The organism is Nitrosopumilaceae archaeon, assembly GCA_035631875.1.
In the GTDB taxonomy this organism is placed as follows: Archaea; Thermoproteota; Nitrososphaeria; order Nitrososphaerales; family Nitrosopumilaceae; genus TA-20.
In genome coordinates, this window is the sequence record DASQHX010000011.1 from 57,672 (window position 1) to 173,014 (window position 115,343).

At 35.1% G+C, this 115,343-nt stretch carries 136 protein-coding genes and 10 tRNA genes (1 of these 146 only partly in view); 91 read left to right on the forward strand and 55 right to left on the reverse strand.

The features are described from left to right. Window positions 1-80 precede the first annotated feature (80 nt). Genes VEU72_07175 through VEU72_07195 form a run of 5 tightly spaced genes read left to right on the forward strand, consistent with a single transcriptional unit; the run spans window position 81 to window position 3,801 of the window. The gene (locus VEU72_07175) at window positions 81-353 is read left to right on the forward strand and encodes a heme transporter CcmC (GenBank protein ID HYL66921.1); all 273 of its coding nucleotides are present in this window, start codon (window positions 81-83) and stop codon (window positions 351-353) included. Next, the gene (locus VEU72_07180; GenBank protein HYL66922.1) at window positions 354-779 is read left to right on the forward strand and encodes a hypothetical protein; all 426 of its coding nucleotides are present in this window, start codon (window positions 354-356) and stop codon (window positions 777-779) included. It begins immediately after the preceding gene. 46 nt (window positions 780-825) lie between these two features. Further along, window positions 826-2,367: a cbb3-type cytochrome c oxidase subunit I gene (locus VEU72_07185; protein HYL66923.1), complete on the forward strand. Its 1,542-nt coding sequence runs from the start codon at window positions 826-828 to the stop codon at window positions 2,365-2,367. Between the two features lies 1 nt (window position 2,368). Beyond that, the gene (locus tag VEU72_07190) at window positions 2,369-3,352 is read left to right on the forward strand and encodes a cupredoxin domain-containing protein (protein ID HYL66924.1); all 984 of its coding nucleotides are present in this window, start codon (window positions 2,369-2,371) and stop codon (window positions 3,350-3,352) included. Between the two features lie 2 nt (window positions 3,353-3,354). Beyond that, a complete protein-coding gene (locus VEU72_07195) occupies window positions 3,355-3,801 on the forward strand; it encodes a COX15/CtaA family protein (protein HYL66925.1) in 447 nt (148 codons plus the stop codon). On the opposite strand, the gene VEU72_07200 is transcribed toward VEU72_07195, so the two are convergent. Beyond that, complete coding sequence (locus VEU72_07200; protein HYL66926.1) at window positions 3,791-4,348, reverse strand: hypothetical protein; 558 nt, start codon at window positions 4,346-4,348, stop codon at window positions 3,791-3,793. The two genes, VEU72_07195 and VEU72_07200, sit on opposite strands and share 11 nt — an antisense overlap. A 101-nt stretch (window positions 4,349-4,449) precedes the next feature. Between VEU72_07200 and VEU72_07205 the strand changes: the two genes are divergently transcribed. Both VEU72_07205 and VEU72_07210 read left to right on the forward strand, forming a co-directional pair. Next, on the forward strand, window positions 4,450-5,046 hold the full coding sequence (locus tag VEU72_07205) for an SRPBCC family protein (GenBank protein ID HYL66927.1): 597 nt from the start codon (window positions 4,450-4,452) through the stop codon (window positions 5,044-5,046). 57 nt (window positions 5,047-5,103) lie between these two features. Continuing rightward, window positions 5,104-5,192 (forward strand) — tRNA-Lys (locus tag VEU72_07210). Window positions 5,193-5,387: 195 nt separating this feature from the next. Here VEU72_07210 and VEU72_07215 read toward each other — a convergent pair. The 4 genes from VEU72_07215 to VEU72_07230 all read right to left on the reverse strand — a co-directional run bounded on the left by VEU72_07215 (window position 5,388) and on the right by VEU72_07230 (window position 9,950). Continuing rightward, the gene (locus VEU72_07215) at window positions 5,388-5,549 is read right to left on the reverse strand and encodes a hypothetical protein (GenBank protein ID HYL66928.1); all 162 of its coding nucleotides are present in this window, start codon (window positions 5,547-5,549) and stop codon (window positions 5,388-5,390) included. Between the two features lie 74 nt (window positions 5,550-5,623). Further along, complete coding sequence (locus tag VEU72_07220; GenBank protein ID HYL66929.1) at window positions 5,624-6,538, reverse strand: branched-chain amino acid transaminase; 915 nt, start codon at window positions 6,536-6,538, stop codon at window positions 5,624-5,626. A gap of 682 nt (window positions 6,539-7,220) precedes the next feature. After that, complete coding sequence (locus VEU72_07225) at window positions 7,221-8,636, reverse strand: aspartate kinase (GenBank protein ID HYL66930.1); 1,416 nt, start codon at window positions 8,634-8,636, stop codon at window positions 7,221-7,223. A gap of 300 nt (window positions 8,637-8,936) precedes the next feature. Next, window positions 8,937-9,950 (reverse strand): glycosyltransferase, encoded by a 1,014-nt coding sequence (locus VEU72_07230; protein ID HYL66931.1) that lies wholly within the window; start codon window positions 9,948-9,950, stop codon window positions 8,937-8,939. Window positions 9,951-10,039: 89 nt separating this feature from the next. On the opposite strand from VEU72_07230, the gene VEU72_07235 reads away from it, so the two are divergent. Next, window positions 10,040-10,113, forward strand: a tRNA-Val gene (locus VEU72_07235). Between the two features lie 277 nt (window positions 10,114-10,390). Here VEU72_07235 and VEU72_07240 read toward each other — a convergent pair. Both VEU72_07240 and VEU72_07245 read right to left on the reverse strand, forming a co-directional pair. Then, entirely contained in the window at window positions 10,391-10,789 is a 399-nt protein-coding gene (locus VEU72_07240) for an urease subunit gamma (GenBank protein HYL66932.1), read from the reverse strand. Then, window positions 10,786-11,904, reverse strand: coding sequence for an agmatinase family protein (locus VEU72_07245; GenBank protein ID HYL66933.1), 1,119 nt, complete (start codon window positions 11,902-11,904; stop codon window positions 10,786-10,788). Before VEU72_07245 ends, VEU72_07240 begins: the two co-directional genes overlap by 4 nt. Before the next feature lie 204 nt (window positions 11,905-12,108). Between VEU72_07245 and VEU72_07250 the strand changes: the two genes are divergently transcribed. The 5 genes from VEU72_07250 to VEU72_07270 all read left to right on the forward strand — a co-directional run bounded on the left by VEU72_07250 (window position 12,109) and on the right by VEU72_07270 (window position 15,299). Then, complete coding sequence (locus VEU72_07250; GenBank protein HYL66934.1) at window positions 12,109-12,240, forward strand: hypothetical protein; 132 nt, start codon at window positions 12,109-12,111, stop codon at window positions 12,238-12,240. 11 nt (window positions 12,241-12,251) lie between these two features. Continuing rightward, window positions 12,252-12,761, forward strand: coding sequence for a tetratricopeptide repeat protein (locus tag VEU72_07255; protein ID HYL66935.1), 510 nt, complete (start codon window positions 12,252-12,254; stop codon window positions 12,759-12,761). 81 nt (window positions 12,762-12,842) lie between these two features. After that, window positions 12,843-13,025, forward strand: a complete 183-nt coding sequence (locus VEU72_07260; protein HYL66936.1) for a C2H2-type zinc finger protein — start codon at window positions 12,843-12,845, stop codon at window positions 13,023-13,025. Window positions 13,026-13,206: 181 nt separating this feature from the next. Beyond that, window positions 13,207-14,799: a hypothetical protein gene (locus VEU72_07265; protein HYL66937.1), complete on the forward strand. Its 1,593-nt coding sequence runs from the start codon at window positions 13,207-13,209 to the stop codon at window positions 14,797-14,799. Window positions 14,800-14,834: 35 nt separating this feature from the next. Beyond that, window positions 14,835-15,299: a universal stress protein gene (locus VEU72_07270; protein HYL66938.1), complete on the forward strand. Its 465-nt coding sequence runs from the start codon at window positions 14,835-14,837 to the stop codon at window positions 15,297-15,299. Window positions 15,300-15,336: 37 nt separating this feature from the next. On the opposite strand, the gene VEU72_07275 is transcribed toward VEU72_07270, so the two are convergent. Next, the gene (locus tag VEU72_07275) at window positions 15,337-16,086 is read right to left on the reverse strand and encodes a ParB/RepB/Spo0J family partition protein (GenBank protein HYL66939.1); all 750 of its coding nucleotides are present in this window, start codon (window positions 16,084-16,086) and stop codon (window positions 15,337-15,339) included. A 193-nt stretch (window positions 16,087-16,279) separates the two neighbouring features. Here VEU72_07275 and VEU72_07280 point away from each other — a divergent pair, with 193 nt between their 5' ends. Next, entirely contained in the window at window positions 16,280-16,573 is a 294-nt protein-coding gene (locus tag VEU72_07280; GenBank protein ID HYL66940.1) for a hypothetical protein, read from the forward strand. 38 nt (window positions 16,574-16,611) lie between these two features. Here VEU72_07280 and VEU72_07285 read toward each other — a convergent pair whose 3' ends face one another. The 5 genes from VEU72_07285 to VEU72_07305 form a co-directional block, all read right to left on the reverse strand. Beyond that, window positions 16,612-17,133: a hypothetical protein gene (locus VEU72_07285; GenBank protein HYL66941.1), complete on the reverse strand. Its 522-nt coding sequence runs from the start codon at window positions 17,131-17,133 to the stop codon at window positions 16,612-16,614. 148 nt (window positions 17,134-17,281) lie between these two features. Then, entirely contained in the window at window positions 17,282-17,536 is a 255-nt protein-coding gene (locus VEU72_07290) for a hypothetical protein (GenBank protein ID HYL66942.1), read from the reverse strand. Window positions 17,537-17,589: 53 nt separating this feature from the next. Beyond that, on the reverse strand, window positions 17,590-19,302 hold the full coding sequence (gene ureC, locus VEU72_07295) for an urease subunit alpha (protein HYL66943.1): 1,713 nt from the start codon (window positions 19,300-19,302) through the stop codon (window positions 17,590-17,592). Continuing rightward, on the reverse strand, window positions 19,299-19,670 hold the full coding sequence (locus tag VEU72_07300) for an urease subunit beta (GenBank protein ID HYL66944.1): 372 nt from the start codon (window positions 19,668-19,670) through the stop codon (window positions 19,299-19,301). Before VEU72_07300 ends, ureC begins: the two co-directional genes overlap by 4 nt. Before the next feature lie 2 nt (window positions 19,671-19,672). After that, window positions 19,673-19,990 (reverse strand): urease subunit gamma, encoded by a 318-nt coding sequence (locus VEU72_07305; GenBank protein HYL66945.1) that lies wholly within the window; start codon window positions 19,988-19,990, stop codon window positions 19,673-19,675. A 75-nt stretch (window positions 19,991-20,065) separates the two neighbouring features. Between VEU72_07305 and VEU72_07310 the strand changes: the two genes are divergently transcribed. From VEU72_07310 to VEU72_07335, 6 genes are all read left to right on the forward strand, one after another. Further along, window positions 20,066-20,569, forward strand: coding sequence for a Urease accessory protein (locus VEU72_07310; GenBank protein ID HYL66946.1), 504 nt, complete (start codon window positions 20,066-20,068; stop codon window positions 20,567-20,569). Continuing rightward, on the forward strand, window positions 20,559-21,260 hold the full coding sequence (locus VEU72_07315; GenBank protein HYL66947.1) for an urease accessory UreF family protein: 702 nt from the start codon (window positions 20,559-20,561) through the stop codon (window positions 21,258-21,260). Before VEU72_07310 ends, VEU72_07315 begins: the two co-directional genes overlap by 11 nt. A gap of 17 nt (window positions 21,261-21,277) precedes the next feature. After that, complete coding sequence (ureG, locus tag VEU72_07320; GenBank protein HYL66948.1) at window positions 21,278-21,943, forward strand: urease accessory protein UreG; 666 nt, start codon at window positions 21,278-21,280, stop codon at window positions 21,941-21,943. Further along, window positions 21,940-22,845: an urease accessory protein UreD gene (locus tag VEU72_07325; GenBank protein ID HYL66949.1), complete on the forward strand. Its 906-nt coding sequence runs from the start codon at window positions 21,940-21,942 to the stop codon at window positions 22,843-22,845. Before ureG ends, VEU72_07325 begins: the two co-directional genes overlap by 4 nt. A 72-nt stretch (window positions 22,846-22,917) precedes the next feature. Continuing rightward, the gene (gene thsB, locus VEU72_07330; GenBank protein ID HYL66950.1) at window positions 22,918-24,615 is read left to right on the forward strand and encodes a thermosome subunit beta; all 1,698 of its coding nucleotides are present in this window, start codon (window positions 22,918-22,920) and stop codon (window positions 24,613-24,615) included. Window positions 24,616-24,729: 114 nt separating this feature from the next. Then, window positions 24,730-25,281: an arginine decarboxylase, pyruvoyl-dependent gene (locus VEU72_07335; protein ID HYL66951.1), complete on the forward strand. Its 552-nt coding sequence runs from the start codon at window positions 24,730-24,732 to the stop codon at window positions 25,279-25,281. Window positions 25,282-25,313: 32 nt separating this feature from the next. Here VEU72_07335 and speY read toward each other — a convergent pair whose 3' ends face one another. Then, entirely contained in the window at window positions 25,314-26,390 is a 1,077-nt protein-coding gene (gene speY / locus VEU72_07340; GenBank protein ID HYL66952.1) for a deoxyhypusine synthase, read from the reverse strand. A gap of 284 nt (window positions 26,391-26,674) precedes the next feature. Between speY and VEU72_07345 the strand changes: the two genes are divergently transcribed. Next, entirely contained in the window at window positions 26,675-27,493 is an 819-nt protein-coding gene (locus VEU72_07345; protein ID HYL66953.1) for a hypothetical protein, read from the forward strand. 24 nt (window positions 27,494-27,517) lie between these two features. Here VEU72_07345 and VEU72_07350 read toward each other — a convergent pair whose 3' ends face one another. Further along, window positions 27,518-27,676: a hypothetical protein gene (locus tag VEU72_07350; GenBank protein ID HYL66954.1), complete on the reverse strand. Its 159-nt coding sequence runs from the start codon at window positions 27,674-27,676 to the stop codon at window positions 27,518-27,520. Between the two features lie 449 nt (window positions 27,677-28,125). Between VEU72_07350 and VEU72_07355 the strand changes: the two genes are divergently transcribed. Then, window positions 28,126-28,578, forward strand: a complete 453-nt coding sequence (locus VEU72_07355) for a hypothetical protein (protein HYL66955.1) — start codon at window positions 28,126-28,128, stop codon at window positions 28,576-28,578. Window positions 28,579-28,595: 17 nt separating this feature from the next. On the opposite strand, the gene VEU72_07360 is transcribed toward VEU72_07355, so the two are convergent. Continuing rightward, a complete protein-coding gene (locus tag VEU72_07360) occupies window positions 28,596-29,666 on the reverse strand; it encodes a zinc-binding dehydrogenase (protein ID HYL66956.1) in 1,071 nt (356 codons plus the stop codon). Between the two features lie 11 nt (window positions 29,667-29,677). Further along, on the reverse strand, window positions 29,678-30,556 hold the full coding sequence (locus tag VEU72_07365) for a radical SAM protein (GenBank protein ID HYL66957.1): 879 nt from the start codon (window positions 30,554-30,556) through the stop codon (window positions 29,678-29,680). A gap of 198 nt (window positions 30,557-30,754) precedes the next feature. Between VEU72_07365 and VEU72_07370 the strand changes: the two genes are divergently transcribed. From VEU72_07370 to VEU72_07390, 5 genes are all read left to right on the forward strand, one after another. Continuing rightward, window positions 30,755-31,072, forward strand: coding sequence for a winged helix-turn-helix domain-containing protein (locus tag VEU72_07370; GenBank protein HYL66958.1), 318 nt, complete (start codon window positions 30,755-30,757; stop codon window positions 31,070-31,072). 22 nt (window positions 31,073-31,094) lie between these two features. Continuing rightward, complete coding sequence (locus VEU72_07375) at window positions 31,095-31,367, forward strand: hypothetical protein (GenBank protein HYL66959.1); 273 nt, start codon at window positions 31,095-31,097, stop codon at window positions 31,365-31,367. 49 nt (window positions 31,368-31,416) lie between these two features. Beyond that, window positions 31,417-31,773 (forward strand): RNase H family protein, encoded by a 357-nt coding sequence (locus VEU72_07380; protein HYL66960.1) that lies wholly within the window; start codon window positions 31,417-31,419, stop codon window positions 31,771-31,773. A 77-nt stretch (window positions 31,774-31,850) separates the two neighbouring features. Beyond that, on the forward strand, window positions 31,851-33,956 hold the full coding sequence (locus VEU72_07385; GenBank protein HYL66961.1) for a 4-hydroxybutyrate--CoA ligase: 2,106 nt from the start codon (window positions 31,851-31,853) through the stop codon (window positions 33,954-33,956). Between the two features lie 72 nt (window positions 33,957-34,028). Further along, window positions 34,029-35,543 carry a 4-hydroxyphenylacetate 3-hydroxylase family protein gene (locus VEU72_07390; protein HYL66962.1) on the forward strand — a complete coding sequence of 505 codons (1,515 nt, stop codon included), beginning with the start codon at window positions 34,029-34,031 and terminating at the stop codon, window positions 35,541-35,543. Window positions 35,544-35,567: 24 nt separating this feature from the next. On the opposite strand, the gene VEU72_07395 is transcribed toward VEU72_07390, so the two are convergent. Continuing rightward, a complete protein-coding gene (locus VEU72_07395) occupies window positions 35,568-36,227 on the reverse strand; it encodes a signal peptidase I (protein ID HYL66963.1) in 660 nt (219 codons plus the stop codon). Window positions 36,228-36,283: 56 nt separating this feature from the next. Beyond that, complete coding sequence (locus VEU72_07400; GenBank protein ID HYL66964.1) at window positions 36,284-37,018, reverse strand: hypothetical protein; 735 nt, start codon at window positions 37,016-37,018, stop codon at window positions 36,284-36,286. A 235-nt stretch (window positions 37,019-37,253) separates the two neighbouring features. Here VEU72_07400 and VEU72_07405 point away from each other — a divergent pair, with 235 nt between their 5' ends. The 3 genes from VEU72_07405 to VEU72_07415 all read left to right on the forward strand — a co-directional run bounded on the left by VEU72_07405 (window position 37,254) and on the right by VEU72_07415 (window position 39,549). After that, the gene (locus tag VEU72_07405) at window positions 37,254-38,567 is read left to right on the forward strand and encodes a DEAD/DEAH box helicase (protein ID HYL66965.1); all 1,314 of its coding nucleotides are present in this window, start codon (window positions 37,254-37,256) and stop codon (window positions 38,565-38,567) included. A gap of 63 nt (window positions 38,568-38,630) precedes the next feature. Next, window positions 38,631-38,963 (forward strand): thioredoxin, encoded by a 333-nt coding sequence (gene trxA / locus VEU72_07410; protein ID HYL66966.1) that lies wholly within the window; start codon window positions 38,631-38,633, stop codon window positions 38,961-38,963. A 67-nt stretch (window positions 38,964-39,030) separates the two neighbouring features. Next, complete coding sequence (locus VEU72_07415) at window positions 39,031-39,549, forward strand: zinc ribbon domain-containing protein (protein ID HYL66967.1); 519 nt, start codon at window positions 39,031-39,033, stop codon at window positions 39,547-39,549. Window positions 39,550-39,579: 30 nt separating this feature from the next. On the opposite strand, the gene VEU72_07420 is transcribed toward VEU72_07415, so the two are convergent. Further along, window positions 39,580-39,957 carry a zinc ribbon domain-containing protein gene (locus tag VEU72_07420; GenBank protein ID HYL66968.1) on the reverse strand — a complete coding sequence of 126 codons (378 nt, stop codon included), beginning with the start codon at window positions 39,955-39,957 and terminating at the stop codon, window positions 39,580-39,582. 282 nt (window positions 39,958-40,239) lie between these two features. Between VEU72_07420 and VEU72_07425 the strand changes: the two genes are divergently transcribed. Further along, entirely contained in the window at window positions 40,240-41,643 is a 1,404-nt protein-coding gene (locus tag VEU72_07425; protein HYL66969.1) for a hypothetical protein, read from the forward strand. Between the two features lie 352 nt (window positions 41,644-41,995). Further along, window positions 41,996-42,637, forward strand: coding sequence for a MauE/DoxX family redox-associated membrane protein (locus VEU72_07430; GenBank protein ID HYL66970.1), 642 nt, complete (start codon window positions 41,996-41,998; stop codon window positions 42,635-42,637). Between the two features lie 526 nt (window positions 42,638-43,163). Here VEU72_07430 and VEU72_07435 read toward each other — a convergent pair. Then, the gene (locus tag VEU72_07435; protein ID HYL66971.1) at window positions 43,164-44,981 is read right to left on the reverse strand and encodes an AAA family ATPase; all 1,818 of its coding nucleotides are present in this window, start codon (window positions 44,979-44,981) and stop codon (window positions 43,164-43,166) included. A 201-nt stretch (window positions 44,982-45,182) separates the two neighbouring features. Here VEU72_07435 and VEU72_07440 point away from each other — a divergent pair, with 201 nt between their 5' ends. Beyond that, the gene (locus VEU72_07440; protein HYL66972.1) at window positions 45,183-45,320 is read left to right on the forward strand and encodes a hypothetical protein; all 138 of its coding nucleotides are present in this window, start codon (window positions 45,183-45,185) and stop codon (window positions 45,318-45,320) included. Window positions 45,321-45,322: 2 nt separating this feature from the next. Here VEU72_07440 and VEU72_07445 read toward each other — a convergent pair whose 3' ends face one another. The 3 genes from VEU72_07445 to VEU72_07455 form a co-directional block, all read right to left on the reverse strand. After that, window positions 45,323-45,505, reverse strand: coding sequence for a hypothetical protein (locus tag VEU72_07445; GenBank protein HYL66973.1), 183 nt, complete (start codon window positions 45,503-45,505; stop codon window positions 45,323-45,325). A gap of 97 nt (window positions 45,506-45,602) precedes the next feature. After that, window positions 45,603-45,920, reverse strand: coding sequence for a hypothetical protein (locus VEU72_07450; protein ID HYL66974.1), 318 nt, complete (start codon window positions 45,918-45,920; stop codon window positions 45,603-45,605). 143 nt (window positions 45,921-46,063) lie between these two features. Continuing rightward, entirely contained in the window at window positions 46,064-47,011 is a 948-nt protein-coding gene (locus tag VEU72_07455) for a hypothetical protein (GenBank protein HYL66975.1), read from the reverse strand. Between the two features lie 168 nt (window positions 47,012-47,179). Here VEU72_07455 and VEU72_07460 point away from each other — a divergent pair, with 168 nt between their 5' ends. Then, a complete protein-coding gene (locus tag VEU72_07460; GenBank protein ID HYL66976.1) occupies window positions 47,180-47,983 on the forward strand; it encodes a hypothetical protein in 804 nt (267 codons plus the stop codon). A gap of 103 nt (window positions 47,984-48,086) precedes the next feature. Here VEU72_07460 and VEU72_07465 read toward each other — a convergent pair whose 3' ends face one another. Continuing rightward, window positions 48,087-48,308, reverse strand: a complete 222-nt coding sequence (locus tag VEU72_07465) for a hypothetical protein (protein HYL66977.1) — start codon at window positions 48,306-48,308, stop codon at window positions 48,087-48,089. A 2-nt stretch (window positions 48,309-48,310) separates the two neighbouring features. After that, a complete protein-coding gene (locus VEU72_07470; protein HYL66978.1) occupies window positions 48,311-48,916 on the reverse strand; it encodes a hypothetical protein in 606 nt (201 codons plus the stop codon). Window positions 48,917-48,975: 59 nt separating this feature from the next. On the opposite strand from VEU72_07470, the gene VEU72_07475 reads away from it, so the two are divergent. After that, complete coding sequence (locus tag VEU72_07475; GenBank protein HYL66979.1) at window positions 48,976-50,334, forward strand: hypothetical protein; 1,359 nt, start codon at window positions 48,976-48,978, stop codon at window positions 50,332-50,334. A gap of 24 nt (window positions 50,335-50,358) precedes the next feature. Here VEU72_07475 and VEU72_07480 read toward each other — a convergent pair. After that, window positions 50,359-50,431 (reverse strand) — tRNA-Ala (locus tag VEU72_07480). A gap of 78 nt (window positions 50,432-50,509) precedes the next feature. On the opposite strand from VEU72_07480, the gene VEU72_07485 reads away from it, so the two are divergent. Next, window positions 50,510-51,904 carry an amidohydrolase family protein gene (locus VEU72_07485; GenBank protein HYL66980.1) on the forward strand — a complete coding sequence of 465 codons (1,395 nt, stop codon included), beginning with the start codon at window positions 50,510-50,512 and terminating at the stop codon, window positions 51,902-51,904. Here VEU72_07485 and rpiA read toward each other — a convergent pair. The 6 genes from rpiA to VEU72_07515 all read right to left on the reverse strand — a co-directional run bounded on the left by rpiA (window position 51,896) and on the right by VEU72_07515 (window position 55,550). After that, window positions 51,896-52,570 (reverse strand): ribose 5-phosphate isomerase A, encoded by a 675-nt coding sequence (gene rpiA, locus VEU72_07490; protein HYL66981.1) that lies wholly within the window; start codon window positions 52,568-52,570, stop codon window positions 51,896-51,898. The two genes, VEU72_07485 and rpiA, sit on opposite strands and share 9 nt — an antisense overlap. Next, window positions 52,571-53,512: a hypothetical protein gene (locus tag VEU72_07495; GenBank protein ID HYL66982.1), complete on the reverse strand. Its 942-nt coding sequence runs from the start codon at window positions 53,510-53,512 to the stop codon at window positions 52,571-52,573. Further along, window positions 53,513-53,680: a 50S ribosomal protein L37e gene (locus VEU72_07500; GenBank protein ID HYL66983.1), complete on the reverse strand. Its 168-nt coding sequence runs from the start codon at window positions 53,678-53,680 to the stop codon at window positions 53,513-53,515. A gap of 7 nt (window positions 53,681-53,687) precedes the next feature. Beyond that, window positions 53,688-53,918, reverse strand: a complete 231-nt coding sequence (locus VEU72_07505) for an LSm family protein (protein HYL66984.1) — start codon at window positions 53,916-53,918, stop codon at window positions 53,688-53,690. Between the two features lie 70 nt (window positions 53,919-53,988). Further along, the gene (locus tag VEU72_07510) at window positions 53,989-54,696 is read right to left on the reverse strand and encodes a creatininase family protein (GenBank protein HYL66985.1); all 708 of its coding nucleotides are present in this window, start codon (window positions 54,694-54,696) and stop codon (window positions 53,989-53,991) included. Next, window positions 54,693-55,550 (reverse strand): formyltetrahydrofolate deformylase, encoded by an 858-nt coding sequence (locus VEU72_07515; GenBank protein ID HYL66986.1) that lies wholly within the window; start codon window positions 55,548-55,550, stop codon window positions 54,693-54,695. The genes VEU72_07510 and VEU72_07515 overlap by 4 nt, the downstream gene beginning before the upstream one ends. 156 nt (window positions 55,551-55,706) lie before the next feature. Between VEU72_07515 and VEU72_07520 the strand changes: the two genes are divergently transcribed. Then, window positions 55,707-55,892, forward strand: a complete 186-nt coding sequence (locus tag VEU72_07520) for a hypothetical protein (protein HYL66987.1) — start codon at window positions 55,707-55,709, stop codon at window positions 55,890-55,892. Window position 55,893: 1 nt separating this feature from the next. Here VEU72_07520 and VEU72_07525 read toward each other — a convergent pair. Beyond that, window positions 55,894-55,978 (reverse strand) — tRNA-Leu (locus VEU72_07525). A gap of 46 nt (window positions 55,979-56,024) precedes the next feature. Between VEU72_07525 and glmM the strand changes: the two genes are divergently transcribed. From glmM to infB, 6 genes are read left to right on the forward strand one after another with little or no spacing between them, the layout of a single operon-like run. Continuing rightward, entirely contained in the window at window positions 56,025-57,374 is a 1,350-nt protein-coding gene (gene glmM / locus VEU72_07530; protein ID HYL66988.1) for a phosphoglucosamine mutase, read from the forward strand. Window positions 57,375-57,434: 60 nt separating this feature from the next. Then, window positions 57,435-57,821 carry a 50S ribosomal protein L7Ae gene (gene rpl7ae, locus VEU72_07535; GenBank protein HYL66989.1) on the forward strand — a complete coding sequence of 129 codons (387 nt, stop codon included), beginning with the start codon at window positions 57,435-57,437 and terminating at the stop codon, window positions 57,819-57,821. Further along, entirely contained in the window at window positions 57,818-58,024 is a 207-nt protein-coding gene (locus VEU72_07540; protein ID HYL66990.1) for a 30S ribosomal protein S28e, read from the forward strand. Before rpl7ae ends, VEU72_07540 begins: the two co-directional genes overlap by 4 nt. Before the next feature lie 6 nt (window positions 58,025-58,030). Continuing rightward, window positions 58,031-58,234 carry a 50S ribosomal protein L24e gene (locus VEU72_07545; GenBank protein HYL66991.1) on the forward strand — a complete coding sequence of 68 codons (204 nt, stop codon included), beginning with the start codon at window positions 58,031-58,033 and terminating at the stop codon, window positions 58,232-58,234. Window position 58,235: 1 nt separating this feature from the next. After that, window positions 58,236-58,637: a nucleoside-diphosphate kinase gene (gene ndk, locus VEU72_07550; protein ID HYL66992.1), complete on the forward strand. Its 402-nt coding sequence runs from the start codon at window positions 58,236-58,238 to the stop codon at window positions 58,635-58,637. Between the two features lie 6 nt (window positions 58,638-58,643). After that, a complete protein-coding gene (gene infB / locus VEU72_07555) occupies window positions 58,644-60,425 on the forward strand; it encodes a translation initiation factor IF-2 (protein ID HYL66993.1) in 1,782 nt (593 codons plus the stop codon). Here the strand turns inward: infB and trxA (VEU72_07560) are convergent. Beyond that, a complete protein-coding gene (gene trxA, locus VEU72_07560; GenBank protein ID HYL66994.1) occupies window positions 60,422-60,802 on the reverse strand; it encodes a thioredoxin in 381 nt (126 codons plus the stop codon). The two genes, infB and trxA (VEU72_07560), sit on opposite strands and share 4 nt — an antisense overlap. A 39-nt stretch (window positions 60,803-60,841) precedes the next feature. Beyond that, window positions 60,842-61,258 (reverse strand): archease, encoded by a 417-nt coding sequence (locus tag VEU72_07565; protein HYL66995.1) that lies wholly within the window; start codon window positions 61,256-61,258, stop codon window positions 60,842-60,844. Window positions 61,259-61,369: 111 nt separating this feature from the next. Here VEU72_07565 and hisS point away from each other — a divergent pair, with 111 nt between their 5' ends. After that, entirely contained in the window at window positions 61,370-62,644 is a 1,275-nt protein-coding gene (hisS, locus tag VEU72_07570) for a histidine--tRNA ligase (protein HYL66996.1), read from the forward strand. On the opposite strand, the gene VEU72_07575 is transcribed toward hisS, so the two are convergent. Then, on the reverse strand, window positions 62,628-63,299 hold the full coding sequence (locus VEU72_07575; GenBank protein ID HYL66997.1) for a translation initiation factor IF-6: 672 nt from the start codon (window positions 63,297-63,299) through the stop codon (window positions 62,628-62,630). The two genes, hisS and VEU72_07575, sit on opposite strands and share 17 nt — an antisense overlap. Window positions 63,300-63,377: 78 nt before the next feature. On the opposite strand from VEU72_07575, the gene VEU72_07580 reads away from it, so the two are divergent. The 4 genes from VEU72_07580 to VEU72_07595 all read left to right on the forward strand — a co-directional run bounded on the left by VEU72_07580 (window position 63,378) and on the right by VEU72_07595 (window position 65,944). After that, window positions 63,378-63,824, forward strand: coding sequence for a ferredoxin family protein (locus VEU72_07580; protein HYL66998.1), 447 nt, complete (start codon window positions 63,378-63,380; stop codon window positions 63,822-63,824). 51 nt (window positions 63,825-63,875) lie between these two features. Then, on the forward strand, window positions 63,876-64,409 hold the full coding sequence (locus VEU72_07585; protein ID HYL66999.1) for a ferredoxin family protein: 534 nt from the start codon (window positions 63,876-63,878) through the stop codon (window positions 64,407-64,409). A gap of 136 nt (window positions 64,410-64,545) precedes the next feature. Then, window positions 64,546-64,629: transfer RNA gene (locus VEU72_07590), tRNA-Ser, on the forward strand. Between the two features lie 70 nt (window positions 64,630-64,699). After that, entirely contained in the window at window positions 64,700-65,944 is a 1,245-nt protein-coding gene (locus VEU72_07595) for a site-specific integrase (protein HYL67000.1), read from the forward strand. Here the strand turns inward: VEU72_07595 and VEU72_07600 are convergent, their stop codons facing one another. Then, on the reverse strand, window positions 65,945-66,103 hold the full coding sequence (locus VEU72_07600) for a hypothetical protein (GenBank protein ID HYL67001.1): 159 nt from the start codon (window positions 66,101-66,103) through the stop codon (window positions 65,945-65,947). A gap of 177 nt (window positions 66,104-66,280) precedes the next feature. On the opposite strand from VEU72_07600, the gene VEU72_07605 reads away from it, so the two are divergent. The 9 genes from VEU72_07605 (at window position 66,281) to VEU72_07645 (ending at window position 75,110) form a co-directional block, all read left to right on the forward strand. Then, window positions 66,281-67,162, forward strand: coding sequence for a hypothetical protein (locus VEU72_07605; GenBank protein HYL67002.1), 882 nt, complete (start codon window positions 66,281-66,283; stop codon window positions 67,160-67,162). After that, window positions 67,156-67,452, forward strand: coding sequence for a hypothetical protein (locus tag VEU72_07610; GenBank protein HYL67003.1), 297 nt, complete (start codon window positions 67,156-67,158; stop codon window positions 67,450-67,452). The genes VEU72_07605 and VEU72_07610 overlap by 7 nt, the downstream gene beginning before the upstream one ends. Before the next feature lie 280 nt (window positions 67,453-67,732). Beyond that, a complete protein-coding gene (locus VEU72_07615; GenBank protein ID HYL67004.1) occupies window positions 67,733-67,909 on the forward strand; it encodes an AbrB/MazE/SpoVT family DNA-binding domain-containing protein in 177 nt (58 codons plus the stop codon). Window positions 67,910-68,467: 558 nt separating this feature from the next. Next, window positions 68,468-69,622, forward strand: coding sequence for an ATP-binding protein (locus VEU72_07620; GenBank protein HYL67005.1), 1,155 nt, complete (start codon window positions 68,468-68,470; stop codon window positions 69,620-69,622). A gap of 452 nt (window positions 69,623-70,074) precedes the next feature. Then, window positions 70,075-70,323, forward strand: coding sequence for a winged helix-turn-helix domain-containing protein (locus VEU72_07625; GenBank protein HYL67006.1), 249 nt, complete (start codon window positions 70,075-70,077; stop codon window positions 70,321-70,323). 188 nt (window positions 70,324-70,511) lie between these two features. After that, window positions 70,512-72,275 (forward strand): hypothetical protein, encoded by a 1,764-nt coding sequence (locus tag VEU72_07630; GenBank protein HYL67007.1) that lies wholly within the window; start codon window positions 70,512-70,514, stop codon window positions 72,273-72,275. 84 nt (window positions 72,276-72,359) lie between these two features. After that, the gene (locus VEU72_07635; protein HYL67008.1) at window positions 72,360-72,608 is read left to right on the forward strand and encodes a hypothetical protein; all 249 of its coding nucleotides are present in this window, start codon (window positions 72,360-72,362) and stop codon (window positions 72,606-72,608) included. A 669-nt stretch (window positions 72,609-73,277) separates the two neighbouring features. After that, entirely contained in the window at window positions 73,278-74,357 is a 1,080-nt protein-coding gene (locus VEU72_07640) for a hypothetical protein (protein ID HYL67009.1), read from the forward strand. Window positions 74,358-74,366: 9 nt separating this feature from the next. Next, on the forward strand, window positions 74,367-75,110 hold the full coding sequence (locus tag VEU72_07645; protein HYL67010.1) for a hypothetical protein: 744 nt from the start codon (window positions 74,367-74,369) through the stop codon (window positions 75,108-75,110). A gap of 281 nt (window positions 75,111-75,391) precedes the next feature. On the opposite strand, the gene VEU72_07650 is transcribed toward VEU72_07645, so the two are convergent. Continuing rightward, a complete protein-coding gene (locus tag VEU72_07650) occupies window positions 75,392-76,345 on the reverse strand; it encodes a replication factor C small subunit (protein HYL67011.1) in 954 nt (317 codons plus the stop codon). Between the two features lie 123 nt (window positions 76,346-76,468). On the opposite strand from VEU72_07650, the gene VEU72_07655 reads away from it, so the two are divergent. From VEU72_07655 to VEU72_07675, 5 genes are read left to right on the forward strand one after another with little or no spacing between them, the layout of a single operon-like run. After that, window positions 76,469-76,984: a hypothetical protein gene (locus tag VEU72_07655; protein ID HYL67012.1), complete on the forward strand. Its 516-nt coding sequence runs from the start codon at window positions 76,469-76,471 to the stop codon at window positions 76,982-76,984. Further along, on the forward strand, window positions 76,984-79,065 hold the full coding sequence (locus VEU72_07660; protein ID HYL67013.1) for a minichromosome maintenance protein MCM: 2,082 nt from the start codon (window positions 76,984-76,986) through the stop codon (window positions 79,063-79,065). Before VEU72_07655 ends, VEU72_07660 begins: the two co-directional genes overlap by 1 nt. Continuing rightward, complete coding sequence (locus tag VEU72_07665) at window positions 79,062-81,188, forward strand: DEAD/DEAH box helicase (GenBank protein ID HYL67014.1); 2,127 nt, start codon at window positions 79,062-79,064, stop codon at window positions 81,186-81,188. Before VEU72_07660 ends, VEU72_07665 begins: the two co-directional genes overlap by 4 nt. Then, window positions 81,188-82,180, forward strand: coding sequence for a UDP-N-acetylglucosamine-1-phosphate transferase (locus VEU72_07670; GenBank protein ID HYL67015.1), 993 nt, complete (start codon window positions 81,188-81,190; stop codon window positions 82,178-82,180). The genes VEU72_07665 and VEU72_07670 overlap by 1 nt, the downstream gene beginning before the upstream one ends. After that, window positions 82,177-82,410, forward strand: a complete 234-nt coding sequence (locus VEU72_07675; protein HYL67016.1) for a hypothetical protein — start codon at window positions 82,177-82,179, stop codon at window positions 82,408-82,410. Before VEU72_07670 ends, VEU72_07675 begins: the two co-directional genes overlap by 4 nt. Here VEU72_07675 and VEU72_07680 read toward each other — a convergent pair. The 7 genes from VEU72_07680 to VEU72_07710 form a co-directional block, all read right to left on the reverse strand. Continuing rightward, window positions 82,407-82,883, reverse strand: a complete 477-nt coding sequence (locus tag VEU72_07680) for an acyltransferase (protein HYL67017.1) — start codon at window positions 82,881-82,883, stop codon at window positions 82,407-82,409. The two genes, VEU72_07675 and VEU72_07680, sit on opposite strands and share 4 nt — an antisense overlap. A gap of 5 nt (window positions 82,884-82,888) precedes the next feature. Then, window positions 82,889-83,146 (reverse strand): Trm112 family protein, encoded by a 258-nt coding sequence (locus VEU72_07685; GenBank protein ID HYL67018.1) that lies wholly within the window; start codon window positions 83,144-83,146, stop codon window positions 82,889-82,891. A gap of 8 nt (window positions 83,147-83,154) precedes the next feature. Beyond that, the gene (locus VEU72_07690; protein ID HYL67019.1) at window positions 83,155-84,090 is read right to left on the reverse strand and encodes a Gfo/Idh/MocA family oxidoreductase; all 936 of its coding nucleotides are present in this window, start codon (window positions 84,088-84,090) and stop codon (window positions 83,155-83,157) included. Window position 84,091: 1 nt separating this feature from the next. Continuing rightward, window positions 84,092-85,009: a branched-chain amino acid transaminase gene (locus VEU72_07695; protein HYL67020.1), complete on the reverse strand. Its 918-nt coding sequence runs from the start codon at window positions 85,007-85,009 to the stop codon at window positions 84,092-84,094. Window positions 85,010-85,044: 35 nt separating this feature from the next. Further along, window positions 85,045-85,665 carry a hypothetical protein gene (locus tag VEU72_07700; protein ID HYL67021.1) on the reverse strand — a complete coding sequence of 207 codons (621 nt, stop codon included), beginning with the start codon at window positions 85,663-85,665 and terminating at the stop codon, window positions 85,045-85,047. Between the two features lie 98 nt (window positions 85,666-85,763). Then, window positions 85,764-85,838 (reverse strand) — tRNA-Pro (locus VEU72_07705). 51 nt (window positions 85,839-85,889) lie between these two features. Beyond that, a complete protein-coding gene (locus VEU72_07710; protein HYL67022.1) occupies window positions 85,890-86,729 on the reverse strand; it encodes a ferredoxin--NADP reductase in 840 nt (279 codons plus the stop codon). 134 nt (window positions 86,730-86,863) lie between these two features. Here VEU72_07710 and VEU72_07715 point away from each other — a divergent pair. Beyond that, window positions 86,864-86,937: transfer RNA gene (locus tag VEU72_07715), tRNA-Ala, on the forward strand. A 189-nt stretch (window positions 86,938-87,126) separates the two neighbouring features. Here VEU72_07715 and VEU72_07720 read toward each other — a convergent pair. Next, window positions 87,127-87,534: a hypothetical protein gene (locus tag VEU72_07720; protein ID HYL67023.1), complete on the reverse strand. Its 408-nt coding sequence runs from the start codon at window positions 87,532-87,534 to the stop codon at window positions 87,127-87,129. 54 nt (window positions 87,535-87,588) lie between these two features. Here VEU72_07720 and VEU72_07725 point away from each other — a divergent pair, with 54 nt between their 5' ends. After that, window positions 87,589-87,873 carry a DNA-binding protein gene (locus VEU72_07725; protein HYL67024.1) on the forward strand — a complete coding sequence of 95 codons (285 nt, stop codon included), beginning with the start codon at window positions 87,589-87,591 and terminating at the stop codon, window positions 87,871-87,873. Between the two features lie 38 nt (window positions 87,874-87,911). Here VEU72_07725 and VEU72_07730 read toward each other — a convergent pair whose 3' ends face one another. Both VEU72_07730 and VEU72_07735 read right to left on the reverse strand, forming a co-directional pair. Then, window positions 87,912-88,775, reverse strand: coding sequence for an isocitrate lyase/PEP mutase family protein (locus VEU72_07730; GenBank protein ID HYL67025.1), 864 nt, complete (start codon window positions 88,773-88,775; stop codon window positions 87,912-87,914). A gap of 33 nt (window positions 88,776-88,808) precedes the next feature. Beyond that, window positions 88,809-89,330, reverse strand: coding sequence for a PadR family transcriptional regulator (locus tag VEU72_07735; GenBank protein HYL67026.1), 522 nt, complete (start codon window positions 89,328-89,330; stop codon window positions 88,809-88,811). Between the two features lie 135 nt (window positions 89,331-89,465). Between VEU72_07735 and VEU72_07740 the strand changes: the two genes are divergently transcribed. From VEU72_07740 to VEU72_07755, 4 genes are read left to right on the forward strand one after another with little or no spacing between them, the layout of a single operon-like run. After that, complete coding sequence (locus VEU72_07740) at window positions 89,466-91,175, forward strand: succinate dehydrogenase/fumarate reductase flavoprotein subunit (GenBank protein HYL67027.1); 1,710 nt, start codon at window positions 89,466-89,468, stop codon at window positions 91,173-91,175. Continuing rightward, on the forward strand, window positions 91,175-91,627 hold the full coding sequence (locus VEU72_07745; GenBank protein ID HYL67028.1) for a succinate dehydrogenase: 453 nt from the start codon (window positions 91,175-91,177) through the stop codon (window positions 91,625-91,627). The genes VEU72_07740 and VEU72_07745 overlap by 1 nt, the downstream gene beginning before the upstream one ends. Window position 91,628: 1 nt before the next feature. Then, entirely contained in the window at window positions 91,629-91,973 is a 345-nt protein-coding gene (locus VEU72_07750; GenBank protein ID HYL67029.1) for a succinate dehydrogenase, read from the forward strand. Between the two features lies 1 nt (window position 91,974). Further along, on the forward strand, window positions 91,975-92,739 hold the full coding sequence (locus VEU72_07755; GenBank protein ID HYL67030.1) for a succinate dehydrogenase iron-sulfur subunit: 765 nt from the start codon (window positions 91,975-91,977) through the stop codon (window positions 92,737-92,739). A 4-nt stretch (window positions 92,740-92,743) separates the two neighbouring features. Here VEU72_07755 and VEU72_07760 read toward each other — a convergent pair whose 3' ends face one another. Then, a complete protein-coding gene (locus VEU72_07760; protein ID HYL67031.1) occupies window positions 92,744-93,064 on the reverse strand; it encodes an iron-sulfur cluster assembly protein in 321 nt (106 codons plus the stop codon). 48 nt (window positions 93,065-93,112) lie between these two features. On the opposite strand from VEU72_07760, the gene argH reads away from it, so the two are divergent. Together argH and VEU72_07770 are read left to right on the forward strand one after the other, a co-directional pair. After that, the gene (argH, locus tag VEU72_07765) at window positions 93,113-94,576 is read left to right on the forward strand and encodes an argininosuccinate lyase (GenBank protein ID HYL67032.1); all 1,464 of its coding nucleotides are present in this window, start codon (window positions 93,113-93,115) and stop codon (window positions 94,574-94,576) included. 138 nt (window positions 94,577-94,714) lie between these two features. Further along, entirely contained in the window at window positions 94,715-94,924 is a 210-nt protein-coding gene (locus tag VEU72_07770; GenBank protein HYL67033.1) for a hypothetical protein, read from the forward strand. A 113-nt stretch (window positions 94,925-95,037) separates the two neighbouring features. On the opposite strand, the gene VEU72_07775 is transcribed toward VEU72_07770, so the two are convergent. After that, window positions 95,038-95,111, reverse strand: a tRNA-Lys gene (locus VEU72_07775). Window positions 95,112-95,209: 98 nt separating this feature from the next. Here VEU72_07775 and VEU72_07780 point away from each other — a divergent pair. Further along, window positions 95,210-95,318 (forward strand) — tRNA-Asp (locus tag VEU72_07780). Window positions 95,319-95,375: 57 nt separating this feature from the next. Here the strand turns inward: VEU72_07780 and VEU72_07785 are convergent. Next, the gene (locus VEU72_07785; protein ID HYL67034.1) at window positions 95,376-96,182 is read right to left on the reverse strand and encodes an inositol monophosphatase family protein; all 807 of its coding nucleotides are present in this window, start codon (window positions 96,180-96,182) and stop codon (window positions 95,376-95,378) included. A gap of 86 nt (window positions 96,183-96,268) precedes the next feature. On the opposite strand from VEU72_07785, the gene VEU72_07790 reads away from it, so the two are divergent. From VEU72_07790 to VEU72_07820, 7 genes are read left to right on the forward strand one after another with little or no spacing between them, the layout of a single operon-like run. After that, window positions 96,269-97,387: a hypothetical protein gene (locus VEU72_07790; GenBank protein ID HYL67035.1), complete on the forward strand. Its 1,119-nt coding sequence runs from the start codon at window positions 96,269-96,271 to the stop codon at window positions 97,385-97,387. Between the two features lie 5 nt (window positions 97,388-97,392). Next, a complete protein-coding gene (locus tag VEU72_07795; GenBank protein ID HYL67036.1) occupies window positions 97,393-98,553 on the forward strand; it encodes an AAA family ATPase in 1,161 nt (386 codons plus the stop codon). A gap of 17 nt (window positions 98,554-98,570) precedes the next feature. After that, entirely contained in the window at window positions 98,571-98,867 is a 297-nt protein-coding gene (locus VEU72_07800) for a hypothetical protein (protein HYL67037.1), read from the forward strand. A gap of 19 nt (window positions 98,868-98,886) precedes the next feature. After that, window positions 98,887-99,159, forward strand: coding sequence for a hypothetical protein (locus VEU72_07805; GenBank protein ID HYL67038.1), 273 nt, complete (start codon window positions 98,887-98,889; stop codon window positions 99,157-99,159). A gap of 37 nt (window positions 99,160-99,196) precedes the next feature. Next, window positions 99,197-100,744 carry an acyl-CoA carboxylase subunit beta gene (locus VEU72_07810; GenBank protein ID HYL67039.1) on the forward strand — a complete coding sequence of 516 codons (1,548 nt, stop codon included), beginning with the start codon at window positions 99,197-99,199 and terminating at the stop codon, window positions 100,742-100,744. A 6-nt stretch (window positions 100,745-100,750) separates the two neighbouring features. Next, window positions 100,751-102,244, forward strand: coding sequence for an acetyl-CoA carboxylase biotin carboxylase subunit (locus VEU72_07815; protein ID HYL67040.1), 1,494 nt, complete (start codon window positions 100,751-100,753; stop codon window positions 102,242-102,244). 2 nt (window positions 102,245-102,246) lie between these two features. Continuing rightward, complete coding sequence (locus VEU72_07820; GenBank protein HYL67041.1) at window positions 102,247-102,759, forward strand: biotin/lipoyl-containing protein; 513 nt, start codon at window positions 102,247-102,249, stop codon at window positions 102,757-102,759. A 44-nt stretch (window positions 102,760-102,803) separates the two neighbouring features. Here the strand turns inward: VEU72_07820 and VEU72_07825 are convergent, their stop codons facing one another. Continuing rightward, window positions 102,804-103,277, reverse strand: coding sequence for a peroxiredoxin (locus VEU72_07825; protein HYL67042.1), 474 nt, complete (start codon window positions 103,275-103,277; stop codon window positions 102,804-102,806). A gap of 93 nt (window positions 103,278-103,370) precedes the next feature. Here VEU72_07825 and VEU72_07830 point away from each other — a divergent pair, with 93 nt between their 5' ends. The 12 genes from VEU72_07830 (at window position 103,371) to VEU72_07885 (ending at window position 114,148) form a co-directional block, all read left to right on the forward strand. Next, on the forward strand, window positions 103,371-103,514 hold the full coding sequence (locus tag VEU72_07830) for a hypothetical protein (protein HYL67043.1): 144 nt from the start codon (window positions 103,371-103,373) through the stop codon (window positions 103,512-103,514). Window positions 103,515-103,620: 106 nt separating this feature from the next. After that, window positions 103,621-104,037: an NADH-quinone oxidoreductase subunit A gene (locus VEU72_07835; GenBank protein HYL67044.1), complete on the forward strand. Its 417-nt coding sequence runs from the start codon at window positions 103,621-103,623 to the stop codon at window positions 104,035-104,037. A 43-nt stretch (window positions 104,038-104,080) separates the two neighbouring features. Next, on the forward strand, window positions 104,081-104,608 hold the full coding sequence (gene nuoB / locus VEU72_07840; protein HYL67045.1) for an NADH-quinone oxidoreductase subunit NuoB: 528 nt from the start codon (window positions 104,081-104,083) through the stop codon (window positions 104,606-104,608). Between the two features lie 2 nt (window positions 104,609-104,610). After that, window positions 104,611-105,291: an NADH-quinone oxidoreductase subunit C gene (locus tag VEU72_07845; protein ID HYL67046.1), complete on the forward strand. Its 681-nt coding sequence runs from the start codon at window positions 104,611-104,613 to the stop codon at window positions 105,289-105,291. A gap of 2 nt (window positions 105,292-105,293) precedes the next feature. Then, window positions 105,294-106,427 (forward strand): NADH-quinone oxidoreductase subunit D, encoded by a 1,134-nt coding sequence (locus VEU72_07850; protein ID HYL67047.1) that lies wholly within the window; start codon window positions 105,294-105,296, stop codon window positions 106,425-106,427. Beyond that, complete coding sequence (locus tag VEU72_07855) at window positions 106,428-107,729, forward strand: complex I subunit 1 family protein (protein ID HYL67048.1); 1,302 nt, start codon at window positions 106,428-106,430, stop codon at window positions 107,727-107,729. Beyond that, entirely contained in the window at window positions 107,726-108,223 is a 498-nt protein-coding gene (locus tag VEU72_07860) for an NADH-quinone oxidoreductase subunit I (GenBank protein ID HYL67049.1), read from the forward strand. Before VEU72_07855 ends, VEU72_07860 begins: the two co-directional genes overlap by 4 nt. Beyond that, window positions 108,216-108,728 (forward strand): NADH-quinone oxidoreductase subunit J, encoded by a 513-nt coding sequence (locus tag VEU72_07865; GenBank protein ID HYL67050.1) that lies wholly within the window; start codon window positions 108,216-108,218, stop codon window positions 108,726-108,728. Before VEU72_07860 ends, VEU72_07865 begins: the two co-directional genes overlap by 8 nt. Then, complete coding sequence (gene nuoK, locus VEU72_07870) at window positions 108,709-109,014, forward strand: NADH-quinone oxidoreductase subunit NuoK (protein ID HYL67051.1); 306 nt, start codon at window positions 108,709-108,711, stop codon at window positions 109,012-109,014. Before VEU72_07865 ends, nuoK begins: the two co-directional genes overlap by 20 nt. Continuing rightward, window positions 109,014-110,576, forward strand: a complete 1,563-nt coding sequence (locus VEU72_07875; GenBank protein HYL67052.1) for an NADH-quinone oxidoreductase subunit M — start codon at window positions 109,014-109,016, stop codon at window positions 110,574-110,576. The genes nuoK and VEU72_07875 overlap by 1 nt, the downstream gene beginning before the upstream one ends. A gap of 2 nt (window positions 110,577-110,578) precedes the next feature. Then, complete coding sequence (locus VEU72_07880) at window positions 110,579-112,651, forward strand: NADH-quinone oxidoreductase subunit L (GenBank protein HYL67053.1); 2,073 nt, start codon at window positions 110,579-110,581, stop codon at window positions 112,649-112,651. A gap of 9 nt (window positions 112,652-112,660) precedes the next feature. Further along, on the forward strand, window positions 112,661-114,148 hold the full coding sequence (locus VEU72_07885; GenBank protein ID HYL67054.1) for an NADH-quinone oxidoreductase subunit N: 1,488 nt from the start codon (window positions 112,661-112,663) through the stop codon (window positions 114,146-114,148). Here the strand turns inward: VEU72_07885 and VEU72_07890 are convergent. Together VEU72_07890 and VEU72_07895 are read right to left on the reverse strand one after the other, a co-directional pair. Beyond that, window positions 114,138-114,989: a polyprenyl synthetase family protein gene (locus VEU72_07890; protein ID HYL67055.1), complete on the reverse strand. Its 852-nt coding sequence runs from the start codon at window positions 114,987-114,989 to the stop codon at window positions 114,138-114,140. The two genes, VEU72_07885 and VEU72_07890, sit on opposite strands and share 11 nt — an antisense overlap. A gap of 49 nt (window positions 114,990-115,038) precedes the next feature. Next, window positions 115,039-115,129 (reverse strand) — tRNA-Glu (locus VEU72_07895). A gap of 83 nt (window positions 115,130-115,212) precedes the next feature. On the opposite strand from VEU72_07895, the gene VEU72_07900 reads away from it, so the two are divergent. Continuing rightward, a protein-coding gene (locus VEU72_07900; protein ID HYL67056.1) for an iron-containing redox enzyme family protein crosses the window boundary here: on the forward strand, window positions 115,213-115,343 show its 5' portion. Its footprint extends 505 nt past the window's final position; the window shows 131 of its 636 coding nt (coding positions 1-131); it begins with the start codon at window positions 115,213-115,215; its stop codon lies off the right edge, out of view.

Consider the following 115,343-nt stretch of genomic DNA (forward strand, 5'->3'; position numbering starts at 1 on the left):
TCAAAACCCTTAAATAGAAAATTAAAACCACGTCAAATTGATAAATGAAGAGTTTCATTGCAATTTCAGTCGTTTGTTTAGTGGCTCTTGTCATCATACCACAAATTCATTTTGCTAATGCTGCCCTAGGAGGACAAGTTTCAGAAAAACAATATGTCAATATCAGAGCTGAAGTTTGGAATCTCTTTTTCAGAATGACAACAGCTGCCTTTACCGTTGGTGCTGTGGTTTCAGGAACTATGATCTGGCTGTGTTGGAGATTTAGAGAATCACATCCCAAAAATAAAGATTATAGAACCAAATGGGAGCATTTGGATGATCCAACATCTGGAGATCATGCAGGTGGTCATTAGATGAGTCACGATACATCAGAATGGGTTTTTGTTGGAATAGTAATTGCAATTCTAGTTTATGTTGGTGTGGATTCTTGGAATATTGAAAAACTTTTAGAAGATGTTCCCGCAGATGCAGAAACAATCAAGGTGACAGGTCAGCAATGGTTCTGGAGCTTTGAACATGCAGATGGAACAAAAGAAGTCAGCACACTTCATCTCATAAAAGGTCATGCTTACAAATTTGAAATTTATTCAAAGGATGTAATGCACTCTTTTAATATTCCTGATTGGGTTGTGTTTCAAGACGCAGTTCCTGGAAGAGTTAATCATGCATGGTTTTCACCAGATCAAACTGGAACCTTTCCTATACAGTGCAGAGAATATTGTGGATTGTTACATTACAACATGAGAGGTTCACTTGTTGTGGAGGATAGCAAGACTTGAGCAAAAACATTTTATTAACTTTATCCAAAAATAAAGAGGAAACTACATGGTACTAGAGCTACAAAAACCACGACCTGTTTGGCAGATAATGTTTTCAACTCATCACACTGATGTAGGTTATCTCTATATCGTAACAGGCCTTGCATTTTTGATAATGGGCGGTGTCTTGGCACTGATCATTAGAACTCACCTATTCTGGCCTGGACAAGGCGTTTTAATTTCTGACTCTGTTACATTTAACAGAATATTTACTGTTCATGGCACTACGATGTTGTTTTTGTTTGCACTACCGTTTGCTGCAGGAGTAGGAAACTATCTTGTGCCAATAATGGTAAGATACAAAGACATGGCATATCCAAAATTAAATGCGGTTGCATTTTGGATGAATCCAGTTGGCGGTGCACTCATCTGGCTTGGATTTGCTGATGTTACATGGATGGCATATGCCCCCTATTCAGTCATAAGAGCGCCAGGTCCGGCAGCAGACATGTGGATATTTGGATTAAAGATTTTGGGTGTTTCTTCAATTCTATCATCGATTAATTTTGTTGTTACAATTCTAAAGTGCAAGCACCCTGACTTGCCTCTACGAAAAGTACCATTGTTTGCATGGTCAATGTTGACAGTGTCCCTTATGACACTAGTTGCCATGCCAACATTTGCAGCCGCACTTGTCATGCTGCTTACAGACAGATTAGGAGTTTCAGGATTTTTCAATCCGTCAGTGGGTGGAGATCCAATAGCATATTTGCATTTATTCTGGTTTACATTCCATCCCGAAGTCTACATATTTTTGTTGCCTGCAATTGGTATGATGTATGAACTTATTCCAAGATTTTCAAGAAAACCACTCTTCAGTACGGGGTCTGGTGTCTTTGCATTTGTATTGCTTGGTATGATTGGATTTGCATCATGGGGTCATCACATGTATTCAACTGGAATGGACTTTACAACAAAAACTGTATTCATGATTGGAACACTAGCTGCAGTGCCAGCATCAGGAATGCACGTCTTTAACTTTTTGGCAACAATGTGGGGTGGCAGAATTAGATTTGCTGCACCAATGAAATTTGCCGTAGGTGGAATTGCATTATTCTTCTCTGCAGGAGCAGGTGGTGTTCTTAACACTGCAATGCCACTTGACTTTATCACACATGGAACATATTGGGTAGTCGGTCACATGCACTTGTTCCTAACAGGTACAATTGCATTTGGATTTGTCGCAATGATGTACTACATGTTCCCACTAATCACAGGTAGAATGTACAGTGAAAAATGGGCAAGTGTACAATTCATCTTGATGATGTGGGGAACAGTACAACTCTTCTTCACACAGCATATTTTGGGATTAGAGGGAATGCCAAGAAGAATTTATGATTATCCAGCAGATTTCACATCATGGACACAAGGAAACCAGATAGCAACAATTGGTGCATGGCTTTTAGGCGCTAGCTTTGTAATTTTCATAGCTCAGCTAATTTACTATGCTGCAAAGGGCAAGGAAGCTAATATGGACGATCCATTTGGATTGGGTGGAAAGTACTACTATCCATATCAGGCAAAAACGCCACATCACGTAGGATATTGATATGAGTCACACAGAACACGACGCACCAACACTTAGGACATCCCCTAGAAGAATGGGTAAGATGCTTGCAATTATTATTGGAATTCAGATTGTTGGCGGTTTGATATTTTTTACGCATTATGATTTCTGGAACTCTTATCTTCCCATTGCAGGGAAACTACAAGAACAAGGCGAAGCTAAAGCTGGAGCACAAGGAACTGCAACTGGAAAAGAAGTAGATGTTTCTCTAAAATTTGTAGAATCTCCTGACTTTAAGAATTATGGATTTAATGCGCCTGTTGGGCAGACGGGAGCTAATCCTGAAGTAGATGCCAATGTAGGTGATAAGATAGTTTTTGATATCACAAACGGAGGCAAATCATTTCATGCATTTGCAGTTACAGATTCTGAATCAGGACCTGGGCCAGCTATTGATGGCACTACCATCGGTACTGCTGATAATCCAATGAAACCAGGTGCAGAAGGAAAAGTTACATTTGTTCCAGCAAAGGCAGGAGAATATTATTACATCTGTGCAGTTCCAGGACATCGTGAATTAGGAATGGAAGGAAAAATATTAGTAAAAGAAGGAGGAGGAAAAGAATCAAGCTCTGCAGCATCTGGAGCAGCAGTTGCACCAACTGGTAACAAGGTAGAATTTTCTTTGAGTTTTGTTATGAGTGCTGATTTTAAGGATTATGCATTTAATGCACTTACTGGACAACCAGGACACAATCCAGATATCACTGTAAAATCTGGCGACACTGTCACAATTCATATCAAAAATGACAGTACATCATTTCATGCATTTGGTGTAGTTACAGATCCAGAAGATCCAAGTTCTGTTGTATGGAATGCTGCCTATAAGACTCCAGACAATCCAATGAAACCACATGAGACTGGTGATGTTACTTTTGTTGCAGGTGCACCAGGTACGTATCATTACATTTGTACTGTGCCAGGTCATGCTGACTTGGGAATGAATGGCAAGTTTATTGTGCAGTAATTATGCATTTTAAATATCTAGCACTTGCTTCTCTTGTAATTTTATACTCGCTCATGTTTATTGGAGGATACCTACAAGCAAGTGGACAAGGTCTTTCTTGTCCAGAATGGCCATTATGTCCAAGTGGAATTCTTCCGTCTGCAGAATATTTGACAGAGTGGATACATAGATTGGTTGCAGCAACAACAGGAATACTAATTGTAGCAACCGCTATAGGAAGCTGGAAAGTAGCAGGCTCTAATACAAAAATAAGAATTACTGGAACTTTGGCTGGAGTTCTTGCTGTTGCTCAAATTACACTTGGAGCAATAGTGATTGATACTAAACTACATGCTGTAATTGTAGCAATACATAATGGTGCAGGAATTTTGTTATTTGCAATGACTCTTCTTACTACATTATTTGCATTTAGATTAACTAGATCTTCCACAATACAAACTAAGGTTTAGTTTTCATTTTTCGCTTTGTAATTACTGCCCAGATAATTAGTACAAAAGCACTCAAACCGCCTGCAGAAATTACATACAAAAAGATTGGTCCAAAGATGTTTACGGCTGATATGTTAAATTGGTAAGTATACGTTTCACCATTTTTTCCAGCATCGTATAGATCCACTTCAACTACATGGTTTCCCGGTTCGTGAAAAGTATAGGTGGTATCCCATTGACCACTGTCATGACTTTGAGGAGGTATTGTATCAATTAATTTATCATTATAGAAAATTCTTACTCCCATTCTAAAATGGTCGACTTCACTATTTTGTGTATTAAACGAATTAAGATAGTTAGTAGATTGTGCATAATTTAAAACTCTAAATTCAAGTTTGAATGGTTCATTTGCAGCTGGGATTTCAGGTATGGTCGCAACTTGTACCTCATAATTTCCAATTGTCTCGTCATTAGAATTGAATTCAGAGTGTGCACTTGCACTCTGAATTGCAGGAATTATCAGAACACCTAAAAAAAGTAATAATAAAAGACAACCAGATTTTCGCATCGTTTTGTTATACGGTTTTCTTTAATATATTATTACAAGGGTGATTAGATCATTGAAAATTAGCAAAAGCTTTAAATCCAGTCTGACAAGAACGGGGAATGATGACTACTGTTAGTAAAACAATCGATATCAAATCCAAAGTCTCTAACGTCTTTACCTATTTTGCAAGACCAGAACACATCTCTGACCAATTTGAAGAGAGAGTGGGAATGACTGTGGTACCCATGGATGTTAAGGCAGGTATGGGTGTAGGAACTACCTTTAGAGTAATAGGTGATTTTGATGGTAAAAGACTGGAATGGGATTGTGAAACAACAGAATTCATACCAGAACAAAAAATTGCAGCTAAAATGATCAAAGGTCCTTTCAAAAAATGGGACATTGCAGTTGAATTCAAATCACTGGAAGATAACCTAACTAAACTTACCATGACAGTAAATTATGAAATGCCATTAGGCCCACTGGGCAGCATTTTAAACAAAATTAAATTTGCAAAGACAGCAGAAAAGGGAATGGAAACTGCTCTCTACAAAGTTAGAGGACTCTTGGAAGGGAATGGTTCAATTCCAGTGTACATTACACTTGATGCGTATAGAAAACTTTTAGAGGAAAAAGCAAAAATGAACAACGCACCAGTTTCTACCGTCTTGACTAAAATATTAGAAAAATACTCTCAAATTGAGACAGTTAAAAACTAAAAATTAATTTTATTTCAACTCAAGTTTAAATAACGAACTTTGTGTTTCCTATTTTGCGGGTCTATGGCTCAGCCAGGTAGAGCGAGGGACTCTTATGCTCTTTCAGAGAAATCCCTATGTCGTGGGTTCAAATCCCACTAGACCCGCTAATTTAGAAAAAATATTCTAATGCATACATTGACAGTTTACCAATTTTGTATCAAAAGTACAATCATGAGGACCATCTGACCTTGCATCTATGGGAATATCTTTCATACATTCATCATGTCGTCCCTTTTTACAAAACCAACAAATTTTTGTAGGATCATTTTGAGAATTTGTTTCCATAAGAATCTCTCAAATCAAAATACAGCTACATCGCCTGGAGCAGGAGAATGTTCGTGGCTATTTTTGTGATATTCGATAAATTCTTTATGTGTTACCTCTTGATGTTTTCTTAATTCTTCAATATTTTCAAAAGTTTCGTTACAAAGATAACATTTTGGTTTGTGTTGATCAACCATTGATAATACCATATCTGAAATGTCTGTGTTGTTGTAATTGAATCTTTCAGATATGATTTTGTATCACTTGCGTCTCAAATTGGAGTTAGCCATTTTGAGAATCTTTTAGCTTTTCCCATGGCTACACTCAAAAAGGCATTTTGAAGCTTTCGTGTTATCTTACCAGGTTTCCCGTCTCCGATTGTTATGTTGTCAATTTCTGTTACCGATTTTACCTCTGCGGCTGTTCCAGTCATAAATACTTCATCAGCAACATAGAGATCCTCTCTATCGATATTAGTTTCTGTTATTGAAATCTCATCAGCACTAGCTATTTTGATGACACTGTCTCTCGTTATACCATTTAATATGCCAGCACTTAGCGGAGGAGTAAATATTTCGCCATTATTTACAAGGAAAATATTTTCTGCACTTCCTTCTGAGATTTTGCCATTATAATTTAACATTATAGCTTCATCATAGCCATCTTTTAGCGCTTCTACTCTGGCAAGTGCAGCATTTGCATAGTTCGAGGCAGCTTTTGCTTGCATAGGTTGGGATCTAGAATCTATTCTTAACCAACTTGAAACTTTACATCTTGCCCCATGTACTTTTCCTGCACTTGATTCACCAAGTTTCCATTCCCAACATGCAATAGCAAGATCAATCTTATTTGGAGTCGGAGTTAAACCAAGTACTCCATAACCATAATAAGCAATGGGTCTGATGTAACATTCTTTTAACTTACTTGCCTTTACTGTTTCTATTATTGCTTTAGAGATTTCATTTTTTGAATATGGTAATTTCATAGAATACATTTTTGCTGATTTGAATAATCTATCAACATGTTCTGGTAATCGAAATATCATAGAACCTTTTGGTGTGTTATAGCATCTAATTCCTTCAAAGACTGCTGTTGAATAATGTAATGCATGGGTAAGAACATGTATTTTGGCATCCTTGAATGGTACAAGCTTACCATTCATCCAAATTTTTCCTTGTTCTTTCATAGAAAATGACACGGAGTCTGGTAATTTAAAGAATTAATTAGAATTTAGTACTAGACAATATTTGAAATCACTGTTTTAATTTTATAATTGAAGCCTAATTTCTTTAAATTTAAGTCTGAGATTTTATTCCTATGAACTCAATTCTCTCTTTGTTGTGGTATCTCTTCTGGTGTATGCCTAATTGGAAATGGATTTGAGATGAGAAAAATTTGTTTATCTATAGCAAAGGACGAGAATTAACCTCAAAAAATGTTTTCTTGAATAAAAATATAACTGGAAGTGATATGTGTCCTGATTGCAGTGGCTCTCATCTTGTGGATTATTACTAGTAATACTAATGGATCTATATAGATCAGGTCTAAATATTGCTGATGTGTATATACGATAGCGCGTGTTTTGGGTAACGCCGGGCTGATTCTAGATACGAGGCCCAAGAATAAACCCACTTTGACTTCTATAGGTATAGGCTTGTAGGGGTCAACTGCTTAAGCTAAATATCAGTTGTTTTCAAAATAAAATAAATCCAGTAATTATTCCTGCATTAAATTACTAAAAGCAAGAATTAACTAGTGTCATTTCATTTGTTTCAGTATGGTTAAAAGAAAAACAGGTAAGCATATGAGAATTGCAGACCAGCATGCTGTACGTAGAAAAAGAAAGAAGTAACCTTCAATTTTTGTCTCTATACAAACTTGATTTTTGATCTTTCATTATGTACTGTACGAATAGCTTTTTCTATGTTATCTCCAGTATCCTCTATTACTATTATAATTCGTGAAGTCTCTTCTTGAGCATCCATGTTTAGTATGTTTAAACCAGCTTCACCTATCTTAGAGCTAGCTTTGGATGCAATCTGTTGTACACGCCACATCTCATCTCCTATCAAAGTAATAACGCCTCTATTGTAAGTAATTGAAGCTAACGAATCAAACGCGAGAATGTATCTCTCATTTCGTTTTACATAATCTGCATCAAGAAACAGTACTCTAGTAAATTCTATACCATCTTTTGTATAGGGAGATAAAATTACAAATTCATTATACCTCTTGTCCTTTTCAAGGGACTCAAACAAACTTTGTGCAGAAACACTTTCTATTCGTAATATTGCACAGTTCTTTTTCCCTGTAACTATCTTAAGAGGATGACCATTTTTTTTGCTAGGATTTCTCTCAATAGTAGTAAGTTTTTCAGGTTTATTCATATCAGTTATTATTATTGGCATATCTACACCATTTTCCACAATCTCTTTTATCGCAATTGGATCCAGGATTTTCATTCCAAACATACCTGCAATTCTAGCTTCATTATACGAAAGTTGTCCAATGCCTTCTAATTCTTCTTTTACAATTCTTGGATCGGCAGAAAGAACCGCACTATCCTTTTCAAAATCAATTTTAGTATGATATTTTTTACTAAATAATATGCCAAGATCTGCAGCAGTTCTGTCTGAACCTCCTCTTTCATAGGTAGTTTCTAATCCATCAATAGTTTTTCCAATGAATCCTCCAATAGATAGTACATCATTTTTTTCTAGTAGTGCTTCTATGGCATTTACATTTTGAGAAGATTCTGCAACCAGAAAGTTTGCTGACTCTATATTTTTGTCAGTTATGATTGGCCACGTCTCAAATTCTATTACATCTGATTTAATTCCTGAACTTTTTAGAACATAATTCATTACATGTGACATGAGTATCTCTCCAGAATATGCAAGAACTCTGGATCTTGTTTCATATGCAAATTCTTTTTTTTGTATAGCTATATTCAATGCATTTGATGATTTTTCCAACAAGGAACCAATTATTTTTTTACAATCTTCTTGGTATTTCTTGTCTACAAATTCTAATATTTTCTGATATGGTTTTTTTAATTCCTCTATGTTTACTAGATTTCCTTCTTCTGCTTTTTGACCGATTTTTAAAGCAATGTCTGTAAGGGATCTTTGTTTATTGTCATGTTCAGTTAAAGGAGCAGAAAAGACAGCAATTACTTTGGAATCTTTTTTCAATTCATTAATGCGCTTTATGATAAGAGGTATTTGTTTACCATCAATTCCTATCGCACTTCCACCAAACTTTGCAATTACTAGATTTTTCAAAACTTAATTACAGCTCTCAAAATCCGTGTATAAAGTTTGGGTAAACTATGAACTCAAATGTGATTGAATTCAGATAAATTATACGCATTCCTTAAATCTGGAATTTAGACTAGTATATTATGTCATTTGTGATAAATTTTGAGGATGAATTCAATTGAGTGACCTTATACAAGGTGAACTATTCAAAGACAAAAATACAAATCATATTCTGCAATATGTTCCGGAGATAGGTTTAGTGCATAATGAATCATTATGTAAGGAAATAACTGGCTGCATTAATTTTCAACAAAACAATTAAAATCATAATATCTTTTTGATCAGGTTTGCAGCTTTTTGAGCACCATCAAAATTTATTTGAATCCTTTTTTCATTAATTTTTTCTGGAATCAAAGACTCTAAAAGGGAAAGATCATCAAAAGAAAAACCTACTTCCTTTGCATTTTCTTCTTGTTCAAAATGTCCCTTTATTGGTATGAAAATACCTGGGGTTCCATAATGTTTAGATTCATCAATTGTTGATTTGCCTGCAAGAGAAATTATCAAATCTGCAGCATAAATGATTTCATGTAAATTATTTACAAAACCGAGATTTCGTATCTTATCATTATAAATTTTTAATGACGGTCCAGAAACAATGACAAGTTCTGCATCTAATTTTATTTTTTCAAAGACATCAATTACTGCATCAATTAAAAATTTACCTGCATTTGTTCCTCCTATACTTACAACAATTGTTTTTTTATTGAACAAAAATTTCTTTCTTAATTCCTCCCTTGTCCGTATAATGCTTCTTACTATTGGTCCAACTCTTACAATGTTATCTTCATTAGGACCATTTTCAGGTAAAATTACAAGATCACATTTTTGAATTATCTCTTTCATTGAACGATTCATCTTTTTTTCAATTAAAGATCCAATTCCACGTACAAATCTTGTTTCTAAAATATCTGTAATCAATATTGTTCTTAGTTTTTTTCCCTGTCCTATTGTGAGTGATGCAAAATCCTCATCACTAACTATGAGATTTGGTTTTTCCCTTTCTATTATATTTGATGATATAGCCTTACATTCCTTGTAATATGAATAATATTTAAAAAGCCAATTTAATGGATTTTGTAATTTACCATTATTGACTGCAAAAGGAGGAGGATGATACAAGTCTTCTATATCAAAACTATATTCTGAAAATAATTTTGATCCTCCTTCACCACTGATAAATTTTATAGAATTTTTATCAAGATATTGAGCAATAGCTATGTCTCGTGTTGCATGTCCAAGACCTATTGGACTTGAAAAGAAAACTATCTTATTCATATTTTGAATTCAATTGGTGATAATTTCTGCGTTTTTCTTTTCATATAAAATTCTCAAAGTTTAAATGCATTTCTAATTGGAATTTGCTTGGGTTCATAGTCCAGCCGGTTATGACGTCGCCCTTACACGGCGAAGATCCAGGGTTCGAATCCCTGTGGACCCATACTTCATGCAGTATGAATTCCCATCGAAAAATGACTGAATTTTTCATTTTTGGAGTAGTGATTTTTGTTTGTGGTATCTATGTGAACATCTCAGATAATTTTCTAATGATTATATCATGTCCATAAAATACATGTAACGAACAATACTCCTTTATCATTTTTTCAATAGATTTATCATTAAAGTATTTTTCATTGTATCTCCCAAATGATTTGTTACAGTTACGACAGTATATCTCCTTCAAATTCACATCAATTTTTCTTTTTTTTCATAACTGGTTAACTCCCACTTGCTTCGGAATCTATCATTATGTAATTTGCAGTTGGAATCGGTTCAATGTATCTGATTGTCTTTTTTGGAAAATTATCCAAAATGATATTAAATATAATTTCTCTTAACGTTTCTGGAACTCCAATTAAAACATTATCTCTTGTTAAAATTTTTAATGAGTTATTTACTATTTCTGACTCGGATTTGTTTGAACGTATTTCACTTACTATGTGTGCACAATATGCCAACAAGGCTTCATTGACGTTTAGTTTCAAATTTTTTGCAAGTTTGTCCTTAACTAATTCTACAACATTGTGAAAAATTGCATCATCTTCGTTTCTGAATTCAAACAATATCGTAAAGGAAAGATCTGATTCTCCCTTTACCACCATCTCGATTTTAATCAATTTCTTTTTGGAATCTTTGCTTTTGGACCGTTTCCAAAGTCATAAGTATGATTTTTTCCACGATATGCATTTGGTCGTATCGGTTTGCCTTCAGTTTGGCCTTTCTTAGTAAGAGATAATCCTGCGAGAAGTTCTACAATCAATCTGTTTGCCAAGCCTGATGTAATTCCTCCATTGTAAGAGTTCCCATCACTTACATCATAGTTTGGTGCAACTTCTACAAGATCAAATGCAAACTTGTCTGGATCAAATGATGTGGAAAGCAACCTCATCAATCTCATCCCTTCTCTTGATGTCAAGCCGTTTGGTTCAGGCTCTCCTGTTCCTGGAGCATATGCTGGATCAAATGTATCAATGTCCCAGCTGATGTATACTGCATCTACGTTATCATTAGCCCTATCTGCCGCTTCTTTTGCAATCCTATCGATTCCTAATTCCTCTACATCTAGCATGGTAAACCATTGAAAGTCTTGATCTGCCATCCACTTGTATAGATCTGGTCCAGGCCAATATCCACGAGGTCCAATTAGTGTGTAATTCTTTCCTTTAAGACATCCTAATTCCATTATTCTTCTAATGTGAGCCCCATGGTCATACTTGAAACCGCATAGACCTTGTGGTGCACAGTCAGCATGTGTATCAATGTGAATCATTCCTATGTTTTTGTATTTTTTTGCAAATGCTCGTACATTTGCAAAAGTAATAGAGTGATCACCACCAAGCATGACTGGGATTCCATCAACATCTAATACTTCTTTGACTTTGTCAGTCATTCTTCTATGGGATTCTACTACATCACCTGGTGAAATATTGACATCTCCATAATCAACTGTCCTGAAAACTCCAAATGGGTCAACGCCAGTTTCGATGTTGAAATGTTCGTATGGAGGAGATGGTACGGTAGAAGCTGCTCTTATAGCTCTTGGTCCATATCTAGCACCTGGTCTGATAGTTGTTCCAAAGTCAAAAGGTTCACCTATTATTGCTACATCAGGTCGTACTTTTTCTAACTCGGCTTTACTTCTTAACCAAGGTAATTTCAAGAACGTTGGTATACCAACAAAAATCGGTTCGTCATTACCCTTGTATGAATCTCCATAAAATTCCATTCCCATATTTATCGATTTAGTAATAGATTAGTATCTACTTAAATTTGTCTAAGTAATCTACGTTTTTGAATGGTTCTGCAGTAGAACTTTTTCGTATTTGATTTTTGAATTATTGAAAATGTTGCGTAATCTACGTGCTATTTCAGAAAAAATTTGTCTGAAAATTTGATGTAATAAAATTTTAAATACATTAGAATTAATAATGTCCTAATGGATTTGACAGGTGTTTATGCAATGTTTGCAGCAATACTGGCTGCAAGTGGTTTCTTTTTGTTCATGGGAACTATAGGTCTTAAGGGGGACAAAAAAGAAGATGAATTGCATAAAGCAGAGAATACATAGAGTTATTCAATATGTTTAGCTGGTTAAGAAAAAAAAATAATTTATCTTCTCCAGAGTACAAATTTAGGCATAGCAGAAAAGAAGCTTCTGCAGATTATGTCAAGTATGGTGAAGATCTGGCAAATGGTAATAGACCAGAGGAAGCCTTGGAATATTTTGATAAAGCTATACAGATGCTGCCAACCAACGATTTTGCGTGGGGTGATAAAGGTTTGATCTTAGATAAATTGGGAAGAGCAGATGAGGCTTTAGAATCCTTTTCTCATGCAATTGCAATTGATTCTACCAATCCTATTACATGGCATAATAAAGGATTAACATTGATTAAATTAAAAAGATTGGAAGAAGCAATAGAATGTTTTGATCATGCAATAGAGAACAATGAAAAATATGCAAAAGCTTGGTATAACAAGGGAAGAGCGTTAACAATGCTAAATAAAGTTGACGAGGGGCAAAAGTCCTTTGATACAGCAAGGAAGCTTGATCCATTCCTTTATTCAAAGCTAAAGAAAATGCACTAATTATCTACTAGTCTCTTAACATAAAGAGTCTGTCTTAACTATATGAAGAAATTTATTAATTGAGAACTTGCTATTAAGAGAATGTTTGGCACAAAATATGGTTGTGGAGCATGTGGTGCTATTTTCAAAGATAGAGAAGATCTTTTAAAACATGCTCAAGACTTGCATGATAAAAAAACTACCTATTTGTGTATAACATGTGATGAATCATTTGAAAATGAATCCTCATTTCGAATGCATATGGCAAGAGATCATAGAATATAATTTTCCTTTTTTGGTTCTATAGTTATTCATGTTGTGTGTGTTGAACAAATTAGCAAATCAACAAAAAAACACAATTTCTTAACCTTTTTTTGAATTTCGTATATCAATTTCGACAGTCGAACTATCTGAAAAAACTCCAACCGCCATATTTAATAATATATAGTTACTAATTACAAGGAACATGGCTGATATTCCTCTCTATTATCCCGTTGTAGTTATGGCATTTGTTGCTGCGACTGCTGCCATAGGAGTTCTTGCAGTAAAATTTGTCAAGAAAAGTAGTAAACGTTACATTGTTGCAGGTAAGAGCTTGCCTTTATTTTTTATTGGTACAATGTTGGTTTCTGAAGCAGTTGATGGGAATGCATCACTTGGAAATGTATCATTATCAGCTTCGTTTGGATTCTGGGGTGGTGCAGTTATACCGCTTGGTTTGGCAATTTGCCTTGTCTTAACAGGTGCTTTCTTTGGAAAAAGATTCAACCGAATGAATATGATTACACTGGCAGATTTCTACTATAGGCGTTATGGAAATGTTACCGAAGTCATGTCAGGCACTTTGATGTCAATAAGTTTCATTGTACTTGTAGCTGGAAACCTTGGTGCAAGTGGTTACATTCTATCTGTAGTTTTAGGTATACCGTTGATCTATGCTATGTTGATTTCTACAGCTGTAGTATTATTGTATACATATTTTGGTGGACTATTTTCATGTGCATATACTGATATCTTCCACATCTATCTAGCAGTGGTTGGATTCTGGGCAGGTTTTATCTATTTCATTGGTCCTTGGTCTCCTATTCCGGGTGGATTGGAAACCATTGTAGCAAATGTACCTACTAACTTCATGGACATGTCTGGTCTATATGATGTTGGTAATGGCGCCCTAGTCAATTGGGCAGGCATAATATCATTAGGTATAGGGGATATTGTTGCACTAGACTTTATGGAACGTGTATTTGCTGCAGATGGTGGACGAACAGCTCAAAAGGGTTCGTATATGGCTGCAGGATTAACTCTGTTGATACTTATTCCTACTACAATGATGGGAATAATTGGACTAACAGTTGAACCAAATGTTGTTAAAGCTGATCCATATACTCTCTATCCAATTATAGCAATAAAGCACATGCCCGCGGTGATTGGTATCTTGATGCTTGTAAGTACGATAAGCTGTGGTATGTCTACAGCAAACGGAGGAACATTAGCAATTGCAAGTGTGTTATCAAGAAACATGTTACAACGTAACATTGTTACAAGATTTTTGAAAAGAGAAAAACTAACTGACAGACAATTGCTGGTGTCCACCAGACTTTTCGTTATCCCTATGTTCTTTACTGCATTTGCGTTAGGTTATCTAATTCCAAGACCTGGTGTTTACTTGATACTTGCCTTTGATATTGTCTTGGCAGGATGTCTCATACCTCTAGTCTTTGGAACATTCTGGAAAAAATCAACCTCAGCTGGAGCTGTGGCATCAATTGTTGTAGGTTCGGTGTTAAGATTAATCTTATTTTTCCTAATAACCAATGCGGCTCCTACAGATCCAATGGCTGCATATGCTGGATTAGATACAATGATTCCACCACTAATCTCACTTCCAGTCTTTATACTAGTGAGTTTGGCAACACAAAAGAGGAATCCACCCAGACATGATGTTGTGTATCTCATACCAAATGATTCTGATGTTGTTACTGGTGCAGATGTAAAAGATTGGGTTAACCCTATTGACACAAGACAAGTTGGCAGAGGAAGTCATGGGGGAGCAGTATGAGAGTGACTAGAACTCAAATGGAGCTGTAATAAAAAATGTCACAAAAAAATGCGGCAATAAAAAAAATATTATTGGCAATTGATAAATCTGGATACAAAGATAAAGCAACAGCATATGCAATAACACTGGCAAAATCTTTAGGATCTGAAATAACAGTGATTCATGTAATTGGTAAATCCTCACTTGGTGCAACTGCTGATGTCTTAGGTTATTACAGAGGTGGAAAACTGAAGGCATTCCAAGAAGCCTTGAAGAAGGATGCAGAAAAATTACTTGATAAAGTAGTACGGGCAGGAGAAAACGAAGGAGTTGTAGTAACTCAACAAGTCCTGATAGGCTCTCCCATTAAAAAAATCATATTAGATTACGCAAAGAATCACAAAATAGATTTGATAGTTATTGGAACTAAAGGCATGACAGGCATAGAAAAATTCCTCATGGGTAGCGTAGCTAACGATGTAATCGCCTATGCGCATTGTCCTGTATTGGCAGTAAGATAACTAAAATTTGCTCTAAATTAGGAGTTCGATTGTCGAACTAATTAAGGCGCTTTACCAGTAAATTTTTGACATAATCAGTGACATCAAGTCCATTTTGTAGTGCTTGTTCATTTAGCTGTTCCCAAATCTTTTTGTCAAATTTCTTTTTTGGATTAAAAACAAGACGTATAGTCAAAAGACCTTTTGGCGCTCCACGTTTTACTCCAGTTTTTATCATTATTTCTTGTAATTTACCTTCAGATACTGCATTTACCAATTTCTCTTGGAGTGATTTTGGTTTTCTTGCGATTTGTATTGCTTCATAAAGTGTAATTTCTCCACTTTCTATTGCTTGCTGTAACGGCTCTGCTAATGTCAGAACACTTAACCATTCACTAACTGTGCTCTTTGACAATCCATATTTTTTGGAGACGCCTGTAATGCCAGACTCTGTAGAGTCAACCAATTTTCTTACCATCTTTGCTTTTTCAATTGGGGACAGATCTTTGCGGATTAGATTTTCAAACAATGATGCAGCTTCTGCTTCTGCACCCTCAAGCTCAGTTACTACCGCAGGGATCTCTCTTGATCCCTTTGCACTTAGTGATAGAAATCTTCTACGACCAATTAACAACTTGTATCTCTTACTTGCATTATCAAATCTAACTACAACTGGTTGCAGTAATTCGAACTTTGATAAATGATCTTTAATCAGCTGGTCCTTAACATCTCTTCCAAAAGGATGATCTTTTCGTACATTTTCATCAGCTATATCTATTAGCTTAAGAGGAATGTTCTTTATTTTCATAAATGAATTTGATTACTAAATCTATTTATAATTTCCTTCTCTTTGTAATTTACCATTTTATCACTAAAATGTACAATATTTACAATAACTTTGGAGTAAAATGTAGATTACGCATCATTTTTCCGCTGTAAATCAGTAGTTTACATTTTTTACCCCAAACCTTAAATCATTTTTGAAAGTAGTAGTTTGAACTATGGAAAAAATCAGTATTGGATTTGATACAAAAACTGAAGAACTCCTAGACAAAATATCATTTCTAAGTTATAATATTGCAACATATAACGCTGTGAACGGTGAACTAGGACTTGATAATGAACCGGTCTCAGTAGATGAAATATTTGATTTCATAAATGACTTGAAACATGAAGGTGAAGTGCCAAATATGCCAAACATAACAAAATTAGATGTTTTGTTAACTTTCAAGCTGCTCATGAATGCAGGATTAGGCAAACGAACGAGTCCTGATCTTACTGTTCTATCAAACTAATAGGCATAATTCACAGCTGGTTGTAAAGAAATTAAGTTCTATAATGTCAATATTTTTTTTGCAGAATTAATTCTTTCTAACAAGTCTTTAAGAAATACATCTGCAAAATGTTCAAATGTTTTTACACCATATTCTGTTTCATATTCTTTCTTCCTTTGGTTATACTCTGAAATTAGCCAAGTAAAATCAGCCTCTTTTAACTTGATAATGTTGTTTTGAGAGACTGCCTTAGATTCAAACATGTTAAGCATGAAGATGCTTGCAAATTTTGTAAAGTTGTTTGCTCTGTATTTTTTTTCATATTTTTCCTTTAACACTTCATAGTTCTCTTCAAACCATTCTTTAACATCTGATCTTACTGTTAAAGAAGTATATCTTCCTGAGAAGTCAATCTTTATGTTATACATCCCTACTGTATAGTATTTCCGTTTTATCTCATTCATCATAATTATCAAGGCACTAGGAAGAAACATCCCAGGATAATATTCATCCGTATCCTTTTGTAGTTCAGATATGATCGCAGGTTTTAGTCCTATGGTTCCATATCCCTGACTTGGCATGAGAATGTGATCAATTGGTTATTTTAAAAATCTTTAATTAGTATTTAAATAAAACCAACGATTTGATTGCTTCTGCTTCCTTATGATTTCCTATAAACATAAAATTGATTATATAAAAAATAATTAAAAATATTTTTTGACAATGATTCTATAAAGGAACCATTGTATCAATGAGTCTGGCATTCGTTACATGACCATCTTTTTGTTGAATGACCAAATCTACAGTGTGTTTCAATTTGTTTAACAGAAAAGTCACTTGTACATCCCATGAATCTTGAGGCCCCTTTTCTGGTAATGCAAAGAGTTCTCTTATCTTGAAATCTTGGATTTCTGTGCCATAGAGTGACTCTGTTGCTTTCTTGGAAGCTTTTTCAACTTCGTCACGTGTATTGACGGGATTCATGATGTAATTTATACTTAGTAAATATAAAAATATATTGATTTTCGATTGTCGAACTAAAACAAGTGATACAATCTTGCCATGGCTAGTTTTTGAGATGGTTCTGTTGTGGCTAGTTTTCCATCAACTGTAACTTTGTAAGTTTCAGGATCAATCTCTATTTTTGGAACTAAATTATTGTAGAGCATATTTTTCTTACCAATTTTTCTACAATTTTTAACTGGAAGTAATTTCTTTTTCAAACCTATTTTTTTTGATAGCCCATTCCGTATTGCTAGTTTTGAAGTAAAAGTTACAGACGTAGTATGTATTGCTTTTCCAAGTGCACCAAACATTGGACGGTAATACACTGGCTCTGGTGTTGGAATTGATGCATTGGGATCACCCATCAAAGAATAAGCTATAAACCCACCTTTTATTACCATTTTAGGTTTCACGCCAAAGAATTCAGGACTCCAAATCACAATATCAGCTAATTTTCCTGGCTCTAAAGAACCAACATAATCAGAGATTCCATGTGTTATTGCTGGGTTGATGGTAATTTTTGAAAGATATCTTTTCACACGAAGATTATCGTTATCTTCTGATTCTTTTGTTAAACGACTGGACATTTTTTTCATTTTATCAGCTGTTTGCCATGCTCTGATGCTCACTTCTCCAACTCTACCCATTGCTTGACTATCAGAAGAATACATGCTTAGAGCACCAATATCATGTAATACATCTTCTGCAGCTATTGTTTCACCTCTAATTCTTGACTCCGCAAAGGCCACGTCCTCTCTTACAGAGGGATTTAGATGATGACAAACCATCATCATATCTATGTGTTCATCTAGAGTATTAACCGTAAACGGTCTTGTTGGGGTTGTAGAAGAAGGAAGAATGTTTTTCTTACCTGCTATTTTCATGATATCTGGTGCATGTCCACCACCAGCACCTTCTGTGTGATAAGTATGAATTGTTCTTCCGGCTATTGCTTCAATTGTATCATCAACAAAACCGCATTCATTTAGCGTGTCTGTATGGATAGCTACCTGAGTGTCAGTTTTATCTGCAACACGTAATGCTGCATCAATAGTGGCAGGAGTAGAACCCCAGTCCTCATGTAATTTCAAACCACAAGCTCCTGCTGCAATTTGTTCCATTAATGCAGGTTCCAAGGAATCATTTCCCTTACCTAATAGACCAAAATTTAGTGGCAGATCATCCAGAGCTTCAAGCATTCTGTGAATGTTCCAAGAACCAGGAGTGCATGTTGTTGCCTTAGTACCATCAGCAGGCCCAGTACCTCCTCCTATCATTGTTGTAGTTCCACTGCAAATTGCCTCTACGGCTTGTTGTGGAGAAATAAAATGAATATGAGTATCAATTATTCCAGGAGTGCATATAGTGTGTTCTCCAGCTATTACCTCTGTGTTTGCAGATATTACCATGTCAACTCCATCCATGACGTTTGGATTGCCTGCTTTTCCTATTCCAGCTATTAACCCGTTTTTGATACCAATATCTGCTTTGATAATTCCAAGTACAGGATCCATGATAATTGCATTTGTTATTACTAGATCAAGTGAATTTTTACTAGTAACACCACTTGCTTGTCCCATTCCGTCTCTAGCACTTTTGCCACCGCCAAAAACTATCTCGTCACCATAATTTTGAAAATCTTTTTCAATTTCGATTATAAGTTCAGTATCAGCTAGTCTAATTTTGTCGCTCTTTGTAGGACCATAAAGATCAACATATTGTTTTCTTGGAATTATCAATGTCATTTCTGATCAATATTTTTGAATCCTTTTTTTCGCATTTTTTTTAGAGCAATCTGCTTTTTAGAAACGAGTTTGCCATTCACAAGACCATTGAATCCATATACTGTTTTCAGACCACCGTACTCTGTTAATTCTACCTCTTTTGTGTCACCTGGTTCAAACCTAACTGATGTTCCTGCTGGTATATTCAAATGATAACCGTATGCCCTCTCGCGAGAGAAGACAAGAGCCTTATTAGTTTCAAAGAAATGTGTATGAGAGCCTACCTGTATTGGCCTGTCCCCAGAGTTGCTAATCTTAATCTTTACAGTCTTCTTACCTTTATTTGCAATAATAGGCGTGTCATTTAAGAAATATTCTCCTGGGATCATTGCTATACTATCGGATCGTGAACTGTGACAAGCTTGGTTCCATCATCAAAAGTTGCTTCAGTTTGTACTGTTTTAATCAACTCGGGAACACCAGGTAACACATCGTCTTTTGTTAACACTTTTCTTCCTGAGCTCATTAGTTCTGAAACCGATTTTCCATCTCTAGCTCCCTCAACTATATGATCTGCAATAAGAGCTAAAGCTTCTACATAGTTGAGCTTCAATCCTCTTGCCTTTCTTCTTCGTGCAACTTCAGCTGTCATAAAAATATAGAGTTTATCAATTTCTCTAGGGGTAAGCATCATATCAATATCTATCATGACCTGTTGTATTTAATATTTATAATAAATTACTATGATCACAAAATATAATTTCATAGCATTATCTAGACTGTCATGCTTACAATCACATCTGTAATAGGAAATATTTTTGACGACAAAAAACTAATGATGAAATTCAAACAAATGGAATCCAAAAAAAGATGTGAAAGACTAAAAATATCACGCCTTGAGTTAGAAAGAAGCAGAATTAGGAAGAAAACAGATTTTGGAACAGATGTAGGTCTTATTCTTGATTCTGGAACAAGACTATATCATGGCGATGTCATAATATCAAATACCAACAAATTCATCATGATTGAACAATTGCCTGAGAAAGTGATCTCTATAAGAATAAAGAAACTAAAGAAAAATTCTACTGGATTAATAACGTTAGGGCATATTATAGGAAATAGACACAAACCAATTGTAATCAATAATGACATTCTATACTTTCCAATTCAAGCGCATTCTGAAGTTGAGGTGTTTAAAAAACTATTAGATGTAGTAACTAATCTAGAGATTGATGTAGAGGAGCAGATTTTTCAACCTCAACATGGAATGTATATGCATGAACACTGATCACGAGTTTTTTTTAATGCAGCTGGCAGATTCTTTTTTTCCATCTGGCATGTTTGGACTGTCGAATGGTCTGGAATCACTTGCAAAGCATGATAGAATCAAAAACGAACAAGATGTTTTAAATTTTATTGAACAGCAGATAAAATTTCAACTTGTACCTTGCGATTGTATGGTTTTCTTAATTGCTATGGAGGCTGCAAAAAATGAGAACATTGAAGAACTTGTGGAAGCAGATAACAGATTCTATTCTATAAGACTCATACGAGAAGTAAGAAACACATCTGTTAGAACTGGTTCACAAATACTGAATTGTATTATTCAAATGACATTTGACAAAAAGAAAAGTAACACTGCAAAAAATTTTCAAAAGAAAATAGCATCTAATGAAACTGTTGGAACATATCCTGTTTGTCTAGGAATAGCTGCAAATCTTTTGAATATTCCAGCTAAAAGTGGTGTACGCATGATGCTTTATTCATTTAGCCAAAGTGTCATAGCAGCAGCAATTAGACTGGGAATAATAGAACACATAAGCGGTCAGATAATTCTAACAACGCTTGCCGACAAGATTAATTCTATTTCAACGAACATTAAGAAAGAATCGTTAAACAGCCTTTGGCAACTAACACCTGTGACAGATATTTTTCAAATGATTCATGAACATGATGATTCTAAAATGTTCATTACATAATTTAGAGGTGCAACTAGATGTTAAAAAATAAAAAAATACCGAAAGTTGGAATTGGTGGTCCTGTAGGATCTGGAAAAACACGTCTAATTGAGAGAGTGGTACCCATTCTCATAAAAAGAGGTTACAGGTGCTGCATAATATCAAATGATGTAATATCAAAGGAAGATGCAGAAAGAATGCAACGAACGTTATCTACAGAGCTGAAAGTTATGCCTGAAAACATGATTATAGGAATAGCCACAGGTGGTTGTCCACATACTGCTATACGTGAAGATCCGACAATAAATTTGGCAGTAATTGAAGAAATCGAAAAGAAAGATCCTACTCTTGATCTGATTATTATTGAAAGTGGAGGCGACAATGTCATGACCACTTTTAGTCCTGCACTTGCAGATTATTTCATTTACATAATAGACGTAGCTGGAGGAGACAAGTATCCAAGAAAAGGCGGATTGGGAATAGAAAGTAGCGATTTACTTGTGATCAACAAAATTGATCTTGCAACACATGTAGGAGCAGATCTTGCTGTAATGGAAAGGGATGCAAAAAAAATACGAGCAGAAAAATCCTATGTTTTTGTTAATTGTCAGACAGGTGAAGGCATAAAACAAGTCGCTGAAAACATAATCAAATCAGTACTGTTTGATAAAAAACCAATTGTCAAAAAGGATCAAATAAAATGAATTCACAAATTCCAGATATTTTCAAGAATTATGTAAACAAGAAATTAAAGATGCCAGGTCAAAATGGTACTATAGAGATAGAGATTCAAGTAAATGAAGATTCTAAAACATACATTAAATCACTGCTGTCAAAAGCACCATTTTTGATTCAAAAAGCGATGTATCCTGATACAGATTACCCAAATTTTGCCCACATCTACATAATGTCATCTTCTGGAGGTATTTTGCAGGGAGATGAACAGAAAATTGATGTTGTCATGGGTATGAACTCATCAGCAAGAATTACCACTCAATCAGCAACTAAAATTTACAAGATGGATGGTGGTTATGCTTCTCAATACATTAACATACATAATCAGGAAGGGAGTTATCTGGAATTTATTCCACATCAGATCATACCATTTAAGTCATCTAGATTTTATCAGGAAGTAAATCTTGAGGTTGCAGATAATGCAATTTTGATCTACTCTGAAATTATATCCGCAGGTAGAATTGCGTCTGGTGAAAAGTTTGATTTTGATCTATGCTTTCTTCGTACATCAGCTTATAGAAATGGTAAGATGCTGTTTACAGATGTCATGAGTTTGAATAAGAAAGATAAATCAAATCTTGAATCTGTATTTGGAGGAAAGACTATCTTTTCTACCGTTTACATAATTGGAAATTCTATTCAAATAGAAAGCATTGTAGACAAGATTAATTTAGCAACCAAAAGTGATTCATTATTAGCTAGCTCTTCGTCTTTACCTTATGATTCTGGTATTATTGTGAGAATGCTTGCTGATTCTGTTTCTGAAATCATATCTCTAACAGAATCTATATCTGGTATTCTTAGAAGTGTTGCCAAAAAAAATTATAAAATAGAACCTACAATTTCAAATTCGTCAATAGATATCGCATAAATTTTTTCTGTTTCTGAAATTTTTCGATCTATTGATCAGAAGTTTTATAATTACTAAATCCAGTGTACTTGCATGAGTTCTACAAGAGATTTGCTTGGAGGCGGTACACAATATTCTGTAGGAGATGAGGTTAGAAGATACAATCTACTTGCAGGCAAATTAATTGCAGATCTCATCAAAAGTTCATTTGGACCAAGAGGATTTGAAAAAATGTATATTGATCTTTTGGGCGAAGTTACTCTTACTAAAAGTGGTTCTACAATATTGCGCAAAATTGACGTTGAGCACCCTGCCGCCAAGACTATGATAGATGCATCAAATTCAGTTGATAATGAAGTAGGGGATGGAACAATATCTGTAGTTATTTTAGCTGGTTCTCTTCTTGAAAAAGCAGAAAAATTATTGGATCTGGGCATGTCTCCTTCTACAATTGAGACAGGATACAAAAAAGCAGCAGAGCAGTCACTTGATATTGTAAGATCAATTGCGAAATTATATAATTATAAAAATAAAGAAGTGATGATTAGATTAGCTGAAACATGTTTACGATCAAAGGCTATTTCGGTACTATGTGAAAAAAAATCTGTAGCGAAATTAGTGACTGAGGCATTTTGTACAATAGCAGATTTTACAAATAAAAAAATTGAGCCAGATGACATAAAGATAGAAGAAAAACCAGGTAATACGTCAGATATTGAACTAATCAGAGGAGTAGTTATTGACAAAACAATAGATCATTCTGCTATGCCAAGATTAATTGAGAAAGCTAAGATTCTTTTGATTAACGAAGAACTTGATAATGAGAGAACCAAAACTGATGCAGAAATAACAATCAACACACCGCAAGAAATGCAAACATACATTTCAAAAGAAAATGATGATGTCAAGGAAAAAACTCAAAAGATAATCAATTCTGGTGCAAATGTTGTAATTTCCCAAAAAGGGATCAGTCTATTGGCTCAACACTATTTGTCTAGGGCAGGCATAATATCACTTCGTCGAGTAAAAGAAAATGATCTCCATTGGCTATCAAAAGCAAGTGGTGGTCTAATAACAAATGATCTTGATATCATAACTGAAAAACATCTGGGATTTGCAGACAAAGTTTATGAAAAATTCGTAGGCGATGACAAAATGGTATTTGTAGAGGGATGTAAAAACCCAAAATCAGTCACTATCTTATTGAGAGCAACTTCTAAAAGAATACTTGATGAGTATCATCGTTCAGTAGTTGATGCTATTACAGTTCTAAAAGATTTCTTTATCAGCCCATCAATAGTAGCTGGTGGAGGTTCCACTGAAACAATTATTGCAAATGAGCTTAGAAAAAGATCATTTTTGATTGAAGGAAGAAAACAAACCGTAATTCAAAATTTTGCTGATGCTCTAGAAGAAATTCCATTAACCTTAGCTAGAAATTCTGGAATGAATCTAGTTGACACAATTGCTCAATTGAGAAACAAAAACTCTGAACACAACAATGGAAGTGTTCACTCATGGTACGGAATAGATGCAATTGAGAGAAAAGTTGGAGAAATGTACTCTAAAGATATTATCGAACCTCTTGTGGTAAAAGAACAAATAATTAAAACAGCTGTTGAAGTAGCATCATTATTAATTCGTGTAGATGAAGTTGTTATGAAAAAACCTGCCATGTACACCCACACACATGGTGATGGTACTACTCATTCTCATACAAAAGGAAACAAGCCACATGATCACTTTGATAAGCTTGGTAAGATGCAACGACCATCTCACCATTATTATTAAAATATATATCTAGTCTGCGGTCTTTTATAATTCTCAATTTTATATAGTATGAATTTCTTAAAATTTCATTTTTGATTTAGATAGATTTTATATATCTATAATCTGACTGATGCTATGCTAGATTTAGTTGCAAAAAAAATGTTCCTTACAAGTGGTAAAGGAGTACATCAAGACCAGCTTACAAGTTTTGAATATGCATTACGAGACGCTGGTATCCCAAATACGAATTTGGTGTTAATTTCAAGTATATTTCCACCGGGTGCAAAAATAATTTCTCGTGCAGAGGGGCTGAAGCTTATACGTCCAGGTAGCGTTCAATTTGTAATCTATGCACGACAACAATCCAATGAACCACATCGACTGATGGCAGCTTCAGTTGGATTGGCAGAACCAAGTGACAAGAAAAAATGGGGATATCTATCTGAATATCATTCTTTTGGAGAAACAGGAAAAGAAGCTGGTGATTATGCTGAAGATATAGCCGCACAGATGTTAGCCTCATCTCTGGGAATACCATTTGATGTAGACAAGAATTGGGATGAGAAAAGACAACAGTGGAAAGTATCTGGCCAGATATACAAGACTAGAAATATCACTCAGAGTGCAATTGGAGATTCCAGGGGAAGATGGACTACAGTCTTTGCCGCTGCTGTCTTGATTCTTTAAAATAATTTTTCTTTAATCACAACTAACATTGTTTATGGTTTACTTGATTTCTTTTTGTTAAAATAACTTTTAGAAAGCTCCTCGTAATATTGTCCTAATTTCTTGTACAATCGTTTTGGCTTTCGTGAACTTTCCTTACTTAGTGCATACAAACACAGAACCGGAAACGCTATAGTAGCATCTGCATAAACTACAATGACATCCTCATGAGAATCTTTTACCTTGCCCCAACTCTTCCCCTCTTGAAGTGTTGCACCAGATAGACCTCCAGTATCTGGTCTAGCGTCGGTAATCTGAATGATATAATTTTGTCCACCATGACCTAGACCCAAGATCTGATCTAATAGTGGACCTGTCTGCTGTGCAGTATTTTTGGGTACACCACCACCTATCTCTACAATTCCTGCCTTTTTTGAATTGTACAAAATTGCTGCCTGTTCAATTATTTCTCTTACAAAATCTAATGCAAATGGTTTGTTAGCAAGTCTAAGAGGTGCAAGATCAAGTGCAAGTGAAGAGTCTTTTAATGTTGAAATGTAGAGCGGTACATCATAATCATACGCAGAAACAACAAAGCTTCTTTCTGGATGTTTTGAATATTCTTTTGAATATTTGCCCATCCAGTTTGCAAATTCTGCAGTAGTGAATGGTTTTTCCATAGAATTATTTTCAAACATTTTTTGTACAATCAAATCTTGTTTCTTGAGCGTTTCTTCCCCTTTGATATAGACGTCTCTTATCCTGACAATATCTTTTTGATAAAGAATCATATCATCTACTTCAAAATGCCCCTGTTTTACAGGTAGATTCCATGCAAAATGATCTTCATGATACAAATTAGAACCTGTAGATATTATCCAATCCACAAACCCTTTTTCAATAAGAGATTTGAACAGACCTCCAAACCCAACTGGAGTCATGGCACCAGCAATAGTAAGACATATTGTCGCATCATCTTCAATCATCTTGGAGAACAGCTTAGCAGCTTCGCCAAGCTGTCTTGCGTTATAACCCGAATTTGCATAGATTTCTACAAGATCATCTATTTTCATGTCTGGGTTTATTTCTATGTGAGGAATGTTTTTTCCATGAAAATTATGATAATCCATTAGTCCGTAATCAATACTCTACTAGATAATATTTTCTAATGTTACCAACTATTTCGATGAAATTTTGTTAAACAAAGATATCTTCACATTTGTAGATTATTGTATAAAAATTTGTTATACAAAATTATTTTTGCAGTTTACGTATAACTTTGTGAGAGAAATTTTGTAGTTTACGTTTTTTAAGGGCATATTTTTATACAAAGATTTCACATCATTTGCATGCAAATAATATTACTATCAAGTTTTATAATCATGTCAAGAAAATCTGATGGAGGTTTTTCATAGTGGTAGATGCTTGGTCATTCATTTTGTTATCAATACCCACCATGCTCATACTTGGAATGAGACATGGTCTTGATGTAGATCACATAACTGCAATTGATAATTTGGTCAGATTGCATAATGCTACAAAAAAATCTCGCTTGGTAGGGGCAGGATTTAGTTCTGGTCACATGATATCCGTCTTAGCCGAAATGATTTTTATAATATATGTAATTGGTAGCATCACAAATACTAACAATCTTGCATTTTGGGGTGGTATAATAGGAGCTATAGCACTAGGAACAATTGGAGCTATCAACATTTATGCCATGAAAAAATGGGGAAGAAGTGGTTCAGCCATACTTGCTAGCAAAGTTCTAAACAGAACTGGAATGTTAGGGCCAATTGGTTCTGCTCTTGTTACTGGTTTAGTTTTTGGTTTAGGTTTTGATACTGCTACACAAATTTCTGCAATCACCTTATCTGCTGTTGCATCAGCTACTGCAGGAATTCAAACAGCATTGATTCTAGCTGGATTCTTTGCTATGGGAATGATACCTGTTGATACCTTAGACAGCATCATTCTTCGTTCTGCATTTTCTAGAATATTCAATACTAAAGGTTTTAGATACATGGCTTATGCTCTAAGTGGCGCTGCTGTAACTATTGCTTCACTTGAATCGTATGGAACCATTACTAGTAGGAACATATTGCCAGAATGGACAGGACCTCTTCTTGCTGTAACTATAATCTCTGTTTCCTTTGGGTATGCGTTTGTAACAAGAAAGAAGACAAGTGTAGATAATCATCATATTAAAGAAAAAGAAGAAAATAATCCCTAGGGATTCTTTCTAGTTCTGTAGAATTTATTTTCTGAATCTTTTTTCTGTCACTTTAAGTTCAGTATTAGATTCGATTTCTTCAAATCTTATTTCAATCTTTGAATGGGATTTCTTCATTGCTTTCCATGTGAGAAGACTACAACAGGCAAAAATTGTTCCTATTTCTAATGTTTCTATTATCATTCAAATGCAATGTAAGATCATTATAATATAAAATGATACTATGCTATAAGATTCAAATTTTGATTCTAATTGAAGAAAAATTCCATAAAATTAGATCTGTGAAAAAATAATTTTTATAATTTGATCACTAAACACCATTTCTAGACAATTATTCAAATTTAACTGAAATTGGTAAATTACACATAAAATTATGATAATATCAGATCTAAAATAACAAAGATCAAAAATTCACAACGAAAGAAGTTTAATCGAATTTTACTTCTTCTTGTTGTGTTGAAGCGTTACAGTGTGCGCATTTTTCTGATGGTGTTTTAAAATATACCATGTGGCATTGTTTACAAGCTCTCAGATCACTTAGTTTAACCATAAGGATTAGCCCACTTCATCATACAAAAATCTTATTTTGGTTTTGTGATGTGATTTATTTGTAACATACAAAAATACAGTATATGAAAAAACAGTATAAAGAATATCTAATGCTAAACAAGAATATTTTCCTTGCTTTCCTTACATCTGTCACAATTTCCGCTTTAGCCTCACAAATATTCTCAATTCAAGCAAAATATGTCAATAGTTCAGCAACTCTTGCAGTTGATTTATCAGTTTATTATGCAGCATTTTCAGGTTTTTTTTATATTGAAAATAGAAAAAAATATCTCTTAGAATCAGGAAAGTTAGACAAACCTAGGCTCAAAACAGATTTGCTAAAAATTATTGTTTCACTCGGATTAGGTGAAATAATTTATGTTATATGCAGATGGTTGATACAATATTATCTATTAATCAATAACTATGAGGCGTATCTTTCTTCTGCTTTGGCCCAGTCAATATCGTTTGTAGTTTATTTGGGCTGTGTGAATCTTATAGCTAGATCGGTAAGCTTGTACAAAGACAAAAATTAATTTTCCTTTATTCTCACTCAATCTGGTTTCATTAGGATCTTGCCAAAGATATTTCCTTTAAGCATTTTTTTGTGAGCTTCAGCAGCATTTTCAAAAGTATAAACAGAATCAATTATTGATTTGATTTTTCCTTTTGACATCCAGTATATGGATTCTTCTAGCTCTGTTTTTGTTCCTTGAGTGGAACCCAAAATGTTTGTTCCTTTGAAAAAGATGTGTCTTAGATCAGATTTGACATCATATCCAGTTGTTGCACCAGTTGTAACAAGTGTAGCTCCATACTTTAGTAAAGTTAATTCCTTATTCCAGTGAGAACCTCCAATATGTTCAAAAATTATATCGACTCCAGGTGATTGATTCTTCTTTTTACCAAGTTCTTTTGTGATAGTAAAAACCTCTTTGTGCCAATCTTCTTTTCTATGATCCACGGCATAATCTGCACCAATCTTCAAACATCTATCAAGTTTATCTGGACTAGCTGTAGTGATAACATCACAATCAAATAATTTTGCAATTTGTATTCCAAACGTTCCCATCCCAGAACCTCCTCCCATAATTAGAATAGTTTGACCTGGCTTGATTTTGGCCCTACCAACTAGCATGTGCCAAGAAGTCGTAAGAACCATGGAAGCAGCGGCAGCCTCTTCATAACTAATGTTGTCTGGAATCTTTGCGACATTCACCTCTGGGAGATGAGTTATTTCGCAATATCCTCCCCATAACGGCCCTGTCTGAAATCCCCAAACTTTACGATCCCGACAATCATATTCTCTTCCATCAGTGCATGCATTACAAACTCTGCACGAAATATTTCCATGTGAAACTATTCTGTCTCCTACTTTGATAGTTGTTACATCTTCACCAACTGCAATTACTTCCCCTGCCGCATCTGTACCAGAAATGTGCGGCATTGGTATTTGGATTGGTTTACCTCTCATACCCCAAATGTCATCATAATTGAGACCAGCTGCTTTTACTTTGAAAACAACTTCATTTGATTTTGGTTTAGGGTCAGAAATTTCTTTTAATTTTAAAATTTGTTCATAATTGTCATCAGGTGCATATTCTTCGTATACTAATGCCTTCATGAAATCTGTTGCTAAAACCCTCTAAACCCTATTGGTCTACAAAGCTCTGGATGTTCTTTAAGGTATGAGATTTTTTCTAGTATTGCTTCTTTGTCATCAGGAAAAGTACCACCAATAGGATATGCATTTGAACCATGGTTTGCTCTGAAAATTACTGGACTTTTGGGATCCATCTTACTTACAAGGTTTTCAAGCTCGGTTAATGCATCCGCATCACCAATTAATTCAAAAGGTTCTTTGAATTTAGTCAAAAATTCATCCCTTATTCCCTCTTCAAGATGTAATGTAAGAGCTCCTACATAGTCTGGTGCAGTAATACTGAGCACTTTGGCCGTTTCATCTATGTGTTCTTTTGTGTAAGTCTTTCCACCAAGGCCTAATATTATCATGCATGAGATTGCATATCCTGCATCCTTTGCTTTTTGGCAAGCCTTGATTATTGTCTGAGATGTGGCTCCCTTTGTTATCTTTTTTAGAATTTTATCAGAACCACTTTCTATACCAATATAGAACATTGTAAGCCCTGCATTGCGAATTTTTTTCAAATCATCAAAAGATTTTTCTAGTAGATTCTTTGGCATTGCATAACAAGATATGCGTTCTAGTTTTGGAAACTTTTGATTTATGTAATCAAGTATCTGAATCATTCTATTTGTTGGAAGATTTAATGCATCACCATCTGCCAGAAAAATTCTATTTGTATCTTGCATGTGTTTTGATGCTAAATCAATTTCTGTTTTGATCTCATCCCAAGATCTTTCAACATATTCTTTTGTACGATACATGTTACAGTAAGAACAGACGTTAAATGAACACCCTAAAGTTACTTGAAATATGAGGGATTTTGCCTCCGATGGCGGTCTGTACAAAGGATAAACGTAATCAAGCATGAAATTCTATGAATACTTTGTTCAATTTATCAGTTATCAAGTTCTTGAAATTCTTACTTATAGATTTTCTTTCGTATTTTTTCTTATAACATATTTTTTGTTATACAAAGAAATACACTCATACTGACTTTATAATTGTCAAAATGATATTCCATAACACCTTTTAATTATTTAACGGTACACGAAGCTGATTAACAAATGATAGGTGATCCATATGCTAAACGTCTGTTGTGGTTTGTATTTACAGGCTCAAGAGGTGGTTTAAACAGAATTCGATTGATATCAGTTATTAGAAAGACACCACTTAATGCGAATCAGCTTGCCAAAGAACTAGGATTAGATTATAAAGCAATTCAGCATCATGTTAACGTTCTTGAGAAAAATAATCTCATAACTCGAGTTGGAGAAAAATATGGGGCGACTTTTTTTATTTCCACATTTTTAGAGGTTAATTTAGAAACATTTGATGAAATTGTAACTAAATTGGAACAAAGTAAATATGCTAAGAGAGGTTGAATTTTTTTAAATGGAGCCAATAATGACTGCAAGTACTATTGTATCAGGAGCTAATCTAGTTGTATTAGGCATGTTAGTTGGAGTTTTTATAAAAATCTATTCAAGAACAAAAGCCCAACTTCCACTTGGAATGATATTTTTTGCTGGATTGTTATTTTTGCATAATGTAATAGGAGTATATGCTTATTTTTCAATGATGGAACTTTATGCAGCTGCTCTTCTGCCTTATTTACTTGCAGTTCATGTTGCAGAATTTGCTGGTATTCTAATATTTCTTAAGATAACATTACAGTAGATTTAGATAATTGTAAATTTGAGTACAAAATTAATAAGGTTAGACAAAAATGTCACTTAACATATACGTGGATGGTTCTGGTGGGCTAAATTCTGGTTTTGGATTCTTTGTAAAAGAGACGGGAGAATCGTTTTATCAAAAAGAACCAAACATAACAAATAATCAGGCAGAATATATGGCAATAATTATGGTTTTAAAAAAATTTCTAGATAATAGCAACGAGATAAATATTTACAGCGACTCAAAAAATACTGTGGCCCAACTAAATCACGAATACGCTATTAATAATGACCAACTCAGAACTTTAGCAATGGAAGCTTGGAACTTAATAGGCAAATACACACATCTTCAGATAAAATGGATTCCAAGAAACGAAAATCTTGCAGGAAAGATGCTTGGAAGCTGAGTAATAGTTAAACAACTCATCTTATGTAATACGGATAAACTTATTATACAAATCAATTTGATCCCAATTCATTAAAAATGACTGATTCTGTTTTCCTTTCTCCAAAATCTATTGCAATAATAGGTGCATCTGATAAAGAAGGCAGTGTTGGTCGTGCTATTACATCTAACATATTGAAAGGTTATACTGGTAAAATTTTTCCTATCAGTCCAACAAGAGAGACAGTATTTGATAAAAAAGCATACAAAAGTGTTTTGGATGTTCCTGAAGAAATTGATCTTGCTATAGTTGTAACAAAAAATGATGTAGTGCCTTCAGTGCTTGAAGAATGCGGTAAAAAGAAGTTGAAGGGTGTTATCATAATCACTGCTGGCTTTAAAGAAGTAAATGAGGAAGGTGCTGCACTTGAAAGAAGATTAGGAGAAATTGCGAAACAATACAATTTGAGAATTATTGGTCCAAATTGCCTTGGAGTGATGAATCTTGCTCCTCAAACAATGATGAATTCTACTTTCCTTAAAGTTACTCCAAAATCAGGAGAAATCGCACTTGTCTCACAAAGCGGTGCAATATGCGCCGCATTAGTAGAGGATGCGAGTGCACAAGGAATTGGATTTTCTGCAGTAATTAGTATGGGAAACAAAGTAGATCTCAATGAAGTTGACATACTTAAGATGCTAGCCAAACATGAACAAACCAAAGTAATAGTAATGTATCTTGAAGACTTGGGAAATGGTCAAGAATTCTTGAAAATATGTAAACAGATAACACGTCTTAATTCTGTAAAAAAACCTGTACTTGTTTTAAAATCCGGTCGTAGTCCTGAAGGTGCAAAGGCCGCGATGTCACATACTGGTGCATTGATGGGCTCAGACGAAATTTATGATGCATTATTAAAACAATCAGGAGCCATAAGAGTGGACACAATGGAAGAATTATTTGATTATGCCACTGCATTTTCAAAGCAATCTCTCCCAACAAAAGGAGATTTAGTTATAGTTTCTAATGCTGGAGGACCTGCAATAATCTCTACAGATGCCTGTTCTAAGCTTGGAATAAAAATGGCAACCATTGAGGACATACGACCAAAAATAAATGCAGTTATTCCACCATGGGGTTCTTCTAGAAACCCAGTTGATATTGTAGGTGATGCAGATTTTAATAGATTTGATAATGTACTAAACGAAGTTCTTGCACACCCAAATGTGGGTTCAGTTATCGCAATGTGTACACCTTCTGCAACTTTGGACTACAACAAGCTTGCTGAAGTTATTGTTAGAGTTTCTAAAAAATACAACAAAACTATACTTGCAAGCCTGATGGGTTTGGATGAAGGAATAAGGAACAAAGAAATTCTTGCAGAAGGGGGGGTACCTCATTATAGATATGCAGAAACTGCAATAAGATCCCTAAAGGCAATGCTGAGGTTTACGGAATGGTCAAAAACACCCGAAGGAAAAATACACAAGTTTACCGTCAACAAAAAGAAGGTTGAAAAAGTATTTGAAAAAGTAAAAGAAGAAGGGAGGAAAAATCTTCTTGAAGAAGAAGGACAAGAGGTTTTACGCGCATATGGTTTTCCAATTCCTAAAAGCATCCTAGCTAAAAAAGACAAAGATGCAATACAAGCTGCAAAGAAAATTGGATATCCCATTGTAATGAAAATAGTATCTCCACAAATCATTCACAAGTCAGATGCGGGTGGAGTAAAGATAGGATTAAAAAATTCACAAGAAGTAAGAACCGCTTTCAAAGAAATAATTAAGAATGCAAAAAAATACAACAAAAAAGCTATCATCAAAGGTGTTTTGGTACAAGAAATGGTAAAAGGAGGAAAAGAAACAATCATTGGTTCAAAACTTGAACCAGGATTTGGACCGGTTGTAATGTTTGGTATGGGAGGAATCTATGTTGAAGTTCTAAAAGATGTTACATTCAAACTTGCTCCAATTACTGATTCAGAAGCAGATGAAATGATTTCCTCTATAAAAACAAACAAATTATTGCAAGGTGTTCGTGGTGAAAAACCGTCCGACACCAAAAAATTATCAGAATGTTTACAGAGAATATCGCAACTTGTTAGCGACTTTAAAGAAATAAAAGAACTTGATATGAATCCGGTTTTAGTTTTTGAAAAGGGGAAAGGTTGTAAGGTAGTAGATGTAAGAATTGGTCTTGTCTGATACCAAGTATTTTCTTACTGTTGAATAAAACTAGTTTAGAATATTTATATTGCTTTGAAGGAGAGTAGCTGTATGCCAATAAGGACTGGCGCTGAATATATTGACAGTTTGAGAGGAAGAAATCTCAAAGTCTACCTTTTCGGTGAACTAGTCAAAGAACCGGTAGATCATCCAATAATTAGGCCTTCTATTAATGCAGTTGCTGAAACTTATGATTTAGCAGTAAGAGAGGAAGAACTTGCTACTACCAAATCATCAATAACTGGACAAAAAATTAATAGATTTTTGCATATTGTTCAAAGTCCAGAGGATCTTGTCAATCAAAATAAGATGCAAAGGAAACTTGGACAAAATACTGGAACATGCTTCCAGAGATGTGTTGGTATGGATGCATTAAACTCACTTTACTCTGTTACTTACGAAATAGATGAAAAATATAAAACAAATTATCATAAACGATTAATTGATTTTATAAAAATAGTACAAAACGAAAATCTTGTGATCGGTGGTGCTATGACTGATCCAAAAGGAGATAGAAGTAAAGCTCCACATGAACAGGAAGATCCTGATATGTACTTACATGTAGTAGAAAAAAATGATAAAGGAGTTATAGTAAAAGGAGCAAAAGCCCACCAGACAGGTTGCATTAACTCTCACTGGATAATTATTATGCCAACGATGAGATTACAAGAAAATGATAAAGATTTTGCAATAGTAGGAGCTGTAAAAGCAGATGATCCAGGAATAACCTATATTTATGGCCGTCAGTCGTGCGACACAAGAAGCATGGAAGAAGGAGATATTGATTCTGGAAATGCAAAGTTTTCGGGGCAGGAAGCTATGATAATTTTTGATAATGTTTTCATTCCATGGGAACATGTTTTCATGAACGGTGAATTTGAATATGCTTCAATGCTTGTTGAAAGATTTACCTGTTATCATAGGAGAAGCTATGTTTGTAAAACGGGCCTTGGTGATGTATTAATTGGAGCTGCTGCAGCTATTGCTGACTATAACGGAATTCCAAGTGTATCCCACATAAAAGACAAGCTTGTAGAAATGACTCATCTAAATGAGAGCATATATGCTGCAGGAATTGCTTCCTCATACCAAGCTCATAGGACAAAATCTGGAGCATGGTTAAATGATGATATGCTTGCTAACGTGTGTAAACATAACGTTACAAGATTCCCATATGAAATAGGTAGACTAGCTCAGGATATTGCTGGTGGTCTTATGGTAACACTCCCGTCAGAAAAAGACTTTAGAAATCCTGAAACAGGACCAATACTTCGAAAATATCTGAAAGGAAGAAAAGGTGTAGATGTTGAAAATAGAATGAGAATTCTTAGATTAATAGAAAACATGACTATGGGAAGAAATGCTGTAGGGTACCTAACAGAATCAATGCATGGAGCAGGATCTCCACAAGCACAGAGAATTAACATTGCGCGTCTAATGCAACTTGAATATAAGAAAAAACTTGCAAAGAATCTTGCTAGTGTAAAAGATGATGTTACTGATCTTACTGTAGAACAAGCAGATTATTTTGAACGGGTGTTCAAATTAAGTAAAGCTCAAAACTAAATTTAGTTAATCGTTTTTACAAAATTAATTATTTTTTAAATCTTTATTTTCTCTACTAGTGTTTGTATACTCGTCATCAGAAATTTTATCAAATTTGTTTGAAGTTATAGAATTGGGATTTTTAGGATCTTCACTGGGAGGAGTTCTGGGATCTCCAGAAAATTTATCAGAAAGAGTTCCTGATCCATCTTTTTTTCCAAATTGTTTAACAAGCATTATTCCAATAATTACTGCAATTATGATGTAATTTATGGGAGGAGTAAGTATTCTTGTAACATATCCTATCTGTGGTATTACATATTCTACCTTACCTATGTAATCTTGTTTGGTTATTGGGAAATCGGTTCCTGGAATTGAGCCTGGATTTGCATCTCCCTTTGTTCTAATGACAAGGGGGTCGTTCTGTAAAATCTCAGCCACTCTATGCACTATTACCCTGTCATGAATGCTTGGTCTATTGAAAACTATGATGTCACCTACTTTGATATGATCGAAAGGGACATTCCCCTGTACAACAATGACATCAAAAACATTGAGATTGGGTATCATGCTACCACTTGAAACCACATAAAATGGATTTTCTGTTCCAAATGTTACGCGTAAACCAATCCATATGATTGCAATGCCTACTGCAACTATTATTACATCCTTTACAATTGCTTTAGTTCCAGAATGCTTTTTCAATCATGTTTTATTCTTAAAGTTAGTAAGATAAATCTTACTTAACATCGTATTGCATACTAGTTTATCTTTTTACCACAACTTTCGCAGAATTTTGAATCAGGGTTATTTACATAACCACATCCAACACATTCTGTAGAAGTCCCTAGTTCTATTCTACCTAATAACACAATTTCACCAATTTTTTTTATTTCATCCCATTTTATTGCTACATCACTTCCATCATTTTTTGTAACTATAAGAACAACTCCTGCTTGTCCAATTTGAATCCCAATCTGTTTTACAATGCCAATTTTTCGTGCTTCAGAATCGTAAACAGATATTCCCGTTATGGAATTAAAAGTTGTTACTCCTGGTGAAGCAAGTTCTGATTGATAACTTGTCTGTGATGGTACATAACTAGGAATAGAAGGTTCAACTATATTCTGACTTGCAAATGATTGTTGTTTTGCCAATCCAACCTCCGCACTCTCGTTTGGTTTGCTAAAGTTTCTGTACTCTGAAAGGACAGAACCACAAGTTGTACAAACATACTGACCTTTTTCCAAAAGGATCAAATTGTCTGCTACAATTTCATTTGGTGTTTCATAATCAATCTTTGGACTGCCTTCATAATCCTTTTCACATGTGTTACAAAAATATTTTGAAATCCTGTCTACATCTATTCTACCTACTGGGGCCAGAAATAGATCTGGACCGCCAAGATTTCCTTTTCTCTGTTGATCATCTGTAACAGATGCCATAATGTACCCGCCAGAACCTCTTAATTTTTTTAATCGTAAATCATTACTCATAGTTTAAGATAATAAAAAAGTCATTTAAGTATGTTCAGATCTAAATATTACAAAAAATTAGCTTGAAATGGTTCATCCGTGTTTCAAATATTATACAAATTTAAAAAATCATGGTATTTTTTTCAATAAATTGGAAAGGGTTAATAGAGGCAAAAACTGAGCTAATACATCGAAAATAATGACGGAATAAGCAATGAGCTTTCTCTGTCATTGCTTAAGAAGATGATGAAAGAAATTGAAAAAATTTGAAGAATTAGGAATTAAAAAATCCATACTCGATGGACTGAAGGATATGAATTTCCAGGAACCTTTTCCAATACAAGCAGCTGCAATACCAGTTCTTCTTTCAGGTCAGGATGTCATCGGGCAAGCACATACTGGAACAGGTAAGACTGCTGCATTTTCGTTACCTATTTTACAAAATATTGTTCCAAAAGGAGGAATACAAGCACTAATTTTAGCTCCAACAAGAGAACTTGCAGTTCAAATATCTGGTGAGATTAATAAATTTGCTAAATACACAGGAATAAGGAATGTTACCATTTACGGTGGTCAAAGCATTAATGTTCAATTCAATGATCTTGATAGAGGTGTAGAGATTGTTGTTGCAACTCCAGGTAGACTTATTGATCATTTGAAACGAGGTTCAATTGAACTTAATGATATAAAGTTTGTAATACTTGATGAGGCTGATACAATGCTTGACATGGGTTTCATTGATGACATTAAATTCATCTTAGATCTAGCTCCTGAACGTAAAATAACTGCACTCTTTTCTGCTACCATGCCAGCAGAAATACTCAGACTTGCAGAAAAATACATGAAACATCCACAACAGATCTTTATAGATGCTGATGATTTAAGCGGAGAGGGTATCGATCAAGCATTCTTAATCATCAAAGATCGCGAAAAAACTGATTATTTAATGAAATTTATAAAAGAAAACAAGACTGGTCAAACTATAGTATTCTGTTCTACAAAAGATAGAACAAGACGAGTTTCACACGAACTTACCAAGGCAAACTTTAACGTTGTAACAATCCAAGGAGATTTGTCACAATTTAGACGTGATAAATCAATGTTCATGTTCAAAAAAGGAAAAGCTGACATTCTAGTGGCTACTGATGTTGCTGCTAGAGGAATAGATGTACCAGAAGTTGCACTTGTAATAAATTATGATGTTCCAAATCAGGACATGGTTTACTTTCACAGAATTGGACGAACCGCACGAGCAGGCGCTAAAGGAAGGGCAATTACACTAGTATCTTATTCTTCAGTTGGAGATTTTAGAGCAATAGCTAGACAGACAAAAGTACAGATGACAGATCTTAACAAAGAACTAGGAATTGAAGTAAAAATCCCTGACACACTAAAAAGAGAAACTGGTCATAGAGGATTTGTTGGCAGTCGCAGATACACAGGAAGAAGTCGTTATGGTGGTGGAGGCGGAGGCCGAAGATATGGAAGTAGATCTGAAGGTAGATCTGAACATGGAGAAAGACATTCAGGCGGCGGTAAACACTATTATGGTTTACGAAGTAGATGGTAAAAAAACCCACAAATAAATCGCTCAATATATTTAGGGATATTATAATTAATTAATTAGATAAAAATGGAAAAAGCAAAACCTGTAAACACAAAAACTTGGCAAACTGAAGTAATAAATTCACAGATCCCAGTATTTGTAGACTTCTGGGCAGAATGGTGCGGTCCGTGCAGAATGGTTAGTCCAGTTATTGAAGAACTTGCCGGTGAATACGCTGGAAAAGTCAACTTTGTCAAAGTAAACGTGGACGAAAGCAATGATCTTGCTTCGAAATATAATGTCTTTAGTATACCTACACTTGCTATATTCAACAAAGGCGAAGTAATTTCTCAGCAAGTAGGTGCAGCCTCAAAGTCCTCTTACAAAAACATGATTGATAAAGCATTAGAGAAGGCCTAGTCATAAAAAACTAGACCTAAAATTTTTTAATCTAAAATAATTAATAACGGTCAACGCAACTTTTTACATGTCATTTGGAGATGTAGATACATTTAATCTGCTTTTTGATAAACTTCAGAATCTGTTAAATGACTCTCAGGGATATTATGAATCATTTCTTGATGCTAACAACCTATACAAGCAGGGAAAAATGTCTGACAAAGAATTTTTTGAAAAACTTGGTGATTATGTTGTTGCATATTCTGCATTAGAATTTCTTGCAGTAAAAGTAATTTTTGAATTAAAAAAATCAGTTGATAAAATTGCTGGAGGTTCTGCACCAAGTACTACACAAATAACTGGTTCTGTACATATGGGAGGATTTGGTAGTCCTCCACCTACACACATTTCAGCTGCAACAATGCCAGGGCCTGGTAGACCGCCCTCAATAGTTTCTGCCGCTTCAGCATTTGGTAATCCTGGAACACTTCCTACACCGGATCCTAGCTTGATGCCACAATCTTCCAGTGGACCAAATTGCTCCTCTTGTGGTACACAACTGAAATCAACAGCAAAATTCTGTACAAAGTGCGGAAAAAAAGTCTAGTAATCTTATTATAAAATTGAATTTAGAAATTTAGTCTTGATTTGCTCCACATTGAGTACAAAACTTTGCATTCAATGAAAGCTTGAAACCACATTCTGGACAGAATTTTGTGGTAGAACTCGTCTCAGTTTGTATGCTTCCATAAATTCCACCGCCGACTGATTTTACTGCACCTGTAGGGACAAATGTGTCATCATCAATAATTGGTACCGGCGCAAAATCTTTCTCCTCTATGAGAGTCATTATCCTTGGTATTGTCTGACCTGGATTTTTAGGATCTGGTACCATGTCTCCCAACCAAAATGCAAACCTTGTTAGTGTAAGTTCAGGTGTGGAGAAGGTCAATGTATGATTTGACATATAGTCCTCGGCTGCCGCTTTTCCATTGAACACTTTCATTATTTGCATTATTACCTGTAGCTGTATATTGTTTTTTGTACGTTTATGACCTTAAAGGATGCTTTTCTGAAAAATAGATTATATGATAAATTAAAGATTAAACGCCAAAATGATTTTCATATGATATCTGCAATAAAGATAAAAAGGAAAAATGTCTGGAAAAGAGGAAGAATTTTCCCTTAAGATGTAGTAAAAAGGATCGGAAATTGGGTTGTTTGTAATTTTTTATTTTAACTAACAAAACAATGAAGAGAAAGGTTTTAATCAGTGTAAATTACCACTTTTACTGAATTGGATTACAAATTTTCTATTGCCATATTATCATTAATAGTAGTTTTTTCTGCTACGATGCCAAGTCTTATGGTAAATGCACAAACTGCGCCCTCTACAGGTGTTGATAGATCGATTGATGCATGTGTTAACCAATACGATAGCGGTCAATTAACACCAGATTGTTATTACATACAACAAATGGCATACCTTGGTTTGCATTATGATCGTTTCATGCTGACAAAAGGTAATGTCATACCGGCAGATACTTTGATAGTTACTGAACAAACAAACATAACACTTTCAGGTTTAAAATCAACATCCCCCATTCCGGAGAATACATTGTCTTACGCTTGGACACAAACCGCCGGTGATATGGTAAAATTATCTTCTACTACTAATCCTGTAATATCATTTGTTGCACCAGCAGTTAATACAGATCAAGTAAAATTATTACGATTTGGATTATCAGTAGACGATGGACATGGGGGAATAGATCAAACTTCAATCAACATTATAGTTATTCATCTTAATCGTCCACCAATTGTAACCGTAAATACTCCTCTTACAGTTAATGAAGGAAGCCAGGTAACACTTTCAGGTTCTGCAACTGACCCAGACAATGATAATTTATCATATGCATGGGGACAATCTTCAGGCCCACGTGTAAAATTAGCATCTTATTCTGATACAACTACAACATTTACTGCACCAATAATTTATCCTGATACAAACAAAGTCCTATTGTTTATGCTTACAGCAGATGATGGACATGGAGGTAAATCAAGTGCTACAGTAACAGTTAATGTTGTAAGTACTCACCATGCACCAACAGTAGTATGCCAAGATATGACAGTTAGTGAGAAATCTCAAGTTACGCTTTCGTCTACAGTAACAAACCCAGATAACAATGCATTGTCATATGCTTGGAAACAAATTTCAGGTCAACCCGTAGCATTATCATCTACTACTGACGCAAACCCAACATTTACTGCACCATCTTACGATGCGGCTGGTAACGAACTTAAATTCCAAGTTGATGTTACTGATGGTATATCAGATGTTCAATCATGTCAAATGACAGTTACTGTAAATCCATTACCAGTACAGGTATTGCCACCGGTAGCAAATGCAGGTCCTGATCTAACTGTAACTAAGGGACTTCAAGTTACCTTGGATGGTAGTGCAAGCACTGGCAAACATTTGACATATTCTTGGAAACAAACTGGAGGAGATCCTGTGGCATTGCTCTTTGCTAGTACAGTACATCCAGTATTCTTTGCACCAAATGTTGACGTTGGTCAAACAAAGATACTAGAGTTTACACTAACAGTTAGTAATGAAAATGGACAAAGCAGTGCCTCTGTGAAAATCACAGTAGTGAATCCAAACTTGCCTCCAACAGCTGTAATCACTCCACAATAAGAAAAACAGACTCGCTGTCTCAGATTGTATTAAGAAAACAATTCTTTTTCCTTATTGTTTTGTAATTGTTTCTAAATTTCATATGTCTAATTCATAAACAATTACTTGGATTTGTTATTTTTGGAAAAAATGGGTGCAGACTGGACCTGTCTCGGCTCCAGATGAGTAGACCTGTGAGAGTGTTTTCACCTATATTTAGGTGGACTGAGGGTTTGTCAGCCTCAGAGGGTTTGGATATGAGGAAAAAATAGCAGTAAGCTTATCGGTGGAGTTATAAAATTCCTTTTCAAATTTTTTATTTTAACTAATAACAAAAGAGAACTTAAAACTGATTAAATCATAATTGAAATAAATGGACATATACACTTGCCCAATGCATCCAGAAGTGAGACAAGACAAGGCTGGAAATTGCCCTAAATGTGGAGGTATGAAACTTGTACTTTCAGATTCCTTGAAAGCTACAGTTGTTTCCAAAAATGATGAGAATGAAAGTGTTGGCTCATCAACGTGGAAAAATTACATACCTCTGGCAATAATAATTAGTTTGATATCAGTAACGACAGTCGTTCTGTCCTTCAGGGATTCCCAACTTGGTAATTTCGCAATCTCAAAAACCATGTCTTACTTTATGATAGGATTCTTCCTTGTTTTCGCTGGCTTTAAGCTAATAGGTTTGAAGGGTTTCGCAGAAGGTTATTCTACTTATGATCTTTTGGCAAGAAGAATTTCATCATATGGATATGCTTATCCATTCATTGAACTATTTTTTGGATTGGCAATGATACTAAATCCAACTTCAAAGCCACTTTTACTAGCGGAGATCTTGATCATGAGTTTCAGCGGATTAGGTGTAACAATAAAACTGAGAAAGAAGGAAAAATTCCAATGCGTCTGCTTGGGAACTATCCTGAAAGTACCATTGACAAAAATTACTGTTGTCGAAGATTTTGGTATGGCAGTATTGGCATTAGTGATGTTATTTATTATAGACTAGATGAGGCTTTTTTCATCCATCTAAATATAGTTATAATTTCTGAATCAAGGTTAGAATTCTGTAAGGCTATCATTTTTCATAATAAACTAGTACAAAACTAATTCCAATAGACCGAGATTGTGACAGAAAGGACACATTTCATCTTTCAAACTTTCTTGTCTGGTTTTTTTCTTGGATGTAAGAATAACTCCATTAAATCCACAATTAGTCATCTTGCATTTTGCCCTAACCGCCAATTTTTCAGAATGATTTTTTCTGAAGCAGGATATTATACTCATTATGTTATTTGTTTGAAAGATCTATAAAAAAATGGTTTGCCATAATTGGAAATTACTTGAATCTCTACTCGTGGTTTAGACATTTCACAGATATGAACTCGCCTGCTGTTTTGCCCAAGAGTGTTTATACATTCATTAAGTGGACCGAGGGGTGTTTCCACCGACAGTTGGTTCAGACACTCTCCATTCTTACCCGGTCAGGGAGGCAGAAACCCATTGGAGTGGGATCAAAACTCCTACCCAAATTTTTATTCGATTTTTTTTATTTCATCAAATAGTTTTTTGAAGTTTTCAATAGTATCAGATGAGAGCTCATTTTTTTCCTTTTTTGATACTATTTTATCATAAAAATTCCTTGATACAATAGCTTTACTGGACTCGGTATTAAGAAGATCATAATTCTTCTTATCTTTTGGATCAAATAGATCTTCTATAGAATCAGTATTAGTTTTTCCTACCTGAATAATTTTCTCATCCCTAACACCATCTCGTATTAGTGAGTTTCTAGTTTTTGCAGTACCTTTTCTATCAAGTAGAATTTTATAATTTAATCCATAACCATGCAATAATGAAGCTACGGTGCCTACATTTACATTACCTACACATGGAATGAATACAACATCATCAGGAAATTTGTATCCCTCATTTTTCAGATAATATAACATTGTCTGCAGATAGTAATAATCACTTACACCTTCTATTACGATGTTTCTTTTATTAGGAAAATTCAATCCTTTGGTAATATCCAATCCAATTGCAGTAATAATAGGCGTTAAAGTTTCAAGATCAGCTCTAGTATTAAAATTATTAATTGTTATATTATCACTATCTACACTATTTGTAACTAATCTTAGCCTTCCTAGTTTTGTTGGATCTATTAGATATGGAGAATGAGTACTAAAAATTATTTGATTATTTTCAGATAATTTTTCCAAAAGTCCAAGTACATCAAGCTGTGCTTTTGCGTGAAGATATAAGCCGGGTTCATCTATTAAGAAAATTCTTTTTTGGTCATCTTCTGCTGTTAGTCTAAGAAAGAATGCGATATACCATTGTAATCCCTTACTTCTCTGTTCAGGTCTATAAAGAACGTCTTTTCCTTTATCTTGTATAAAAAATAGCACATTTGATCCATCGATTCTGAATGATATTTCAATTGGGTTTTGGTTCCAATGGTCGCCAAATGCATCACTTGTAATTCTTGAAGCTTTGTTTGTTAAATTAGCTCTAGTTTGATTATCTGAAGAAACTAGTTTTTCTCTATCGATACCTGATAGTTTAGCTAAATCATCTACAATTCTGTGATTTTGTCTTAAAGCCTCTTTATTAGTAAATTCAGTATATTGGATCTCAGCAGGTAACACATCATTAAATGAGCTAAAAAGAACCACTCTTGGAAGAAATTGAGAAACCATTTCTATGAAATTTTGTTCTTTTTTAAGCACATCTCCAAGGTCATTTAGATTTTTAATTAGAGCGTTAATAGTTGGGTTTACAGTGATTGAAGCTAGGGGATTATTAGCATTAATCCATGTCATTATTCCATTTATTTCATTTATTCTATTTTGTATTGGTATGGATTCTAATTCAAATTTATCCACATTGTTAAGAGAATGAGGTATGGCATTTGAAGCAAGTAATTGATTTAGTTCTAACATTTTATTTCTAACATTATTAATGTTGACCAAAGGTTCACTTATGATTTTTAATGCAGCATCCACAAAATTACCAGTAACAACATACGTCGGCTCTTTATTTGATCTTTTTATTATAACTTCGTTAGATTTAATGGTAAAATCTTTTGTAAATTTTGATAACCACAAAAATTTCTCATCTTCACTTATTTTGAATGTACACTTTAATTCGAATTTTCCATCATTTTCTATATGCTGAGGTTTGTCGGTCTCTTTAAACTGCCAATCGTCATTAAGTGCTTCTAAAGCTTGAAGAATGGTTGTTTTACCAGCTTCATTTTTACCTGCAAGTATGGTAATTTGCGGCGATAATACACATTTTACATGTTTTATTGATCTAAAATTTTTAATTTCAAATGATTCTAATTGCATATATTGCTTCTCGAGATCAGATCATAGAATTATGATATATTTATCAATTAAGTGTAGTTTTACAAATTTTTACTAATTTGAACTCATTAATGATCTGAGTTCTCACAAGTCTGAACTCATTTTGAATTTTGTTTGTACGGTACAGGTTCTTAATCAGTATACTGTTTTTTGGAACTGTCAAATCTACGTCGGATCTACTCTTTGTCAAAAGTCGTCGGGTGGCGAGAAGGTGATTTTTTGAACTACTTGGAAAGCATCATGATCATCATAGGAGTGATTTTTTCAGATATTACTTGGTATCTGATAGGAGTTAAGAAAGGAAAAACAATAACAAAATAATTTTATAATTTTTTTAACGCCAGTGAACCGCCTATCATCAGTATAATTCCTATACCTAAAGCGACAATGTTTGTGATTTGCCCAGTTGTAGTATTAACTCCCCAAACTATCAATAATATGAAACCACCTATTAACAGTCCTAAACCTAAAGCGATTTTTAGAGCATGTTCGGCAAAATCAGCCATATCTGTTTGATGTATTATAGATCTAAATCTTAACTGATCAATGATCTTTTATCATTTAGATCTTTTTATGAATAATAAAAAATTTCAAAGGTATGGGTCAGCTTTGCATATCTACTAATCTAGTATCGAAATAGATTAATCCATCACCGACATAAATCACCCCACCTTCATTAGCTTTGATTATTTTTGGCTCAAGTTCTCTTTCTAATGGAATTACAGTCATGTTTGTTGGTGTTTTTTTAGAAACAAGAGCATACATGATGTGAGGTTCAGGTATTACCTTCTCATCAATTACACCATATACATCAATTTGAGAACCCCTATATCGATGAAGGTCAGGATCGCCCCATTTTATTTGCTTAGTCCATTCTTCAGGTTCATAGCTTATTGAACTATATCGGATGATTTTTCTCATACTGTTAGTTATTGGTAGTTGAATCATAAATATTATTTCGGTAAAATAGTATGACAAAAACTCGATGGTAAATCAATATTTCTAAACATAATCTATAAAATGTCAAACAATTATTTTGTTAAATAGAAAGTAACTTTAGATTCTTACCATGCAGTAACTTGATAGTCGCCAAATTCTCCTCTTCCTTTGAAGGTACGCGGTACTTTCCACTCGAAATCTTTCAAACCTCTTATAATTTCTCGTTTCATTTTTTTTCTTGTAGCAGGAACAAGCATAGCATAATCGATTTCTCTAAGGATTTTTTGTTTTCTCTCATCTTTTCTGATTTGTTTCCTTTGTGGATTTTTTAGTAAAATATGCATTATGATTATTGATTTTTTAGCATAACGTGATAGTTTGTATTTTTCTTGAATATTGGTAGTTATCCTAGCACCATGTACTAACTGACTACGGTATTTGTATAATTTATTCAAATCTTCATACACTGAAACTGGATTTAATCCTGACAGACCAAGCAGAAACGATGTTCGTTGTACAAGTTTATACTTAATATCAGATTCACCGTCATTGAATAATGCTTCCAAACTCATTGTTGCACTAATGAAACCTTCATTTGTATAAACAAATTTGATTTCCGAATCATAAAAATAATCAAGGCTCATTTTGAGAAATTCATTTTCTTCGTTTATCGAAGTATATTTTTCGTGAAGGAATTTAATTTGTTTAAGAAAAGTAGGTGCATATTTCTGAATTCTCTTAATCGCTTGTTTTGGATATGTATGTGAAATTCCACCAATCAAAAGACCTACCTTCTTTTTTCCAAATTCTTTTTTTGATTTAATTGATCCACCACCTCCACCGCTTAATTTTGGTGCATTATTTGTTAACAAAGTTGAAATTTTTACAAATGGGAAAATTTTTTGTTCATTTCTGCGGTCGTTTGCATTACCTAGAATGAAAACATCTAAAACTTTACCGTCTTTTTTTAAAAATATTTCTCCTTTTTTGAGCCAGATTTTTTTATCAATTTTGACATTTTCATCTATTAAACTAGGAATGTTAAATTCCCATTGGAATAATTGAGAACTCATATCTTATCTCTACTAGCATTCTGTATAAGAGTAACCCACCTGTTATCTCCTTCTATCTTAATTCTTGCAACATCTTTTTGGATTAAATAACATCTGGTATCTATTTTTAGGAATAACGACGTTCATGATTGGGATCGGTTTAATAGGATTTTATATTATTCAATATAAGTGCTAGAACAACTAAATAATAGAAAGAAAGCAGTATTTTGCGTTTTTCTTGTTGTAGGGATAATAGTAGTTCTAGTAGGCTTAGGTATTACTATCAAAGGGTATTGCGATCACGAGAAAGCATCTTCAAACCCATCACTCCAACCCATTCCAACAAATCAAATTAAAACACCAGAAACCATTCCAACTGGCTCTCAAATTTCTAATGTAATAATAGAGTATCAGACAAATGATGGGATCTTGAGTGCAAATTATCCGTTTAATTACACTATAACAGCGGTAGTAAACAATCCAGATCAATTTAATAAAATAGTAGCACTTCCATGGACAGTAGTAAATGGAATGTCATTACCAACTACAGATTTTGTCATGTCAACTCTAAAGAACGGAACCTTAACTTTTGATAATATAACTTTGAATAGGATTCCAAATAAAAATGGATTTTATGGTTCAAAGATAAATGAGATTGTTTCTACTGAAAGGAATTTGGGATTTTTTTTAATACCTTATACAAATGGAACACCTAGAGGGGGACTTTTCATTTATCAACAAGATCCTCTTATCATACATCCACAAGTAGATGAACTTCAAGCACAAACAGATAGAGATATTCAGAAGCAAAACATAGACTCTACAGAATCTAACGCTTATGTCTTCGGTTTAACTGTAGTGATCATTGGATTCATTCTAATTGGTTTACCATTGGAATTTATCGTACATGGTTGGCTTCTTAGAGAGGATAAAAAAGACAATACTAAATTTTCAAGATTAGACGAAAACCCAAATTATTTACTGGTTGGATAATTATTACTTTTTTCTGAGATATTCACTAAGAATAACTCTGATAGTTTCAGGTACAGTATCAACCAATCGTTCTTTACGTTCTCACGGTCACGAATCTTAGCGTTTAATTTTTCTTAAAATAACCTTGTGACCTTCTCTTATTGATTCTTCTACGCACCCTGTCTGCAACATCAAAACCATATTGCTCTCTCATGGATTCCATGAATGTCTTTCTTACCCTTCCAAACCTAGTTTTTTCGGATATAATTGCCTCTTCGCACTCTAATTCTCTTTTTTTCTCTTGATTTGTCTCTTTTTCAGATGTTTTTCGGTTAAATATCGGCATATCTAAAACACGTACGAAAACGATGAAGTTGTGCCCCACAACAAGTATTTTCTAATCTCTTTTTCTTCATTTTTATGCTGTGCAATTAGTTTCTCAATGATCTTTTGCATTGTTTCAAATCCGTCTTTCTGATTTTCTTTTAGATCAAATTTCTTAGCCTGTGGATCAATATGGTATCTTAATGTAAAGACCATAGTATAGTGTGATATCGCTTCAAGCACTCCTGTTATTACATGAAATAATCCTGTTACATTTTGATTAGTGACTTTTACTCCAGAAAGTTCGTTCTTATCATCTGTATGTTCGAAAAGTGGTTTTAATTTTCTTAATCGTTTTAATGCATCATCTGCAGTCATTTCGTAGCTTTTTAAAATATTATGAAAAGACGTATCAAGTCCACTGAAAAAGCCGGAATTTAGATACAGAATGATCTTTTGCTTTCCTTCCTTCTTTGTACCTATGACTCTTTGTTTTATTAGTTGATTTTTTACATCAACAAAATCATTTTTACTACACTGTAAATTCCTAAATAATTCATTTACAGAACAACCTTGTTGTCCATATTCTGACAAATGGGATATGATCTCCTTTTTTAGCTCATCTGTCACACTGGTATTATACTAATACCGGTATTTATATCGTACTGATTCCATAGTATTAGTGAAAGATGGAAAAATTACATGAACTAATCACCGTGAAAGAGGTAAATACTAGAAATAATCTTGCTATACCTGATGAGGACTGCAATGAAGTCATGCGGTCTGACTATGGGAAAAAATTGACAGAAAAACTACATCAAACAACAACTGCCAAACAAAAAACATCAAAAAAATACACACTGCTTTGTAATCCAGACATAAAACGGTGGTATGACAACACAGCAAGAGGTAGCCCGCTTACAGCAGACGTTAGGTTACGCCGACTGTCTCACTTTTGTGAGATAACAGGTATAACGCCTATGGAGTTTGCCAAGCTAGCACAAAAAGACTTGCGTGCTGTAACAGATCTAATACAAGACCATATCACATGGATGGAAGAAAAAAAGCACTCGCCCGGATACATAGACAGCACACTTACAGGACTGAAATCTTGGTTGCGTCACTTTGACATCGTAATAATACGCAAGATCAAGATCAGATATGTAGACAGTACTCCAACACTAGAAGGCGAGAGAGTTCCAGACCAATCGGAGATGACAGAAATCTTCAACCGCGCATCACTTCGCACCGCAACTACAATAGCTCTTATCTCAAAATCAGGGCTAAGGTTACAGGTGCTAGGAAACCATGACGGAACAGATGGTCTGACACTTGCGGACATACCGGATATACAAATCCAAGGATCTACTGCGGTATGTATTGCAAAACCTCCGATGATAACAGTCAGAAGAACACTCTCGAAAACAAGACATCAATACTATACATTTCTGACAGAGAACGGAACACGCAAGCTCCTAACATATCTCAACGAGAGAATCGCAAAAGGAGAAAAGCTTGGACCAGAATCTCCAGTCATAGCACCAAACACAAGCTACAACATACATCGCGGAAACAATCAAGGAAAGAAATTCCTTCCAACAAAAAGAATAGCGCATGAAATTCGAGAAACATTGAGACCGCGATTTGCATGGAGACCGTATGTATTGAGGGCGTTCTTTGACACACAGCTCCTGATGGCAGAATCAAGAGGAAAGATAGCTCATGACTTTCGTGTCTTCTTTATGGGACACAAGGGAAGCATGGAGGCAAAATACACAACCAACAAGGGAATGTTGCCTCTTGAGCTAATCGAAGAGATGAAGCAGGCATTTAGACGAAGTGAAGAATTTCTTGATCTGGAAATCAGGATTGAACAAAAAGAAAAACAACATCAACAAAAAGAAATGGAGAATTTGAAGAACGGACAAGACAACCAGATGGTTGTTTCGATTGAGCAAGTCGAAGAGCTAATCGGAAAAGGTTGGAAGCTTGTTGCCATTTTGCCACAGGGAAAAGCAGTCTGCACCTACAGTGGGTGCAGACCGTGAACCAATTTGCACCAACAGTGAAGGTGGACCGAGGGGGATTTGAACCCCCGACATCCGCGTTGCGAACGCGGCATCACTACCACTAGACTACCGGCCCTTTTGTTATCAAGAATGTTATCTGTTTTTATTCATTTACTCTCAAAGAATAATACTAGGATTCTGAAGAAAATCACTGATGACTTTTGATACGGTAATTACTGATTCACATGTACTTCTACCAAGCGGAATGATAGAAAAAAATATTGTAATTGATGATGGTAAGATTGTTGATTTTACAACTGAAGTTCCACAATGTAATGTAAAAATTAACGCTAGAGGCTTGATATCTATGCCTGGAGTTATAGATCCACATGTACATTATGGTGTTTATTCACCAATAGGAAAAGCTGCAATTACAGAATCAAGAGTAGCTGCTATTGGAGGAGTTACTACAATGATGCGAATGTTAAGGTTGGGAGGTTCATACAAAAAGCTTCTTAGTTTGCATCTTTCGGAAAGTGCTATTTCTCATTATATTGATTATACTATTCACGCATCAATTCTTCAGAAAAATCAAATCGAAGAAATGGAATTTTGTACAAAAAAAGGAATCAACTCATTTAAAGTTTACATGAACTTGGGTGAAGATGTAAGTCATGTCTATATGGATATGGATCCTAGATCAAGTTCCTTAAACGAAGAAAAAGTGGAAGTAGATTTAAACATGATTGAGAAAATAGTTTCAACTGCAGCATCTCTACAATGTCCCATCTTGGTTCATGCTGAGGATTATCAAATGTGTTCATGTGGTATAAGAGAAGGAAAAGAAAAAAAGAAAGATGGGCTTGGGGCATGGTCGGAGAGCAGATCAGTTGAATCTGAGATAAAATCTATTAGATCTATTTCTAAAATTGCCCGAAAAGTTGGATGTGTTTTATACTTTGTACATATTGGATCACAAGGAGCTATGAATGCTATAAAAGATGAAAAAAAGAATGGTACAAAAATTTTTGTTGAAACTTGTCCTCACTATCTTACACTGTCATATGAATCGCAAAAAGGTTATCTGGCAAAAGTAATGCCACCAATTAGAACATCAAATGATGTAGATGCTATGTGGAAAGAAATTCAATTTGGTGCTATTAATTCAATAGGTACTGATCATGTTGCAAATAGACTAAATCTTAAGCTAGCAGGAAATGCGGTATGGGATGCACTTGCTGGCTTTCCTGGAATAGGAACGATGTTACCTATCTTAATTAGTGAGGGTGTAAACAAGGGCAGGATGACATTAGAACAACTTGTCTCTTTAACAAGTTTCAATACTGCAAAAATATTTGGAATGTTTCCAAAGAAGGGAAGTCTTCAAAATGGCTCAGACGCTGATATTGCTATTATTGATCTGAAAAAAGAGAACAAGGTTTCCAGTCAACTACTCGATGGTTTTTCAGATTATACTGTATATGAGGGTTGGAATCTGAAAGGTTGGCCTGTTAAAACACTAGTAAGAGGAGAAATTGTAGCAGAAGATTTTGAAATACTAGGTAAACCAGGCTATGGAAAATTTGTTACAAGACCTGTTCTAAGTTAAAGCATAAAATTTTCCATTTTCTTTTACTTTGTATATTATGTCTGGTTTTGTAAAGAGTCCAACTTCTATAACGCCTGGAATTTCTATGATTTTTGTAGCCAATTCTTTTGGTTTTAGTATGTTGCCAAAATCACAATCCAAAATTATATTTCCATTTTCTGTCACAAAAGGATATCCTCTTTCTATAATGCGCAGGTTTGGTTTTCCGCCATATTTCTTAATTTGTTTTGCAGCAATATTTCTTGCAAAGGGATGTACCTCAACTGGAACACTTCGGTTTAATTTTTTAACAAATTTTGATTCATCAGCAATGATGACAACTTTCTTTGCGATATTTATTAGAATTTTTTCACGTAATAATGCTCCACCTCCTCCCTTTATCATATTTTTATTTTCATCAATTTGATCTGCACCATCAAAAACAAGATCTACGTGTTCAATTTGGTCTGCTTCAATTATTGGTATTCCTGCTTTTTCTGCTTCTATCTTAATTTGTAAAGATGTGGGAATTGCTTTTATCTTGATTTTATTTTTTTTTAGATAAGGACCAATTGATCTAACTATAGTAGTCGCAGCCCTTCCACTACCGAGTCCCAAAACATAGTTGTTTTTAATTAATTTTAATACTTCGCTTGATAATGCCTTAATGGCATCATCTAATGTCAACTATTCTACCTCTACTTGTTCTAGCTTTGAAAGTGCTTTCATTATTTCGTTTTTAATTTTATCAATATCTTTGTCATCTTCCTCCAGTTTTTCTTCTTCTGGAATTTTTAATGCGGTAGGAATCTGAATTTTTTTCTCAGTAGGTGTTTGTTGTTCTAGGTGAGGGGTTTCTATGACTGGCTGAGGTGTCTCTATGGCTGGTTTTGGGATTTCTAGTGGTTGAATTTCAACTTGTTTTGGTTGTTCGATTTCCATAACTGGATTGATCACTTCTTGTTTAGCAATTTGTTTTGGTGTGGCAACGGCTGGTTTCACAAACTCTAATGGAAATTCTGGAATTCTATTTGGGATTTCTGTCAGTGTTGTAATCTCTACTGATCTATGATTCTCTGGAATTGGGATTTCAATAAATGGTTTTGAAGTATATTCTTCTTTTGGTTTTTGAATCTCAGTCTCGGTTTCAACTTTCTTCATTTGTGGTTTTTCATAAACAATTTCTTTGATTGGTTCTGGTTGTTTTGTTTGGGGTACAGGAATGGTAGTAATTGCAATCTTGGAAGAAATTTCGTTTAGTCTTTGATCTAAGTGTGATAGTTTTTGATCCATTAATGTTATCAATCCATCTCCAAGTGGTCCAAGATCTGGATGCTTGCTAGCTGTCTCTAGTTTCTCAATTCTAGTTATCACAATACCGAGCTGATGTTGATATCTGAGTAACAATCTGTCACGATGTACTTTTGAGAATTCAGATTCCTGCTGATATAATCTGGATATTGTTTTTGTAAGAATTTCTTTTTCTATTTTGAGTGATTGAATCTGGCTTTTGATAGTTGAACTTGTTCCGATAATTTGTTTGTTATTTCTTCGTTTTGGGATTTTGTCCATGGCAACTGCCGTACAGGCTCCTGCAACTGAACCTAAAACCAAAACTAGTTCTTCCATCTAGGTATACCATTTGATCCAAGTGTATTTTCTTATTCTTGCATCTGGATATCCGCAGCTAGCACAACGTTTGTGTCGTGCATGATATGCGTTTTTTCCACATCTCCTACACCTGATGTGAGTATGCTTTTTTGTATACCCACCCATTGAGGTTGTTCCTTTAGTCATTATACAATCACTTTGGTGGTGGAGATATGATTACCACATTGTCTCCTCGGACAACTATGGTTCCAAGACTTTTTGACTCGCCCTCCGAAGGGATCTCTTCTGAAGAGTCAAGTAGCAGGTTCATGTGTTGGTCAAAACCATGTAGGTTTCCTCTGATTACTTTGCCGCCCTTTAGTTTGATAAGAACGACTTTGTTGAGGCTTTCATCCAATACTTTTACTGCCATGTCTACTGACATTTATTTCACTTATTACCTCCTGTATTGAGGGTATATATTAAAATTTCATTGGTGTAATTTTCGGCTTTTATCAGTAAGGCAAGTTTGACTCTTTTAGGAGATTCTGTACAATCTCTGATAAGATCATCTTGCCATCTTTTGCAGTTGCTTTAGTAGGATCTCCCCACACACCATTTTTTGTTACAGCTAAAAATGATCTAGATGCAAGTTTGTTTAATCGGTTTTGTTGTTTTTCAGAATACTTGTCAATATTGAATCCACTTTGTGCCTTCTTCATATCTACTTTTTTTGATATTGCAAGCATTATTGATGTTTCGACAAAACCGGCGTGATCAAACTTTCTTTTCATAAAATGCCAGTAGGAAAACACTGAAACTTGCACTTTTCCTCTTGTAATTTTATTCATTATTTTAGGAATATTTTTTAAAGATGGTTGATTACCGTGATGACCATTAAGTATTATGATGTAATTGATTTTATTTTTTGATAATGATGTACACAAATCTATAAGAAATTTTTGTAGTGTTGACTTTGATATACTCAGATTAAAGCGCGGGTGATGTTCAAATGAAACTCCATAATTTATTGTAGGTAGAAGTATAAAGCCCGTTTTTTCAGAAAGACGTCTTGCAACCTCAGATACAATATCTGAATCGGTGGAAACTGGTAGATGAGACCCGTGTTGCTCTATGGAGCCCATCGGAATGAGAACAACACGTCTCTTAGTTTTAATTAACTTGCTTAAAGCGGGATCTGAAAGATCCTTAACTTCTATCATCTAGATCGCTTAGGTTTTACATGGACTTTTCCCCAGTAGACTTCTAGTCTTCCCTCTAGGTGCATTTTCACCGCTTCCAAAAGCGTTTTTGCTTCAATTCTTTGCCCTTTATTTTTTAGGGATTCTACAGTTTCATCTGAATCTATTGCAAATGCATCTTGAAAAATTATTGGACCCTGATCCAAATCTTCTGTTACATAATGTGCAGTACAACCAACTATCTTAGCACCGCGTTCATATGCTTGCATATAAGCAAAAGCTCCTGGAAATGCTGGTAAAAGTGATGGATGTATGTTGATTATTCTATTAGGATATCTCCAAACAAAGTTTGGAGATAAAATTCTCATGTATCTTGCTAAAACTATCAAGTCAATATCGTATTGTTTTGTAATTGCGAGTATTCTTTCTTCAGATTTTGCCTGATCAGTATCTTTAACAAGTACAAATGGGATCTTTGCTTTTTTTGCAATAGGAGCCAGTGTATTTTCTGTACCAATAATTACTATAATCTCACCTTTTAACTGGTTTTTTGTTCTAGCTTCAAGAATAGCATGAAGACAATGTGTTTCTTTTGTAACAAGAATTGCTACTCTCTTTCTAAGTGCAGCTTCATGATGTACATTTACTTCCATCTTTAGATTTTTTGCCAGTTGTTCGACTTCCTGATTAAATTTTTTTATGCTAATTTTTTGTGTAAATGACGATTCAAGATACATTCCAAACAAACCCCTAATTACATTCTGATTAATTTTTTCAACATTACCGCCTTTTTGAAATATAAAATTTGTAAAGCCCGCTACTACTCCTTCATGATCTCTACCTACTACAGTTATCTCTATTCTTGTTTTGTTCATTCTAAATTTGTTGGAAAGCCGTACTTTATTAATGCTTAAATACCCTTTTGAGATATCTCGTAGTGATAAAATGCGTGGATGCTATAAATTTCCAATTCTATAATGCGTGAGCGATGAGTTGAGTTTTTTAATATTATGCAAAACTGAGGAAAAATAATGGATAGATCTAGAGGCTCAGAAAAAAATCGTAATAGAGGAAAAAGTTATGATCACAATAATCCGGTAAGAATTTGTACGGTGTGTTCAACTTTAGGTGATTGGCATTGTTATGAATGCTCCAAAGACTTTTGCGGTTCTCATTTTACAAATCACAAAGAAATGCAACTTTGTGTAGCACAGTAGGTGCGGGAGGTGGGATTTGAACCCACGAACTCCTAAAAGACAGGGTCCTAAGCCCTGCGCCTTTGACCAGGCTTGGCAACTCCCGCATGCACCATGACTTTTAAGACAAATTTATCTATTGTTGATAATAATATGGCAAAGCTATTTGGAACAAATGGAATCAGAGGTATATTCGGAGAAAATTTTACACTAGGTTTTGCATCTGAAATTACATTATCACTTGCAAATTTTTTCAAAAAAGGCCCCATTCTTATAGGATATGATGGCCGAGATTCTAGTATTATAATTTCAAAAATAATATGTTCCTCTTTGAATTCGGCTGGACTTGATTGTGCTATTGCTGGATTAGTTCCCACACCGTGCCTACAGTTTGCTACAAAAAAGCTTGGTTACAATGGAGGTATAATGATAACAGCTTCACATAATCCACCACAATATAACGGAATAAAGCCAACTGCAAAAGACGGTGTAGAAATTTCAAGAAAAGACGAACTAAAAGTAGAAGAGATTTTTTTTAAAAAGAAATGGACAATAAACCCAAAGAATTTTGGAAAAACACAAAGGGAAGAAAAAGCTATTCGAACCTATCTAGATGGAATAAAGGCACAGATTGATATTGAAAAAATCAAGTCTAAAAAATTTAGAATAGTTATGGATCTGGGTAATGGGGCTCAGGCAATAACCGCTCCAAGATTATGTCGTGAGCTTGGGTGTGATGTGATAACTATTAATGAAGAAATTAACGGGTCATTTCCTGGAAGAGGATCTGAACCAACTCCTGAAAACTTACAGGATCTATCAAACAAAGTAATTAAAACCAAAGCAGATCTAGGAATTGCATTTGATGGAGATGGTGATAGAAGTATTTTTTGCGATAATAATGGAAAAATTTTAACTGGGGACAGATCCGCACTTCTTATTTCTAAATTCATCCTAAACAAAAATCCAAAATCAAAACTGATTACAACAATTAACTCTACATCTAGAATAGAAGATGTTGCAGAAAAAACAAATTCTCAAGTTTTAAGAACAAAAGTAGGAAGTGTAGAAGTTTCACGGGAAATGATTGCCACAAAAGCAATAATTGGATTTGAAGAAAATGGTGGATTTATGTATGGAAAACATAATCAAGTCCGAGATGGTGCAATGACTATGGCATTAGCATTAGATTTACTTGCACATTCCAATAAAAACATGTCAGAAGAATTGGAACTTTTACCTTTGTCATTTACTACAAAAGGTAAAATTGATTGCTCAAAACAAGAAGCAAAAAAAATAATTCAGACTCTGATGAAAGAAAATCAAAAGAAGGATACAACTGATGGAATCAAAATAATCTTTGATAAATCAAATTGGGTGATGATTAGACCAAGTGGAACCGAATCAATAGTAAGAATTTATGCAGAATCTGATTCTCTAGAAAATCTTCATGATCTTTTTGCAAAATATATGTCAAAAATAAAATCAATTCTTGGCAGATAACACTTTTAAAACCAATTGGAAGCACTCTAGGGATGGAAATGATCCCAATGGGTGATACATGTGGCTAAGGCTTATTATGTGAAGTTTCAGGTACCTGATGACTTGGTCAGTCCAATCTATGAGGCACTAAGAGTAGCCCATCAGAGTGGAAAGGTAAAGAAGGGTACAAACGAAGTTACAAAAGCAATTGAACGCGGAATAAGTAAACTTGTTATTATAGCAGAAGACGTGGAACCTCCAGAGGTAGTGGCACACCTTCCAATACTTTGTGAGGAACATGGTGCAGCATATGCATTCGTTCCAAGTAGACAAGATCTAGGTAAGGCTCTTGGAATAGACGTTACTTCTGCAGCTGCATCAATAATTGATGCAGGAGATGCTCAACACATAGTAGATCAAATCATAGCATCACTTTCACAAATTAAGGGTGGGCAAGCTAGTAAATGAGCAGCGAGGGAGTTACTCCGGCAGAGGTCATACAAATAGTTGGTAGAACTGGGATTGCGGGTGAAGTTATTCAAGTTAGAGTAAAAATAATGGATGGAAAAGACAAAGGAAGAATCTTAACAAGAAATGTAAAAGGTTCAGTACGAATGTCTGACATTTTGATGTTACGCGAGACTGAACGTGAAGCTAGAAAAATAAAGTGATTATAATTGAGTGTACTAGTAAAACCATGCAGTTTTTGTAATAGGCCAGTAGCAAAAGGATCTGGAACAATGCTTGTTAAAAACGACGGCACTGTTTTCTGGTTTTGTTCGTCAAAGTGCAAAAAAAATATGCTTGTTTTAAAACGAGATCCAAGAAGACTCAAGTGGACCGACAAATACGTTAAAGGCGGAATAAAGGTCAAAAAATAAAATGTCTGAGCAATCGCTTTTTATTGTAAAGCCAGACGGAGTGGAACGAAAATTGGTCGGTCAAATTTTGTCAAGGTTTGAAAATAAAGGATTCAAAATTGTAAAACTAAGAATGTTTACTTTTACAAAAGAAATGGCCCAAGAATTTTATTCAGACCATAAATCAAAACCATTTTTTGGCGAACTCGTGTCTTTTATAACATCTGGCAGAGTAGTGGCAGCAGTAATAGAAGGTAATAATGCAATCGCTACAACTAGACTCATGATCGGTTCCACAAAATCTTTCGAGGCATCTCCAGGTTCAATTAGAGGTGATTTTGGACTTGGATTTACAGACAACATAATTCATGCCTCCGATTCTAAGGAAAGTTTTGAAAAGGAAGTATCTGTAGTATTCAAGTGAAACTAGTTGCAAATACGGCAGCCAATAGTAGCAGTTCTTGGTCATGTAGATTCAGGTAAGACTTCATTACTTGACAAAATTCGTGGAACTGGAGTACAAGGAAGAGAAGCAGGTGGTATTACTCAACATATTGGAGCAAGTTTTCTTCCATCTGATACAATAAAGAATGTCTGTGGTCCACTCTTTGCTAAACTAAGTGGAGGAAAGGATGAGATTCCAGGTCTTTTGGTAATTGATACGCCAGGACATGAAGTTTTTACAAATCTACGAGCTCGTGGAGGATCTGCAGCAGATATTGCAATATTGGTTGTTGATGTAAACAGAGGGTTTCAACCACAAACTAATGAAAGTTTGAAGATATTGCAGAGCAGAAAAGTACCGTTTGTAATAGCTTTAAACAAAGTAGATCAGATTTCTGGTTGGAAAAAAACTAATACAAAATTTATTTCACAATCAATAAAAGAACAAGATGCATTTATACAGACTGCACTTGATGAACTGCTTTACAACGTTGTCGGAACATTATCAATACTAGGTTACAATTCTGAAGCGTTTTACAGGGTTAAGGACTTTACAAAAGAAATATCCATAGTGCCAGTGAGTGCACGAACTGGAGAGGGAATTCCAGAATTACTTGCTGTGTTAGTAGGTTTAACCCAACAATATATGCAAAAAAAACTAGAACAGGAAGAAAAATCCACAAAAGGCATTGTACTTGAAGTCAAAGAGGAAATTGGTTTAGGTGTGACTGCAAACATTATTTTAATTGATGGTAACCTCAAAAAAGGTGATACCATAATCCTAGCAAAAAGGGATTCTGTAATTGCTACAAAAGCAAAAGCAATACTTTTACCAAAACCGCTTGATGAGATGAGAGATCCACGAGATAAATTCAAGCCTGTTAATGAAGTTACGGCTGCAGCAGGTGTCAAAATTGCGTCACCTGATCTTGATGGTGTTCTTCCAGGAAGTCCTGTATATGCCACCTCTGACGATTCTCAGGTAGAGGAATTGAAAAAATTAGTTGAATCTGAGATGAAATCTGTTTTTGTTAAAACAGATACAAAAGGAGTCATTCTAAAATGCGATACAATTGGTTCTCTTGAAGCTTTAACTGATCTATTAAAACGCCAAAACGTACCGATATCTATGGCAGATATCGGACCTGTTACAAGACGTGATGTAGTTGAAGCACTTTCAATAAAAGAAAAGGACAGACATCTGGGTGTTGTAATTGCATTTAATGTTAAAATTTTACAAGATGCCCAAGATGAAGCTGATGCAAATCATATAAGAATTTTCCATGATCAAATAATTTACAGTTTAATTGATAATTATACTCATTGGGTGGATGAAGACACTGCAAATGAAGAAAATGCTGTTTTTTCGGAGATTACTCCGTTGTGCAAATTTACATTTCTAAAAGGATACATATTTCGGAAAAGTAATCCAGCAGTCTTTGGTGTTCGTGTGGATGTGGGTAATCTAAGACAAAAAATTCCAATAATGAATATGTCTGGAAGAAAAATAGGGATAATCCACCAATTACAAGACAATGGAAAAAGTATTGAAATGGCTAAAAAAGGACAAGAAGTTGCGGTTTCAATCCAAAACATAACAATTGACAGACAAATATCAGAGGAAGAAGTTTTCTATTCTTTCCCACCAGCACCTGAGGTAAAGCTTTTGATCAAACAATTTGCTCACAAATTAAATCCTGAAGAATTCCAAGTATTACAAGAGATAGTGCAAATACAAAGAAAACTAAATCCTATGTATGGATATTAGGCATATTTCTGTGCAAGCATATGAATACCTGGTTCGCCAACTGCACCAACTGCCTTGTCTACTAGTTGACCATTTTTAAAAATGATAAAAGTTGGAATTGCATACACACCATATCTAGAAGAAATTCCCTGAGCATCATCAACATTTACTCGAGCAAATTTGATAGTTTTATATTTTTTAGATAATCTGGTAAATATTGGAAGCATGTATTGGCATGGACCGCACCAAGTAGCCCAAAAATCAACAAGTACTGGTTTATCGCTAGCAATAGCATTATCAAAATTCGCATCTGTTAGTTCCAGAATCTCTGGTTCTTTTTGAGTTGTCATTTCGGCCATTTTCTTTTTCATTATTTCTTCAAGTTCTTTATCTACCAACAGAAAATCAAAGAATTAAACACTATTTAATAATTTAATCTATAAATCAAGAAGAAATCTCATCATGACGGGTTTTTCCTGTTTTATTTCCATTAGGTGAAAGGTGGGTGATTTTATCTCTAATTTGAAATGATGTTTTTTAAAATCTATTTCTTCACCGTCTATATTTGCTGCAAGACTATATTCGACATTTTTTGTTAATGTTACAGAAAACCTTTTTGCTGCAAATCCCTCTGTTATTGTAAGTATGATGATCTCTTCAAGCCAATTGTAAAGTAAGTTATTAAGATCTTTTGCAACGATTTCAATTTTTTTATGGCTTTTTTCTTCAACTGAATTGATATCTATCATTGTATCAACAACTGATATGCCAGCATTTTCAAAGGCTTCTTCAAGTGTGTTTCCAGTGACCTCGATAAAGGCATCTGTCATATGTTCCAAATCTCTATATGCCATTGATTTTATGATGCAAATCTCATCTATTAATCCCTTGTAAAATTTAGTTGTTATAACAGATAGTTGTAATCAGAAAGTCTAAATGCATTAGAAAAAGAATGATTCTTGAATTTGGATTTACCACGGGGAATGAGAGATATAGAATTTCAAGAAACTGCTAAAATTGAATATATAAGACAAAAATTTATCCAAACTTCAAATCTTTTTGGATTCCACTTTATGGAACCGTCTCCAATTGAATTAGTTTCAGTAATAGAGACAAAAAGTGGTCCTTCTATTAAAAATGAAATTTATTATTTTACTGATAAAGGTGATCGGGAGGTCGCATTAAGATTTGATTTCACTATTGCACTTACTAGATATGCAGTATCGCAAAAATCAATGAAATTACCTGCTAAACTTTCTGCTTTTGGGGGTGTATGGAGATATGATGAGCCACAAAAAGGAAGATACCGATTCTTTCATCAATGGGATGTTGAAATTTATGGTCAACCCAACATAGAATCTGATGCAGAAATAATTGAATTTACATCTAAATTTCTAGATAATCTAAAATTACAAAATATAATCATAGACATATGCGATCGTGAACTTGTAGAATCATATGTTCACAAAATCTTTCAATCAGATTCACCAAATCTTGTAGGCGACATACTAAGAGCCGTAGATAAAATTCAAAAAAAGAAAAAATATGAAATAATTAAAGAGTATAGCGAAAAAGGTTATTCTAGTTCTGATCTAGAAAAAATACTTGAATTTTCTCAAATTAAAGGATCGCCTGAAGAAATAGAAAAAAAATTAGATGTAAAAGAATTAAAAAACTGGAATAAACTACGACTCCTCTTTACCTCATTAAAAAATAGACATGTTAACAATATCAGAATAAACTTTGGTATTGTAAGGGGTCTTGATTATTATTCTGGTATAGTGTTTGAAGCGTTTGATTCAACATCTGATCTTGGGGCACTTGTAGGTGGAGGTAGATATGATAATTTGACAAAAGCTTTTGGGCGAGAGGATTTGGGTGCAACTGGAGTGGCAGGTGGTGTTGAACGTATAGTTAACTCTCTTGAAAAACAAGGAATTGATGTTGATACAAAAACATCACAGATTTGGGTTGCATATATTAATGAAGAAATGCAAAAAATTGCACTTGGCATAGTGTCTCAACTAAGACAAAAAGGTATACATGCAGAAGCAGATCTGGGCGGAAAACCCCTGAAAAAACAAATGGAAATGGCATCAAACTCAAAATATGTGATCATCGTGGCTCCAAAAGAATACTCTACAAAATCTGTTGTATTACGTGATATGAAAGATGGAACTGAAAAACAAGTTCAGATTGAATCTATATTATCTGATCCAAAGTCTAGTCTTCAACTCTAAATGCCCTTGTAAGCATTACAAGTTCAGGTCCATTCGTCAAGGTTCCTACTACAAGCGACTTGTTATTTGCTAGTATGCCTGATGCAAGATAGGGAGAACCGCCGTTTATTGTTGCAGGTTCAAGTTCTACTCCTAACACTTCCGAAAAAACTTTGATGTCATCTTCTTCAATATTCGGATGAATAATTCCTCCATGTGATGTGGCAACCGTCATCGCTCCATCTTGGTGATAGCCTGCAACCCTTTTCTGTAATACTTCAATTCCTAGCACATCTTCAACTTTCTTTACAAATTCATTTGGAATCAAAGGAGACATTATTCCACCTTTATCATTAACACAGATCAAATTCCCAATCGCAGTATGTTTGGTTTCTAGAATATCTACATTAAGACCAGTTGATTTTTTGAGATGTGAAAGTTCTTCTTCTAAACAATTACGTGGTAATAACATTCCCTTATTGTTAACAACCATGAGCGGTCCAAGCAATCTTGTGTTTGCTACTGAAGTAAAAATGTAATCAGTTTGCAGAAATTCTGATAGGTTTTTTGCTTTTGATGTTGCAAAGCCATTGGGTAAAAAAACAAAATCATCATTACATTTAGTGTATATTCCTACGTTAGGACTGCGATAGACATCGTATTTGAAAATTCCCAATGAGTCAAGACAATGAAAGTGAAGATATGAATTTATCTTGTATACACTTTAAATAAGTAAATCATATCTGTAATCCTCATGCCTATAGATCCAAATTTTCCAAAAAACCATACTGCTATTGAAAAATTCAAAGATCCATTAAGCGATAACTTTCACCTTGTTTGGGGTCCAGGAAGACTTGCTGAAGCTGCTTCCGATCAAAAGGTCAAGACAGCATATGCAGAAAATGGAGAAGAAATCAAACCAATGGGAATCCATGGTACTTTTGTTGCAGTAGATTGGGATTCTTGTATAGCTGATGGAGTTTGTCTTCTTAGTTGTCCTGTTAAAGTATTTGAATGGTACAAAAATCCTGGAGAAACTGGAAGAAATGACAGGAAAGATTATACCGATAAGGCAAGCCCAGTTAAAGAGGCAGATTGTATATGGTGTATGGCATGTGTAGAAGTCTGTCCAACAAAAGCAATCAAAGTTGATCAGGCAATCATGGACATTCACGAAAAAGAGATGGCAAAGTTCAGTTAGTTTAAACTAATATTGTCTAGGTTTAAATAACATATTAATCGACAACTTCCTATGCCAATACCAGAAGATTTTCCAAAAGGAATGAAGCCAATTGGAAAAATAGTACACGGCGATGGTGAACATTTCCACTTTAGATGGGGTCCAGGTAGGAAGGCGGAAGCAGCTGAAAATGCTGAAGTTATCGCTTCATACAAGGCCCGTGGTGAGAAAATAGAACCATTAGGTGTAAGCGGTACAATGGTTGCAGTAGATTGGGATTCTTGTGTTGCTGATGGTGCATGCATTGAGGCTTGTCCAGTACAAGTTTTTCAGTGGTACCGAACTGAAAAAGATATTCCAGCGGCAAAAGCTACAAATCAAACATTTGCTGGAACTGGAAGTTCTGAAAAAGAACATAGAGCTGATTACACAGATAAGGCTGACCCAATAAGAGAGCATGATTGTATTTGGTGCATGGCCTGCGTTTCTGTTTGTCCTCCACAGGCAATCAAAGTTGATCAGTCAAATCTAGAACATCACGAAAAAGCAGCCGGAACCTTTACAAAAATGGAAACAGGTTCTGTTAATCCACACGCACACCACTAAATTTTTCATTTCTTTATTTATTTTTAATTTGCATTTCTAGCAGGTGCTAACTTTTATTTTTGTATTGTTATAATTGATAACAAAAATGGTAATAATGTTTTAAACAAATTTTAACTAGTTTTTATGAACAGAAACTGCAGAGGTCGCCTAGCCCGGCATGGCGTGGGCCTTGAGAGCCTATGTGCGCAAGCACGCGGGGGTTCAAATCCCTCTCTCTGCGCTTATACTCTTTATGACATCCCGCAATGAACAAAATTTTTGTCTTAAATGGAATGGAGTAATGGTATCATATGACAACACTTGACATTCACAATTCAAGGCGTAGAATAGAGTATGCCAAGAGAAGCTTTCAGAGACGATTCTCAACTTGTAATGCCAGAATAGCATGTGAATTTCTTGACAGACTAATAATAGAGAACAAGTCGTATGGCCGAATTGCTAACTATGCAGAAGCTATCAAGCGAATCTTGGATATCAAAGACAACAAGAGGATATTGGACTGGACAAAGAAGGAGATTGAATTAGTACACAAGGTACTAGCCGAGTCTAATTATGAAAACTCGGTCAAAAAAGATACCCTGACTGCACTCAAGAGACTGTACCATTATGCATTACATGATGAAATGGCAGACAAGTCAAAGGGAAAGGACTATGATCCTAATGTATCTTGGATTGTACCAAGCTACTTTAGAGATAGATATGAGAAGATACAGGCCAAGGATCTGCTCACTGATCCTGAGCTTGAAAAATTGTTCAAAGCTGTCAAAGAAGTCAGCAAGGGAAGATATGTCAAGCGAAACGTAGCTGCTGTTGTTACACTCTTTGAAGGATCGTTTAGACCGGGTGAGCTGCTCAACATCAAAATAGGAGGTATACAGTTTGAAGAAGATTTTGTGCGGGTTCACACAACAGGTAAGACAGGACCCAAGACGCTTGCACTTGTGACAAGCTTTGTGCCAATCAAAGAGTGGCTTGCAGAACACCCGTCTAGTGATGACCCTGATGCCTTTCTCTGGTACCACAACAACAAAGAAGGCATGATGACATATCCAATGCTATTTCGTATAATCAAGAGGTCTTCCCAGGTGGCAGGAATCAAAAAGCGCGTATGGGCATATCTATTTCGACATACATCACTTACAATGTATTCAAAGAAGTTTGGCAATCTTGTCAAGCTGTACGGAAACTGGTCAAAAAGTTCCAACATGTTATCAAGATATGAACATCTTGCATCCTCTGACCAGGAAGATGCCATACTAAAATTACATGGAATCAAAAAGCAGGACGAATCTGAATCAATTTTATTCTCAAAGATCTGCTCTTCCTGCAAGGAAAGAAACTCTTCTGACAAGAGTCATTGTGCCAAATGTGGTACGGTATTGTCAAAGAAGCTTGCACAGAAAAGAGAAGAAAATCTACAATATGATACAAAAAGAATTGAGAGCTATGCCAAAGATGTGGCCAATCTAAAGAAAGACTATAACGAACTTAAAGAAATTATTACCAAAGTCCTCAATGCAAAGTCAAGCTCATGATTATGCCTTTGTTAGCTTGTCCAGTCTATCAATCTGCTTTCCTATGGATTCAATCTTTTCCTTGATCTTTTCTAATAGCTCCTTTTGTATTGATATAGATTCGTTCATGTCAGTTATTCGTGGAATATTTTTAAGGTCAATTACTTCCAGATGATGCATTACAGGATCAAAATTCAATCTAGCATATAATTTCAAAAATATCAATTACGCAAATTTGCGTTACGCAAAAATGTATAAAAACACCACAATTCTGATCCTGTAATGCAAGATCTCCGTAATGGAATCGTAAAGATCGTTAAAGGGGGGCCAAGATGACTGAAAAAATTTTCATCTATCTTGGCGCCCTCCTTAAATGGCATACAATATTCTGGAATTATGATATCAATAGGACTTGATATTGGTACAGCTTTTGTCAAGTGCGTCTCTGATACCAAGAAGATAAAATTCCCATCGCTTTACGCATACAAGTTGGTCCACGAGTGGGACAAGAAAGGAAAGCTAGTAGAAGGTGTAGGAGAAGAGGCAGTAAAATTATCACAGGACCCTGATACTATACTTATCAAACCAGTGATGCTTGGCAGGCCAGTCCATGAAGAGGCCTTTGCCAAGCTTGTCAGACATGCAGTAGTATTATCATCAGAGAAGAGAGATGCAATAGGCTCCAAGCCTGATGATATGGCATTTGCGATTGGACTGCCATATGATGCCGCAGCACATCGTGGTACCATACAAAAAATGATTGCAAGGCTTTACAGGCCAAAGGCATGTGATGTTGTACCGCAGGTTCTAGGAACCCTAGTAGATGCAGAAAAGTCCAGCGGTATAGTGATGAGTATAGGTCAGGGAACAACCGAGATCGTGGCCTTTGTAAACAACAAGGCAATTCGCGGTATCTCGGTACACCATGCTGTGGGATACATTAGCTCAAGGCTTGGTAGTGAGATGGCATATCTTGATGATACCATATACTCGAGTCCAAAAACGGGTCAGTTGGTAGCAATGCTTGCAGATTCACTTCTCAATAAACTGCATATGATAAGACAGGACCTTGAAAAGCTGCCAGTAATTGTATCAGGTGGTGGGATACTTGTGCCTGGGATGCAAGAGGCAGTGATGGCCAAGCTTGGTGATATGACAGTACCGCAGGACCCTGTCATGTCAAACGCTCAGGGGCTGTACAAGATCGCTTCATGGTATAGTATCCAAGAGAAATGCTAAGCAAGACTGAACGAGAATTTTTAGCATGCAGGGCCGTATTCTCAAAAAGGCATGCAAGACAGTACAGGTATACAATCAAGAAGAGAGTATACAAGTCTCTTGATGATTTACGATTCATTATAGAAAATAATGAATTTGTTGGTCTTGATCTCAAAGAGCTTGAAACAGAGCTTGAGCAAATCGTGGTCTTGATTGGTTCTACATACATTTTACATTCTGGAAAAGCGTCATCACATACCCAGACATCGACCAATCCTTTTTCTGCAATAAATTCTGGCTGGGGTACGTAACTCCTTAAAAACATCCCAAATCTTACTTGTGAGCTACTAAAACTTAAACACAAAATTCCTGCATTTGCACACAGGCAACATCACCACCAACTATACAGTATTGTTGATTTGTTTACAATTGTACCAAACTATACAACTAGAAAAGTTTCTGATTTGTTCGGAATTGTCATGATATGTTATGACATCTGGTGCTCTTTGGTATGATTGATGATACAATACAATATGCAGACAGTCAATCAAGGCGTAAACTCTCTCCTCAAATCTATCACAACAATACCTAGTGTTGGAAATTGTACTGCAAAAGCAAAGGTCTAGGAACTACAAAGATACCAACTACAAGTACCGTATCACAATACCTACACAAATTGTAGAACAGCTTGAACTAGAAGGAAGAAAAAAGCTTAAGATCTTTGTTGTGGAAGATGCAATTGTAATCAGGAAGATCCCTAACACATGAAAAATCACATCAAAAATCTATCTAATCCTCAGGTTCTTTGCTCCCCATATCTTTTATTCCTTCCTTTCTTTTTTTCTTTAATAATTTTTTTAGACTGTCTAACGACGTTTTCTTTTTACAAACTTTCTTGATCAGTATTTTTCTTTGTTATTTCTTCCGGTGTTACTATCATTCTTAGCTATCTTGATATCATTTCAACTGCACTAAGGTAATCTTTACTTTTCTTGCAATACTAAATTATATCAATCATCATAACTTTACAAATTCTAGTAATGATTATTCCCTTTCAAATTCTTTCAGCCATGTAACTTTTAAAACAATAAATCCATCTCATTTTCAACTTAATTTTGCAGTTATATTTTACCAAACTATTTTCTTTGCTATGATGAAAGTAATTTTGTTTCCATTTATCAAAAACCACTGTTTTATACTCTACATGTCTGCCTTGCCAACTAATCCTTTAGAATCAATGAATATCCCAGTCTTGTCAAACTATATTCTACTCAACGTATATTCTGATAAGCATATATACTGTATAGCATATATTCCAGACAGCATATGATAGTAGGTAAACCGCCTAAAGATGTTGTAGACAGAAAAGAGGAAGTAGGAAAAATAGTAAACACTATGCTTGATACAAAAGCCAATGTGAACTATGCCTTGATCGGGCATAGAAGGATCGGAAAGTCAACCATATTGGGAGAAGTAAGGCGTCAAATAGGTAAGAAACTTATCACAGTATACGTAGATTTTGGAGAATTTCGATACTCACCAGTTGACCTTGCCGAGAAATTAACTGAGGAACTGACACATGCGTATTACAATACACTACCTACCACGTCAAAGATTGCATCCAAAGTAAAATCTGCATTAACACAGCTAAGTGAAATAAAGCGAGTCCGTGCAAGATTTATCGCAGGCATTGACGAACAGGGCAGTCCAATAATAGCAATAGACCCGTACGTCAAAGACAGGGATGAAAACTATCGCAAGGCGTTAACAGACGTCTTCGAGTATGCAAACAAGATATCTGAGGCTTCTGGTCGTAGAGTCGTAATCATAATAGATGAATTCCAGCACATTATAGAATACAAAAAATTCTCTGATCTAAAAAATATTCTTGATGTCATTCGAGCTATCCTTGAGCGCAGAAAGAATGTCTCCTTTATAGTAAGCGGTTCAAGAATACATTATCTGAGAAATATTCTGGCAGAAGGAGGCAGTCCACTCTTTGGTCATTTTATCATACTAGAGATAAAGGAATTGGCAAAAATCTATGCGGTAGAATTATTTCTAAAGTCTCAGCCTGCTGCAAGCAAGCAAGATGCCGAGCGAGCATTTGATCTTGTTGGAGGACATCCATTTTATCTTGTAATGCTTGGACATGCATACAAAAAGACAGAGTCGTTGACAGATACATATCAAGAGTTGCTTACAAGTACTACAGGAGCACTGTACATCTATGTCAATTATATTGTAACAGAAGACTTGGGCTCTGATTACAAGAGTACTGCATACTGGAAGATACTTGTCTCGCTGTCTACAGGAGAAAAGACAGTGTCTGATATTGCAAAGGATGCTTCTCTTAAAATGACAGGCCTGCCCAAGTTTTTGACTAAATTGATAGAGTACGACTTGGTTCAAAAAACTGAAGGAAAGTACAGTATAACAGACAAGATAATTCGAGACTTTTTTAACAGTTACTGGGTATGAAGTGAATTAGTATTTTCCTGTCTCTCTCCCTTCTCTCAAACTTTTTTTACTGATAAAGTCGCGTCTTGGCCACAGACTCCTAACAGAGTATCATCCTAGCATAATTTTTTTTATGCTAGGATGATACCATAGAAAGAACCCCAAAGAATAGTGCAATTCTCTCTCAAATTTGTGTCTGGACTTGCAAGATTCGAATCTTATTATGTTTTTAAAGTGAGGGAACTAAACTAACTGAACAATTCCCATAGTGGAACCCAATTTTTTTATTAAATTTGATCGCATTCTTGTACATGTAATTTCTACACAATACTTATCGATCTATTTTTTAAAAATAAATTCAAACCAATAATAGAACGAGATCAATTCTGTAGTCTAGATAGAATACATGCGCAATATTTTATAGATAAGCACATCAACGATCATACGAGTTGTGAAACATGGAAGTCGTGGAGATGGCGCCTAGTACAAAAAATATCAACGTAGACGTGATGAATAGGATACTGAAGGTATTGTATGAGCAGAGCCCAATAAAGCTGACAAACCTTGCAATGGCTTCAGGCCTGAACTACAACACATGCAAAAGATATTTGCATTTGATGAAAATCTTTGGCTGGATAGAAACTTCAAGTGAGGACGATGTTACCATGGCTAGAATTACAGAAGCAGGCGGAAAAATTCATAGTACGTTGAATGATCAATAGTTCAAACTAGATTTTCATTTTGTCACTGCTTTATGCATTTAGAAATAAAAGTTTTACATAATTGTTACTCACGATTGTTACTGATTGTGTAATGCTTATTCGTTGATATTTACTGAACAGGACTTATCAGTTAATGCTTATCAGCTCGTGAGCGTAACTTATTAGATATTTCCACATATGGAAATACAATGACTTTGAATAACTCATCCATAACGTTCGCATCAATACTTGCCGTGGCATTATTTGCGAGTCCAATGTTGGTCTTTGCACAAACAACGCCAATTCAGAACAGTGAACAGATTAGCGTAAAATTGGATAAGAACATCTACCAATATGGAGATACAATCCATCTAACTATACATGATGTAAACGCGGGTCCAAAACAAGTTATCACTGCGTTTAAAAATAATTATGCAGGCATTAATGGTCCATGTGGAGTACAATACTTTGATTTTGCATTTCTTAGTGGAGATCAAACAAAAATCCAAAATTACGATGACCTTGTAGCTGTAAAAACAAATGCGTTGAATGTAATATATGCAAATCCATATGATATGGTTCTTTGTCCTAGAGGTTACACGGATCATCTGGATAAAATGAGCGTGAATAACAACAGTGATGATGTAACAATTACCACGATAAAATCAAATGGAGATTCTGTTACTTTGCAGGACAATCTAATATCAAAATATGAAATTAGCAAAGTATATGGCAATACATTATACAAACAAATAGACCAGAATACCACACTTGAATACAAAGAGAGTAAGACATTACCTGCTGGAAAATATACTGTCATTGCCTTTACTTTGTCAGGTCAGATAAGCAAACCTACACTAATTGAAATAGTGAACAGTAGTACTTCAGCTACAAGCTTTACTCCGTCTGACTCCAAAGGTCTGCAAACAGTATTTTCATCAGGCACAAATCTTTGGCTAGCATCACTATTTACAGCACCAGCATTATTTGGAGGCTTTATGGCATTAGGTCGCAAAACCGGCAAAAAGTTTTCAAATTTTGCAACTGCAATAGTTATGACAATAATAGTTTCCAGTGCTTTTGCAACATCTGAACAAAATAATGCTTTTGCCACCTACAATGTTAGTTCACAGGGAGTTGAAGAGCATAGTACAACTAGTACCTTTAAAACTCCATCAGTCCAAGTTGGATTTGAAGGAGTTGTAACTGGAACTGGAACTGGTAGTGGATTAAGCGTCCAAAACAACCACTTCATTCATGGTTTTAGTGTTGGTACTGGTTATTTGTGGGCACAGTCGATAGTACAACAAGAAATACCCACTAGTGCAACTTACAATTCTCATTCATGTACCACTCAAGCCGGATCATATACTTGCAAGTTGCCATCCTCAGTGACTATACGTGGACTAGACAATTACTGGACTAACAAAGACATTTTCGGAGGCTGTCCCAGCGGATGGACTCTATTAAGTCCTGATTGTTATTTTGTTCCAACACCGGGTAATTGGAATACAGTCACCCTGTCATCATCTAGTACCAGAATTGACGAGTACACATACCAAAATATCGACAGTAGTGGAAACCTTAACCTGATACAAAAGTACAGAACTTGTACCAGTTCATGTACAGGATATACACAGTTAGATTCTGACACACGTGCCTATGCTACATCCAGTTCCTATTATGATCTGACCACCTACTTTGGTGGTACAACATATGGGGTTGAAGCTGTGGTAGGTGAGTGTGGCACTTGCGGTGGTGGAACAGGAAAAGTAACCTTCTCTGATGGAACATATGGAACAGAAACATACACACTGGACAGCAGTGGTTCTCCCGCATATAGGGCATCAGGAGCTACTACCTACCCCGCAGAAAACAATGTCGATCTGTGTTGGTGGAGCAGTATAGGTAATACTGGTGGAAGCAACCCTACACTTACTGCAACAGCAAAATATGGTACATGTAGTAGTTAAATAAGTGACTATACATTACCACCTAAATTTTTTATTTTGGTATGTGGTAAATAATTTTGAACAAAATTTGAAAGTGAGAAAATAATGGAAAATAAAAAATCAATTACAAAAATTCTTCTTATTAGTGGTGTAGGTTTGATTGCAATTGGACTTGTAATGTCTCAACTAAGAATTCCTTTAACAAAGGAAGAGTCTGATGCGCTTTTCAAAAACTGCATTGAATGTAAAGCTCCACCTACATATAGAAACATAGATCCAAATATTTACTATGCTACTATTTTTGTTGGAATTCCAGTAACTTGTAGTTCAGCAATCATAAGATTTGTACTATGAATATCAAATGTAGTCATTAAGACATTTTAGGAAGTGAAATTAAAATAAAAAGGGAAAGGTGCTCACTACAACAGTTCTGACTGGTTCCATCGAGCCCGCACCTAGATGTAGGCAAAAAACTACACCTAGTCTACATATCTCTTTAGAGAGGGTACTAAACTAAGTAGACATAACACCTCAAGGGTGTTGCTTTGACTAAGTGCAAAATTTTGTTCATTGTGGGATTCCAAAATGTTTATACGCCCTCTCTGCGCCAGAATTTATAAAGACTTAAAAAATTTGCAGGTTTTAGGTTTTAATTTCATACTTATAGGTTTTTGAAATAAACTACAACTGAATTCTAAAGAAAAAAAATTCTGTATTGAGCGCTACTGGTTTTACAAATTTGATCAAAAGAGAACCATCACACCATGATTCTTTGATACAGGAATTATATTTGAAAAATATTTTGATTCATATTTTTTGATCTCTCATTTCTCTTCTGCTTGGATCCTTTTCACGATATTGTGATTGTGATCTATATCTCATTGAGATAGTTCTCTCTATTTCTCAAGGAATGTATTTATCAGTTTGGTGAAATTCCTATGTATTGATCTTAGTCAGAAATGTTACTGTCTCCTGTAGTGAGCGCGGCTTAATAGCAAGTTGTCCTATAAAAGAAGCATTACAATGAAGTTCACTCAAACAAAAATAGCTGAGGTCTTACAAATGAAAAAAATATTTACATTTAATTCTAGTAAAATCACCATGATGCTGGTAATGACATTGTTGATATTCTCTTTAGAAAATCCTCTTCTTGTTCTTGCTACTAATACTGCCACCTGCTCTACAGGTGTAGGCTCAAGTCCAAAAGGTGATAGAATGGACAGTACATCTTCAAATGTTTGGATAGGATTGTCTGGCACTCATCAGCTTGGACATTCCTCTACTAGTAGCACTAGTAGTTGCTCAGTAAGTACTAATACTGCACAAAACGATCCAACTAATGTAGCCTTTGCAGGAAATGGTTATCTCGCATTTACTCAAAAAGGAACTGGTGGTTCTTCTCAAAGTTGTATCAGTTCTTATAATACGGCAACAAGTACAATAGTGAAGACCTCTTGCATAAGTGGAGCTGGTGCTGATGATGTTGATAAAGATCCAACAAATTCCAACATGGTTTGGTCAAGTTGGTATTACAACGGCTATGTAGGTAAGTTCGATACGTCATTAGGTAACTTAAGCACCTTTTTGCCACCAAGTTGTGGTGTAACCTCAAACTTAGAAGGATTAAGAGTAGATAGTAGTGGAAACGTATGGGCAGCTGATGAAGCATGTAACAAACTCTGGAAATATGTACCTTCTTCAAACACATGGACCTCATATACTATTAGCGGATTTTTGCCGTGGTATTTGTCCATTGATAATAGCGCAAGCCACATCTGGATCACATCACAAAGTAATACACTAAAAGCATTAGCAGATTTCAATATTAGCACAGGAACAGCAGCAACTATTTCATATCCAGGGTCAGCTCAGGGTGCTACTGAAGTAGCGCAAGATCCTGCTAATAGGATAACATTTGTAGCTTTTCAAAATGGATATGTAAATGAATATTATAACAGCTTGGGCAGTTGGCAATGTACCGGTTCTGGCGATAGTTATTCTAATGGTACGCCATTTGGAATTAGTTACTCTCAAAGTGGAGGAGTGGACTACTATTGGGCTACTCTATACGGAAACAGTCAGTTAGTAGTGGGGCATTGTTAGGAGATGACTATGATAAAAAAAATTAAAATAAACTTCAAATCACCAAAAAGAATATTGGCATTTACTTTACCAGTGTTGCTCATTTTTGCCATGTTTCCTCTCTATCACATTACACAAGTGCAATCTAACGAACCAACAAACACTGATGTTATGAACATGGTGGGGAAAATGATGCATCCTTATGTTACAGTACTGGGCGCGCAGAATGCTAGTACAATAAACATACCATTAACAAAAGTGGGTTCTTCATCTACTGGTGAGGCGGTCACTACAAAAACAGGTTCAAGTTTTCCACAGGTTATACAGGATAATAATCACTTAATGTTAACACTCTACGAGGGCAAATTTGCAAATGGTACAAGTGTATTGGCTCTTACCTCTACCAACTCAGGCTCAGAAAAGCTTACCATAAATCAGATGAGCGTTGATGGATCAATCCCAGGTTATGATAAGACCAACAGTACCATAAACATATTGCAAGCAGATGTAATAGGATGTACAAATGATTTTGCTTTTGTGGAAAATGTAAATACAATTTACCAGAATGGTACCAGTAAATCTCATCCTGAGACAATGAAGTATATTTGCCAGAATCCAGCACCAGTTGGTAGTGTAACGTTAGAGTCAGGGCAATCATTTACTGCGTATATTAAAGGTAATTTTGTAGCTGCCAATATTCCTATTAGTATCTTCAATGGAAATGCTGGATATATTGTAGAAGGCACAAATCATCTTTTCTTCGTTAGGGTCTGATTATCAAGATCTAATGGTATCAAAAGAAGTGTTTATTAAACTAATTTAGTAAACCAACCCAGTATTTTACACATTTAAGATTAGATAACAAAAAATACTAAATTATTGAAATAGTTATGATGTAATTTCTCAAAATCTATCTTTAAGATTTTACCATCGATCTAGATACATTTAGAACTGCATACCTACAACTGCATTTCATTAGGGTCTAAGATTCACCTTTTTTACTCAATTTTGTTCATAGTGGGATTTCAAAATGTTTATACGCCCTCTCTGCGCTATTATTTTCCTATTTTCCCAAGTTCTGCTAAAAGTGCAGATAGCTGAATTTCTGGATTTGCACCAATAATTAATCTGTAATCGTATTTTGCTATTGATTCCAATATTTCAGAAAGATGAGTGGTTTTAATTTTGTACGCATATTCATTCAAATATTTTAAAAAGTCTGATTCTGACATTCCATAGACTTTGATTAATTCAATCATTTTGTTTCTAGCATCAGATAATTTTCCTTCTATGGCAAGACTCAAGATCTCGCCAACATCATTTGTCTTTGTGAGGCCAGATGCTGCTTTTACATTTGATTCATTTACTATTCCAAGACTTGCTGTTGCTTGTAATATGTTGATGGAATGACGCATGTCTCCTTCAGAATATTCATGTATAGTTTCAAGTCCATTTTTATCAAATTTTATTTTTTCTTTTTTACAAATTTCCTCTAGATGTGATATAATGTCCTCTTCAGATATTCTTGTAAACTTGAAAACAGCACATCTACTCTGAAGTGGGTCTATAATTTTTGATATGTTATTTGCAATTAAGATAAACCTACAATATCTAGCAGTATCTTCTATAATCCTACGTAAGGCCGTTTGTGCATCAGAGGTCATTTCATCCGCCTCGTCTAAAATTATTAATTTGAATGGAATTTTTGTATCAAGTCCTGAAAAACGTGCAAATTTTTTTACTCTATCTCTTACCATGTTTATGCCACGTTCATCTGAGGCATTCAGCTCAAGTGTGTGATCTTTCCAATTATCCCCTAGAATTTCTCTTGCTAGACATAATGCTGTAGTAGTTTTGCCAACTCCAGCAGATCCAGAAAACATAAGGTGTGGCATTTCAGCGGCATTTTTCAAAAGAGATTTCAGACTACCAATTATATCTTTTTGGTTTATTATAGAAGACAGCTTCGTAGGCCGGTACTTTTCTACCCACATGGAAGTTTCAGTCATAGGCTGTTACGTTTCTCTCTCACTAATAAAATTACGGCTAAGATCAAATGATCAAAGCAAGTTGTTAACAGAATTGATCGATCGCATTAGTTAAATGCTTGAACGGAGCATGCTTGACGCATATTGAATATATTGGATTTGACTCAACTTCATACCATCGGATATCGTCTACAAGACGTTAAGGTTACCTTTAATCACGATATAAAGATCGATACACCAGATGTATCAATAGAAGCAAAACATGGTGAAATTTTGAGCATATCACGTTGGGTAGCTGAAGTATTAGCATCAGAGAAAATTGTAGATATTCAAGATACTGACATGATTGTTGCTTTGAAACAAGCACTAGTAAAGGAAAATGTACAAGGCGACTTTGATTTATCTACTCTTGAGTCTGATTTTTATATTAAACTGAATTCATACATACAAAGGCTTCCACAACAAGATCGTGATAAAGTAGAAAGTATGTTAAATACTCTTATGAGAAAACGACAAGGAAAAATAATTAGACTTGCAGACTCTTCAAAGATGACGTCTGATCTTTCAAAAAAACTATCAATAGAAGAACGCGCTTTATTTAATGCGATACATTTACAGAGCGTTGATTTTAACAAACAAATCTTAGGTGACAAGAAATAATGGCACAATCTGAATCAATACATTCTAAAGAAAATCGTACAGACCGGGTAAAAGAATTTCTTACTCAATTCAAGGACAAATCTGGCGCTTACAAATATGTAGAAGAAATAGATCAGATGATGGCAAAAAAAATACAGTATCTTGTAGTTGATTATAATGATCTAGTATCTGTTCCAGAGATTGAATCTATTTTTAATACTGATCCAGATGAAATTCTAGCCATGTTTGCTGCTGCAATAAAAGATATTCTTAAGGAGAGATTTCCACAATACGCAGAAAAAATTAGACATGATGTTAGAGTAAGAATTGCAAACTATCCTGCACAACGTAGCTTGCGTGAGATAAACGCAGAAGTCATTGGAAAAATGACTAGTGTGTCTGGAATGGTTGTAAGATCATCTGAAATAAAACCACTTGCAAAAGAACTTGTATACATTTGTCCCGACGCTCACGAAACTCATATAGTTCAAGAAAAAGGGCTAGAGTTTAATGCACCATTGAAATGTAGTAATGGAAAATGTACTCATAGGGACTTGGAAATTAGTCCTGAAAAGAGTCGCTTCATAGATTTTCAAATGGTAAGACTACAAGAATTGCCAGAAGATCTGCCACCTGGGCAGCTACCGCATTATGTAGATGTTACAGTATTACAGGATCTAGTTGATAATGCAAGACCTGGGGATCGTGTAATTCTTACAGGATTAGTACGAATTGAACAAGAACACATTCCATCAATGCGCGGAAAAACTGGAATCTATAGATTGCGAATACAGGGAAACAATATAGAATTTCTTGGAGGAAGAGGTGGCAAAACTTCTAGAAGTACAGAAAGAGAAGAAATTTCACCAGATGAAGAAAAAATAATTAAATCTCTTGCAACAAATACTGATATTTATGATAGGTTGGTGGCATCATTTGCACCTCACATACATGGACATGAAATAATTAAAGAATCAATTTTGCTTTTAATTGTTGGCTCTACTCAAAGAGTGCTTGCTGACGGCGCCAAGATTCGTGGCGACATTAACATCTTTCTTGTGGGAGATCCAGGTACTGCAAAAAGTGAAATGCTAAAATTTTGTGCAAGAATAGCTCCAAGAGGTCTGTATACATCTGGTAGAGGTTCTACCGCAGCTGGACTTACAGCAGCAGTAGTACGTGATAAAATTGGTATCATGATGCTAGAAGCAGGTGCAGTTGTTCTTGGTGATCAGGGCCTTGTATGTATTGATGAATTTGATAAAATGAAACCAGAAGATAGAAGTGCACTCCATGAAGTAATGGAACAACAATCTGCTAGTATTGCAAAAGGTGGAATTGTTGCTACGCTAAATGCTAGGACTTCGATTTTAGCAGCAGCAAACCCCATGTATGGAAAATATGATCCTTTCAAGAATATTACAGAAAATGTAAATCTCCCAATCCCTCTTCTTACTAGATTTGATCTCATTTTTGTTGTACGCGATATACCATCTAAAGAGAGAGATAATAGAATAGCTAGACACATTCTTAGTCTTCATCGTATTTCTGGTGCTGATACAAAATCACTAATTGACGTGGATATTCTCACAAAATATCTCTCATATGCTAAAAGAATTGAACCGGTAATTACTCCCGAGGCAGAGGAAAAAATCTTAGAATATTATATGAAGATGAGAAATGTTGAATCAGAAGGAATGATAACAGTAACCCCAAGACAGCTTGAAGGCTTGGTAAGATTAGCAACAGCAAGGGCTAGGTTGTTGATGAAGACCCAAGTAGAAGTAGAAGATGCTGAAAGGGCTATCTTTTTGATACAAAGTATGCTTGAAGATGCTGGAGTAGATGTTAATACTGGGCAAGTTGATCTTGGAGTTCTACAGGGAAGACCACACAGTGAAGTATCAAAGATGCAGTTGTTTATGGACGTCATGAAATCACTTGAAGGGGACGAAAAAAGACCAGTTGAAGAAAAGACATTTGTTAAAGAATTGGTAAAGACTGGCAAATTTACAGAAGAAGAAGCTCGTAAATATCTCAAAAAATTGCAACGAGAGTCAGCTATTTATGAATCAAAACCCGGTCATTATAACCGTGTATGAAAGTATCGCAAATTGATCTTCCAAAACAATTCACTGAATTTCTTTCCTCTATAGGCTATGAAACACTTTATCCTGCACAGGAATCTAGTATAGAAGCAGGACTGTTAGAAGGAAAAAGTATCCTTGTTTCAGCACCCACTGCTAGCGGAAAGACGCTTATTGCTTTACTTGCTATATTGGATCATATTTACAAGAAAAAAGGAAAAATAGTTTATCTTAGTCCTCTTAAAGCTTTAGCATCAGAAAAGTTTTCTGAATTTAAAAAACTTGAATCAATTGATTTAGGTAAAAAAATACAAGTAGAAATATCAACTGGTGATTTTGATTTAACGGACAAAAATCTTGGAAAAAATGATATTCTTGTTATGACTAATGAAAAAATGGATTCCATTATTCGTCATGGAGCTGAATGGATAAATGATATCTCACTTGTGATAGCTGATGAAGTTCATCTTCTTGGAGATCAAGATAGAGGACCTACACTTGAGATTATATTGACAAAATTGAAATTGTTAGAACAAAAACCTCAGATACTTGCTTTAAGTGCCACCGTTACAAATGCATACGAGATTTCTTCATGGTTAGATTCTGAGTTAGTAGAAAGTGACTGGAGGCCAGTGCCTCTTTGGGAAGGTGTGTATGATCAGGGCATCGTAACAATGCAAAATGGGAAAAAATTTGAAATAGAAACGAGCATGAGGGGACCACCTGTAGATCTTGGAATTGACTCTTTAAAAAACGGGGGTCAGGCAATTTTATTTGCAGAAACAAGGGCACGTTCTGCTTCACTTGCTGCAAAAGCATCTGATGTTATAGGAAAGAGTCTTCCAGAAGAGGAAAAAAAAGAACTAGACAAGATATCACAAAAAATTCTTGATGATAACGAACATACTGATCTAATCAAAAACCTAGCTACACTAGTGAAAAAAGGAGTAGCGTTTCATCATGCAGGACTTAACCAGAATTGTCGTGAGACAATAGAATCTGAATTTAGAAATGGGAAAATAAAATTAATTGCGTCAACTCCCACATTGGCAGCAGGAGTGAATCTTCCAGCAAGACGTGTTATTATCTCTAACATAAACAGATATGACACAAAATTTGGAGGAAATAAACCAATAAGTGTTCTGGAATACAAACAGCTTTGTGGTAGAGCTGGAAGACCACAATATGATAGTTATGGGGAAGCAATTATTGTAGGAAATTCAAATCGTACAGAGTTAGTTGATTACTACATTAACGGAACACCAGAACCCATAAAATCAAAATTAACTGATGATAAAGCACTAAGAACTCATGTTCTAAGTTTAATATCTATAAATCCAGGAATAAAGAAAAATGAAATAATAGAATTTTTTTCAGAAACATTGTCTGGTTCTCAAGACAGAAAATCTACGATAAAATTTAAAATCCAAATAACCTTAGACTATCTTGAGCTAGAAAATCTAATAAAAGAAAAAGGTGAGAGATTTGTAGCAACTGAATTTGGGAAAAAGACATCTATGTTATACATAGATCCACTCACTGCAGTTTACTTTAAAAAATCATTACAAAAAATCTCAAAACGAAAAAATCACACACTTGGCTTTTTACATCTTATTACAAGCTCGGAGGATTTCTTCCCAAAATTCTCATTACGAAACAAAGACTATGAAATGGTAGGAACACTTCTTGAGAATAATGCTTCTGAACTAATTGAAAATATCTCAGAGTATGATTGTTCACGAAGCTTACTTGCAGTGCATGCTTGGATAAATGAATCAAGCGAGATCTTTCTTTCAGACAATTTAGGCATAGAATCTGGTGATATGCATAGAATGGTAGAAAATGCAGATTGGCTTGTACATTCATTATATGAGATAGCAAAACTTGAAACTCGAGATGACATTCTAGATGAATTGAATATTATACGTCAGAGAATATCATATGGAATAAAAGAAGAACTTGTTGAATTGGTAAAGATACGTGGGATAGGAAGAATTCGTTCAAGAATTCTTTACAAGAACGGTATACAAAACCTGTATGATTTGTCTGAAATTCCAGTTAAAAAACTAGCTAACATAGATAAAATAGGTTCCATCATTGCAGAAAACATAAAGATACAGCTACAAAAGGTAAGATGATGCTAGACAAAATCATTCTTGCCATCCTAGTTTCAGCTATTGCCTTTTTTTCTGTTTACATAACAACTCCATTTCTAATAAAAAGATTAGAAAAAAAGAATCTTACAGTAAAAGATTACAATAGAGTTGGAGGAGCAATGGTGCCAAGACCTGGAGGTCCTTCTATACTTGTCGGAATTTTAGTATCTGAATTCACTTTGTATACTTTTTTTCCTACTACTGAAATATTGGCCATCCTAATTACAACATCACTTGCCTTTATAGTAGGACTAATAGATGATCGAAAAGTTCTTGGTGGATGGTTTAAACCTGTTGCACTTGCAATCTCTGCAATCCCGATTATTTTGCTCGGAACGTATGATCCACATCTCTCGTTTCCACTCTTCGGTTCTGTTAGAATTCCTGAGCTGTATGTTGCACTAGTAATTTTCATGATTCCAGTTACTGGCAATACCGTAAATTCAATTGATGTTCTAAATGGTGTGGCAAGCGGATTTATGACTATTGCAAGTTTTGCCCTTACCATATCACTATTCATAATTCATAATTATGACATTGCTCTTGCAAGTCTTCCATTAGGATTTGTTTCATTAGCATTTTACAAATATCATAAATTTCCAAGTAGAATATTTCCAGGTGACTCGGGAGCACTTACTCTTGGTGCAATGTATGGAGTTTTAGCAATAGTTGGCCATGTGGAAATAATAGCGGCGGTTGCATTATTGCCAGCAGTGATAAACTCATTTCTATTTTTATCAAGTGTTAAACGTATTATTGAACATAGACAGATAAAATCAAATCCAGTTACTCATACTGATGACTTTAGGCTTATGGCTACTACAGACAAAGATGCACCCATCACACTAGTAAGATTGATTCTGGCAGGTGGACCAATGACAGAAAAACAAGTTGGACTTGTAATTTTTAGGCTAGCTATATTTTCTGCAATACTTGCGATAGTGACTGCCTTTATGATGAGTGTAAAAATATGAAAGGGACTCAAATTTTTTTATTTGTATTTGTCATGTGGGTTTTAATTATTGTGGGAGGTGGATTATTGATTTCAATTATTGCTCCATTGACAATTAATGGACATGGTAAATTCGATTCAATCTTAGATTCTGGAGTCAAAGCGCTTATTGCAATGATATTGGTGGTTGTTTGGATTTTTATTCTTTCAAAAATAAAAAATTGGATCTTCCACAAACAGATAAAAAATTAACTACTTTCCCACTTTTTCTTCTTTTCATCATATTCTTCTCTAGAATATTTGATTTTAGCAGGCACTCCTACTACTACAGTATTAGAAGGTACATCTTTTGTAACAACAGCTCCCATCGCAACAACGCTGTTCTTTCCAACAGTAACTCCTGCTTTTATTACGGCACGCGAACCAATCACCACCCCATCTTCTATGGTGACACCAATCATCTTTTTACTTGCAGGGTATGGGTCATTTGTAAGAGCAGCAGCAGGACCAATGAATACATTTTTTCCTATTCTTGAAAGGGGTGGGATGTAAACCATCCCTTCAATCATGGTGTTTTCTCCTATCTTTACGTTATAATCAACATGTGCAAGTGAACCGATTTTCACATTATCACCGATTTCTGTATTATCACCAACATATGCAAAATGCCATATTCTGACATTCTTTCCTATCTTTGCTTTTTCTGAGACAAAGTTTGTTACCAAGGCTATCACAAGTGCCACGGTGATGCCTGTTTAATTATTTTTTCAGGCAACTTTGATTGATTTCTTTTTAGAAATTCAATATCTTGATCCTTGTTTCTCAACTCATCAGGCAACATTATTGGAATTTCTTCTATTATAGGATAAAATCTAGAACATTTTGAGCAATATATGGCACCTTCTAATACTAACTGTTCTTTTGAATTTGATTCAAAAATTTCTAGAGGAAAGTGTTTGTCTATGGGACATGCCAACATTTCCATCATTTTTTTGTTCATTTGAGATCTAGATAAATTGGAGTTCCTTTTTGACTAGATAAAAGTGCCGCTTCTGCAACCTTTGTTGTATTTACTGCATGTTCAGGTTTTACTATTATCTTTTCTTTACCTTCAGATGCAGCAAGAAAATTTTTTATTTCTAAAAGAAGAGGTTCCTCAACTTCTTTTCTTGGAATTTCTGTACCATGATTAGTTTCAATCTTTATTTCCTGTGAAATAAAATCTGATGATATTATAGCATCACTACACACCGCACTAAATTTTCTTACTCTTGTTGGAGTTATCCAATTTGAGGCAATAACTGCTACTTTGTTATCCTTGAAACCAAGCATTATGGTTGCAAAATCCTCATGCTCATGTCTTATCTTTCCTGATCTTGCAAATACAACTTCTGGGGTATCATCAAAAAACCACATTGCTGTATCAATATCATGCACTGAAGTATCATAGATTATTCCTACATCCTTTATGTGAAGAGGCATTCTATTTTCACGATGGAATTCTAACATTATGAGTTCTCCATATTTTTTTGATTTAACATATTCTTTGACCAAAGCAACTGCTGGATTGAATCTTTCAATATACCCACACGTCAAAACTACTTTATTTTTTTCTGCAAGATTTTGAAGTTCTTCTCCCTCATGAGAAAGATATGTCATAGGTTTTTCGACAAAAACATTTTTCTTTTGTTCTAATAGCGTTTTTGCAATTTTAAAATGTGTAGAAGTTGGTGTACAAACAAAAGCGCCATCAAATTTTTCTGAATCTAATAACATATCTAAAGACGAATAATGATTTACAGAGTATTTTGTTCCAATTTCTTTTGCTTTGGTTGAATCTGCATCACAAACTGCACAAAGTACTCCCAATTGTGATAGAATTCTTGTATGATTTTTACCCCATCCACCAGTTCCTATCTGAACAATTCTCAAGTTAGTACACCGAAGTTATCCAATTGGAGTATTTTTCATTTCTGCCCATGACTATTTCTGAATACGTTGAACGTAATTGTTTTGCTATATTTCCAGCTTTTCCAATTCCAATCTTTTTACCATCAACAGAAATAATAGGTGTAATTTCTGCAGCAGTACCAGTAAGAAAAATCTCATCTGCTAGATAAAGTTCAGTACGTGTAACTTCTCTTTCTATAACATCGTATCCTAAATCTTGTGCAATTTTTATTACTGAATCTTTTGTTATTCCTTCAAGTGCAGATGAGCTTGCTGGAGGGGTTATCAGTTTGTTGTTTCTTACAAGAAACACGTTTTCTCCTGGAGCCTCACTCACATTTCCTAATTGATCCAACATGATTGCTTCATCATATCCACTTCGTTTACATTCTTGTGTGGCCAAAATTGAGTTTAGATAATTCCCACCCATTTTAGCTAGAGGGGGTGTTGATATGTCATGAATTCGTCTCCAAGAAGATACACCAGCTTTTATTCCATTTTTGTTAAATAAATCGCCAAAAGGAAACATGATTATAGCTGTATGTGTAGGAGTGTTTTCTGTTACATGCAAGTTTATGCCATATCTACCAACAAAATAAAATGGTCTTATGTAACATGCTTGTTTTACTGCATTTTTCTTACAGAGATTAATTATTGCACTAGTAATTTCTTTATTTGTAAATTTTAAAGAAATTGAATAAATTCTGCCTGAATTTCTGAATCTTTTGATATGATCATCTAGTCTGAATATGTAGAGATTTTTTGAATTCCAATATCCTCTGAGTCCTTCAAATACTGAGGTTCCATAATGTATTGCATGAGTCATAACAGAAACTTTTGCTTCACTATCTTTCACAAATTTGCCGTCAAACCAAACAAATTCTGGACTAAAAGATTTCATATAAAACATCGAAGCCGTCTGTAATTAATCTATTTCTACCAGAATCCGTTACTTGGGAATTTCATTCCAAGAATTCTATAGGTATAATCTTTGGAGGATGCATATTTTTTTACAATATCCCAATTCTCTTGAATTATCTTTACGACTTCTGGCGAAACATAGCTTTCCCAATCTGTATCTTTTCCAAGAGCTGCTTCAAACATCTTTTGTTTTACAAAAGAGGCGGAGGTGGTTTTTCTTGTTCCAACTCTAGGGTTAAGTCCATAAAGTTTTAGCACAAATCCTTCAGCTTTGTCCCCAGTGTAAGTGAAATAATCATCTATTAAACCTCCTAGAATTTGTTTTTTTATTCTCCAAGAAAATGGAGAAAGAAGTGGCGGCATGTATTTTGCAAAGGGTGCATAAAATGAGTAATTTGATAATATGGAAATAGAATTACCAAATACTGATTGAAGCATCTTTTTTCGTAATTCAAATATAAATGGAAAACTTCTACTATTGATCTCTTTGTCTTTATTGATAAATATTACAGGCATGACTCGAACTTCATTTTTTTCTTTTAATTCTTCAATTATCTCTACATGTGCTTTTGTAACAGGATTCAGATGAGCTAGGTAAATTGCAATAGTCAATATACTTCTTACAAATATTGTCATATTTCAATGCTGATACAATTTTACAAAATGACAAATACGTTAATGAATTGTATTTGAAACTTTACTAGAAAAATAACTTACTCTAATTTCTCAATAAATGGGGGCGATGGGACTCGAACCCACGACATCCAGCGCCCGAGGCTGGCAGTCTAACCAAGCTGACCTACGTCCCCGTAGACCCGCCAATAATATTCAATATTATCTTTTCAATAGAAGTTTTTGATTTAACCGTATGACTCGTACTTTATTTCAAAGCTTTTGTCTGGTCTCTTATTTCTTTCAGTTACAAAACCCTTTGGTGTGAGAACATCCATGCATCCGTCTATAGTTCCTTGCCACCCGCAAATGAAAAAGACTGTATTATCAGCGGTGATTTTTTCACCTACGAGCTTCTCAAGAGGAGATGGCTCTCCATCTTTTGATTGCAAGAATGTTTCTACTCTTCCTTTTTGCCCATTCCATGATCTGTTAAACCATTCTTGTGGTCTGCTTATTGATGCTCTGTATCTGAAATTCCATTTATTTTTACCTCTATCAAGACTTTCTTCTTCCATCTTTGTCAAAAGATCTCTGTAACCTAGTTCATCAACATAGCTTGCTCCATGTAGCACTACAATCTCTCTATTGCTTCCAGTATCATGTAGATGTTGAGCATAACTCACAAAAGGTGCAAGTCCAGTTCCTCCACCCAAACAAACTATTCTTCTATTGTCTGGTTCGCCATTTGGTTTTTTCTCCTCAATTGTAAAAGCACCAGTAGGTTTTACCCAAATTATTTCATCTCCCTCCTTTGCACTAAATAGTTGTGTAGTAAGACGTCCTGGAAGGGGTTTTCTTACCCATCTGATGTATAACTCCACATATTTTCTATTTTCAGGATGGGATGCAATTGAATATGCCCTTCTTATAATTTTATTTTCACTTGGAACATGTGCTCCTAATGTTATGAATTGACCAGATTTGTATTGTGGTACCTCTCCTTCTTTTGGTACTATTCTAAAAACTGCCAGATCTTCTTTTTGAATTTGGACATAAGTAATAACTGCTTTATTATCTACAACCACGCGAAAAGTTCTGTATTTGATAGTTAAATATCTTATGTTGATTTGGTTGAGCTAATTTCTTGAACCATCTAAACGTTAATAACCTCACAAAAAAAGTTAATGCAAATCAGAATGCCACTCTGATTGTAAAAGTTGGGCCGGTCGTCTAGCCCAGTAGGATACGCCCTTGGCATGGGTGAGATCGTGGGTTCAAATCCCACCCGGTCCACTTTTTTAATAATTTAACGTAAACAATCATCTCATCTGGTAGTTATATTCCTGCGGAAAAATTTCAGTGGACAAAAATTTCTTCTAATTTATTTTCAGAATCAAAGGATAATGATAGGTAATTATTTTTTATAAAAACTAGAATGAATAACTAAAATTTACTAAACAACTGTTTGAAGACTGCCTCTAATCATGTTACTGTTATGGGAAATGAAGATTTTGGGGCTAACGCATCAATGTCTCGTAAGTTATCCCATACAAAAGTCTCAATTTTATAATTTCCTGCAGAGTGAGGTGTCCATGAAAGTGCGGCTGTTAATGTTTGATTTTTTTCAAAAGATCCTGTTGCAAAATTTAGATCTATTATAGCTCCATTAGAATCAATTATTTGTACAATATATGCCCAGTTGATATTTTTGTCACTGATGTTTTTAAGTGAGGTTTGCAAACTAAGCTGTTGATCTACTACTGGTGATTTGATATCTTCTCCTAACGAATTGACTATCTTAAAATCAGATGTAGAAACTTCGCCGTATCCATAGACGGAACCAAATCCGATCATAAAAAAAGACAGAAAAAAAGGTATAGTAAAATTCATCGAATCACGTGTTTCATTCTTAGATTTAAATTATCCTAACATGTAGAATGCCACATGTCCGAGTCTAGAGAGACAATCTACATAGGCAAAAAACCACTGATGGCGTATGTAACTTCTACGCTAATTCAGTTGGCAAACCAACCAAAAATATCTATCAAGGCAAGAGGACTCAGTATTGGGCGAGCTGTTGACGTTGCACAAATAATTGCACGTAAAACAGAAAATGCTGGGTATTCTATTGGAAACATCACAATCGGCTCAGAAATGCTAAAATCAACAGACGGGCGAGACAGGAATGTTTCTACTATAGAAATCGAAGTAAAAAGAAACAATACTTAGATAACTTGACTTGGAGGATTTTTCTCCTTTTTGTTATTTTATATTTTTGATACGTAATTCCTTTCCATTTTCTTGAATTTTGTAAGGTCTACAATCTCATTAAACTGATCAAAATTGACAACATTTTTCTTTAATCTAGATGTGGTTCCTGATCTTCTAAGTTCATGTAATATTTTCATAGATGCAAAAGCATTTGCAAAAAGAACTGAGAGCGGATATAGAATAAGCTTAAACCCCATCTTGTGTAATACTTCAGAAGAAATTAGAGGTGTTGCACCTCCTTCTATCATGTTTGCAACTAGAGGAGCTTTAATTGATCTTCCAATTTTTTTCATCTCCTCAATAGATTTTGGGGCTTCTATGAAAATTGCATCAGCTCCAATTTTTTTATACTGAAGTCCACGTTCAATTGCAGCATCCAATCCTTCTGGTGCTCTTGCATCAGTTCTTGCTACTATGATGAAGTCTTTACTTTTTCTTGCATCTAACGCAGCCTGTAATTTCTGAGAATATTCTTCCTTTGGAATGACTTCTTTTCCTGACATATGCCCACATCTTTTTGGCCATTTTTGATCCTCAAGAAAAATCCCTGCTGCTCCTACTGCTTCTAACTCAGTTACTAGCTTCCATACACTAAGCGGATTTCCGTAACCAGTATCTGCATCCACAATTACAGGAACAGATACTGCCCTACAAATCCTACGTGCATTCTCTGTTGTTTCTGTTGCTCCAATAAACCCATAATCCGGTAGTCCAAGTAAAGTTGCAGATGTTCCATAACCTGTTTGGAACATGGCTTCAAAACCAGCCTTTTGAGCAATTTTTGCTCCTATTGCATCATAGACGCCTGGAACCACAAGAGGTTTTGAATTATCAAAAAGTAATTTTCGAAGATTTGGCAATCGTTGATATTGATATTTACAATTATTTATGGCTTAACTGACTTTGATTTCCTTACCGCGTCTTTTTTCAGCTGTTTCTATTTTTTGAAGTTCAGATTCCAGAAACTTCTTGTATTTTCCAGTTTCTTCTTTTGTCATATTTGATATATTGGAACTAAGCGAATTTCCTATACTTGTTACACGTTCTAAAAGATCCATGGCTACAAATTTGCCTACGTTACCTATCCTGAACATTACATCCATTTGGTTTTTTACAATTTTATTCAGGGTTTCAAGATCATCTGCAATCAATCTGCCCTTTTTGGTTATCTGATATTTCCCATCTTTTGCCTCCTCAATTAAATTCTCATCTAAAAGTCTACCAAGTAGAGGATAAATTAGACCAGGTGAAGGTTTCCATCTGCCGCCACTTTGTGTTGTTGCATTGTCTATGATCTCTTTACCAGTACTTGGATTTTTTTCTAGTACTTCGAGTATGAAATACCTAGAAAATCCTCTTGGGACTGAACTGCCAACTCGTTGCACCCATTGTGAGATCATCACTAGTGATATCACTAGCGATATATATTAATGATTCGAAATAAAGTTCTGCTGCGAAAATCAGCCTTTCACGCAGCAGAACTCGAAATAAAATTGCACAAATTCTTCACAAGACATATTTATCTAATTTGAAAAGGAAGATGTCTAAACATGGTTGATACGATTGAACATGATCTGCTAATTGTTGGTTCTGGTCTTGCAGGTCTAAGAGCTGCAATTCAAGCTGCAAAAACTAGCTCAAATATCAAGATTGCAGTAATTTCAAAATTACAAGTAATGCGTTCACATTCTGTTTCTGCAGAAGGTGGAACAGCTGCTGTACTTTTTCCAGAGGAAGGAGATAGCATAGAATCACATGTCTATGATACTGTAAAAGGAAGTGATTTTCTTGGAGACCAAGACGTAATTGAAAAATTAGTAGATGAAATGCCTTCTGAAATATATCAACTAGAACATTGGGGAATGCCTTGGTCAAGAAGAGAAGATGGAAAAATTGGTCAAAGAAATTTTGGTGGTTATAGTTATCCACGTGCAACATTTGCTCAAGATAAAGTGGGATTTTATGAAATGCAAACTCTGTATGACACATGTCAGAAATTTGACAATATTGAATTTTACAATGAATGGTTTACTACCTCAGTAATACATGATGGACAAAAGTTTTGTGGCATTACGGCCATTGAGCTTTCTTCTGGAACATTTTATACAATAAAAGGTAAAGCGCTGATTATAGCAACAGGTGGAGCCGGGAGACTTTACAGCTATTCTACATACTCTCTCTCTTCAACCCCTGATGGTCTTGATATGGCATATCGAGCTGGCATGGCATTAAAAGACATGGAATTTGTTCAATTCCACCCTACAGGAATATTACCATCAGGAATTCTCATTACTGAAGGTGCACGCGGCGAAGGAGGATATCTTTTAAATAAAGATGGAGATAGATTTATGAAAAAATATGCACCTAGCAAATTAGAGCTTGCATCACGAGATGTAGTGTCTCGTGCTATGATGACAGAAATAAATGAAGGTCGTGGTTTTAAGCACGAAACAGGTGTAGATTGCCTAAAGCTGGACCTGCGACATCTTGGTAATGAGCTAATAATAAAAAAATTACCAGCAATTAGAGAAATTTCACTAAAGTTTTCAGGTATAGATCCAGCTAAGGAGCCTATTGATGTAAGACCTGTATCTCATTATATGATGGGTGGTATTCATACCGACATAGATGGTGCAACAGAAATTCAAGGAATCTGGGCTGCTGGTGAAGCTGCATGTAATAGTGTACATGGTGCAAATAGATTAGGCGCAAATTCCACAGCTGAGTGTCTTGTATGGGGAAAAATAACTGGTGATCTTGCAGCAAAATATGTTTTAGAAGCTAAATCTCCACAATTTCCATTACATCTTGTATCTGCAGAAGAAAAAAGAATCTATGATGGAATATTTCGTGGTAGTGGTAGTGTGAATCCTTACGAAATAAGACAAGATCTAACTGACATGATGAATGAAAAAGCATATGTCTTTAGAAATGAAAACGATTTGGTAGATGGTTTGAAAAAACTGCGTGAACTAAAACAAAAAACATGGAAACATGTAGACGATAAGGCTAAAGAATATAATACAAACTTTTCAAACGTTATGGAATTAGATTCTATGTTTCGTGTTGCCGAAGTTATTCTTGTTGGGGCAATAACAAGAAAAGAATCAAGAGGTGCACATGCAAGAACTGATTATCCTGATAGAGATGACAAGAACTTTTTACATCATACACTAGTATACTATGATACAAAAGAACCTATTATCAAAAAACATCCTGTCACTATTACTAAATACAAGCCAGTGGAGAGAAAATACTGATGGCAGAAAGAATGTCAAATAGAGAAGGTTTGAGAGGAATGGCAAATCCATCTCGTTATGGATTAGAGCGAGTTGCTTATTGGTTACAGCGATTAAGTGGATTAGGATTACTTGCATATTTGATAGGGCATATTTATGAAACAAGCTCCATAGTCAACGGTAAAGTGGCATGGGATAAAATGTTGGAATTAACTCAGACTACGCAAGGACATCTTATACTTACTTTGGTAATTGGAATGTGTGTATTTCATACTGCAAATGGAATCAGGGTTATGTTAGGACATGGTGGAGTTGGAGTTGGAAAACCCGGTCAACCTGAATACCCATATGATAAATCACAAAGGTCTGCTACAGGTAGCCTGAATTACAAACAAAGACTTTGTATCTGGGTTTCAATTGCACTTGCAGCTCTTGCAATGATGTACGGCATGGCAGTTTTATTTGGTGATTAAAATGCGTGAAAGCATAATAATGAAAATACATTATGGTACTGCTCTTGGAGCAGTAGCGCTAGTAGCAATACATATTCTATTTCGAATGACACAGAATTTTTCAGAATCTCTACAATACCAAAATGTAATTGCAAATTATCATTTACTTCCTTATGCTTTAATGCTTGAAGTAGTATTGATTTTGCTTTCAGTTCATGGATTTAATGGATTGCGTGTTATACTTTTAGAACTAAAACAAGGTATCATGTATGAAAAAATGATTAACTATGGTTCTATTGGTGCAATGGCAGCACTTATTGCATATGGTTCAAGAACTATATTGATGGCAGGAATGGGAATGTCATAAAATGGCCGTTGAAACAATTTCAAAGACACCCGAAGTTTCTGTACCTGTTTCATCTGACTTTATAATCCTCAGAATATCGAGATTTAATTCAGAGACTGATTCGTCCCCAACATTTGCAGAGTTTAAGGTTCCTGTTCAAAAATGGACTACAGTTTTAGAAGCAATTCTATTTGTAAAACAAAATTTAGATCATTCTGTTGCAGTAAGATATTCTTGTAGACAAGCTTCATGTGGTTCTTGTGGGATGCAGATTAACGGCAAGCCTTCACTTGCATGTTATACAAAAATCTCTGAATTGAACTCAAATATAGTGACTGTTGAGCCAATGCATAATTTTCCAATAATTCGAGATTTAGCAGTTGATTTTAAGCAGATGTTTGCAACTCATAAAAAAATGAAACCATACATAATAAGGAAAGATTCAGAAATAACTTCGGGAACCAAAGAATTTTTGCAAACTCCTGAAGATGTAGAAAAATACCTACAATTTTCTTATTGTATAAAATGCGGATTGTGTAATTCATCATGTCCAACTATGGCTACAGATACTTCTTTTATCGGACCACAAGGTCTTGCACAGGCTTATCGATATGTGGTAGATAACCGTGATGATGGTAAAAAAGAACGACTCAAAATAATAGACCAGTCACACGGGATTTGGAGATGTCACTTTGCAGGTTCTTGTAGTCATGTTTGTCCAAAAGGTGTTGATCCAGCTATGGCAATACAACTTTTGAGAGGCTATCTCCTAGGATTTAGAAAGTAAAATCTTAAGGCTTTTTCGGATTTGGACTAGCGTTTACCTGATTGTTTATTGCCTCTGCCATGAAATGATTAGAGACATTTAACTTTACATCGTCAACTCCATCAATTTTTAGCAAATAATCATGTATGTCCTGTGCTATTTTAAAACCAAAAATAGCTGGACAAAAAGGACTGGTAAGATGTATGTCTACTTTAACTGTAGAATCTGCAATGTCTATGTTGTCTATAAGCTCAAGTTCCATTATGGATACATTGATCTCAGGATCCACAATTTTTGTTAGCTCATCAAAAATCATTCTTCTTAATCCTTGAGTTTCTTGTGCCACAACAAAAAACCGTCTATGCTATATATAACCATTCTAATTCCTAAATTGATGTATAGAGCAAGTAGACTCAACGATAAGCTAGATGAAACAACTTTAGATTTTCTCTCATCAATTTCTGAAGATAAAGAAATTGCAATTTATGATATCTTAGGTAGCCAAGCTCACGTCTTAATGCTTTTTGAAAATAAAATTATTACAAAAAATGAGACTTCAAAAATTTTATCAGCACTTGAAAAATTAAAAAAAGAAAATTTTTCAATAAAATCAGAATCCGAGGATATTCACGAGCTAATAGAATACCTAGTAATAAAAAAAGCTGGAATAAATGCAGGTGGGAAAATGCATACTGCACGTTCTAGAAATGATCAGATCTCACTTGACATTCGTATGAAAATTCGTGATGACATTAATGTTTTATGTTCTTGTCTTCTAGGTGTGATAGAGACTTTTATCTCATTGGCAGAAAAAAATCAAAATACTGTAATGCCTCTTTATACGCATCTACAGCAGGCTCAGATTGGTTCATTTTCGCATGTTTTACTTGCATATACTGATTCCTTGTTTAGAGATCTGGACAGATTTTATGTTACTTATGGTAGAGTAAATGAATCACCATTGGGGGCTGGACCAATTGGTGGAACAAGCTTACACATTGACAGACAAAGTACTTCCAAAATGCTTGGGTTCAAAGGCTTAATAGAAAATTCTATTGATGCAACTGGATCTCGTGATTTTGTTGCAGAGTATGTTGGACAAATATCAATTCTTATGACAAACTTGAGCCGAATGGCAGAAGATCTAATTATTTGGTCTACCTCAGAATTTTCATTTATTGAACTTTCAGACAAATTTGCATCTACATCGAGTGTGATGCCGCAAAAAAAGAATCCCGATATACTGGAACTCATTCGAGGAAAGACAGCTCAGGTAATTGGATATCAAATGGGAATACTTTCAAACTTGAAAGGTCTTCCATCCGGATATAACCGAGATTTACAACAAATCAAAGTCTCAATATGGCCTGCTTCCAACATTGCAATATCCTCACTTTTAGTGATTAATGCAGTATTCAAAACAATGAAAATAAACGATCAGAAAATGAAAAAGGCTATAGATTCTGGTTATTCTACTGCACTTGATATAGCAGAACATCTTGTAAAAAGAGGAATCCCATTTAGGACTGCTCATAAGATAGTTGGGCAATTGGTACAGACAGCTTCAAACTCAAAAAAATCACTTTTAGCACTTTCTGTTCAAGAAATAAAGAACTCCGTAAAGGAAGATGTAATCAAAATCAACGATCTATACAAAATAATTCATTCTAGTACTATCGCTTCTTCTCTTACTCTGAGAATCTCTCAAGGCTCATCAGGTAGATCAGAACAAAAACGCATGATTTCAGATAGGAAAAAGAAAATTCAGGCGTATCGTATAGGAATCAGCAAAAGAACAAATGAGATTAATCTCACATTTGAAAATCTTACTAAGAAGATAAAAACCATAATAAAATAAGGGAAAATCAGAACTAAACCATGATTTTTCTAAATTTATGAACAGAAAAACATGATTTTAATGTAGTAATCTTGACTTTTCTATTGATTTTGATTCACATGGCTGCAGATAAAAAGTTCTCGTAATGAGATAAACAGTATGTATCAATTCGTACAACCACAATCCGACAAACCTAACTACACTGCAGGCCAAACCTGGGGGGCGTTAAAAAAAGCATGGAGAGGTTACAAAATTGCCAAAGTGCAATCAGATGCCTCAAAAATGACCGAGTACGCTAAAAAAATAAGAACCCTTCAGCATGATTTGGGAGTAAAACAAGCAGAATTTCCAGAATTAAACCTGAGTTAGTTAGACCTCCTTTTATTTTTGGATTGATAGAGTAACTCATGTTATTTGAAAAAAAATCCAAACAAATGACTTGAAGCATTTTTCAAACGTTCTACTTGATAATTATAAAAAAGCGGGTTCGCGGGGATTCGGACCCCGGACAGCCGGATTAAAAGTCCGGTACTCTACCTGGCTGAGCTACGAACCCATAGCGAAGGTTGACAGATGTGTATAATTTAGTCTTTTACAAAATTTTTTGATTAAAGGAAACCTTTAAACTCGGATTTTCGTCCAAAATATTCCGACGCCCTTGTAGTATAGAGGGGTATGGAGAAATCCATTCCTCGTAAAACCCGGTCTAGAATGGGGCCCTGTCACGGCCTCGACGCGTGTTCAAATCCCGCCAAGGGCGCCATAACTTTTAATTTTAAAAATTATTCAATCTTGAGATAATATCTGAATCAATAACTGATTATTCGCTGATTTTTAGTTTTTTTACAATATCATCCAAAAATTCTTTATTTGCAGCAGCAATGAATGATATTCTACTTTCATAACTCAGATCTGAATCCAAAAATTTTCCGGATTCATCTATGATATGTCCTCCTGCTTCTAATGCAATTAAATATCCTGCAGCAACATCAGTGATTCTTAATTTGTCCCTTAAATCTACAAAAACATCTACTAATCCACGTGCAAATATTGCAAGTTCAAGTGCAACAGCACCAAAATGTCGTATATGATTTGATGCTGAAATTATTGGAGCTAGTCTTTGAAGCGAATCCTGAGAAATTCCTGACATGTCAAGACCAACTACAAAATAGAGATTATTTTTTTCATTAGTATGAATTCTTTTCTCATTCAAAAATGCGCCTTTGCCTTTTGTTGCATGATACATTTCTCCATTAGATAGATCCATTACAACACTATCTGTTATGGAACTAAGCTTATTGTCAGTTGCAAACGCAAGGGAACAGCAAAAAAATGGAATTCCTCTTACAGCATTTGTTGAACCGTCTATTGCATCCATGATGATAAACCCTTTTGGATTTTTAGAAAGTTCAACACGGCCACATTCTTCACCAAGAACCGTGCAATCAAATTTAATTTCTTTAAGATAATCTAAAACTGTTTTTTCTGCTACTATATCTATTTTCCTTGATATATCTCCACCAGCACCTCTTCCAAAATCTCCACCAGACTCTTCGGTTCCTGCTAGGTGTTTTACATTGTTATAAACTCTTAACGATGCTTCCTGTAAAACTTCTATTACTCTCACAAATTTTCTATTTTTTGTCCTAATTTATTTCAAATAAATCACAAAGGAGCTCAATGCATAAATAGCAAAGTAAGATTTGCCATTATGTGAGTAGTAAAGATAATTCAATTTTTAGTAAAGAAGCACTTTTGAGCACAAAACCTGGAAAGGAAATAGTAAAACAGGCTCTATTCAAAAGTAAAGGCTACAAACAATTTGACAAGTACAAAAAAGAAGCAGAAGAAGAATTTCCAAATTTTGTCAAAAGATTCACTAATGATCTATTAAAAGAAATTAAGTCAGATTCTTCTCCTTTTGAAACACAACAAAAGTTTTCAGAAGAAATTGGCTCTTCTGATATTATACTTGACAAATCACAGATAGATAGTGTCAAATCAAGACTTGAAAACTATGAAACGTTACAAGACAGGGTTTCAAGAATTCTTAATTCTAATTTTGTTAAAATGACATTTCCTGTCTTTAGTGCTCTTTATGATGCATCTTCTGAATATTTTAAAGATAAACAAGATGCACAATTACGGACAGATATCATTGATGGGCATATTATTGCCATAGATTTGAGTGAACCCATGGACAGAATAATGGATAAGGATGAAGATTTGGAATATCTGGATGACTATAAACTGATGAATCCATATCTGCTAAGACTTGCAAGAAATAAAATTGCAAAAGGAGGTGCTGTAGTTCTTGAAGAATTTGAACATGGTTTTAAGGATGCGCGAATTGGTCAATATCTTGATTTCAAACTAAAAACAAAACCAACCAAAATATCTGAAGAAGAAATGATACAATGCTACAAAAAATATCGCGCAGTTATGGGAACTGCAGGAAGAAATATGGCACTGGCACGATTTCCACTTGGTGAAGTATTTCATCTTGGAATGGCAAAGGCAGCAGAATCAGTAGGATGCGGAAATGAGATAGAAGACTCAATAAAAAACAAATTTGTCAAAATTCCTTCATGGCCCCTTTACTATGGTCTACTTGTGAGAGATGTAAAGAAAGGATTTGATATGACCATGAAAAAAAGTGATCTTTATCTAAGTGAAGCTAGGATGGCATTAGAATTATTGCCTGATGACTTTTCGCATAGGAATTTTCTTGAGTTTTTATTTTTAACTGTAGAGCATTACAACATTTTCTGGTTTAACCAATTAGAAAAGGAAAATCTCTGGCAAACATTCTCTGAAAACTTGCCCAAGTGATCAAAATGATGTGGTCAGAAAAATATAGGCCAAAAAATTTGCTTGATATGATTGGTAATGAAGAAGCAAAAGAAGCGATAATAAATTGGCTTGGTAAATGGATGAAAGGAAGTAAACCCATTCTACTTGTAGGTCCTCCAGGAATTGGAAAAACAACGCTTGCAACAATCTGTGCAAAGCAATTTGGATATGATCTCATAGGGCTAAATGCCAGTGACATACGCAATAAACAAAGAATTCAAGAAATACTAGGACCTATACTTGGTAATGCTAGTGTCCTTGGCAAACCGATGATTTTTGTAGACGAAGTAGATGGCATACATGGACGATCTGACTATGGAGGAGTTGAAACACTAATTGACATTCTAAAAGAGCCAACAGTGCCAATAATTTTAGCCGCAAATGGTGATAAATCTGATAAAATGAAAAGTATCAAGAAAGTCACAAAACTAATACAAATGAAACCCATTCCGCCAAGACTTTTACAATTTTATCTTGAATCAATTCTCAAAAAAGAAGGAGTAACCATCAGTTTGGGTACAATTGTAAAACTTGTCATACAATCACGCGGTGATATTAGATCAATACTAAATTCTGCACAGGCACATGTCATGGGATTTGAACCGCAGATTGACAAATCCTTTGTGATACTAGATATCGAAGAGACAGTAAATGCGTTCTTTAAAGCTAAATCTGCTGATGAAGCGCGAGCTATCTTATTTTCTCTTAGAATTGATCCAAGAGAGAAAATAGACGCATTTTATTCAAGTGTCATAACAAGTTCACTTGACAAAGAAGATATGCAAAAAATGTTAGAAATCATCTCAGAGGCTGACATGTTATATGGTAAAATAATGAAAACTCAAGAATGGAGGCTTTTGAGATATCTTGATTCTATACTGGTTGGATTGTATAAAGAAGGAACATCAGTACGATATTCACAATTTAATTTATCATGGCCAATTATTAACAGATTAAGATGGGATGGTAGAGCGATAAAATCACTAGCTTCCATTTTATCAAAAAAAATGCATGTTTCACGAAGTGATTTTGCTACTTTTTATTTCCCATATGTTTTGTTTTGTATGAAGAATAAAACACTGGATTTGGAACTTGATGAATCTGGTAATGAAATTTTGCAAAAGGAGATTGCTATGTTAAAATGAGCTGGAGAACAATGTCGATGAAGTTTCCAGGTACTTGTATAGTTTGTAAAAAGAAAATTGAAATAAATGAAATAGGATTGTGGGCAAAGGGCATTGGAGTAAAACATCAAGCATGTGCAGACTTGGTAGAACTACGATGTGCGGTATGTGGTGGACCTGCTGGATGCCCAAAGTGTGAGTTTGCAGATGACTGTGATCTTACAAAGGTTTCACAACTATGTATATGTAAAAAATGCAATGATGACAAGGATGCCTTTATTTCATATCAAAAGGCCATTGCCAAGAAATTTCCAATACTAAATCTTAAAATTTAACTAAAAACAGGGAAAACTGATGTCTGATAACACTACCAAAATTACACCCTTAGATCCAGAATATCATGGGGAATCTAACTATGAGGTTGGATTGGAAGATCTTCTAGCACAAACAAAAGAAAAACTGATGAAAATGCAGTCTGATCCAACAGTAACTAAGGAGCAATTAAGGCTAGTTGAAGAGGATTTACAGACTTTGGAAACATTGTGGGAAAACTATCACATAGGAATGAATGTGTTTAGAAATGCCAAAGGCGGCCACGATGGATTAAGAGAAGTAAAAACTGATTAAATTAATATAGGTTGAGACTTGTTTCTAATTCGCAATCATGCACTCTGATAAGATAAAAAATTTTTTACATAAAAAAAGAGAAGCAAATCAAAGTGGCGGGCAGGATAAAATTTTATCACAACATGAAAAAGGCAAACTTACTGCTCGTGAAAGAATAGATCTTTTACTAGATGAAGGAAGTTTTACAGAAATTGATGGACTTACAACTCATCATTATCATGAGTTTGACATGCAAGACAAAAAATTCTTTGGAGACGGAGTAATTACAGGATACGGAAACATCAACGGACGACAAGTGTTTCTTTTTGCGTATGATTTTACTGTATTGGGAGGAACTCTAAGTGAAATGGGGGCTAAAAAAATAACCAAGGCGATGGATCATGCGGTAAGAGTTGGATGTCCAGTCATAGGAATTATTGACTCTGGTGGAGCTAGAATTCAAGAAGGCATTCTTAGTCTTGACGGATTTTCAGATATTTTTTATCATAACCAACTTGCGTCTGGTGTCATACCGCAAATTACTGCAAGCATTGGTCCTTCTGCAGGTGGTGCTGTATATTCTCCAGCAATGACAGACTTTGTAATAATGGTTGACAAGTTGGCAACTATGTTTGTCACTGGACCTGAAGTAGTAAAAACAGTTCTTGGTGAAGAAGTATCATTTGATGAACTTGGTGGTGCAATGTCTCATGCTAAAAATAGTGGTGTTGCTCATTTTGTAGCAAAAAATGAATATCAATGCATGGATTATGTGAAGACTCTTCTATCATATATCCCACAAAACAATACTGAAGGGCCCCCTATTGTATTAACAAATGATGATCCAAATAGACTTGATAGTAATCTAATAAACATAATTCCAGAAAATCCATTACAGCCTTACGACATGAAAGAGATAATTTATTCAATTGTGGATAACCACATGTTTTTCGAAATTCATGAATTGTTTGCACAAAATATTGTTGTTGGATTTGGACGATTGAATGGTAGAACTGTAGGTATAGTAGCAAATCAACCAATGTCACTTGCTGGTGCTTTAGATATTGATTCATCTAACAAAGCGGCAAGATTTGTTAGATTCTGTGATTGTTTTAACATACCAGTAATTACTCTGGTGGATACACCAGGATACATGCCAGGAACTAATCAAGAACATAATGGTATCATCAGACATGGAAGTAAGCTTTTGTATGCATACTGTGAAGCGACCGTTCCAAAAATAACCATAATAATTGGTAAGGCTTATGGAGGTGCTTACATTGCTATGGGCAGCAAAAATCTAGGAACTGATATGAATTATGCTTGGCCAACTGCTCAGATTGCTGTACTTGGATCTGAGGCCGCGGTAAAAATAATGAACAGAAAAGAGATTGCAAATGCAAAAGATCCTGAAGCTCTGAAAAAACAACTTGTAGATAATTTTACTGAAAAATTTGCTAATCCCTATGTTGCAGCATCATATGGTACCATTGATTCCGTGTTAGATCCTGCTGAGACAAGACCTGTTTTAATCAGAGCATTAGAAGCACTTGCTAACAAGAGAGAAAAAAGGATACCACGTAAACACGGAAACATTAATCTCTAATTGGATATGATTGAAAAAATTCTGATAGCAAATAGAGGAGAGATCGCCATAAGAGTTATCAAGACATGTCAAGCTCTGGGAATAAAATCTGTCGCAGTTTATTCTGATGAGGACATTAACTCAAGACATGTCAAAATGTCATCTGAGGCTTATCATATTGGAGAAGCTTCTCCATCACGAAGCTATCTTAACATGGAAAAAATTGTCGAAGTTGCACTAAAGTCTGGCGCAGATGCAATTCACCCAGGTTATGGATTTCTTTCAGAGAATGCCGACTTTGCAGATCTCTGTGAAAAAAAGAATCTAAACTTTATCGGACCGTCGGGAAAATCGATGCGACTCTGTGGTGATAAAATGTTATGTAAAGATGCAATGGCAAAAGCAAAAGTACCAACCGTACCAGGAAGTCCTGGAATAGTTGAAGAAGTAGAAAACGCTCTTGATATTGCTCATAAAATTGGTTATCCTGTATTGTTAAAGTCAGTATTTGGAGGCGGTGGTAGAGGAATACGATTAGTACACGATGAAAAAGAACTCAAACAAGCCTTTGAGCTTGCATCTGGAGAATCAAAAGCAGCATTTGGAAAATCTGCACTCTTTGTAGAAAAATTCTTGCCAAAGATTAGGCACATCGAGTTTCAATTAGCTCGAGATAGTCATGGAAATACAGTGCATATCTTTGAGAGAGAATGTTCCATTCAACGACGACATCAAAAACTCATCGAAATGTCACCGTCTCCGGTAGTTGATCAAAAAACACGTGACGAAATAGGACAGCTTGCCGTAAAAGCAGCGATAGCAGTAGATTATAAAAATGCAGGAACTGCAGAATTCTTACGACTTGACGATGGAACGTTTTACTTTATCGAAATAAATGCAAGACTTCAAGTTGAACATCCAGTAACAGAGCTTGTTTCAGGTCTAGATCTTGTAAAACTACAAATTGATATAGCAAATGGAAAAGAGATTCCATTCAAACAAAAAGACTTGAAAGTAAATGGTTGCGCAATAGAATGTAGAATAAATGCAGAAGATACATTTCTTGATTTTGCACCGTCAACAGGATTAATTTCAAATGTAAATATTCCATCTGGCCCTGGTGTAAGAGTGGATACCTATCTTTTCTCAGGATGCACCGTTTCACCATACTATGATTCTCTGATGGGAAAGCTCATCACTTGGGGTGAATCTTTTGAGGAATCCAGAGAAAGAATGCGAATTGCACTATCAGACTTTTACATTGAAGGTGTTGAAACTGCAATTCCTCTCTATAAAACAATACTTGACACTAAAGAATTCATCAAAGGAGATCTATCAACAGATTTTCTTGACAGATTCAAAATTTTGGATAGACTACGTGATGATATGTCAAAGGAAATTTTAGAAAAAACTGATGCCGCTCTTGCTGCTGGAATTATTCACTCAGAATTCCTAAAAAACAAAATTAAAACACAAAAAGATCATGGAATTGGTTGGAAATCACAACTGGGTATGACATAAAAATGGAATTTAAAATTGAAAATCAAGAAAAAAAACTTGACGCAGAGATTCTTAAAATTTCTAACAATTCTGAATATCTGTTAAAAATACAAGGCAAAGAACGAAATCTTAAGATTCTTAACATGACGGCTGAGGGAATCGAGTTTATGTTGGATAATACATATCATTTTGCAAAATATCTTGAGAATACAACTGCAAAGATGACACTAGTTGTGGATGGTGTAAAGATAACATTTGATAAGCATTCAGAGTTGGATAAAATCGTCTACAAAAACTCTGGTGTAGAGTCAGGTGTGGACTCTCAAATATCTCTCAAGAGTCAGATTCCAGGAAGAGTTGTATCAATTAATGTAGCAGTGGGAGATAATGTAAAAAAAGGAGATGTGATATGCGTTTTAGAATCAATGAAAATGCAGGTATCTATCAAATCACACAAAGATGGTATTATTAAGACAATGAAGATTAAACAAGGAAATTCTGTTGCAAAGAACGACGTTCTTGTTGAGATTGAATAGAAAATATTCTAGTTTAAATTTAGTACAAATTTAAAATAAAGAAATTAATTTCCTTTTTTGAGGAAATCCATTATCTCTTGATAGTTTGGTTCAATCAGAGGATTGTCAGAAACCCATTTGTATACCACATTACCTTTTTCATCAACAATAAAGACTGAACGTTTTGCTGCATCATATCCCTTTACATGTAAGAGATCTGGCATCAGTACATCATAATCACGTATTGTTTGGCTCTTGTAGTCTCCAAGAATTGGAAAGTTAAGGTGATGTATCTCTGCAAAAGCTTTGTTTGCAAATGGTCCATCATTACTAATACCAATTACTTGAGCACCTAGTTTTGATATTTGATCCCACGAATCCCTGAAAGTACACATTTCTTTTGTACAAACTGGTGAGCTTGCTGCAACAAAAAATGATAGTACTACTTTTTTGCCCTTGAACTCATCAAGACTTCGCATTTTCAAATCTGTATCTACCAAGATAAAACTTGGAGCTTTGTCTCCTATGCTAATAGTCATAATGACAGATTTATCACTGTCATATATCAATCATTAAGATTTTTAATATTTCTACATACGTATCAATAAATACCGGTATTATGGAGTACTCTCATGACAAGTATGAAATGTGTATCCTGCGGAATTGGATTCTTTTCTGCAACTGGATCTGATAAATGTTCAAGATGTACAGAAAAAGATTCACACACAATGGCAGAAGACCACCATGACTCGTGTGGTTGTGGACATAGTCACTAGCCAATTTTTATAATTCAACACTAGAAGTTTCGATTATATGGATATTTGAAGAATTTTTATAAATTCGATAAAAAATAATTCTATCTTAAAATAGCGATCACAAAAGGTGGATAGCTTTTTATATTCTCCGGATGGCTTGTTAGCTGCTTTGGTAGGAGAGGTAGCCGGTAGCTTTAGCCCAATTTTACTGATGTTTGGATTTGCAATAGTAGCGACAGGACCGGCTCTTATTTTATCTAGAATGATTGCACCAAGGCGAACAAGTAACCCCGTCAAATTTCTGCCAATGGAATCTGGCCAAGTTCCATCAGGAGAAGGTAGAACTCACTTTATGATGCAATATTATGCATATGTGTTGATGTTTGTGGTTTTTGACGTCATGTCAATTTTTCTGTATGCCTGGGGAAGTACAATAATTAATCTTCCAAAAGCAGCCACGCTTCCAATTATAGGATTCTTGGCAATAATGTTTGCATCATTTGCATATGCATTATATCAATCAGGGAGGAAAAATATTTGGTAACTTTTAAATCAAATACACGATACGTCCGAGGTAGGGAAGAAAATTGCTAAAAGAACTACTTACACCAGAAACAACAGCACATGCCACAAATGTACTAGTTGGAAAATTAGGAGACGTTCTTGTGAGAGCAATAGGCAAACCACTTGATTATGCCATTAATTGGGGAAGACTTTGGTCGCTTTGGCCAGTTCACTTAGAGACAGCCTGTTGTAGTGTAGAGTTTGGAGCTGCATCTAGTCCAAGATATGATGTCGAAAGATTTGGAATCATTGAGGCTTTTGGTTCTCTTAGACAATGCGACTTGATTGTAGTAATGGGAACAATTACACGAAAAATGGCTCCACGATTAAGAATGGTATATGATCAGATGGCAGATCCAAAATATGTAATTGCAATGGGTGCATGTGCAATTACTGGAGGACTTTATTTTGATTCATACAATGTATTACCAGGAATTGATGGAGTTCTTCCGGTAGATGTCTATGTTCCAGGTTGTCCACCTAGACCTGAAACTCTAATACAAGGATGTATGCTACTTCAAGAAAAAATTAAACGTATGAAGGCGGCATAATAATGGGCTCTAAAAAAAAAGTGGATAAAGAATCCAGTGAAACTAACATTGACGCAACAGAATTAGAAAATGATCAAAATAATGAATCAGATGATGACTCTACGAAACTGACAAAAGAAGAAGCCAAGAAGTATTATGAAGAAAAAGGTATTGATTTATCGCATGATGTTCCAATTCGTGCCCAACCTATACCACCATTTGAAAAATCTATGGCTGATAAGATCGTCTCCAAATTTGGACAAAAGGTGGTTGTTGATTATGTAAGACCAAATAGAATAAGAGTGAGTACAAAAAGAGAAGATATTCTAGATATTGCCTATTTTATTCGTGATGAGCTAAAATTTGATCATGCTGAATCTGTAGGAGGTGTTGACTATCCAGACTCAAAAGAAATTGAGGTTGTTTATCATTTAGGATCATATACCGATGAACAACTTGGAAATAAAATATTGTCTTTAGCAACTAGAGTTCCTAGGGAAGATATTCCAAATCCAGGAAATGATAGTACCAGAACGCCATCTTTACGAGATGTATTTTATAGCGTAGAATTTCATGAAAGAGAATGCTTTGAGATGTTTGGTGTATTTTTTGAAGGTCATCCAGATAATAGAAGATTACTTTTGCCAGAGGACTGGGCAGATATTCCACCATTTAGAAAAGACTTCAAGATAAAGGGGAGATAAAAATGACAACACAATTACCGCCAGGTATTCAACTAGAAACAGTAGACGACAGAATAATGACTCTAAATGTTGGACCACAACATCCAGGGTCTGGTCATATGAGACTTATCGTAAAAGTTGATGGGGATTACATTGTTTCCTGCGATCCAGATCCTGGATATGTACATCGCGGAGAAGAAAAAATGGCGGAATATAGAAACTACATACAAAATATTCCACATCTTGAAAGACCAGTAATTCATGATTCTTGTAATATTTTATATCCATATTGTCTTGCAGTAGAAGATCTTTTGGGAATTGAAGTTCCAGAGAGAGCAAAATATATCAGAGTAATCGCTTCGGAACTTAACCGTTGCATCTATACATTATACTGGCTTGCTATTTACGGAATTTTCTTAGGCCATTCAACAATGTTTATGTGGCCAGCAGGAGACCGTGAACTGTTTATAGATCTGTTAGAAGCTATGTCTGGCGCAAGAGTAACACATGCATATTTTGTCCCAGGTGGTGTAAGAAATGATTTACCAGCTAACTTTGAAGAAAGATGTCTTAGACAAGTAAATTATTTTGAAAAACGAATAAAGGAATATGAAGCCATTTTCTACCAAAACCCGGTTTTAAAACAAAGAACAGAGGGAACTGGTATCTTATCAAGAATGGATGCAATACGACTTGGAACAACAGGCTCTGTACTCCGTGCTTCTGGTGTAGATTTTGACTTACGAAAAAAAGAACCATATGATGTTTATGAGAATCTTGATTTTGAAACTCAAGTTATGAAAGAAGGGGATTCTTACGCAAGATCACGTATTCCATATCTTGAGATGTTTGAAAGTTGTAGAATAATAAAGGACGCATTAAGAAAAATGCCAAAATCGGGCTCTGTGAGAACCAAGCTAAAACCAAATCCAAAGGGTGGAAATGATGAATCTTATCGAAGAGTGGAATCTGGAAGGGGATCCTTAGGATTCCATGTTATATCTAACAATAGACCAGAACCATATAGAGTAAAGATAAGTGTTGGTTCATTTAGAAATTTGATCTGTATTCCATACTTATTAAAAGGTGAGAAGCTTGGAAACATGCCATCTGTTTATTGGAGTTTGAATTACTGGCCTGTGGAGGCTGATAGATAAATGTCAACAATTGCACCAGAGTTTAGATTAAGTAGATTCATTGCTTCTCTAACTGATATTATATTTTGGATTCTTCTAATTTTCTCGATTGTTGGATTACCACTTGTTTTCATTATACTTTTTTACATTAAACTACCAGTAATCAACGGTCAACTTCTTACACCGTATCTTGCACTGACTTGGATGGCTAATCCTGCAAATACGGTCCCTATTATAAAATCATTAATTCATACAGAATTTTTCAGAATTATTGCTTTTCCTGGATTTGGATTTGCAGCTCTTCTTGCAGCAGCAACAATTTTCGTTGAAAGGAAATTTCTTGCAAAAATACAGCTTCGAGTAGGACCGCTTTATTGTGGGAAGATTGAAGGAATCTTACAACTCATGGGTGATGGATTAAAATTAATTTCAAAAGAAATAATCATTCCTGCAAAAGCAGACAAGCCTATCTTCTGGGTTGCACCATTGCTTTTTGTAGGAACCGCTGCCGCATTTGCGTCTCTAATTCCTGTTGCATCAGGTTGGGTTGTATCAAATCCCAATGTAGGATTATTGGCAGTTTTTGCGACAATTGGATTCTTTCCTATAATTACAGTGCTTTCATCATGGTCTGCAAATAGCAAGTGGCCGTTTATTGGTGGAATAAGGGCACTGCACCAAATGATTTCATTTGAAATCCCACTAATACTCTCTCTTCTGGGTATTGTCATTTTGACAGGAACTTTAAACCTGACAGAAATTGTAGAATCACAACAACATTACTGGTGGATTGTGTTTATGCCAATAGGTGCAATTGTATTTTTCACTACAATTTTAGCAGAATTAGAAAGAATCCCATTTGACTTACCAGAAGCAGAAAGTGAAATTGTTGCAGGTTGGTTAACTGAATTTTCTGGTATGATGTATGGGCTTATTCAACTAGGAACTTATCTGAAACTATATGCTTTTGCTGGTTTGTTTACAGTATTATTTTTAGGAGGATGGAATGGTCCTATGATCTGGCCACCATTCCCAGCAGATATCATAACAAATGGAATTACAATTGGTCCAGTAACTGCACATATTGCAGGTCTTCCTCTTTTTGATCAAGACATGCTTAATGGTACACTTTGGTTTGTAATCAAGACAGTTGGTGTGATACTAGTAATTTTGTTGCCAAGAGGTGTATTCCCAAGAATTAGAATAGATCTGCTATTACATACTGGATGGTACAAGCTAATTGGGCTAGCATTCATTAACATCTTTATAGCTCTCGGATTGTTATATGCAGGTGTCTTGGGACACGGAGGATTGATACAATGAGTACTGCAGGTGGAATAATACGAGCTTTGAATTCTGGTGTAAAACACCTTGCCGTGAAGCGATTTACATTACGATATCCAGAACAGAAATTGAAGTTTGTAGGCGATGGCTTCCAATTCGATCCACAGACAGGTGTAGGAATTGCTGGCCTTAGGGGACGACACATATTGTTTCATGACAAATGTACAGGTTGCCAGCTATGTTCTGTTGCATGTGAGGGGATTGCAGAAGCCATTGGTATGGTGAAAGTGAATGAGACTTGGAAACAAAACAAGAAAGCAATAATGCCACAGATCGATTATGGAAAATGTGTTTTCTGTGGATTGTGTGTAGATGCATGTCCATTTTATGCCCTCTACATGACAAATGACTACGAGCTTTCTTCATTTACCAAATCTGCTTTGATCTATACCCCGAGCCAGCTTGCTGTAAAACCAAACATATCCCAAGACGTAGAGATAAAGATTGGCAAACGGGGTGCGACACATGGTTGATTCTGTCTTTTTAGCTGTATCTGTTTTAACAATTGGTTCTGCAATTGCTGCACTTGAAATTCGTTCATTGATTTATGGTTCAATAGCTCTTATGATCACACTTTCTGGAATTGCAGGATTTTTCTTACTCTTAGATGCTCCATTTGTAGCAATGTTTCAACTTTCAGTTTATGTTGGTTCAATTGCAGTTCTCATACTATTTACTGTGATGCTTGTAAGACGTGAATTAATTTTTAACAAGATAGAAGATCACCGTAGAAGATATGCTGGCATAGGTTTGATGATAATCATAATGCTAGGAATTGGAACTATAATAATTGGATCTGGATTAAAGACAATGGAAACTAATACTCAAACCATAGATTATAGAAAAATAGGAGAAGATTTTCTTACATATTATTCGCCAGCACTAATTGTGATGGCACTTATTCTGACATCGTCAGTTATTGGTGCTCTGGCATTAGCAAGAAGGGAGGATGTTACAAATGAGCAACGGACTGATTGATTTTGTTCTAGTCTCAGTGGCGCTTTTGGCCATCGGGATATATGGCCTATCTGTAAAAAGAAATGCAATAAGGATGCTTTTTGCTATAGAGATGATTGTTAATTCCGCAAACCTAAACTTGGTTGCTTTTGCTCGATTTATTCCAAATAGTCAAGGACAAACACTCGCACTATTTTCTATAGCTATTGCTGCAGCGGAAGTAGCTGTTGGACTTGCATTAATTATTGTTGCCTATAGAATGTACAGAAATATCGATATCGCAGACTTTAGGAGTTTGAAAGGATAGTGGAACATATTTTGTTACAAGCGGTCTTTTTACCGCTGCTACTGTCACCTGTAGCGTATTATCTTGGCAAAAAATCAGGACCAAATGCAGCAGCTTGGTTTACCTTTGGTTTGTTGCTTTATTGCACAACCATAATGATAGTACCTGTATTTTCAGGAACATATGAAGAACATTATCCTTGGACTAAACTGTTTGGGGAATTTGGATTCTTACTTGACGGATTAGCATCACCTTTTGCAATTATAATCTATGTAATATCAACAGTACTTGTATTATTTTCAAAACCATACATGGTTGCAAAAATAACTTCACAATTTGAAGAAAGAATGAATAAACAAAAGCAAGTAGTAGGAGATAGAAGTTCTACTGCGATGATTGAATCATCATCACTGAAAGGATATCTCAATCATCAGATCGGAGTTTACTTTGCACTATTTCTTGTAATGGCAATGGGAATGTTAGGCACTGTACTTGCAACAAACTTGATTGAATTTTATGTTTTCTTTGAGGTTATGCTTATTCCAGCTTTCTTTATGCTTGCATTTTGGGGATACGAAGAAAAAAGAAGAGTAGCACTGCTATTCCTTTTCTGGACACATGTTGGTGCAGTTGTCTTACTTTTAGGATTTCTAGCCATTGGACTGAATGTTGGAAGTTTTAATTTTGTAGACATTAAAGAACATGGAATTCCGCCAAATATTCTCTCACTTGCGGCAGTTGCAATAATCATTGGCCTTGGTGTAAAAATGGCAGCGTTTGTTCTTCATATTTGGTTACCTCATGTTTATCGCGCGGCTCCAACTCCTCTGAACGCACTTTCTTCTGGTGCAATGCTTGGAGTGGGAGCATACGGATTTTTCAGATTATTAATTGTACTTCTACCAGGTCAATATGATCACTTTGCACTCTATCTGAATTTGTGGGGTCTTATTACAATGATTTATGCCGGTGTTATGGCATTGATGCAAGATGACCTTAGAAAATTGCTTGCTTATTCCAGCATAAGCCAGATGGGATACCTTATGTTTGGAATAGGATCCTCATCAGTGCTAGGACTTTCTGGAGCAGAGATGTTGTTTGTTTCACATAGTCTTGGAAAGGTTTTACTTTTCATGATGGTAGGAGCCATTATTTTGCAAGTTGGCACAAGAAGCATAACAAAGATGGGTGGACTTGCAGGGAAAATGCCAATTACTGCAGTTTGTGCATTTATTGGTGCACTTACTATAATGGGCATTCCTCCAACTAGCGGATTCATGGCGGAATGGACTATGTTTTATGGTGCATTACAAACTGCAATACAACAAGGTTCAACGATAAGGATGATTGCCTTTGGTTTGGGATTGGTAGCTACTGTTATTACAATGGCGTATATTTTGTGGATGATAAAAAGAGTATTTTTCGGTAAACTTCCAGAACATCTTGAAAATACAAAAGAAGCAAGCTGGTACGTTACAGCTCCTATGATGGTATTAGCAGGATTTACAATTGTAGTTGGAATATATCCTGATATTTTCTTTAATCAAATAATTCCGTTTATGAAAGGAGTAATGGGAGTTTAGGAATGGCTATTTTACCTTTTGATTTATCCTCTAGTTCTCTTAGCGTATGGGCCATTTGGATTTTACCGTTTATTGCAGCTCTAATAATACCAGCAGTTGCAAAAATTTCAAAAAGAGCTACTGGTGGAGTTGCTGTGGCATTTGCTTTAGCAAGTGCAATTTCTGCAGCTACACTTTTGCCACTTGCACTAGGAAACCATGAAATTCATAATCAAGTTTCATGGATTTCATCAATCGGATTAAAGGCAGGAATTCTGGCTGATCCTCTTGCCATTATAATGGCAAACGTAGTTGGATGGATCTCATTTTTGATTTTTGTATATAGTACGGGTTACATGAAGGGCGATAAAGACATCACAAGATTCTGGTTCTGGATGACATTCTTTGTTGGATCAATGCAGCTGATTGTTCTTTCAGATAACTTTTTGCAGCTCTTCTTTGGATGGGAAGGAGTAGGATTAGCTTCTTACGCCTTAGTAGGTTTCTGGTATAGAGATAAAAAGAAAGATCATGTTGGAATTGAAGGACGTAAGGTTCTGGGACTAGTAGACTACTATTCACCAACACATTCAGGAATAAAGGCATTCATCATGACAAAAGTTGGAGACGTAATGATGTTATCTGGAATGTTTTTGATTTTTGCATTTGCTGGTACATTTGGATTTAGAGAATTAACTCAACATACAGAATGGGCTACGGCAATGTCAGCACAACATCTTTTGATTCCAGCAGCAGTTTTGCTTTTTGGTGGCGCAGTAGGAAAATCAGCACAATTTCCACTTAATGAATGGCTACTTGAGGCCATGACTGGTCCTACCGCAGTTTCAGCTTTGATACATGCTGCAACAATGGTTAAGGCCGGAGTATTTTTAGTGGCAAGATTAGGACCATTATTCTTTGCATTAGCTGCTATTGGTATTAACATGGATCAATTCTTTGAAGTTGTTGCTTGGGTAGGTGCAATTACAGCACTACTGCTTGCAACTCAAGGAATGGTTCATCCAGAAATTAAGAAAGTTCTTGCATATTCAACAGGTTCACAGATTGGTTATATGATGATGGCACTTGGTGTGGCAGGATTGTCAAGACAATTTGTTGATGGTTATACTGCTGGGTTCTTCCATCTTATATCTCACGCAATGTTCAAGGCATCGCTTTTCATGGCTGCAGGTTCACTATTACACATTGTAGGTTCTCGATTCATGACAGATATGGGGGGATTAAGAAAATACATGAAGAAAACATATGCGTTCATGTGGGCTGCAGGACTTGCACTAATGGGTGCCCCATTTATCACTACTGGATTTTGGAGTAAAGATGCAATCTTTGCAGCTGTATATGAATCTGGAAATACATGGGCATTACCGATATTTGTAATTGCACTCGTCACTGCAGTAATTACTGCATTTTATACTACCAGAATGATTGGTATGGTCTTCTTTGGAAATAAGAGTAAACATGTAGAAAATATGGAAAAAGAAGGTCATCATATTCATGAAGCAAGTGCCTCAATGTGGATACCATATGGTATACTTGCAGTACTTACAATAGGCATAGGTATCATAGGATTATCATTTGAACATGAAATACATAGAATCTTTACAGATTATCTTAGTACTTATTTTGGAATAAAATCAGGAATTGTTGCTATAGAATCACAATCAGTTCTAGGTGGATTTTTGAACGGAGTTAACCCTATTGCACTTACTGCATCACTCGCTGCATTTGGAATTGGATTTGGATTAGGGTATATCTTCTATATAGGAAGATTTGCAGATCCTGTAAAATTTGTAAATTCTAATTTATTTTTCTATTCTATACATAAATTCTTCCTAAATAGATGGTATCTTAACTCCTTGATCTACTGGGCTTTTGTAATTGGACCGCTATATTTTGGAAGGGGTGTGTACAGATACTTTGAAAATGTTGTAATCGAAGGTTTTAACACAGGTCCACAAAAAGCAGTTGCTGTTGGTGCACGAATATTGCAAGGATCTCAAACTGGAATTTCTCAATCATATTTGTATGTATTTGGAGCTGGAATACTATTTGTAGTACTCCTTTTGTTAATTTAGGAGAAAAAAATGATCGAATTCACATCAACACCAATCATTCTAACTATACTATTGGGATCAGTAGGAGTAATACTTCCAGTTATTAGTATAATAAGAAAAGAACGAGGTTCATCACTATATGGAGGAATAGCATTTGGAGCTTTAATTGCAGCAATTTGTTTTGTTGCATATCAAATTCTTTTAAAGCACATCATGCCAGCAGCAATCTTTTCAAAAAATGTTCTTGTTGATGATACCTTTGGTTCATTTTTTGCAATTGCTATGCTTATTGTTAGCATAATGACAACAGTTAGTTCATTTAATTACATGCGGGGAAGATCTAATCCTGCAGTATACTATTCTTTGATACTTCTTGCATCCATCGGAATGGTGCTTATTGCATATTCTACTGATTTAGTAATGTTGTTTGTAGCTTGGGAGCTCATGAGTATTCCAACTTACGTTCTTGCAGGATTTAATAAAAAAGATCCATCATCAAACGAAGCTGCAATCAAATACTTTTTGTTTGGTGCTTTATCGTCAGGAATTATAATCTATGGAATATCCATTGCATATGGACTTACAGGCTCAACTAACATAGGAGTTGTAATTTCAGGATTCTCAAAACTTGGACCAGATATGATGCCATTAGCACTTTTAGCAGTAGGCATGTTCATTGCCGGATTTGGATTTAAAATTGGTCTTGTACCATTTCATATGTGGCTTCCTGATACATACGAAGGTTCTCCACCTACTATTGCTGGACTTTTAGCAGCAGGTACAAAGAAGGCAGGGTTTGCTGCGGCTTTGCGTGTAATAATAATGGGTACAATTGCCTTAAACGTTGATTGGGCTTTTGCACTCGGAATAATTGCTATTATAACAATGACTGTAGGCAACTTGGCTGCAATAATGCAAAAGAATCTCACTAGAATGCTTGCATATTCCAGTATAGCTCATGCCGGATACATACTAATTGGATTAAGTGTTGCACCTTTTTCGCAAATTGGTATTCAAGCATCGCTCTTTCACATATTAAATCATGCAGTAATGAAGGCAGCTGCCTTTATTGCAGCAGCTGGAATAATCACTACACTGGCAGTCTCACACATTGACAAGTTACGCGGTTTAGGAAAAAGAATGCCAATAACATCACTTGGATTGGTGATTTCATTACTTGCACTAGCAGGTGTTCCTCCGCTAAATGGATTCTGGAGTAAACTCATGTTGTTTGGTGCAGCTATCAATGCTGGCTCTGTCGCACCATGGGCTCCTTATCTTGCAGTTGCAGGTGTTCTAAACAGCGCACTCTCTCTTGGATACTATGGTTGGATAATAAGAAAGATGTATTTTGAAGAAGGCGAATCAGACAAGAGAGTAAAAGAACCAAAATCTATAATTGCCGTTATGATATTCTCAATTATATTTATGGTAGGAATAGGAGTCTATCCTGATCCAATAATTGAATTTGCAAAATCTGCTGTTCCAAACCTTAGTGCACTTTCTACTATACACTAAACATTGTAAGATCTACAAGATTCACTAGATTAGATTTTGCAGGACAATCTTTGATTTTTCTTAACCCCATTTTTGATTTTTGAGAATAATCTTTTAGCAAGAAATCCATGTGATTAAAGATATTACGTGGATCTGAACTCTTTTTTATTAAAGCATTAAATAATTTATCCTCATTATTCCAATCCTGCAGATCATCATGAATTTGATAAGCAATTCCTACATTTTTTCCATATTCTGCAAGAGCAAGTATTTGATCTTCTGTTCCGCCCCCAAGTATGGCGCCAATTTTTGAAGCAGCTTCAAAAGCTGTTGCAGTTTTATACTCGATTACCTTAAGATAATCATCAAAAGTAACATCTTCACTTGATTCTAATCTTGTCTCAATCATCTCACCATCGCTCATCATCATTGCGGTATTAGCAAGCTCACTTGCAATTCTAGGATTATTCAATCTTGATGATATATTTAAAATCAAGCCTAGAACAAAATCACCTGTAATTATGCTCGTATTATAGCCATATTTTATATGAAATGGATCTTTTCTCCTTCTTAAAATCTCATTATCAATTATATCATCATGTATCACTGATTCTGTATGTAATAATTCAACCGCACAAGAAGCAACATATGCATTTTCATCACAACTTCCTACGCTTTCTGCAGATAATAGAAGAATAATAGGTCTAATTCTTTTTCCTCCATCAAGAGCATATTGAAGAGGTTCAACAAATTCAGAAGCGGAATAAAGTTCTAATTCATGTTTTAATGCAGCATTTATTTTATCTACATATTGTTTGTAGTCTTTTAACAATGGGTTAATTTCAAGATTTTTTCTATCCAAAAATCTGCACACAGCTTAACCTTGTATTACAATATTAATGCTTTTGTAGTGCTCCAGCCGGGATTTTCATCAAATAGAATTTGAACCCGGGTCGGTGGATTGAAAGTCCACCATGCTTGACCGGTCTACACCACTGGAGCCCAAATTGCATCCGGTTTTCTGTCCATAAAATCCTTTTGAAGTGATTCAAAAGATTTTTTTATTGGCTGATTTCATAAATCGCATGAAATCTCTTGTAACACGAATCGATCAGTTAATAGAAAAACAAAGTTTGTTGAAGCATAAATTTTATGTTATGTGGAATGAAGGAACACTAACACATGAATCTCTTAACGGTTATTCAAAAGAATATTT

Bases quoted from the DNA above. Each gene is read 5' to 3' on its own strand.
- VEU72_07305 (HYL66945.1), bottom strand. From the start codon at position 19,990: ATGATAGATATTGATATGATGCTTACCCCTAGAGAAATTGATAAACTC.
- VEU72_07755 (HYL67030.1), top strand. From the start codon at position 91,975: ATGGCCGTTGAAACAATTTCAAAGACACCCGAAGTTTCTGTACCTGTT.
- VEU72_07720 (HYL67023.1), bottom strand. From the start codon at position 87,534: ATGAATTTTACTATACCTTTTTTTCTGTCTTTTTTTATGATCGGATTT.
- ureC (HYL66943.1), bottom strand. From the start codon at position 19,302: ATGACATTGATAATTCCAAGAAAACAATATGTTGATCTTTATGGTCCT.
- VEU72_07185 (HYL66923.1), top strand. From the start codon at position 826: ATGGTACTAGAGCTACAAAAACCACGACCTGTTTGGCAGATAATGTTT.
- VEU72_07865 (HYL67050.1), top strand. From the start codon at position 108,216: ATGGTTGATTCTGTCTTTTTAGCTGTATCTGTTTTAACAATTGGTTCT.
- VEU72_07745 (HYL67028.1), top strand. From the start codon at position 91,175: ATGGCAGAAAGAATGTCAAATAGAGAAGGTTTGAGAGGAATGGCAAAT.
- VEU72_07540 (HYL66990.1), top strand. From the start codon at position 57,818: ATGAGCAGCGAGGGAGTTACTCCGGCAGAGGTCATACAAATAGTTGGT.
- VEU72_07275 (HYL66939.1), bottom strand. From the start codon at position 16,086: ATGAAAATAAAGAACATTCCTCTTAAGCTAATAGATATAGCTGATGAA.
- VEU72_07665 (HYL67014.1), top strand. From the start codon at position 79,062: ATGAAAGTATCGCAAATTGATCTTCCAAAACAATTCACTGAATTTCTT.
- VEU72_07700 (HYL67021.1), bottom strand. From the start codon at position 85,665: ATGACAATATTTGTAAGAAGTATATTGACTATTGCAATTTACCTAGCT.
- argH (HYL67032.1), top strand. From the start codon at position 93,113: ATGTATAGAGCAAGTAGACTCAACGATAAGCTAGATGAAACAACTTTA.
- VEU72_07830 (HYL67043.1), top strand. From the start codon at position 103,371: ATGACAAGTATGAAATGTGTATCCTGCGGAATTGGATTCTTTTCTGCA.
- VEU72_07190 (HYL66924.1), top strand. From the start codon at position 2,369: ATGAGTCACACAGAACACGACGCACCAACACTTAGGACATCCCCTAGA.
- VEU72_07820 (HYL67041.1), top strand. From the start codon at position 102,247: ATGGAATTTAAAATTGAAAATCAAGAAAAAAAACTTGACGCAGAGATT.
- VEU72_07420 (HYL66968.1), bottom strand. From the start codon at position 39,957: ATGCAAATAATGAAAGTGTTCAATGGAAAAGCGGCAGCCGAGGACTAT.
- thsB (HYL66950.1), top strand. From the start codon at position 22,918: ATGAGTTCTACAAGAGATTTGCTTGGAGGCGGTACACAATATTCTGTA.
- VEU72_07750 (HYL67029.1), top strand. From the start codon at position 91,629: ATGCGTGAAAGCATAATAATGAAAATACATTATGGTACTGCTCTTGGA.
- VEU72_07380 (HYL66960.1), top strand. From the start codon at position 31,417: ATGTCACTTAACATATACGTGGATGGTTCTGGTGGGCTAAATTCTGGT.
- trxA (HYL66966.1), top strand. From the start codon at position 38,631: ATGGAAAAAGCAAAACCTGTAAACACAAAAACTTGGCAAACTGAAGTA.
- VEU72_07335 (HYL66951.1), top strand. From the start codon at position 24,730: ATGCTAGATTTAGTTGCAAAAAAAATGTTCCTTACAAGTGGTAAAGGA.
- VEU72_07310 (HYL66946.1), top strand. From the start codon at position 20,066: ATGCTTACAATCACATCTGTAATAGGAAATATTTTTGACGACAAAAAA.
- VEU72_07445 (HYL66973.1), bottom strand. From the start codon at position 45,505: ATGGCTGATTTTGCCGAACATGCTCTAAAAATCGCTTTAGGTTTAGGA.
- VEU72_07770 (HYL67033.1), top strand. From the start codon at position 94,715: ATGTATCAATTCGTACAACCACAATCCGACAAACCTAACTACACTGCA.
- VEU72_07350 (HYL66954.1), bottom strand. From the start codon at position 27,676: ATGATAATAGAAACATTAGAAATAGGAACAATTTTTGCCTGTTGTAGT.
- VEU72_07580 (HYL66998.1), top strand. From the start codon at position 63,378: ATGCCTATAGATCCAAATTTTCCAAAAAACCATACTGCTATTGAAAAA.
- VEU72_07280 (HYL66940.1), top strand. From the start codon at position 16,280: ATGGAAAAAATCAGTATTGGATTTGATACAAAAACTGAAGAACTCCTA.
- VEU72_07625 (HYL67006.1), top strand. From the start codon at position 70,075: ATGGCGCCTAGTACAAAAAATATCAACGTAGACGTGATGAATAGGATA.
- ureG (HYL66948.1), top strand. From the start codon at position 21,278: ATGTTAAAAAATAAAAAAATACCGAAAGTTGGAATTGGTGGTCCTGTA.
- ndk (HYL66992.1), top strand. From the start codon at position 58,236: ATGTCTGAGCAATCGCTTTTTATTGTAAAGCCAGACGGAGTGGAACGA.
- VEU72_07215 (HYL66928.1), bottom strand. From the start codon at position 5,549: ATGGTTGATCAACACAAACCAAAATGTTATCTTTGTAACGAAACTTTT.
- VEU72_07620 (HYL67005.1), top strand. From the start codon at position 68,468: ATGATAGTAGGTAAACCGCCTAAAGATGTTGTAGACAGAAAAGAGGAA.
- VEU72_07260 (HYL66936.1), top strand. From the start codon at position 12,843: ATGTTTGGCACAAAATATGGTTGTGGAGCATGTGGTGCTATTTTCAAA.
- VEU72_07740 (HYL67027.1), top strand. From the start codon at position 89,466: ATGGTTGATACGATTGAACATGATCTGCTAATTGTTGGTTCTGGTCTT.
- VEU72_07270 (HYL66938.1), top strand. From the start codon at position 14,835: ATGTCACAAAAAAATGCGGCAATAAAAAAAATATTATTGGCAATTGAT.
- VEU72_07565 (HYL66995.1), bottom strand. From the start codon at position 61,258: ATGGCATATAGAGATTTGGAACATATGACAGATGCCTTTATCGAGGTC.
- VEU72_07825 (HYL67042.1), bottom strand. From the start codon at position 103,277: ATGACTATTAGCATAGGAGACAAAGCTCCAAGTTTTATCTTGGTAGAT.
- VEU72_07325 (HYL66949.1), top strand. From the start codon at position 21,940: ATGAATTCACAAATTCCAGATATTTTCAAGAATTATGTAAACAAGAAA.
- VEU72_07365 (HYL66957.1), bottom strand. From the start codon at position 30,556: ATGCTTGATTACGTTTATCCTTTGTACAGACCGCCATCGGAGGCAAAA.
- VEU72_07510 (HYL66985.1), bottom strand. From the start codon at position 54,696: ATGATAGAAGTTAAGGATCTTTCAGATCCCGCTTTAAGCAAGTTAATT.
- VEU72_07610 (HYL67003.1), top strand. From the start codon at position 67,156: ATGCTAAGCAAGACTGAACGAGAATTTTTAGCATGCAGGGCCGTATTC.
- VEU72_07450 (HYL66974.1), bottom strand. From the start codon at position 45,920: ATGAGAAAAATCATCCGATATAGTTCAATAAGCTATGAACCTGAAGAA.
- VEU72_07880 (HYL67053.1), top strand. From the start codon at position 110,579: ATGGCTATTTTACCTTTTGATTTATCCTCTAGTTCTCTTAGCGTATGG.
- VEU72_07230 (HYL66931.1), bottom strand. From the start codon at position 9,950: ATGAATAAGATAGTTTTCTTTTCAAGTCCAATAGGTCTTGGACATGCA.
- nuoK (HYL67051.1), top strand. From the start codon at position 108,709: ATGAGCAACGGACTGATTGATTTTGTTCTAGTCTCAGTGGCGCTTTTG.
- VEU72_07250 (HYL66934.1), top strand. From the start codon at position 12,109: ATGGATTTGACAGGTGTTTATGCAATGTTTGCAGCAATACTGGCTGCA.
- VEU72_07400 (HYL66964.1), bottom strand. From the start codon at position 37,018: ATGAGTAATGATTTACGATTAAAAAAATTAAGAGGTTCTGGCGGGTAC.
- VEU72_07385 (HYL66961.1), top strand. From the start codon at position 31,851: ATGACTGATTCTGTTTTCCTTTCTCCAAAATCTATTGCAATAATAGGT.
- VEU72_07360 (HYL66956.1), bottom strand. From the start codon at position 29,666: ATGAAGGCATTAGTATACGAAGAATATGCACCTGATGACAATTATGAA.
- VEU72_07595 (HYL67000.1), top strand. From the start codon at position 64,700: ATGACAACACTTGACATTCACAATTCAAGGCGTAGAATAGAGTATGCC.
- VEU72_07375 (HYL66959.1), top strand. From the start codon at position 31,095: ATGACTGCAAGTACTATTGTATCAGGAGCTAATCTAGTTGTATTAGGC.
- VEU72_07600 (HYL67001.1), bottom strand. From the start codon at position 66,103: ATGCATCATCTGGAAGTAATTGACCTTAAAAATATTCCACGAATAACT.
- VEU72_07515 (HYL66986.1), bottom strand. From the start codon at position 55,550: ATGAACAAAACAAGAATAGAGATAACTGTAGTAGGTAGAGATCATGAA.
- VEU72_07355 (HYL66955.1), top strand. From the start codon at position 28,126: ATGAAAAAACAGTATAAAGAATATCTAATGCTAAACAAGAATATTTTC.
- glmM (HYL66988.1), top strand. From the start codon at position 56,025: ATGGCAAAGCTATTTGGAACAAATGGAATCAGAGGTATATTCGGAGAA.
- VEU72_07520 (HYL66987.1), top strand. From the start codon at position 55,707: ATGGATAGATCTAGAGGCTCAGAAAAAAATCGTAATAGAGGAAAAAGT.
- VEU72_07845 (HYL67046.1), top strand. From the start codon at position 104,611: ATGGGCTCTAAAAAAAAAGTGGATAAAGAATCCAGTGAAACTAACATT.
- VEU72_07885 (HYL67054.1), top strand. From the start codon at position 112,661: ATGATCGAATTCACATCAACACCAATCATTCTAACTATACTATTGGGA.
- VEU72_07220 (HYL66929.1), bottom strand. From the start codon at position 6,538: ATGAAAGAACAAGGAAAAATTTGGATGAATGGTAAGCTTGTACCATTC.
- VEU72_07475 (HYL66979.1), top strand. From the start codon at position 48,976: ATGGAAAAATTACATGAACTAATCACCGTGAAAGAGGTAAATACTAGA.
- VEU72_07390 (HYL66962.1), top strand. From the start codon at position 34,029: ATGCCAATAAGGACTGGCGCTGAATATATTGACAGTTTGAGAGGAAGA.
- VEU72_07860 (HYL67049.1), top strand. From the start codon at position 107,726: ATGAGTACTGCAGGTGGAATAATACGAGCTTTGAATTCTGGTGTAAAA.
- VEU72_07500 (HYL66983.1), bottom strand. From the start codon at position 53,680: ATGACTAAAGGAACAACCTCAATGGGTGGGTATACAAAAAAGCATACT.
- VEU72_07800 (HYL67037.1), top strand. From the start codon at position 98,571: ATGAAGTTTCCAGGTACTTGTATAGTTTGTAAAAAGAAAATTGAAATA.
- VEU72_07435 (HYL66971.1), bottom strand. From the start codon at position 44,981: ATGCAATTAGAATCATTTGAAATTAAAAATTTTAGATCAATAAAACAT.
- VEU72_07300 (HYL66944.1), bottom strand. From the start codon at position 19,670: ATGATCCCAGGAGAATATTTCTTAAATGACACGCCTATTATTGCAAAT.
- VEU72_07675 (HYL67016.1), top strand. From the start codon at position 82,177: ATGAAAGGGACTCAAATTTTTTTATTTGTATTTGTCATGTGGGTTTTA.
- VEU72_07850 (HYL67047.1), top strand. From the start codon at position 105,294: ATGACAACACAATTACCGCCAGGTATTCAACTAGAAACAGTAGACGAC.
- VEU72_07255 (HYL66935.1), top strand. From the start codon at position 12,252: ATGTTTAGCTGGTTAAGAAAAAAAAATAATTTATCTTCTCCAGAGTAC.
- VEU72_07485 (HYL66980.1), top strand. From the start codon at position 50,510: ATGACTTTTGATACGGTAATTACTGATTCACATGTACTTCTACCAAGC.
- VEU72_07855 (HYL67048.1), top strand. From the start codon at position 106,428: ATGTCAACAATTGCACCAGAGTTTAGATTAAGTAGATTCATTGCTTCT.
- VEU72_07805 (HYL67038.1), top strand. From the start codon at position 98,887: ATGTCTGATAACACTACCAAAATTACACCCTTAGATCCAGAATATCAT.
- VEU72_07505 (HYL66984.1), bottom strand. From the start codon at position 53,918: ATGTCAGTAGACATGGCAGTAAAAGTATTGGATGAAAGCCTCAACAAA.
- VEU72_07660 (HYL67013.1), top strand. From the start codon at position 76,984: ATGGCACAATCTGAATCAATACATTCTAAAGAAAATCGTACAGACCGG.
- VEU72_07640 (HYL67009.1), top strand. From the start codon at position 73,278: ATGAAGTTCACTCAAACAAAAATAGCTGAGGTCTTACAAATGAAAAAA.
- VEU72_07430 (HYL66970.1), top strand. From the start codon at position 41,996: ATGGACATATACACTTGCCCAATGCATCCAGAAGTGAGACAAGACAAG.
- VEU72_07635 (HYL67008.1), top strand. From the start codon at position 72,360: ATGGAAAATAAAAAATCAATTACAAAAATTCTTCTTATTAGTGGTGTA.
- VEU72_07725 (HYL67024.1), top strand. From the start codon at position 87,589: ATGTCCGAGTCTAGAGAGACAATCTACATAGGCAAAAAACCACTGATG.
- VEU72_07815 (HYL67040.1), top strand. From the start codon at position 100,751: ATGATTGAAAAAATTCTGATAGCAAATAGAGGAGAGATCGCCATAAGA.
- VEU72_07315 (HYL66947.1), top strand. From the start codon at position 20,559: ATGAACACTGATCACGAGTTTTTTTTAATGCAGCTGGCAGATTCTTTT.
- VEU72_07630 (HYL67007.1), top strand. From the start codon at position 70,512: ATGACTTTGAATAACTCATCCATAACGTTCGCATCAATACTTGCCGTG.
- VEU72_07695 (HYL67020.1), bottom strand. From the start codon at position 85,009: ATGAAATCTTTTAGTCCAGAATTTGTTTGGTTTGACGGCAAATTTGTG.
- VEU72_07685 (HYL67018.1), bottom strand. From the start codon at position 83,146: ATGATGGAAATGTTGGCATGTCCCATAGACAAACACTTTCCTCTAGAA.
- VEU72_07455 (HYL66975.1), bottom strand. From the start codon at position 47,011: ATGAGTTCTCAATTATTCCAATGGGAATTTAACATTCCTAGTTTAATA.
- VEU72_07370 (HYL66958.1), top strand. From the start codon at position 30,755: ATGATAGGTGATCCATATGCTAAACGTCTGTTGTGGTTTGTATTTACA.
- speY (HYL66952.1), bottom strand. From the start codon at position 26,390: ATGGATTATCATAATTTTCATGGAAAAAACATTCCTCACATAGAAATA.
- VEU72_07245 (HYL66933.1), bottom strand. From the start codon at position 11,904: ATGGGAATGGAATTTTATGGAGATTCATACAAGGGTAATGACGAACCG.
- VEU72_07810 (HYL67039.1), top strand. From the start codon at position 99,197: ATGCACTCTGATAAGATAAAAAATTTTTTACATAAAAAAAGAGAAGCA.
- VEU72_07585 (HYL66999.1), top strand. From the start codon at position 63,876: ATGCCAATACCAGAAGATTTTCCAAAAGGAATGAAGCCAATTGGAAAA.
- VEU72_07670 (HYL67015.1), top strand. From the start codon at position 81,188: ATGCTAGACAAAATCATTCTTGCCATCCTAGTTTCAGCTATTGCCTTT.
- VEU72_07285 (HYL66941.1), bottom strand. From the start codon at position 17,133: ATGCCAAGTCAGGGATATGGAACCATAGGACTAAAACCTGCGATCATA.
- VEU72_07465 (HYL66977.1), bottom strand. From the start codon at position 48,308: ATGCCGATATTTAACCGAAAAACATCTGAAAAAGAGACAAATCAAGAG.
- VEU72_07495 (HYL66982.1), bottom strand. From the start codon at position 53,512: ATGGAAGAACTAGTTTTGGTTTTAGGTTCAGTTGCAGGAGCCTGTACG.
- VEU72_07180 (HYL66922.1), top strand. From the start codon at position 354: ATGAGTCACGATACATCAGAATGGGTTTTTGTTGGAATAGTAATTGCA.
- VEU72_07795 (HYL67036.1), top strand. From the start codon at position 97,393: ATGATGTGGTCAGAAAAATATAGGCCAAAAAATTTGCTTGATATGATT.
- VEU72_07200 (HYL66926.1), bottom strand. From the start codon at position 4,348: ATGCGAAAATCTGGTTGTCTTTTATTATTACTTTTTTTAGGTGTTCTG.
- VEU72_07645 (HYL67010.1), top strand. From the start codon at position 74,367: ATGATAAAAAAAATTAAAATAAACTTCAAATCACCAAAAAGAATATTG.
- VEU72_07650 (HYL67011.1), bottom strand. From the start codon at position 76,345: ATGACTGAAACTTCCATGTGGGTAGAAAAGTACCGGCCTACGAAGCTG.
- VEU72_07195 (HYL66925.1), top strand. From the start codon at position 3,355: ATGCATTTTAAATATCTAGCACTTGCTTCTCTTGTAATTTTATACTCG.
- VEU72_07205 (HYL66927.1), top strand. From the start codon at position 4,450: ATGACTACTGTTAGTAAAACAATCGATATCAAATCCAAAGTCTCTAAC.
- VEU72_07290 (HYL66942.1), bottom strand. From the start codon at position 17,536: ATGAATCCCGTCAATACACGTGACGAAGTTGAAAAAGCTTCCAAGAAA.
- VEU72_07415 (HYL66967.1), top strand. From the start codon at position 39,031: ATGTCATTTGGAGATGTAGATACATTTAATCTGCTTTTTGATAAACTT.
- VEU72_07265 (HYL66937.1), top strand. From the start codon at position 13,207: ATGGCTGATATTCCTCTCTATTATCCCGTTGTAGTTATGGCATTTGTT.